Annotated in this window: 93 protein-coding genes and 4 pseudogenes (1 of these 97 running past the window's edge); 40 read left to right on the top strand and 57 right to left on the bottom strand. The window is 69.6% G+C overall.

What is annotated here, in order from left to right:
* The 6 genes from ACFYXF_RS47410 to ACFYXF_RS47385 form a co-directional block, all read right to left on the bottom strand.
* Positions 1-1050 carry the 5' portion of a GDSL-type esterase/lipase family protein gene (locus tag ACFYXF_RS47410; protein ID WP_389359762.1) on the bottom strand. 1032 nt of this gene lie to the left of the window's left edge, so the window shows 1050 of its 2082 coding nt (coding positions 1-1050); it begins with the start codon at positions 1048-1050; the stop codon falls past the left edge of the window.
* Positions 1051-1079: 29 nt separating this feature from the next.
* A complete protein-coding gene (locus ACFYXF_RS47405) occupies positions 1080-4799 on the bottom strand; it encodes a beta-galactosidase (RefSeq protein WP_389359760.1) in 3720 nt (1239 codons plus the stop codon).
* Positions 4796-8440 carry a beta-galactosidase gene (locus ACFYXF_RS47400; RefSeq protein WP_389359758.1) on the bottom strand — a complete coding sequence of 1215 codons (3645 nt, stop codon included), beginning with the start codon at positions 8438-8440 and terminating at the stop codon, positions 4796-4798. The genes ACFYXF_RS47405 and ACFYXF_RS47400 overlap by 4 nt, the downstream gene beginning before the upstream one ends.
* A complete protein-coding gene (locus ACFYXF_RS47395) occupies positions 8437-10305 on the bottom strand; it encodes a glycoside hydrolase domain-containing protein (RefSeq protein ID WP_389359756.1) in 1869 nt (622 codons plus the stop codon). Before ACFYXF_RS47395 ends, ACFYXF_RS47400 begins: the two co-directional genes overlap by 4 nt.
* Before the next feature lie 40 nt (positions 10306-10345).
* Positions 10346-13324: a TIM-barrel domain-containing protein gene (locus tag ACFYXF_RS47390; protein WP_389359781.1), complete on the bottom strand. Its 2979-nt coding sequence runs from the start codon at positions 13322-13324 to the stop codon at positions 10346-10348.
* A 351-nt stretch (positions 13325-13675) separates the two neighbouring features.
* On the bottom strand, positions 13676-14575 hold the full coding sequence (locus ACFYXF_RS47385; RefSeq protein WP_389359754.1) for an SIS domain-containing protein: 900 nt from the start codon (positions 14573-14575) through the stop codon (positions 13676-13678).
* 196 nt (positions 14576-14771) lie between these two features.
* Here ACFYXF_RS47385 and ACFYXF_RS47380 point away from each other — a divergent pair, with 196 nt between their 5' ends.
* From ACFYXF_RS47380 to ACFYXF_RS47370, 3 genes are read left to right on the top strand one after another with little or no spacing between them, the layout of a single operon-like run.
* Positions 14772-16031, top strand: a complete 1260-nt coding sequence (locus ACFYXF_RS47380; protein WP_389359752.1) for an extracellular solute-binding protein — start codon at positions 14772-14774, stop codon at positions 16029-16031.
* A 26-nt stretch (positions 16032-16057) separates the two neighbouring features.
* Entirely contained in the window at positions 16058-17002 is a 945-nt protein-coding gene (locus ACFYXF_RS47375; RefSeq protein WP_389359750.1) for a carbohydrate ABC transporter permease, read from the top strand.
* A gap of 44 nt (positions 17003-17046) precedes the next feature.
* Positions 17047-17874 carry a carbohydrate ABC transporter permease gene (locus ACFYXF_RS47370; protein ID WP_389359748.1) on the top strand — a complete coding sequence of 276 codons (828 nt, stop codon included), beginning with the start codon at positions 17047-17049 and terminating at the stop codon, positions 17872-17874.
* Positions 17875-17924: 50 nt separating this feature from the next.
* Here the strand turns inward: ACFYXF_RS47370 and ACFYXF_RS47365 are convergent, their stop codons facing one another.
* The 7 genes from ACFYXF_RS47365 to xylB form a co-directional block, all read right to left on the bottom strand.
* Positions 17925-18713 (bottom strand): DeoR/GlpR family DNA-binding transcription regulator, encoded by a 789-nt coding sequence (locus ACFYXF_RS47365; protein WP_389359746.1) that lies wholly within the window; start codon positions 18711-18713, stop codon positions 17925-17927.
* Positions 18714-19175: 462 nt separating this feature from the next.
* Positions 19176-20699: an aldehyde dehydrogenase family protein gene (locus tag ACFYXF_RS47360; RefSeq protein WP_389359744.1), complete on the bottom strand. Its 1524-nt coding sequence runs from the start codon at positions 20697-20699 to the stop codon at positions 19176-19178.
* A 274-nt stretch (positions 20700-20973) separates the two neighbouring features.
* Positions 20974-22290 (bottom strand): GAF domain-containing protein, encoded by a 1317-nt coding sequence (locus ACFYXF_RS47355; protein ID WP_389359742.1) that lies wholly within the window; start codon positions 22288-22290, stop codon positions 20974-20976.
* Between the two features lie 70 nt (positions 22291-22360).
* A complete protein-coding gene (locus ACFYXF_RS47350; RefSeq protein ID WP_389359740.1) occupies positions 22361-22960 on the bottom strand; it encodes an N-acetylmuramoyl-L-alanine amidase in 600 nt (199 codons plus the stop codon).
* A gap of 157 nt (positions 22961-23117) precedes the next feature.
* Positions 23118-24131, bottom strand: a complete 1014-nt coding sequence (locus ACFYXF_RS47345; protein WP_389359738.1) for an acetamidase/formamidase family protein — start codon at positions 24129-24131, stop codon at positions 23118-23120.
* 261 nt (positions 24132-24392) lie between these two features.
* Positions 24393-25601: an ROK family protein gene (locus ACFYXF_RS47340; RefSeq protein WP_389359736.1), complete on the bottom strand. Its 1209-nt coding sequence runs from the start codon at positions 25599-25601 to the stop codon at positions 24393-24395.
* Positions 25602-25665: 64 nt separating this feature from the next.
* Positions 25666-27111 carry a xylulokinase gene (xylB, locus tag ACFYXF_RS47335; protein WP_389359734.1) on the bottom strand — a complete coding sequence of 482 codons (1446 nt, stop codon included), beginning with the start codon at positions 27109-27111 and terminating at the stop codon, positions 25666-25668.
* Positions 27112-27312: 201 nt separating this feature from the next.
* Here xylB and xylA point away from each other — a divergent pair, with 201 nt between their 5' ends.
* Positions 27313-28479, top strand: a complete 1167-nt coding sequence (gene xylA / locus ACFYXF_RS47330) for a xylose isomerase (protein ID WP_389359732.1) — start codon at positions 27313-27315, stop codon at positions 28477-28479.
* 192 nt (positions 28480-28671) lie between these two features.
* On the top strand, positions 28672-29574 hold the full coding sequence (locus ACFYXF_RS47325; RefSeq protein WP_389359730.1) for a hypothetical protein: 903 nt from the start codon (positions 28672-28674) through the stop codon (positions 29572-29574).
* Positions 29575-29634: 60 nt separating this feature from the next.
* Here ACFYXF_RS47325 and ACFYXF_RS47320 read toward each other — a convergent pair whose 3' ends face one another.
* Entirely contained in the window at positions 29635-30978 is a 1344-nt protein-coding gene (locus ACFYXF_RS47320) for an SWF or SNF family helicase (RefSeq protein ID WP_389359728.1), read from the bottom strand.
* Positions 30975-33827 carry a DEAD/DEAH box helicase gene (locus ACFYXF_RS47315; protein WP_389359726.1) on the bottom strand — a complete coding sequence of 951 codons (2853 nt, stop codon included), beginning with the start codon at positions 33825-33827 and terminating at the stop codon, positions 30975-30977. Before ACFYXF_RS47315 ends, ACFYXF_RS47320 begins: the two co-directional genes overlap by 4 nt.
* A 250-nt stretch (positions 33828-34077) precedes the next feature.
* On the opposite strand from ACFYXF_RS47315, the gene ACFYXF_RS47310 reads away from it, so the two are divergent.
* Together ACFYXF_RS47310 and ACFYXF_RS47305 are read left to right on the top strand one after the other, a co-directional pair.
* Positions 34078-35130, top strand: a complete 1053-nt coding sequence (locus tag ACFYXF_RS47310) for an acyl-CoA desaturase (protein ID WP_389359724.1) — start codon at positions 34078-34080, stop codon at positions 35128-35130.
* Positions 35131-35235: 105 nt separating this feature from the next.
* Positions 35236-35418 carry a hypothetical protein gene (locus ACFYXF_RS47305; RefSeq protein WP_389359722.1) on the top strand — a complete coding sequence of 61 codons (183 nt, stop codon included), beginning with the start codon at positions 35236-35238 and terminating at the stop codon, positions 35416-35418.
* Positions 35419-35509: 91 nt separating this feature from the next.
* Here the strand turns inward: ACFYXF_RS47305 and ACFYXF_RS47300 are convergent, their stop codons facing one another.
* From ACFYXF_RS47300 to ACFYXF_RS47290, 3 genes are all read right to left on the bottom strand, one after another.
* Entirely contained in the window at positions 35510-36433 is a 924-nt protein-coding gene (locus tag ACFYXF_RS47300) for a hypothetical protein (RefSeq protein WP_389359720.1), read from the bottom strand.
* Between the two features lie 136 nt (positions 36434-36569).
* Complete coding sequence (locus tag ACFYXF_RS47295; protein WP_389359718.1) at positions 36570-36866, bottom strand: hypothetical protein; 297 nt, start codon at positions 36864-36866, stop codon at positions 36570-36572.
* 132 nt (positions 36867-36998) lie between these two features.
* Positions 36999-37598, bottom strand: a complete 600-nt coding sequence (locus ACFYXF_RS47290; RefSeq protein ID WP_389359716.1) for a class I SAM-dependent methyltransferase — start codon at positions 37596-37598, stop codon at positions 36999-37001.
* A 152-nt stretch (positions 37599-37750) separates the two neighbouring features.
* Here ACFYXF_RS47290 and ACFYXF_RS47285 point away from each other — a divergent pair, with 152 nt between their 5' ends.
* From ACFYXF_RS47285 to ACFYXF_RS47255, 7 genes are all read left to right on the top strand, one after another.
* Positions 37751-38527 (top strand): MHYT domain-containing protein, encoded by a 777-nt coding sequence (locus tag ACFYXF_RS47285; RefSeq protein WP_389359714.1) that lies wholly within the window; start codon positions 37751-37753, stop codon positions 38525-38527.
* A 36-nt stretch (positions 38528-38563) separates the two neighbouring features.
* A complete protein-coding gene (locus tag ACFYXF_RS47280; RefSeq protein WP_389359712.1) occupies positions 38564-41095 on the top strand; it encodes a nitrate- and nitrite sensing domain-containing protein in 2532 nt (843 codons plus the stop codon).
* Positions 41092-41529: a roadblock/LC7 domain-containing protein gene (locus ACFYXF_RS47275; RefSeq protein ID WP_389359710.1), complete on the top strand. Its 438-nt coding sequence runs from the start codon at positions 41092-41094 to the stop codon at positions 41527-41529. The genes ACFYXF_RS47280 and ACFYXF_RS47275 overlap by 4 nt, the downstream gene beginning before the upstream one ends.
* A 22-nt stretch (positions 41530-41551) precedes the next feature.
* Positions 41552-41965 (top strand): DUF742 domain-containing protein, encoded by a 414-nt coding sequence (locus ACFYXF_RS47270; protein ID WP_389359708.1) that lies wholly within the window; start codon positions 41552-41554, stop codon positions 41963-41965.
* 184 nt (positions 41966-42149) lie between these two features.
* On the top strand, positions 42150-42755 hold the full coding sequence (locus ACFYXF_RS47265) for an ATP/GTP-binding protein (RefSeq protein ID WP_389359706.1): 606 nt from the start codon (positions 42150-42152) through the stop codon (positions 42753-42755).
* A 121-nt stretch (positions 42756-42876) separates the two neighbouring features.
* Complete coding sequence (locus tag ACFYXF_RS47260) at positions 42877-43290, top strand: roadblock/LC7 domain-containing protein (protein ID WP_389359779.1); 414 nt, start codon at positions 42877-42879, stop codon at positions 43288-43290.
* A 126-nt stretch (positions 43291-43416) separates the two neighbouring features.
* Positions 43417-44472: a DUF6397 family protein gene (locus ACFYXF_RS47255; protein ID WP_389359704.1), complete on the top strand. Its 1056-nt coding sequence runs from the start codon at positions 43417-43419 to the stop codon at positions 44470-44472.
* 16 nt (positions 44473-44488) lie between these two features.
* Here the strand turns inward: ACFYXF_RS47255 and ACFYXF_RS47250 are convergent, their stop codons facing one another.
* Both ACFYXF_RS47250 and ACFYXF_RS47245 read right to left on the bottom strand, forming a co-directional pair.
* Positions 44489-45358 carry an acyl-CoA thioesterase gene (locus ACFYXF_RS47250; protein ID WP_369030039.1) on the bottom strand — a complete coding sequence of 290 codons (870 nt, stop codon included), beginning with the start codon at positions 45356-45358 and terminating at the stop codon, positions 44489-44491.
* 19 nt (positions 45359-45377) lie between these two features.
* On the bottom strand, positions 45378-47891 hold the full coding sequence (locus tag ACFYXF_RS47245; RefSeq protein ID WP_389359702.1) for a DEAD/DEAH box helicase: 2514 nt from the start codon (positions 47889-47891) through the stop codon (positions 45378-45380).
* A gap of 145 nt (positions 47892-48036) precedes the next feature.
* Here ACFYXF_RS47245 and ACFYXF_RS47240 point away from each other — a divergent pair, with 145 nt between their 5' ends.
* Entirely contained in the window at positions 48037-48831 is a 795-nt protein-coding gene (locus tag ACFYXF_RS47240; RefSeq protein ID WP_389359700.1) for a metal-dependent hydrolase, read from the top strand.
* Positions 48832-48866: 35 nt separating this feature from the next.
* Here ACFYXF_RS47240 and ACFYXF_RS47235 read toward each other — a convergent pair whose 3' ends face one another.
* The 4 genes from ACFYXF_RS47235 to ACFYXF_RS47220 all read right to left on the bottom strand — a co-directional run bounded on the left by ACFYXF_RS47235 (position 48867) and on the right by ACFYXF_RS47220 (position 53431).
* Positions 48867-49124, bottom strand: coding sequence for a type B 50S ribosomal protein L31 (locus ACFYXF_RS47235; protein WP_389359698.1), 258 nt, complete (start codon positions 49122-49124; stop codon positions 48867-48869).
* Between the two features lie 102 nt (positions 49125-49226).
* Positions 49227-49697 (bottom strand): DUF5709 domain-containing protein, encoded by a 471-nt coding sequence (locus ACFYXF_RS47230; protein ID WP_389359696.1) that lies wholly within the window; start codon positions 49695-49697, stop codon positions 49227-49229.
* Between the two features lie 141 nt (positions 49698-49838).
* Positions 49839-51620 (bottom strand): ABC transporter ATP-binding protein, encoded by a 1782-nt coding sequence (locus tag ACFYXF_RS47225; RefSeq protein ID WP_389359694.1) that lies wholly within the window; start codon positions 51618-51620, stop codon positions 49839-49841.
* Positions 51617-53431, bottom strand: a complete 1815-nt coding sequence (locus tag ACFYXF_RS47220; RefSeq protein ID WP_389359692.1) for an ABC transporter transmembrane domain-containing protein — start codon at positions 53429-53431, stop codon at positions 51617-51619. Before ACFYXF_RS47220 ends, ACFYXF_RS47225 begins: the two co-directional genes overlap by 4 nt.
* A 203-nt stretch (positions 53432-53634) precedes the next feature.
* Between ACFYXF_RS47220 and ACFYXF_RS47215 the strand changes: the two genes are divergently transcribed.
* The gene (locus ACFYXF_RS47215) at positions 53635-55251 is read left to right on the top strand and encodes a peptide-N4-asparagine amidase (RefSeq protein ID WP_389359690.1); all 1617 of its coding nucleotides are present in this window, start codon (positions 53635-53637) and stop codon (positions 55249-55251) included.
* A 142-nt stretch (positions 55252-55393) separates the two neighbouring features.
* Complete coding sequence (locus ACFYXF_RS47210; protein ID WP_389359688.1) at positions 55394-56770, top strand: cation:dicarboxylate symporter family transporter; 1377 nt, start codon at positions 55394-55396, stop codon at positions 56768-56770.
* Positions 56771-56847: 77 nt separating this feature from the next.
* On the opposite strand, the gene ACFYXF_RS47205 is transcribed toward ACFYXF_RS47210, so the two are convergent.
* Entirely contained in the window at positions 56848-57318 is a 471-nt protein-coding gene (locus ACFYXF_RS47205) for a MarR family winged helix-turn-helix transcriptional regulator (RefSeq protein ID WP_389359686.1), read from the bottom strand.
* A 94-nt stretch (positions 57319-57412) separates the two neighbouring features.
* On the opposite strand from ACFYXF_RS47205, the gene ACFYXF_RS47200 reads away from it, so the two are divergent.
* Together ACFYXF_RS47200 and mltG are read left to right on the top strand one after the other, a co-directional pair.
* Complete coding sequence (locus ACFYXF_RS47200; RefSeq protein WP_389359684.1) at positions 57413-59215, top strand: ABC transporter ATP-binding protein; 1803 nt, start codon at positions 57413-57415, stop codon at positions 59213-59215.
* Positions 59216-59280: 65 nt separating this feature from the next.
* Positions 59281-60120: an endolytic transglycosylase MltG gene (mltG, locus tag ACFYXF_RS47195; RefSeq protein ID WP_389359682.1), complete on the top strand. Its 840-nt coding sequence runs from the start codon at positions 59281-59283 to the stop codon at positions 60118-60120.
* Positions 60121-60159: 39 nt separating this feature from the next.
* Here the strand turns inward: mltG and ACFYXF_RS47190 are convergent, their stop codons facing one another.
* The 6 genes from ACFYXF_RS47190 to ACFYXF_RS47165 all read right to left on the bottom strand — a co-directional run bounded on the left by ACFYXF_RS47190 (position 60160) and on the right by ACFYXF_RS47165 (position 65416).
* On the bottom strand, positions 60160-61257 hold the full coding sequence (locus ACFYXF_RS47190) for an NAD(P)-binding domain-containing protein (protein WP_389359680.1): 1098 nt from the start codon (positions 61255-61257) through the stop codon (positions 60160-60162).
* A gap of 60 nt (positions 61258-61317) precedes the next feature.
* Positions 61318-62475: an LLM class flavin-dependent oxidoreductase gene (locus tag ACFYXF_RS47185; protein ID WP_389359678.1), complete on the bottom strand. Its 1158-nt coding sequence runs from the start codon at positions 62473-62475 to the stop codon at positions 61318-61320.
* Between the two features lie 7 nt (positions 62476-62482).
* Positions 62483-63520: an ABC transporter substrate-binding protein gene (locus ACFYXF_RS47180; RefSeq protein ID WP_389359676.1), complete on the bottom strand. Its 1038-nt coding sequence runs from the start codon at positions 63518-63520 to the stop codon at positions 62483-62485.
* Positions 63521-63580: 60 nt separating this feature from the next.
* Complete coding sequence (locus ACFYXF_RS47175; RefSeq protein WP_389359674.1) at positions 63581-64318, bottom strand: ABC transporter ATP-binding protein; 738 nt, start codon at positions 64316-64318, stop codon at positions 63581-63583.
* Positions 64291-65196 carry an ABC transporter permease gene (locus ACFYXF_RS47170; RefSeq protein WP_389359672.1) on the bottom strand — a complete coding sequence of 302 codons (906 nt, stop codon included), beginning with the start codon at positions 65194-65196 and terminating at the stop codon, positions 64291-64293. Before ACFYXF_RS47170 ends, ACFYXF_RS47175 begins: the two co-directional genes overlap by 28 nt.
* Before the next feature lie 136 nt (positions 65197-65332).
* A complete protein-coding gene (locus tag ACFYXF_RS47165; protein WP_349817350.1) occupies positions 65333-65416 on the bottom strand; it encodes a putative leader peptide in 84 nt (27 codons plus the stop codon).
* A 122-nt stretch (positions 65417-65538) separates the two neighbouring features.
* Here ACFYXF_RS47165 and ACFYXF_RS47160 point away from each other — a divergent pair, with 122 nt between their 5' ends.
* On the top strand, positions 65539-65961 hold the full coding sequence (locus ACFYXF_RS47160; protein ID WP_389359670.1) for a secondary thiamine-phosphate synthase enzyme YjbQ: 423 nt from the start codon (positions 65539-65541) through the stop codon (positions 65959-65961).
* 63 nt (positions 65962-66024) lie between these two features.
* Positions 66025-66387 (top strand): recombinase family protein, encoded by a 363-nt coding sequence (locus tag ACFYXF_RS47155; RefSeq protein ID WP_389359668.1) that lies wholly within the window; start codon positions 66025-66027, stop codon positions 66385-66387.
* 21 nt (positions 66388-66408) lie between these two features.
* On the opposite strand, the gene ACFYXF_RS47150 is transcribed toward ACFYXF_RS47155, so the two are convergent.
* Complete coding sequence (locus ACFYXF_RS47150; RefSeq protein WP_389359666.1) at positions 66409-66729, bottom strand: hypothetical protein; 321 nt, start codon at positions 66727-66729, stop codon at positions 66409-66411.
* Positions 66730-66792: 63 nt separating this feature from the next.
* Here ACFYXF_RS47150 and ACFYXF_RS47145 point away from each other — a divergent pair, with 63 nt between their 5' ends.
* The 3 genes from ACFYXF_RS47145 (at position 66793) to ACFYXF_RS47135 (ending at position 69381) form a co-directional block, all read left to right on the top strand.
* Entirely contained in the window at positions 66793-67563 is a 771-nt protein-coding gene (locus ACFYXF_RS47145; protein ID WP_389359664.1) for a zinc ribbon domain-containing protein, read from the top strand.
* A 196-nt stretch (positions 67564-67759) separates the two neighbouring features.
* Positions 67760-68230 carry a hypothetical protein gene (locus ACFYXF_RS47140; RefSeq protein ID WP_389359662.1) on the top strand — a complete coding sequence of 157 codons (471 nt, stop codon included), beginning with the start codon at positions 67760-67762 and terminating at the stop codon, positions 68228-68230.
* A gap of 281 nt (positions 68231-68511) precedes the next feature.
* Positions 68512-69381 (top strand): hypothetical protein, encoded by an 870-nt coding sequence (locus tag ACFYXF_RS47135; RefSeq protein WP_389359660.1) that lies wholly within the window; start codon positions 68512-68514, stop codon positions 69379-69381.
* Between the two features lie 1118 nt (positions 69382-70499).
* Here ACFYXF_RS47135 and ACFYXF_RS47130 read toward each other — a convergent pair.
* The gene (locus tag ACFYXF_RS47130) at positions 70500-71687 is read right to left on the bottom strand and encodes a PQQ-binding-like beta-propeller repeat protein (RefSeq protein WP_389359658.1); all 1188 of its coding nucleotides are present in this window, start codon (positions 71685-71687) and stop codon (positions 70500-70502) included.
* Between the two features lie 216 nt (positions 71688-71903).
* Between ACFYXF_RS47130 and ACFYXF_RS47125 the strand changes: the two genes are divergently transcribed.
* Positions 71904-72098, top strand: a complete 195-nt coding sequence (locus ACFYXF_RS47125; protein ID WP_389359656.1) for a hypothetical protein — start codon at positions 71904-71906, stop codon at positions 72096-72098.
* A gap of 131 nt (positions 72099-72229) precedes the next feature.
* On the opposite strand, the gene ACFYXF_RS47120 is transcribed toward ACFYXF_RS47125, so the two are convergent.
* Positions 72230-73117, bottom strand: coding sequence for a pirin family protein (locus ACFYXF_RS47120; protein ID WP_389359654.1), 888 nt, complete (start codon positions 73115-73117; stop codon positions 72230-72232).
* Between the two features lie 375 nt (positions 73118-73492).
* Here ACFYXF_RS47120 and ACFYXF_RS47115 point away from each other — a divergent pair, with 375 nt between their 5' ends.
* The 5 genes from ACFYXF_RS47115 to ACFYXF_RS47095 all read left to right on the top strand — a co-directional run bounded on the left by ACFYXF_RS47115 (position 73493) and on the right by ACFYXF_RS47095 (position 81622).
* On the top strand, positions 73493-76327 hold the full coding sequence (locus tag ACFYXF_RS47115; RefSeq protein ID WP_389359653.1) for an AAA family ATPase: 2835 nt from the start codon (positions 73493-73495) through the stop codon (positions 76325-76327).
* Positions 76328-76606: 279 nt separating this feature from the next.
* A complete protein-coding gene (locus tag ACFYXF_RS47110; RefSeq protein ID WP_389359651.1) occupies positions 76607-77596 on the top strand; it encodes an NADP-dependent oxidoreductase in 990 nt (329 codons plus the stop codon).
* Positions 77597-78974: 1378 nt separating this feature from the next.
* Complete coding sequence (locus tag ACFYXF_RS47105) at positions 78975-79667, top strand: TetR/AcrR family transcriptional regulator (protein WP_389359649.1); 693 nt, start codon at positions 78975-78977, stop codon at positions 79665-79667.
* A gap of 326 nt (positions 79668-79993) precedes the next feature.
* Positions 79994-80176 (top strand): hypothetical protein, encoded by a 183-nt coding sequence (locus ACFYXF_RS47100; protein WP_389359647.1) that lies wholly within the window; start codon positions 79994-79996, stop codon positions 80174-80176.
* Between the two features lie 216 nt (positions 80177-80392).
* Entirely contained in the window at positions 80393-81622 is a 1230-nt protein-coding gene (locus ACFYXF_RS47095; protein WP_389359645.1) for an acyl-CoA dehydrogenase family protein, read from the top strand.
* Between the two features lie 85 nt (positions 81623-81707).
* On the opposite strand, the gene ACFYXF_RS47090 is transcribed toward ACFYXF_RS47095, so the two are convergent.
* Positions 81708-81974, bottom strand: coding sequence for an HAD family hydrolase (locus ACFYXF_RS47090; RefSeq protein WP_389359643.1), 267 nt, complete (start codon positions 81972-81974; stop codon positions 81708-81710).
* 824 nt (positions 81975-82798) lie between these two features.
* Positions 82799-83516, bottom strand: a pseudogene (locus tag ACFYXF_RS47085) (hydrolase).
* 79 nt (positions 83517-83595) lie between these two features.
* Here ACFYXF_RS47085 and ACFYXF_RS47080 point away from each other — a divergent pair.
* Positions 83596-84063 (top strand): MarR family winged helix-turn-helix transcriptional regulator, encoded by a 468-nt coding sequence (locus tag ACFYXF_RS47080; RefSeq protein ID WP_389359641.1) that lies wholly within the window; start codon positions 83596-83598, stop codon positions 84061-84063.
* Between the two features lie 260 nt (positions 84064-84323).
* On the opposite strand, the gene ACFYXF_RS47075 is transcribed toward ACFYXF_RS47080, so the two are convergent.
* Together ACFYXF_RS47075 and ACFYXF_RS47070 are read right to left on the bottom strand one after the other, a co-directional pair.
* Positions 84324-84545 carry a hypothetical protein gene (locus tag ACFYXF_RS47075; protein WP_389359639.1) on the bottom strand — a complete coding sequence of 74 codons (222 nt, stop codon included), beginning with the start codon at positions 84543-84545 and terminating at the stop codon, positions 84324-84326.
* A gap of 286 nt (positions 84546-84831) precedes the next feature.
* Positions 84832-85956: a S8 family serine peptidase gene (locus tag ACFYXF_RS47070; protein WP_389359637.1), complete on the bottom strand. Its 1125-nt coding sequence runs from the start codon at positions 85954-85956 to the stop codon at positions 84832-84834.
* 139 nt (positions 85957-86095) lie between these two features.
* On the opposite strand from ACFYXF_RS47070, the gene ACFYXF_RS47065 reads away from it, so the two are divergent.
* Positions 86096-87115 carry an NmrA/HSCARG family protein gene (locus ACFYXF_RS47065; RefSeq protein ID WP_389359635.1) on the top strand — a complete coding sequence of 340 codons (1020 nt, stop codon included), beginning with the start codon at positions 86096-86098 and terminating at the stop codon, positions 87113-87115.
* Between the two features lie 357 nt (positions 87116-87472).
* On the top strand, positions 87473-87868 hold the full coding sequence (locus tag ACFYXF_RS47060; protein WP_389359633.1) for a hypothetical protein: 396 nt from the start codon (positions 87473-87475) through the stop codon (positions 87866-87868).
* Between the two features lie 279 nt (positions 87869-88147).
* Here the strand turns inward: ACFYXF_RS47060 and ACFYXF_RS47055 are convergent, their stop codons facing one another.
* The 5 genes from ACFYXF_RS47055 to ACFYXF_RS47035 form a co-directional block, all read right to left on the bottom strand.
* Positions 88148-89536 (bottom strand): amidase, encoded by a 1389-nt coding sequence (locus ACFYXF_RS47055; protein ID WP_389359631.1) that lies wholly within the window; start codon positions 89534-89536, stop codon positions 88148-88150.
* A 70-nt stretch (positions 89537-89606) separates the two neighbouring features.
* Positions 89607-90293, bottom strand: coding sequence for an ABC transporter ATP-binding protein (locus ACFYXF_RS47050; RefSeq protein ID WP_389359629.1), 687 nt, complete (start codon positions 90291-90293; stop codon positions 89607-89609).
* Complete coding sequence (locus tag ACFYXF_RS47045; protein WP_389359627.1) at positions 90293-91957, bottom strand: ATP-binding cassette domain-containing protein; 1665 nt, start codon at positions 91955-91957, stop codon at positions 90293-90295. Before ACFYXF_RS47045 ends, ACFYXF_RS47050 begins: the two co-directional genes overlap by 1 nt.
* A 119-nt stretch (positions 91958-92076) precedes the next feature.
* Positions 92077-93279 (bottom strand): ABC transporter substrate-binding protein, encoded by a 1203-nt coding sequence (locus tag ACFYXF_RS47040; protein WP_389359625.1) that lies wholly within the window; start codon positions 93277-93279, stop codon positions 92077-92079.
* Positions 93240-94115, bottom strand: a complete 876-nt coding sequence (locus ACFYXF_RS47035) for a branched-chain amino acid ABC transporter permease (RefSeq protein ID WP_389359623.1) — start codon at positions 94113-94115, stop codon at positions 93240-93242. The genes ACFYXF_RS47040 and ACFYXF_RS47035 overlap by 40 nt, the downstream gene beginning before the upstream one ends.
* A 117-nt stretch (positions 94116-94232) precedes the next feature.
* Here ACFYXF_RS47035 and ACFYXF_RS47030 point away from each other — a divergent pair, with 117 nt between their 5' ends.
* Positions 94233-95177 carry a helix-turn-helix domain-containing protein gene (locus ACFYXF_RS47030; RefSeq protein ID WP_389359621.1) on the top strand — a complete coding sequence of 315 codons (945 nt, stop codon included), beginning with the start codon at positions 94233-94235 and terminating at the stop codon, positions 95175-95177.
* 15 nt (positions 95178-95192) lie between these two features.
* Here ACFYXF_RS47030 and ACFYXF_RS47025 read toward each other — a convergent pair whose 3' ends face one another.
* Complete coding sequence (locus ACFYXF_RS47025; RefSeq protein WP_389359619.1) at positions 95193-95798, bottom strand: TetR/AcrR family transcriptional regulator C-terminal domain-containing protein; 606 nt, start codon at positions 95796-95798, stop codon at positions 95193-95195.
* A gap of 146 nt (positions 95799-95944) precedes the next feature.
* Between ACFYXF_RS47025 and ACFYXF_RS47020 the strand changes: the two genes are divergently transcribed.
* Together ACFYXF_RS47020 and ACFYXF_RS47015 are read left to right on the top strand one after the other, a co-directional pair.
* Complete coding sequence (locus tag ACFYXF_RS47020) at positions 95945-97405, top strand: APC family permease (RefSeq protein ID WP_389359617.1); 1461 nt, start codon at positions 95945-95947, stop codon at positions 97403-97405.
* Between the two features lie 388 nt (positions 97406-97793).
* Positions 97794-98462, top strand: coding sequence for an amidohydrolase family protein (locus ACFYXF_RS47015; protein ID WP_389359615.1), 669 nt, complete (start codon positions 97794-97796; stop codon positions 98460-98462).
* A 205-nt stretch (positions 98463-98667) separates the two neighbouring features.
* On the opposite strand, the gene ACFYXF_RS47010 is transcribed toward ACFYXF_RS47015, so the two are convergent.
* From ACFYXF_RS47010 to ACFYXF_RS46985, 6 genes and pseudogenes are all read right to left on the bottom strand, one after another.
* Positions 98668-99639, bottom strand: coding sequence for a pirin family protein (locus ACFYXF_RS47010; RefSeq protein ID WP_389359613.1), 972 nt, complete (start codon positions 99637-99639; stop codon positions 98668-98670).
* Between the two features lie 47 nt (positions 99640-99686).
* Positions 99687-100064 (bottom strand): DoxX family protein, encoded by a 378-nt coding sequence (locus ACFYXF_RS47005; RefSeq protein ID WP_389359611.1) that lies wholly within the window; start codon positions 100062-100064, stop codon positions 99687-99689.
* Between the two features lie 248 nt (positions 100065-100312).
* Positions 100313-100684, bottom strand: a complete 372-nt coding sequence (locus ACFYXF_RS47000) for a CerR family C-terminal domain-containing protein (protein ID WP_389359609.1) — start codon at positions 100682-100684, stop codon at positions 100313-100315.
* 446 nt (positions 100685-101130) lie between these two features.
* Positions 101131-101850 (bottom strand): annotated as a pseudogene (locus ACFYXF_RS46995) (NADPH-dependent F420 reductase); the annotation flags it as partial.
* Positions 101851-101866: 16 nt separating this feature from the next.
* Positions 101867-102898: an LLM class flavin-dependent oxidoreductase gene (locus ACFYXF_RS46990; RefSeq protein ID WP_389359607.1), complete on the bottom strand. Its 1032-nt coding sequence runs from the start codon at positions 102896-102898 to the stop codon at positions 101867-101869.
* Between the two features lie 185 nt (positions 102899-103083).
* Entirely contained in the window at positions 103084-103785 is a 702-nt protein-coding gene (locus tag ACFYXF_RS46985) for a GntR family transcriptional regulator (RefSeq protein WP_389359605.1), read from the bottom strand.
* A 200-nt stretch (positions 103786-103985) separates the two neighbouring features.
* Here ACFYXF_RS46985 and ACFYXF_RS46980 point away from each other — a divergent pair, with 200 nt between their 5' ends.
* The 3 genes from ACFYXF_RS46980 to ACFYXF_RS46970 all read left to right on the top strand — a co-directional run bounded on the left by ACFYXF_RS46980 (position 103986) and on the right by ACFYXF_RS46970 (position 106131).
* Positions 103986-104369: a nuclear transport factor 2 family protein gene (locus ACFYXF_RS46980; RefSeq protein WP_389359603.1), complete on the top strand. Its 384-nt coding sequence runs from the start codon at positions 103986-103988 to the stop codon at positions 104367-104369.
* 74 nt (positions 104370-104443) lie between these two features.
* A complete protein-coding gene (locus tag ACFYXF_RS46975) occupies positions 104444-104770 on the top strand; it encodes a hypothetical protein (RefSeq protein ID WP_389359601.1) in 327 nt (108 codons plus the stop codon).
* Between the two features lie 320 nt (positions 104771-105090).
* Complete coding sequence (locus tag ACFYXF_RS46970; RefSeq protein ID WP_389359599.1) at positions 105091-106131, top strand: porin PorA family protein; 1041 nt, start codon at positions 105091-105093, stop codon at positions 106129-106131.
* Positions 106132-106182: 51 nt separating this feature from the next.
* On the opposite strand, the gene ACFYXF_RS46965 is transcribed toward ACFYXF_RS46970, so the two are convergent.
* Positions 106183-106785, bottom strand: coding sequence for a winged helix-turn-helix transcriptional regulator (locus ACFYXF_RS46965; protein ID WP_389359597.1), 603 nt, complete (start codon positions 106783-106785; stop codon positions 106183-106185).
* 352 nt (positions 106786-107137) lie between these two features.
* Between ACFYXF_RS46965 and ACFYXF_RS46960 the strand changes: the two are divergent.
* Positions 107138-107434 (top strand): annotated as a pseudogene (locus tag ACFYXF_RS46960) (enoyl-CoA hydratase-related protein); the annotation flags it as partial.
* Positions 107435-107514: 80 nt separating this feature from the next.
* Here the strand turns inward: ACFYXF_RS46960 and ACFYXF_RS46955 are convergent.
* The 6 genes and pseudogenes from ACFYXF_RS46955 to ACFYXF_RS46930 all read right to left on the bottom strand — a co-directional run bounded on the left by ACFYXF_RS46955 (position 107515) and on the right by ACFYXF_RS46930 (position 113521).
* A complete protein-coding gene (locus ACFYXF_RS46955) occupies positions 107515-109143 on the bottom strand; it encodes a transporter (protein WP_389359595.1) in 1629 nt (542 codons plus the stop codon).
* Positions 109140-109448 (bottom strand): hypothetical protein, encoded by a 309-nt coding sequence (locus ACFYXF_RS46950; RefSeq protein WP_389359593.1) that lies wholly within the window; start codon positions 109446-109448, stop codon positions 109140-109142. The genes ACFYXF_RS46955 and ACFYXF_RS46950 overlap by 4 nt, the downstream gene beginning before the upstream one ends.
* 174 nt (positions 109449-109622) lie before the next feature.
* Positions 109623-110113 (bottom strand): annotated as a pseudogene (locus tag ACFYXF_RS46945) (hotdog fold thioesterase).
* Positions 110114-110139: 26 nt separating this feature from the next.
* Entirely contained in the window at positions 110140-112056 is a 1917-nt protein-coding gene (locus ACFYXF_RS46940) for an acyl-CoA synthetase (RefSeq protein ID WP_389359591.1), read from the bottom strand.
* Complete coding sequence (locus ACFYXF_RS46935; RefSeq protein ID WP_389359589.1) at positions 112053-112454, bottom strand: Rv2993c-like domain-containing protein; 402 nt, start codon at positions 112452-112454, stop codon at positions 112053-112055. The genes ACFYXF_RS46940 and ACFYXF_RS46935 overlap by 4 nt, the downstream gene beginning before the upstream one ends.
* 458 nt (positions 112455-112912) lie before the next feature.
* Positions 112913-113521 (bottom strand): TetR family transcriptional regulator, encoded by a 609-nt coding sequence (locus ACFYXF_RS46930; protein WP_389359587.1) that lies wholly within the window; start codon positions 113519-113521, stop codon positions 112913-112915.
* Between the last annotated feature and the right edge of the window lie 721 nt (positions 113522-114242).

The raw sequence follows: 114242 nt of genomic DNA, 5'->3' as shown, positions 1-114242 counted from the left end.
GTCCGGGTCCCGTACCGCCTTGTCGAAGTCGGCGTAGCCGTCGAAGACGCCGCCGTCGCGCACGAACGCGTTGACCTTCTGCCGGTCGGCCTCCTTGGCCTCGGTCCAGTAGTCGCCCCAGCCCCGGTAGGGGACCACGGTCGCGCCGATCACCCGCAGCCCACGGGCGTGGGCCCGCCGCGCGATCTCCCGCATGCCGTCGATCACCTGATCGCCGGTGGCGCCGCCCCAGCTGAGGTCGTTGACGCCCTCGAAGAGGATCACCGTCCGGGCGCCCGGCTGGGACAGCACATCGCGCTCCAGCCGCTCCAGTGCCGAGGGGTTGCCGTCGGTCCCGGCCGTGATGCGGTTACCGCTGATGCCCTCGTTCAGCACTCCGGCGGGGGAGGTACAGGCCGACAGCCGGGCCGCCAGGTAGTCCGGCCAGCGCCGGTTGGCTTCCGAGGTCGAGGCGGCCCCGTCGGTGATGGAGTCGCCGAGCGCGACGACGGAGCCCCGCGCCGGCCCGCCCCGCACGTCGACGCCGGTGAGGAACGGGAACGTGGAGTCGGTCGTGGTGAACGCGTCCCCACCTGCGTCCCCGGCGTGGTCGCCGCCGCCGTCGGGCGTCCAGTAGACGGTCTGGAGCCCCATCCAGTGCTGGCTGATGTGGGTCAGCCGACCGGGGAAGTACAGGCTGACCACCAGGTCGCTGCGGTCCGCGACGGGAATCCGCACCGCGTCGCTCGCCGCCTGCTCCCCGGCCGGGATCGTCACGTCCCGCTGCCCGCCGAACGTCAGATCGCGCGGACCGGAGACGGACGGACCGCCCGCGCGCCGCCCCACGGACGCATGTCCGATCGTCACCGGCTGATCCGTGAACTCATTGGTCAACCGGATCCGGACGCTCGTCCCGCCCGCGCTGACGTGCACCGGGATCCGTACGGTCACCTCCGAGGTGCCCGGGTCGTACGAGGCGTGCTGAGCGGTCGCCCAGGTCCCGGTCCAACCCTGCTGCTGGGCCCCGGCTTCGGCCGGAGCCGCCGGAAGCAGGGCCGTCAGGACGGCCACCAGGGCGGCACATCTTCTCCGCAAGGCCATCAGGCACCGCCCTCGCAGATCAGCCGGGCGTCCGCCCAGTCGGCGTGGTCGAGGGCGTTGCCGTCCCCGGCGTCCGAGACGACGAGTTCGAGGCGGCGCGCGCCTGTCACGTCGACGTCGATCTTCTTCGTCGCGGTGTCCCGGTCGACGGTGCCGCTCTCGTAGACGGAGGTTCCGTCTGCGAGGACGGTGTAGGCGACGGTGGCCGGGCCGTCGGACCGGCCGTAGGTCTCCTGGTCGAGGCCGAGCGCGGCGTGGAACGTGGTGCAGGTGCCGCCGAGCCACACCTGCACGCTGCTGGCAGCGTGGGTGCCGAGGCCCTTGTCGTAGATGGTGCCGTGGAGGGTGAGCGGCAGGCCGTCGCCCTCGGCGTTCTCGCCGACGGACTGGTCGCGTTCCACCGGCCCCCAGCCGTTGCTGCCGGCCTGGAACGGCAGATCGCTGACGTAGTGTTCACCGGCCGTCAGTGGTGGTGGCTGCGCCGCCACCACCTGTTCCCCGGTCATCGAACCGGGATTGCCGACGCGGGTGAAGTCGGCGGTGGCGCGGAGGATCGCGACGGTGCCGGTCTCCTGGTCGGCGGGCACGGTGACGGTCCACCGGGCTTTCGCGGAGGCACCGGGCCTGAGGGTGCCGAACCGGACCGGATCGGCCGGGGTCGCGGTCCAGCCTTCGGGCAGTTCCGGGCTCAGGGTGAGGTCGCGGAGCGTCCTGCCGTCGTCCGGCACGGCGGCCGTCGCCGTGACCTGGTAGCTGTTTCCCGGCTCCACGGTGTCGGGGGCGTCGACGGTCACTCGCGCCGGAGCGGCCGGGTCGGCGTAGGTGGCGGCGTCGTAGGCCGGGGCGGCCACATCGGCGACCCGCAACGAGGAGGTGACGTTGCCGAGCGTGGTGAGGCCGACCTTTCCGAGGCCGCCGCTCTTCGCGTCCTCGCTCCATGAGGCGATGGCGATGGTGTTCCTGCCGTCGGTGCGCAGAATGCCGTTCGGGATGGGGAAGGTGTGCTGGGGGCCGGTGTCGTTGACGTAGTTGCCCATCAGCCAGCCGTTGACATAGATGAGGGCGCGGTAGTTCCGGTCGGGGTCGTCGGTGATGGTGACGCCGACGGAGACGTCCTGGCCCTTGGGAAGCCTGGGGTTGAAGGTGGTCCTGTACCAGGCGACACCGGGAGTGGTGTCACTGGCCGGCAACGTGGCGTCGTCCCAGGACCGGTCCGGATAGCCGGGCAGGGTCCAGCCCGAACGCTCCCCGTACAGTCCGCCGTTGTTCATGTGCCCGCGCACGGTGTCGACGGGCTGCTCACCGCCCCGGGCACCCTGGATGCGCCAGGTGATCTGCGCGTCGGAGCCCGCGAGGTACGCCGTGGTCAGGCCGCGCGGCTGCTTGTGGTCGTCGCTGTTCCAGGTGAAGTCCTCGTTGTGGCCCATATTGCCGACCAGAACGGAGATCACGTTCTCCGCGCCCTTGCGCAGCAACCCGTCGGCGAGGGGAAAGGTCCTGCGACCGGTCTGGCTCGTCCCGGCGAACTTCCCGTTGATCCACACCGAGTACGCGCCCACCGCGGCCGAGCCGGTGTCCGGGTTGGTGGCGTAGGCGGTCAGGGAGAGGGACTTCTCGGTGCCGGTGGCCTTGAAACGGCCGCGGTACCAGACGTAGCCGTAGTGGTAGCCGTACTCGTCCTGGTAGAGCACCGGCAGAGTCCCGGGTTCGGTCGGGTTGTCGCTGCTCAGCTTGTCGGCGTACGTCCAGGACGAGTCGTCGAAGTCCGGGTCGGCCTCGGGGGTTTCGGCGGCCGTCCTCCAGCCGGTCAGCTCGGGGAGCTTGATGTCCTTCGGCCCGGGCACGCTGCCCAGCAGGCTGCCCGAGGAGGTCCGTTTCACCTTCAGCGGTACGCCGTTCCAGATGACGTTCCGTACGCCGGGCGGGGCGAAGACCTCCAGCGGGCCCGCCTTCTTCGCATCGCCGGTGAGTGCGAGCGTCGTCCCCCGGGCGGTGACGGACGCCGTACGGATCAGCTCGGTGCCGCGTTCCAGGACCGGCCCGGCTGCCGTGTCCTGCCGCCAGAACCCGGCGGCCTCGTCGTCGGTGCCGATGAGCAGCAGCAGATCGGGGCGGCCACCGCCCTGGACGAGAACTCGGGTGACGCCGGAGTGGGTGTAGTCCAGCTTCAGGTCGCCGCGCTCGGCGTCCCAGGTCGCGTCCGCCTTGCCGCCCAGCACCGTGACCTTGGGCTCGGCGGAGTAGCGGAGCACGGTCTGCCCGGGGTCGCCCTCGCCGCCGTACAGCACGGCTTGGGTGCGGTCACCGGTCCGTGCGCTGGTCAGCAGCTCGCTCGTGGAGTAGACGAGCCGCTGCCCGCCGAGGTCATGGCCGGCGACGAGGATCTTGCCGGTCTTGCCGTTGAGCCGTGCGGTGACCGGATACGTGCCGTCCGGGGTCTGCCAGTCGAAGGTGGTGGTGGCGTCGGCGTCGGCCATCGGGTCGCCGTGCCGGAGGTAGAGGAACTGGGTGCCGGTGTCCGGATTGGCGCGGGCCTCGATGTGCACGGCGGTGTTGGACGAAGCCGGGGCGTCGGCCGGATCGGTCGCGGTGAGCGGTCCGGTGGTGGTGTAGAAGAGTCCCTGCCGCTTCATCTCGTCGTAGTCGGCACCGGTCTGGCGGGGCTCGCTGATCGGTGCGCCGTAGTCGTACGAGGTGTAGACCTGGCGCGGGTCGGCGAGCCAGCCCCAGTTGGTGCCGCCGTACGTCATGTAGAGGTTCTCGATCGTCGTGCCCTGCATGACCTCGTGCTTGTTGACGATCTTCTGGTAGGCGGGGCCCATCTTCTCCCGGCACTTCTCGTAGCCGGTGTCGCCCCAGGTCTGGAACCAGCCGGTGCCCGCCTCGAAGATGGCCAACGGGGCGTCGTCCTGCTGCCGTTTGAGGGCGGGCAGCCACCACTCGCCCTTGCAGAAGGAGTTGTACTGGTCCAGTTCGCCGACGAAGTCCAGGCCCTCGCCGCCCGCGTACTGCGGCATCGGCTCGTTGCCGACGAGGGGCACGGTGATGCCGTCGGCCCGTACCTGCTTGGACAGTTCGACGATGTGGTCGCGGCCTTGCGGGTCGTACAGCTCGTTCTCGACCTGGTAGAGCAGCACCGGTCCGGTGCCGTCGGTGACCTGGCGGCGGGTGAGGATCCTGTCGATCTCCCTGAGCCACTCGCGGGCGGCGTCGAGGTATTCGGGGTCGGTGGAGCGGGCCTGTCCCTTCTGGGTCATCAGCCAGCCGGGGAAGCCTCCGCCGTCCGTCTCGGCATTGATGTACGGCCCCGGTCGGGCGATGACATAGAGCCCGGCCTCCTCGGCCATGTCGAGGAGCTTGTCGACGTCACGGACACCGGTGAAGTCGTAGACGCCCTTCGCCGGGGAGTGGAAGCCCCAGTCGAAGTAGACCGACACGGCGTTCATGCCGCTCGCCTTGATCTTCTGGAGCACGTCGCGCCACAGGTCCGGGCTGGGGAGCCGCCAGTAGTGGAACTCCCCGGACCAGACGAAGAGCCGCTCGCCGTCGACCTTGACGGAGTACTTGTCGTAACTGACCGTGTGGGGAGTGGGGTTGGCGGCCGCGGCGGCCGGGGCAGTGGCGGGGGTGGGCACCACTGCGGTCAGGATGGCGAGCAGTACGGCGGCCAACGTTCCGGCCAGTACGGTTCGCACCTGTCTGATTCGGGCGAGGTTCACGAGGTGCCTCCCGCGCAGGTCAGTTTGGCGTCGGCCCAGTCGGCGTGGTCCGTGGAGACATCGCCGTCCCCGTCGACCAGCAGGTCCAGCCAGCGGGCATCGGTCACGTCCACGTCGATTCCGGTGCCGCCGTCGGAGCCGCGCACCACCGGGGTCGTGGTGAGGGAGCGACCGTCGGCGATCACCTGGAAGGAGACGCTGCCGTTGTCGCCGACCTCGTCGTCCACCCCGGCGGTGGCGGTGAAGCGGGTGCAGCCGCCGCCGAGATAGACCCGGATCCGGCTGTTCGCGTGCACGCCGAGTCCCTTGGTGTAGACGGTGCCGCCGATGCTCAGGGGGCGTCCGTCGCCGGCCACGGACTCCCCGTTGGAGGCGTCCCTTTCCACCGGGCCCCAGCCGTTGACCGCCGTGACCAGGGTCAGGTCGCTCACATAGGAGTCGGCGGACAGCCCCGGCGGCGGCACCTGCACGGCCCGTACGCCGGTGACGGTGTCCGGGCGGCCGGGCTGCGTGAGCCTGGCGGTCGCGGACAGGACGGCGTAGTGGACCGGGTCGCTGGGCGGGGTGACGGTGTAGTCCGCGGTCACGGTGTCGCCGGGCCGGACCCGGTCGAAACGGGTGGTGTCGTCGGTGGTCGCGGTCCAGCCGTCCGGGACCTTCAGCGACAGCTCGACGTTCCGGGCGGTCGGCGCGTCCTTCGGCACACTGACGGTGACGGGGACCTCGGCGGCGGTTCCGGTGCTCAGGAACGGCTCGGCGTCGACGGTGACATGGGCGCCCGCGGTCGGCATGGCGTAGGTCTTGGGGGCGTACGAGGGCGCGGGCACCGTCCCGACCTTGATCCCGCCCGCCGAGGCGCCGAGGTCGACGAGCTTCGCGGAACCCGGGCCCGCACCGGACTCGGTGGACCACACGGCCAGGGCGATGGTGTTGCTGCCCTGCTCACGCAGGATGCCCTTGGGGATGACGAAGCGTGTCTGGGGTCCGGTGTCCGGCAGGTAGCGCCCGATCAGCCAGCCGTTGACGAAGATCTGGGCGCGATAGCCGGTGCTGCCGCCGTTGGCTTCGGCGAGATCGATCGCGATCGCGTTGTCCTGGCCCTGCGGCAGGTCGAGCCGGGCGGAGGTGCGGTACCAGCGCACGCCGGGCCCGGTCGTCCCGGTCTGCCCAGCGAGGTTGGCGCGCTTCCAGCTTCCGTCGGGGTAGCCCGGCAGCGACCAGCCGGCCCGCTCCCCGTACAGCCCGCCGTTGTTGTAGGAGCCCCGGACGGTGTCGACCGGGTCCTGGCCACCCCGGCTGCCCTGGATCTTCCAGGTGAGGGTGGAGGCCCCGCCGATCACCTCGGCGCCGAGCAGACCGCGCGGCTCCTTGGAGTAGTCGTGGCCCCATTCCTCGTTGTGTCCCGCGTTCTCGGCGAGCACGGAAAGAACGTTGTCGCCTTCCGCCCTGAGCGCCCCGGCCGGGATGTCGAAGGTGTGCGCGCCGTCTCCGGAGCTGCCCAAGTAGTTCCCGTTGAGCCAGACCGCGTACTGGCCGGTCGGACCGGTGTTGGCGTCGAGTGCGAGCGCGGTCGCGGCGCCGGTGGTTCTGAACCGGCCGCGGTACCAGACGTTGCCGTGGTGGTAGCCGTACTCGTCCATCGCGAGGACCGGCAGTGACCCGGCCAGTTCCGGGTTGTTGGCGGTGAGGTGGTCGGCGGTGGTCCAGGCGGCGTCGTCGAAGTCCGGGGCGGCCTCCGGTGCCTCCTCCCTGTACTTCCACGTCGTCAGCGCGGGCAACTCGACCGGGCGGGGCGTCTGAGTGACGGAGACCTTGCGGCCGTTCCACGTCACCTTCTTGGCGTCCGCGATGACCTCGATCTTCGCGGCCTTCGTGGAGTCGCCGGTCAACTTCAGGGTGCCGCCTGCCAGTTCGGCCGTACGGACGAGGGACGGGCCGCGTACGAGGACCGGGCCGGCGGCGGTGTCCTGTTGCCACCAGTGGGCGGTTTCGGCGGTGTCGGCGATCAGCAGTTCCATGCCGTTCACCAGCACGCGGGCCAGGCCCTTGTGCGTGTAGTTCAGCCGCAGGTCGCCGCGTTCGGCGTCCCAGGTGGTGGTGACATCGCCGTCGAGGATGCTGACCTCGGGCCGCTCGGCGTACCGCAGCACGGTCTCGCCGGCCTCGCCTGCACGCCCGTACAGCAGCGCCACGTCCCGGTCGCCGATCCGGGCGTGCGTCATGATCTCGGATGTGGAGTAGACGAGCCGCTGGGTCTCGCTCAAGTCGTAGCCTGCGACGAGGAGTTTGGCGTCCCGGCCGTCGACAGTGATCGTTCCCTGCTGCGGCACGCGCGGATAGTCGCCGTCCGCGCCCGTCAGCGACAGGGTCGTCTCGTCCTTGTCCTTCACGCGGGTGTCGGTGTGCCGGACGGTGAAGAACTGGGTGCCGTCGTCGGGGTTGACCCGCCGGTCGATACGCAGGGCCTCGTCGGAAGGGGAGGGCGCTTCGGCCTTGTCGGTGCGCGCCAGCGAGGCCACCGAGTTGACCATGTACCCGAGGCGCTTGAACTCCTGGTACTTGTCGGTCAGTTGGCGGGACTCGTTGATCGGGGCCCCGTAGTCGTACGACGTGTAGACCGCGTTCGGGTCGGCCAGCCAGCCCCAGTTGGTGCCGCCGTACGTCATGTAGAAGGACTGACCGCTCACCCCCGCGGCGATGTTCATCTTGCTGAACACCCGGGTGAACTCGGTGCCGGTGAGCTTCGCGCAGTCCTGGTATCCGGTGCCGCCCCAGGGGTCGAACGCGCCGCCCTGTGCCTCCGGGATGATCAGGGGAGACTCGGGCTTCCACTCGTTGACGTACGAATAGTCGGGCAGGTTCTTCCAGGTGTCGGGGTCCTTGCAGTCGAAGCCCTGCGGGTAGGCGTCGAAGCCGTAGATGTCGGGGGCGCCCTTGCCGCTGACCCAGTTCTCGTTGGCGCCGCCGTCATTGACGAAGGTCGGGACGTCGATGCCGTCTTGCTTCGCCCAGTCGATGAGGGTCTGCATGTAGTCGGCGTCGTGCCGACCGCCCTGGTACTCGTTCTCGACCTGATACAGGATCACCGAGCCGGTGCCACGGGTGAGTTGGTGGCGGGCGATGACCGGGTTGATCCGGCTCATCCACTCCCGGGCCGCCTTCATGTACTCCGGCTCGGAGGTGCGGTTCACGCCGGCCTGTGTCTTCCGCCAGGCGGGCATGCCGCCGCCGGAGACCTCCGCGTTGATGTACGGGCCCGGTCGGGCGATCACATACAGTCCCGCGCGCTCGGCCTCGTCGAGCAGCCGCTCCACATCGCGGATGCCGGTGAAGTCGTACGAGCCCGGCTCGGCCGAGTGGTAGCCCCAGTCGAAGTAGAGCGAGACCGCGTTGAATCCGCCCGCCTTGATCTTCTGCAGGACATCGCGCCACGCATCGGGGCTGGGCAGCCGGAAGTAGTGGAACTCGGCGCCCCAGAGGTACAGGGGCTTGCCGTCGACCTGTACGGAGTACTGGTCGTAGGTGACGGTGTGCGGGGCGCTGGGCTCCGCCTGGACCGGTGCCGCGGCGGCATGCGTACTGGTCAGGGGCATGACAGACAGGGCCGCCGAGAGCAGCAGGGACTTCCACTTCACCCTCATGACGTCAGCCCCTTCACGACTGCCGCCCGCGCGGTCTCGATGTCGCCGACGTCCTTCGTCCGGCCGTCGAGGTTCCGGGTCGCGGTGGTGAAGGCCTCGGTCAGGGCGTCGCTGTCGGCGCCGCCGTTCTTCTTCCGCAGCTGGGCGATGAGTTCGTAGTCCTCGATGCCTTCCTTCAGCTGCTCCCAGCGGATGCTGGACATCGGGCCGTCCTTGCCCGGGTAGACCAGGTACTCGTCGCCCTGCGTGAAGATGTGCACCGGCTGCTTGAAGGGATCACTGGTCCAGCTGTTGTACGACCAGCGCAGGAAACCGTCCAGATTCCGCTGGGCGGAGATCCACGGCAGCATCCGCGACTCGACGGCGGGCGAGAAGGACAACGTGTTGGGGTGGGCCGGCGCGCCGTACACGTAGAAGGTCGTGGTTCTGCCGGCCTTGCGCCGCTCGGCCACCTTCTCCTTCGTCATCGCGTCGATGCCGCCCCAGTCGACGGACAGGTTGGACGCGACGCCTTCGGTGCTGATCGAACCGGCCACGGAGATACGGTCGTCGAAGACCGGCGCGACCTCGTGGACGAAGTCCTTGACGACCGTCATGGTGTCGATGGGCCGCTCGTCGAAGGACAGCCAGGTGTTCTCCAGCCAGCCCTTCGCCTTGAGGTGCTTCTCGAAGGCGGGAAGGAACGCTCCCCATGCCTCCCGCCAGCGCTCCCCGCCCAGATCGACGTTCTCGTAGACGGTTCTGCCGGTGCTGGTGTCGGTGTAGGTGAGGTGCTCCTGGTCCTGGAACGCCAGCATGGAGAAGGCGCCGATGTGGGGCCCGAGACCGGCGCGTCTGGCGGTCTGGACGTACTTGTCCCAGCGGCCGAAGTCGAAGGAGAACGACTTTCCGTTCCAGGTCCAGCCCACCAGGCTGGTGTACGGCGTGGCGGTCTGCGACTCCCGGGTGCCGAGCGACCACTGGTGGTGCCAGGGGTTGTCGACGATGGTGGTGTTGATGACCTTCTGGCCGCGCGACGCCAGGTCGCGGTTGTACTTGTCGATCAGCTTCCAGTGCTGGTCGGACCAGAGCCTGACGCCGTGGTTCTTGGCGATCGTCTCCGGCTGCGCCCATACGTCGAGGAAGAAGTCGTAGTCCTCCGGGTCGGGCACGCTCGCGTCCGCGACCTCGATGGTCAGCGGGTAGGTGGTCTGGGTACGGCCGTCCGCGTTGACCTTGACCATGCCGGTGTAGGTGCCGGGTCTGGCCTTCTCGGGGATGTGGAAGGTGAACCACAGCGGCTGCGCCGCGTACGCGGGCACATCCACGGAGTCCCGCTCCTCCAGTGCGTCGCCGACCACGTCGGGGTTGCGGTCGCCGGAGACCTCCTTGCCGGAGCTGACCTGGTCGATGGTGGCGGACCAGTCGACCTCGCTCTTGGAGCGCTGCACGGGCACGTACTTGACGAACCGGACCTGGGTGTCGTCACCGGACAGCTTCGCGCCGCCGGGTCCGGTGAGGTCGCCGACCACGGCCTCGACGTCGTCCAGGTCCTGGCCGGAGGCGATCGCCAGCTGCGCCGAGACCTGCTCGTTGCGGACGGCGGAGAGCTTGAGCTCCTTGGTGTCCTTGCCCTGGACGGCGGTCATCGGGTAGCGCGGGACCCGCTCCTCCGCGGAGCCGGCGAAGGAGCCGGTGGGAACCCAGGTGATGGTGTTCCTGGTGCCCATGGCGTCGGCGACCTTGACGGTCAGCCAGGTGGTGGTGGCCTTGGAATTGAGGTCGGTGCCGTTGGCCGTCGTACCGGTGACGGCGATCGCGGTGGTGCTCGCGGCCACGACCACGCCCGCGACGAAGCCGGCGACAGCTGAGGACGTTCGTGCCATGGGGTTGGGTTTCCCTCTCTCACGGAGGTGCAGGGAGGTGTCAGGAGGTGACGGAGAATCCGCTGAAGACGGCTTCGATGTTCTCGCCGGGGTAGTTGACGTTGGCCGCGCTGGCGACCATCCCGGCGTCACCGGTGCCGGCGGCCGACGGCACCTGGGCGGTGCCGACCTGCGACCAGGTCTCGCCGTCCTTGCTGGCGTACGCGGTGTAGGTGGCGCCGTCCCGGGTCAGCCTGAGATACGCCGGGTGGTAGGTGGAGCCACCGCCCGCCCAGGTGTCGAGCTTCCCGTCGCCGTCGCTGTCGGTCATGAACTCCAGGCCGTACTGCTGGGTCATGACCAGCACTGCGTAACCGCCCTTTTCGGGCGCCGTCAGGTCGTTGGCGAAGGCGACGCCGGCCTTGCCGACCGGTGAGGCGCTGCTCTGGGAGACCAACTGGGCCTGCACCGTGGCCTTCTCGCCGGCCGCGTCGTCGCGGTAGATGACGCCCTTCTCGTCCTTCCAGCCGGACAGGTCCTGGCCACCCGCCCAGATGGCGAACTGGTCGCCGCTCTGGGCGTATTGGGCGCCCCCGGAGGTGGTGTCGGCCGTCAGGTACGGCTCCTGCACGCTGCCCGGAGCGGCCTTCACCTGCGCCGGCACGGTGTCGGACACCTTCTGCGTGCCGTTGTGACCGGTGTAGGTGTAGGTGTAGGTGACGGTGCCGGTGAGGTCGTGGCTGCCCCATCGGGCGTCGTCGGCCGGGGTCACCGTCCATGTGGTGGTGAGTGTGGCGCCGTTCCTGAGGGACTTCGCGGTGGCCGGGCCGGTCGCCTTGGCACTCCAGCCGTTGGGCAGGTCCAGTGCGGCCTTGGCGTTCCTGAGGGTCCGGGTGCCCCAGTTGGTCACCTCGGTGGTCACCTCGAACGGCGTACCGGAGTCGGTGGACGGCGCGTCCGGGGTGATCAGGACCGAGGCGGCCGGCACGTCGTCGCGCTTGAGCGCCTTCACGGCCTTGGCGGCGCCCTTGGCCTTGAGGTCGACGAAGGCCGGGGTGACGCCGAGCGGCGCCGCGTATCCCTTGAGGGTCTTGGGGCCGCGGATCACCGTGCCCTGGTTGACGTCGTACCACGTGCCCGGCGGCAGATGGACCGAGCGGGTGGCGCCGGTGCTCAGCTTGGGGGCGGCCAGTACGGCCGGGCCGAGCATCCACTCGTCGGTGGCCGTGTAACTCGCCTCGTCCTTCGGGAAGTCGAAGAACAGCGGCCGCATGATCGGATCGCCGGTCTTGAGAGTGCTCTGCACCTGGTCCCAGATGTAGGGGGCGAGCTTCTCGTGCGTCTTGATCGCCTGCCGGTAGAGGTCGACCGTCTCCTGGTCGTAGTCCACCTGCTGCCCGGTGGTGGTGTCGTTGGTGTCGACCGGGGAGGTCGAGGCGTACATCAGTGGCATGAGCGAGGCGGACTGCGCCCACCGCACCAGCACGTCCTTCGACGGTGCCGGCTGGCCGCCGGAGCCGCCGATCATGTCGGACTCGACGAACGGGTAGCCGATGGTGGAGATGGCCAGGTTCTGGGTGGCGGAGGCGCGCAGGGAGTCCCAGCCGGTGCCCTTGTCGACCTGGCGGGTGACGAATCCCGCCTCGTGGGCCGTCCGGTTCCAGTGCACCCGGATGCCGGCGCCCTGGAGGTCGAACTCGTCGGCGAGCTGGGTGCCGAGCTGCTGGTAGTCCGTGGCCTGGTGGCCCTCGCGCGGCGCGCACTTCTCGTCGAAGAATCGGGTGTCGAACTTCAGCCCGTCGATGTCGTAGGTGTCCATGAGGGTCTTGAGGTTGCCCTCGTACCAGGCCTTGGCGTCGGGGTTCGCCAGGTCGATGATCCCGGCCTGGCCGTTCCACCAGGTCACTTCACACGGCTTGGCCGTGTCCTCGGCGTCCATGAGCAGATAGCCGTGGTCGACCGCGTACTGGTAGTTGTCGGAGTCCAGGTTGATCCACAGGGTGACCCAGATGCCGAAGTCGAACCCCATGTCGTGGATCTTCTCGGACAGGCCCTTGGGATCGGGGAAGGTCTTGGGATCCCAGGTCAGATTGCCGTAGTTCGACTCCCACTTGTCGTCGAGCTGGATGGTGTGTCCGTCCAGACCGTTGTCGTGGAGGTCGGTGGCGTAGTCGAGCAGTTTCTCCTGGTCGACCTTGGTGTAGAACTGCGCCCAGGAATTCCACAGCGGTTTGGCGTACTGCTCGTACGTCGCGTCGGACTTGGCCGGCTTGCCGACGATGCCGATGTAGTCGCGGTAGACCTCCAGTGGGGCCGACTCGACGAACACGGTGGCCTTGTAGGTGTCGGGCGACTCGACGGTGAAGGTGCCGAGGCCGTCCTTGCCCTTGTTGAGCGCCACGTCCATGACGTGCCCGGTGTCGACGCGCAGACCGGTCGACTCGGACGTGTACCAGAACGGGTCGATCATGTTGTACGACGCCGGTCCGAAGGTCTCGTGGTCGACCTCGCCGGCGTCGAGCGGCCAGGGCTGGTTGACGCCGGGACCGCCCTGCGGAGTCTCCGCCTCGCCGTGGCCGTACCAGTGGCCGGCCGATGACAGGTCGTAGGCGAGGCCCAGTTGCCTCGCTCCGCCGCCGTGGACGTCCCAGTCGAGCTGGTAGCGGTCGGCGCCGGGCGTGATCCGGACCTCCACCGTGGCGCCGTCGAGCGTGCTGTCGGCGGTGACGGTCAGGACGCCGTTCTTCCACGTCCAGCCGGTGACGTCGGTCGCGTGCTGCCACGTGCCGTCAGACGCGGTGAAGCGCAGGGCGCCGGTGTCGGCGGTGGCAGTGGCGAGCACGGTCTTCCCGGCGCGGCGCGTGGTCAGGGCGAGTTCGTCGGTGGCCACGTCGAGGGCGTAGCCGGGGGCGCCGGCGGAGGCCGGTACGGAGACCGTGACGGCGTGCGCGGTGTGGGCCACCTTCGGCCCGCCGGTGGTGGCGGCGGTGGTGGGGCGGGCGGCGGCCGTTGCCGCGGCAGAGCCGGTGACGGGCGCCATCAACATGGCGGCGGTCAGGGCGCCGGCGAGTAACAGGCCGCCGGGACTGCTCAGTCGGGCGTGCACTCGTGTCCTCCTGTCGGACAGGACGGTGACGGTGGCTCAGGAGCTGCGGTGCGTGGTGCCGATGGCATGTGGTCTGCTTGATTCTGCGTGCAGATGCAAGATTCAAGCGATTTCGCTCATGTTCTTGCGGTAGCCGCCACCTGTCAACAGGCGGGACACGCGGCTTCCCGAGTGGCAGGGAGGCTCTCGTGGAGCGGCTCTTGTACCTGGTGGCGGTCGGTCCCGGGTCCCGCCGAGAGGCCCCGACGGGCCCGGAAACCGTTCGTAACGGACGGGTAAATTTCCTCAGGTCAGGATCACGGAACGGGTCAGATGGCGCGGATTGTCCGGGTCAAGCCCGCGTGCCGAGGCGAGGGCGGCGGCCAGCCGGTGCACCACGACGAGGTCCGCCAGTGGGTCCCGGCCGAGTGCCACCAACTGCCCGCCGGTGCGGGCGATCTCGTCGGCGAGACCGGAGGGCAGGTCTGCCGGGTCCCCGAACCACCACGCCACACGGCCGGGTCCGGTGACGCTGATCGGGCCGTGCCGGTACTCCATCACCGGATAGGCCTCGGTCCAGGCGCCCGCCGCCTCACGCATCTTCAGCGCCGCCTCCTGGGCGATGCCGTGGGCCCAGCCCTGCCCCAGGAAGGTGAACTGCTCGGCCTCCAGCACCCCGGCCGGCAGGGGTTCGTCCAGCGCCGAGTGCCCCTGCTGCGGCAGATGTCCGAGGTCCTCGCCCAAGTGGGCCCGCAGAAGCACCAGTTCGGTGCTGGCGAACCGGGTCTGGACGACCGAGGTCTCGTCGGCGAAGTCGAGCGGGACGACGGCGTCCGCCGCCCGCGTCACCGGCGACTGCGGCACTGCGGTCACCGCGGTGGTGGGGGTGCGCCCGCCCAGTCGGCGGAGCAGCTCCAGCACCTCGGTCGTGGTGCCGGACCGGGTCAGCGCGATCACCCGGTCGTAGGCGCGGCCGGCCGGCATCTCGGAGGCGGGGAAGGCGTCGGTCTCGCCGTGGCCGCCCGACTCCCGCAGCGCCGCGTACGCCTGGGCGATGAACCAGGACGTGCCGCAACCGACGACGGCCACCCGCTCGCCGGGCCGGGGCAGCGAGGCGGAGGCGGGGCCGTCGGGCTGCCGGGCCAGCGTCAACGCCTGCCGCCAGCAGTCGGGTTGGGTGGCGATCTCGATCTCGGTCCGACTCATCGGGAGTCTCCCCTCTCGGGCGCACGGCGTGACCGATACGTGATGCGGCGGCCCTTGACGCCGTGCGCGTTTCATTGAGCATCATGTCGTTCGATGATTGATAGCACTATGAATCGAGCATAAACAAGCAAGCGGGCGCGCAATCAGGCGAGCACGCGCTGGACGAAGCACGCGATGCGTGCGGAGGGGGTACTCCGTGAAACGGCACCTCGCAGGCCTCGCCGGGGGACTGTCCCTGGCACTGGCCCTCACCGGATGCGGCAAGGGCAGTTCCTCGGACAGCGGCGGATCCGACGGCAGGACGATCAGGTTCGTCGCGGCGAAGTACGACGACGACACCCAGGCCTACTGGACGGCACTGATCAAGGACTTCGAATCCGTGAACCCCGGCTACCGGGTGAATCTCGAAGTCGTCGACTGGGAGCAGATGGACTCCAAGGTCAAGACGTACGTCCAGACCAAGCAGGAACCCGACATCCTCAACTACAACAAGTTCTCCGACTTCGCCCGCGACGGCCTGGTCCACAAGGCGCAGGACGTCGTCTCCCCCGAGGTGCTGGCCGACTTCCTCCCGCTGCTCAGACAGAAGGCGCAGTACGAGGGAGCCCAGTACGGCCTGCCCTTCATCTCCAGCGCGCGCCTGTTCTTCTACAACAAGGACATCTTCGCCAAGGCGGGCATCGCCCGGCCGCCGACCACGTGGGCCGAGGTCGAGGCCGACGCCAAGAAGATCAAGCGGGCCGGGTACATCGGCCTCGGGTTACCCCTGGGGGCCGAGGAGGCCCAGGCCGAGTTCCAGATCTGGGCCATGAACAACGGCGGCGGCTGGACCGACGCCTCGGGCGAGTGGGCGATCGACCAGCAGGCCAACATCGACACGCTCACCTATCTGCGGAAACTGACGAAGGACAAGGTCACCCAGCCCAACCCGGAGACCACCAACCGCAAGGACGTCTTCAACCAGTTCGCCCAGGGCAGGATCGGCATGCTGAACGGGGCCGTCTTCATGCGGAAGGGCTTCATCGACCCGGTCGACGCGAAACTGAACTACGGAGTCGCGGCCCTGCCCAGCAAGAACGGCGGTACGCACAAGACGCTCGGTGTGCAGGACTACCTCGTCGCGTTCAAGAAGGGTGACGGGTCGAACAGGACGGCGGTGAAGAAGTTCCTCGACTTCTTCTACCAGAAGGAGAACGCCGCCGAGTTCGTCTCCACCGAGGGGTTCCTGTCGGTCACCAGGTCGGCCGGTGAGGTGCTCAGTTCCGACAGCCGGAACGCCGCCTACTACAAGCCGTTCGTCGACGCCCTCTCCGACGCGGAGTTCGCCCCCACCGACGACCCCGCATGGGCCGCGGTCGACGGCGCCGTGAAACAGCGCATCGGCACGGCGGTGGCGGGCGGCGACCCGGCGAAGGTCCTGGGCGAGATCCAGAAGACCGCGCAGAAGGGCGACTGACCACGGTGGCTGTACACGATGTCACCGTGAGCGCCACCGGGGCCGAACACCCGGCCCCGGTGGCGCCGGCGCCCCCCTCGCCGCGCCGCCGTCGCAGGACATGGCGCACGCTGGAGCCCCTGCTGTGGCTCGGTCCCGCGATCCTCCTCATCCTGACCATGGTCGTCTGGCCGGTCGTCGAGATGATCCGTACGTCCCTGACGCGGGTGAGCTCCACCGGACAGTCCCAGGGGTTCGCCGGAATCCGCAACTACACCGACCTGTTCGCCGAGGGCGACCTGCCCGGAGTGCTGCTGCGCACCCTCGTGTGGGTCGTGGGAGTCGTCACCGTCACGCTCGTGCTCTCGCTCGGCCTGGCCGGGCTGCTGAACTCCCGTTTCCCCGGGCGCCGGTGGGTGCGGTGGGCGCTGATCGTGCCCTGGGCCTCGTCCGTGCTGATGACGGCGCTCATCTGGCGCTGGATGCTCAACAACTTCTACGGCGTGCTCAACCGGCTGCTCATGGACCTCGGCGTGCTGGACGCGCCCGTCAACTGGCTGGCCGATCCGGGGCAGGCCCTTGCCGCGATGATGGGCGTGGCGGTGTTCGTCTCGCTGCCGTTCACCTCGTTCGTCCTGCTGGCCGGCCTGCAGAGCATCCCCGCCGAGGTGTACGAGGCGGCGCGGGTCGACGGCGCCGGCCCGGTCCACGGCTATCTGGGCATCACTCTGCCGCTGCTGCGGCCCTCGCTGGTGGTCGCCGCGATCATCAACGTCATCAACGTGTTCAACTCGTTCCCCATCATCTGGGCCATGACGCGCGGCGGCCCCGGCTTCGCCACCGACACGACCACCACCTACCTGTACAAACTCGCCTTCGACAACCAGTCGGCGGGGGAGTCGGCAGCGATGGCCGTCGTCAACTTCGGGCTGGTCATGGCTGTGGTGCTGGTCTATCTGCGCATCGTCCGCGGACAGGAGGCCACCGAGTGAGCAGCCCTCACAAAGCTGTGCCGCGCAGGAAGCGGCCCGGACCGATGAAACTGCGCACCGTCCTGCTCACCGCTGTCGGATGGCTGGTGGCGCTGGCGTTTCTCGCGCCCTACGCGGAAATGCTGCTGACGGCGCTCAAACCGACGCCCGAACTGATGAAGTCCCCGCCGTCCTATCTGCCCTCCCGATGGGAGTGGTCGAACTTCACGCACATCTGGTCGCTCACCGACCCGCGCGTCGCGGACGCGCTGCTGTTCTCGCTGTACGTCGCCGGGGCGGCGACGCTGCTGGCCCTGGCTGTCGGGCTGCCCGCCGCGTACTACACCGCCCGGCACCGCTTCCGAGGGCGTGGCGCCTTCCTGCTGCTCGTACTCGTCACCCAGATGTTCGCGCCGACCGCGCTGCTGGTCGGTATCTACCGGGAGATGGTCAGCCTCGACCTGACCGACACCGCCGAGGGCCTCATCCTGGTGAACGCGGCATTCAACCTGCCGTTCTGCGTGTGGATCCTCAACGCGTACTTCGCGAGCATCCCCCGGGAACTGGAGGAGGCGGCCTGGCTCGACGGCACCGGGCGGTTCGGCGCCCTCACCCGTGTCGTCCTGCCGCTCGCGATGCCCGGTGTGGTGACCGCGCTCGTCTACACCTTCATCGGCGCGTGGAACGAGTACGTGGTGGCACTCACCATCACCTCGTCCAGCAACCGGATGACCCTGACCAGGGCGATACCCGGTTTCGTCACCTCGTACCACGAGCAGTGGCAGTACCTGTTCGCCACTTCGCTCGTCGCGATCGTGCCCGTGGTGGTGCTCTTCGTCTTCGTGGAGCGCCACCTCGTCTCCGGCCTGACCGCGGGCGGCGTCCGGGGATGACGCCGGGATGCGCGACGCGGCCGGGGCCGGCACGGGAGCGGCGGGCGGTGTCAGGCGCGGATGACCTCCACGCCGGCCGCCGCGAACGACTTGGTCAGCTCGTCCGAGGCGGCCTTGTCGGTCACCAGGACGTCGATGTCCTCCACCGGGCAGATACGGGCGAAGGCCCGCCGGTCCAGCTTGGTGGAGTCGGCGACCGCCACGACCTGCTGCGCGCGGCGGGCCAGCGCCCGGTTGATGCTGGCCTCGCCCTCGTGGTGGGCGGTCGCCCCGTGGGCCACGTCGATGGCATCCACCCCTATGAAGACCTGGTCGAGTGCGATCTCCGCGAGCAGTTCGGTGGCCAGCGGTCCGATCAGTTCATAGGACGCCGGCCGGGCCACCCCGCCGGTCACCACGAGCTTGACGTGGCGCCGTACCACCAGCTCGTTGGCGATGTTCAGCGCGTTGGTCACCACGGTGAGCGCGGTCTCCGTGCCGCCGGAACCCAGGTCGGCGCGGGTGGCCAGAGCCCGCGCCACCTCGGTGGTCGTGGTGCCGCCGTTCAGTCCCACCACGGCGCCGGCCTTCACCAGTCCCGCGGCCGCGTGCGCGATCCGCTCCTTCTCCGGAGCGTTGCGCGCGGCCTTGTAGCGCAGTGGCAGGTCGTAGGCGATCGCGTTGAGCGCGGCTCCGCCGTGCGTGCGGGTGACCATCTGCTGGCGGGCCAGCTCGTCGAGGTCGCGCCTGATCGTCGCGGCGGAGACCCCCAACTCCTCGGCCGCCGCCTCGACTTCGATCCGCCCGTCGCGCGTCAGCATCTCCAGCAGCGCGCTCCACCGGGCCTGCGGTGCCGCCATGTCTCACAACTCTCTGTCGACGGTGTGCGCCACAATGTGCACACCTCCATGAAACCACAGCGCTCGATTGGGTGCTTTATGGTCGCGAAACGAGCAAAATCCTGCACTTCCAGCAAGCCCATGCCGCTGTCGCGGCCCTCGCACGCCGCGATGGACGGGCCGTCGGCGCGTTCAACGTGATCACCCTGGAGCACGCCGACGCCGCTCTTTCTCTGGACGAGCACTCCCTGGAGCTGGCCAAGCGCCCTTACGACCTGCGCCACGTCGGCATCTCGTTCGGGTTGGCCTCCGGGATCGATCCAGCGGGGTGCGCGCGCCGAGCAGGCCAGAGCATCCAGGTCCTCCTCCGCTACTACGCCAGATTCCTCGCCGGAACGAGAAACCACGCCAACCGGCATGATTGCGCACCGAGAGGGGCGCCTGACAGGAATCTTCCCTGGTCAGGCGCCCCTTTTGCTGTGCCTAGAAGAAGCCCAGCTTCTTCGGCGAGTAGCTCACCAGGAGGTTCTTCGTCTGCTGATAGTGCTCCAGCATCATCTTGTGCGTCTCGCGCCCGATCCCGGACTGCTTGTAGCCGCCGAACGCCGCGTGCGCCGGATACGCGTGGTAGCAGTTCGTCCACACCCGGCCCGCCTGGATCGCGCGGCCCGCCCGGTAGGCGGTGTTCATGTCCCGGGTCCACACACCCGCCCCGAGGCCGTACAGCGTGTCGTTGGCGATCTTGATCGCGTCGTCGAAGTCGTCGAACGACGTCACCGACACCACCGGCCCGAAGATCTCCTCCTGGAAGATCCGCATCCGGTTGTCGCCCTCGAAGATGGTCGGCTGGACGTAGTAACCACCCTTCAACTCACCGTCGTACTCGACGCGTTCGCCGCCCGTGAGGATCCTGGCACCCTCCTGCCGACCGATGTCCAGATAGGAGAGGATCTTCTCCAGCTGGTCGTTGGAGGCCTGCGCGCCGATCATCGTGTCCGTGTCGAGCGGGTGACCCGGCTTGATCAACTCGGTGCGGGCGACCGCTCCCTGGATGAAGTCGGCGTAGTTGCCGCGCTGGACCAGCGCCCGGGACGGGCAGGTGCACACCTCGCCCTGGTTGAGCGCGAACATGGTGAAGCCTTCGAGCGCCTTGTCGCGGAAGTCGTCGTCCGCCGCCCACACGTCGTCGAAGAAGATGTTCGGCGACTTGCCGCCCAGCTCCAGCGTGACCGGCTTGATGTTCTCCGAGGCGTACTGCATGATCAGCCGCCCCGTCGTGGTCTCACCGGTGAACGCCACCTTCGCCACCCGCGCACTGGACGCGAGCGGCTTGCCCGCCTCCACCCCGAAGCCGTTGACGATGTTCACGACACCCGCCGGCAGCAGATCCGCGATCAGACTCATCCAGTAGTGGATGGACGCCGGCGTCTGCTCGGCGGGCTTGATCACGACCGCGTTGCCCGCCGCCAGCGCGGGCGCCAGCTTCCACACGGCCATCAGGATCGGGAAGTTCCACGGGATGATCTGCGCGACCACACCGAGGGGTTCGTGGAAGTGGTACGCCACCGTGTCGTCGTCGAGTTCGCCGAGCGACCCTTCCTGCGCTCGGATCGCGCCCGCGAAGTAGCGGAAGTGGTCGATGGCGAGCGGGATGTCGGCGGCGAGCGTCTCCCGGACCGGCTTGCCGTTCTCCCAGCTCTCGGCGACCGCCAGCGCTTCGAGGTTCGTCTCCATCCGGTCGGCGATCTTCAGCAGGATGTCGGACCGCTGGGTCACCGACGTACGGCCCCACGCCGGCGCCGCCGCGTGCGCCGCGTCGAGCGCGCGCTCCACGTCCTCGGCGGTGCCCCGCGCGATCTCCGTGAACGGCTGCCCGTTCACCGGACTCGGGTTCTCGAAGTACTGCCCCCGGGCCGGCGGCACGTACTCGCCGCCGATGAAGTGGTCGTAGCGCGCCTGGTAGGAGACGATCGCGCCGTCGGTACCGGGCGCCGCGTAACGGGTCATGCTGGCCTGCCTCCCTGAGCAGAACCGCCCGCCGTTGGACGGCTCACGCCGCGAGGCTAGAAGCGCCGAGGTTGCACCCAGGTTGCGTACGGATCCCGCCGGCGGCATGCGCGCGGAGCCGGGCACGGACCTGTCATGCGTACGAGGGTGCCGCCGCGTGGGCCGAGAGGGTGCCGGACGCTCGCGTGAGCCATGGGACCCGCGCCCCACGATCCACGGGTCCTGGACGGTGCCGCCCGGGCGTGCCGGGCACGTGGGCGCTCGCCGGCCTGCGTCAGTGCCGGACGGCCTGATGCGCCCAACCCCGTGGCGCCGCCTGTTCCGACTCCAGTTCGTTCAGCCGTGCCCGCACGGCCGCCGTCGGTCGTACGGCCGCGAGCGCGCGCCAGACCTCGAGGTCGTCCTCGCCCCACGGCGCGTGGGCCCAGTCGGCCAGCAGGTCCGGGTCCCGGCGGGCGACGAGCGCGGTGCGCAGACCGTCGGCGAGCCTGCGCCGCAGCCGGGCCACGGCCGGTGCCCGGGAACCGGGCAGCAGCGGCCCGGCGTACGCCCGCACCGCCGTCGTGACCGCACCCGACTCCAGCGCGCGCTCCACGACGGCGATGTCCGACTCGACCGGAACCGTCAGCCGGTACGGACGCGACGCCAGCAGCCCGGGAGCCAGGACGCGGCGCAGCCGGGCCAGTTCGGCGCGCAGCGTCACCGGCGTCACCGACTCGTCCTCGTACAGCGCGCACTGCAGCTCGTCCCCGGTGAGGCCTTCCGGGTGGAGGGCGAGCAGGACGAGGATCTCGCTGTGCCGACGGCTGAGCCGCAACTTCCGTCCGGCGGCTATCAGTTGAGCCTCGTCGCGGCCCAGTGCGGCCAGTTCGAGCACGTCCGTGGCGGGCAGAACCGGGGTGAGCAGCGCCAGTTGGGACTCGGCGGCCCGTGCCACCGCCTGTACGAACCCGAGGCTGTGCGGATGCGCGAGCCCGTCCCGGCCGGTGATGTCCACGGCACCGAGCACCCGCCCCGTGCGCGGATCGTGCACCGGAGCCGCCGCGCACGTCCACGGCTGCACCTGCCGGCTGAAGTGCTCGGCCGCGAACACCTGCACCGGCCGGTCCACGGCGACCGCCGTACCCGGCGCGTTCGTACCGACCGCCGACTCCGCCCAGCGCGCACCCGGTACGAAGTTGATCCGCCCCGCCTGCCGTCTGGTCGCGGGATGCCCCTCGACCCACAGCAGCCTGCCCTGCGCGTCGCACACCGCGAGCAGATGCTCGCCGTCGGCGGCGAACGTGCCCATGAGTTCGCGTATCAGGGGCATCACCCGGGCCAGCGGATGCTCCGCGCGGTAGGCGCCGAGATCGCCGTCCAGCAGTTCCACGCTCGCCGAGCCGTCCGGCCCCACCCCTGCCCGGGCGGAGCGGCGCCAGGAGTCCGCCACCACGGAACGCACCGGGCGGGTCACCGTCCCCGCCTCGGTGAACGTCTCGTGCGCGCGACGCAGCACCCGAACCCGTTCGACGGGGTCGGCCCCCGGCTCCAGGGCCACCCATGGATCGGTCAACTCGGCCTCCCCTGCAGGCGATGCGGCTGGTGCCATCGTCACTCCGGGGATGGACCCGGACAACCGTTTGGACGGAGTCGACCGAACGACGGCACCACTGTTTCGCTCAGGCGGCGTTGACGAGACGTATGTAGCGCGTCCAGTCCCATTGGGGCCCGGGATCCGTGTGGTCGGTGCCGGGCACCTCGTAGTGCCCGATGATGTGCGCGCGGTCCCTCGGTATGCCGTAGCGGGTGCAGATCGTCGCGGTGAGTCGCGCCGACTTCTCGTACAGGACGTCCGTGAAATAGCCGGGTCGGTCCACCCACCCTTCGTGTTCGATGCCGATGCTGCGCAGGTTGTGGTCCCAGTCGCCCGCGTGCCAGGCGATGTCGTGCTCGCGTACGCACTGCGCCACATGTCCGTCGCCGGACCGTACGACGTAGTGCGCGGACACCTTCTTGTCCGGGTGCTGGAAGACGGCCAGGGTGTTGGCGTAGGACGCCTGGGTGACGTGGATGACGACGAGGTCGGGGATCTGGGTCCCGGGTCGGCCGGCCACCGTGTAGTTGGCGGTGCTGGCCGGTTCCCAGGTGCCGAGCGGGTAGTCGAGGGACCGGGGCTGGGCGCCGACCCGGGGAGCGGGGAGCAGGGCGTAGGGGCCGGCGGCGAGCGCGACGTTCTGCAACAGCCGCCGTCTGCTGGGGAACGACCTGGTCCGCGCCATCCGTGAAGGGCCTTTCGGGAGGGGAGTGACAGCAGGGGGAGCAACAGGGGGTGGGGGAGTACTGGTACTGGTACTGGTACTGGTCGAGAGACGCACTGGTGTGCCAAAGGGGTTGCAGATGCCTGGGAGGCAGGCTCCAGGCTCAGAGCCGGAGTGCTCAGAGTCGGAGTGCCGCCGCCGTCTCGCGCAACTGTGCGTGCAGCCCGCGATGGGTCTCGCGCGCGGGCAGCCACTCCTTCCGGATCTTCGCCACGCACGTGTAGTTGGTGTCGCAGACATTGGCCAGCGGCGACTCGACGGCTTGCGTCGCGAACTGGTACGCGTCCAGCTCACTGAACCCGTAGTCCCGCACCAGCCATCGCACCAGGTCTAGCTGGGATATCCGGAACGCATCCTCCAACGGCCGTGCCGAGCCGGTCGAGATGATGTGCGTGTCGGACTCGATACGCGGCCAGGGGGTGGCGACTCCCTTGAGCAGCCCGACGATCACCACGGTGTTCATCGCGCACTCGACGGCGACCCCACAGGTCTCGCCCTCGCCCTGACGCGCGTGCCCGTCACCGAGGCTGAGCAGCGCGCCCTCGACGTTCACCCCGAGATAGCAGGTGACACCGGCCCGCATCTCCGGTGTGTCCATGTTCCCGCCGTGCGCGTCGGGCACCAGCGCGGACCGCACCTCCAGGTTGGCGGGCGCCACGCCCACCGTGCCGTGCATCGGGTCCATGGGCAGCTCGATCTCGATGTCGCTGTCCCGCGCGCGGAACAGCGCCGTACGCCGTGTCCGGTCGAGCTGCCAGATCCAGACCGTCTCCGGCAGCGGCGGCTGCAACGTGGCCGTGGTGTGCGTGGACGTGAGCGCCCCGAACAGTGGGACCGTCGTCGACGCCGCCCAGTCCCGGGCCGGTTCGATGGACACGAAGTGCACCGCGACCGTGTCGCCCGGTTCGGCGCCCTCCACATGGAAGGGACCCGTCTGCGGATTCAGGAACGGGAACTCGCACACCTCGGACACCAGGTCCTTCTCGGACCGCACACGTCCGGCGAAGCAGTCCTCCGTGTACAGGTCGAGGACGGTGCCCGGCGTGATCCGCGCGACGGGCGGCGCACCGCCGAACGTCCAGGCGTACTCGCCCGGTTCGGGGCGCACGGTCAGAATCCTGGGGTCGCTCATCGCTGCCAGCTCCGTTCGGTGGAAGGTCGCGGAAGGTCGGTGGTGGGGGTTCGCACCAACCGTCCCCATGACGGCCGGGCCTCACGTGGATCACGCTACGGCGCCCGGCGGTCGGGCAGGAAGAGCCCATGGATTTCGGTGGACAGCCGAGCGATTGTGGATAACTCCGTCACCCGAACGGGTGAAGGCGGCGCACTGCGCGGCGGACAACGGCCGGGTCGGAGCCTCTCAGCCCCCCACCGCCCGACCGGTCGGAGTCGCTCAGCCCCGCCCCGACACCGCCCCCGGATCGTCCAGCACAGCCCGCACCACCGAGTGCGCGGCGCCCAGCAGCGGGCCCTCGGGCCCCAGCCGCGACACCGACACCGCACAGGCGGGTCCCGTCGTACGCCGGTCCAGTTCGGCCTCCAGCGACGGCAGCAGCCACGGCGCGAGCCCGGACAGCGCACCGCCCAGGACGACCGTCTCGGGGTCCAGCAGATTGACCGCCCCGGTCAGCGCGATACCGAGTGCCGTGCCGGCCCCGTCCAGGGCACGCCGTACATCCGGGTCGCCCTGGGCGGCGCGCTCCGCGAGCAGCCCGACGCGGTCCTCGCCCGGCTCGACGCCAGCCGCCCGCAGGACCGCCTCCTCACCCGCGTACTGCTCCAGGCAGCCACGACCGCCGCACGCGCACTCCGGTCCCTCCGGCCACACCGGCACATGCCCCAGCTCGCCCGCGAAACCCCGCGTTCCGCGCAGCAGCCGCCCGTCCACGACCACCGCCGCGCCGATACCGATCTCGGCCGACACATGCAGGAAGTCGGGCGGGGTGCCGTCGCCGAGCCAGAGTTCCGCCAGCGCGCCGAGATTGGCCTCGTTGTCCACGGTCAGCGGGAACTCGACGGGCAGCAGTGCGCCGAGATCAGTGTCGTGCCAGTCGAGGTTGGGGGCGCGGACGACCGTGCGCCCGTCGCGGGCCACCAGTCCCGGCACGGCGACCGCGAGGCCGGCCGGCCACAGGCCCTCGTGCTCCGCCTCGGCGATCACCTTCCGCACCAGCCCGGTCAGTTCCTCGATCACCGGTTCGGGGGAGCGCCCGCGATGGGCGCCGTGGCGCACGGCGCGCGCCCGTACCTCGCCCCGCAGATCGACCGCGCAGACCGCGAGATGGTCGACACCCACCTCCGCGCCGATCCCGGCCGGACCACGCCCGCTCACGGCGAGCGCCGACCCGGGACGCCCCACTCGGCCCGGCCGCTCGGGGCCCAGCTCTTCGAGCAGCCCCGAGCGGATCAGCTCGTCCACGAGGGTCGACACCGCCGCCCGGGTCAGCCCGATGTGGGAGGCGACCGCGGCACGGGAAAGCGGCCCCTCGGCGTTGACGGTGTGCATCACGCGCGCGAGGTTGCGGCGGCGCATGCCCTGCTGGGTGTCGGGCAGCCGGGCGCCCGCGCCGGGCGGACGGGCCTCGTGCAGCGGTGCGGTCATGCCTCCCTCAGTCCTCAGTGGGTGCCGGCCGCCGTGGACGTACGCCCACGGCGGTTCGGGCGCGTCAGCCGACGTCCGTACCCCGCTCCAGCAGCGGCGATGCGTCGGAGAGTACCCCGGCGATCCGGTCCAGCGTCGCCTGGTCCCGCTCCACCGCGTCCAGGACCGGCCCCCGGGCCGTGTCCCAGCGCCGTGCCACCGCGGCCGGGTCCTCGCCGGTCAGCAGCCCCGCCGCCTGTGCCGCGGCGCCGAGCGCGACCAGCTCCTTGGCCTCGGGCACCTGGACGGGCCGCCCGGACAGCCGGCGTACGGTCTCCTGCCAGGCCGTGCCGCGCGCTCCGCCGCCGATCAGCAGCAGCGGCACCGAGCGGTCGGCGTCCGCGTCGAGCACCAGATCGAGGGCGCCGAGCAGCGAGTGCACGGCCCCGTCGTACGCGGCCTGGAGCAGCTGTCCGCCGGTCGTGTCGTGACGCAGCCCGTGCAGCAGCCCCGAGGCGCCCGGCAGGTTCGGGGTGCGCTCGCCGTCCAGGTAGGGCAGGAGGGTGACGGCCGTGCCGGGTTCGACGGCCTCACGGTCCAGGCCGAGCAGGGCCGCGACACGGTCCACGGCGAGCGTGCAGTTGAGGGTGCAGGCCAGCGGCAGCCAGTCCCCGCGCGCGTCGGCGAAGCCCGCGACGGTGCCGGTCGGGTCTGTGGGCCGGTGCGTCGAGACCGCGTACACCGTGCCCGACGTGCCGAGGCTCAGCACCGGAGTGCCGGGGCGCAGCCCGAGTCCGAGCGCGGCCGCGGCGTTGTCGCCGGTGCCCGCGGCGACCAGGGTGCCCTTGGAGAATGGCAGGTCATGGCTGTCGCGGACGGTCCCGGCCACCTCGCCGGGCCGGACCACCCGGGGCAGCAGCGCGGGGTCGAGCCCCACGTGCGCCAGCACCTCCGCGTCGTACGCCTCCGTCCCGGACGCCCACCAGCCGGTGCCGGAGACATCGCCGCGGTCGGTGGTGCCCTGACCCGTCAGGCGCTCCGTGAGGTAGTCGTGGGGGAGCCGTACCGCCTTGGTGGCGCGCAGGGCCTCCGGCTCGTGCTCCGCCAGCCAGGCCCACTTCGTGACCGTGAAGGAGGCTCCCGGCACGCTTCCGGTGCGCTCCGCCCAGGCCTTCGCGCCGCCCAGCTCCTCGACCAGGCGGCGGGCCTGCGGCGCCGAGCGCACGTCGTTCCACAGCATCGCCGGACGGACCGGCTCGCCCTGGGCGTCCAGGGTGACGAGCCCGTGCTGCTGGCCGCCGATCGACACGGCGGCGGCCTCGCGGGCCGCGTCACCGCATTGGCTCAGCGCCTCGCACAGGGCGTCCCACCACTGCCGCGGGTCGCTCTCGCGGCCCGCCCCCGTGGTGACGGTGTGCGGGGCCTGGCCGCTCGCCACGACCTGTCCGGTGGCCGCGTCGACGACCAGTGCCTTGGTGGACTGGGTCGACGTGTCCACGCCGACGACGAGCGGACCCTCGGCTGCTGACATCGAGCTCTCCCTTTTCCGCGGCTCCGCGGGATCTGGCCTGGTGTTTTCCGGTGCCTGTCCGGGTCGCGGCGACCCGTCCCCACCCTCAGTCTCTGCTCAGGGAAACGTTTCAGGGACACGTTGTCTCTTCCCAGAGATGCTTCCGCATACTAATTTGTAAACCGCCATGACGAAATAGTCGGAGCAGCAAGGAGCCGCGGCATGAACTACCAGCCCACCCCCGATGACAGGTTCACCTTCGGCCTGTGGACCGTCGGCTGGCAGGGACGGGACCCGTTCGGCGACGCCACCCGCCGTGCGCTCGACCCGGTCGAGACGGTGCAGCGTCTGTCCGAGCTGGGTGCCCATGGGGTGACCTTCCACGACGACGACCTGATCCCGTTCGGGTCCTCGGACGCCGAGCGCGAGTCGCACATCAAGCGCTTCCGCCAGGCGCTCGACGCGACCGGCATGAAGGTGCCGATGGCCACCACCAACCTCTTCACTCACCCCGTCTTCAAGGACGGCGCGTTCACCGCGAACGACCGTGAGGTGCGTCGTTACGCGCTGCGCAAGACGATCCGCAACATCGACCTCGCGGTCGAACTCGGCGCGGAGACCTATGTCGCCTGGGGCGGCCGGGAAGGCGCCGAGTCCGGCGCCGCCAAGGACGTACGTGTCGCCCTGGACCGGATGAAGGAGGCCTTCGACCTCCTCGGCGAGTACGTGATCTCCCAGGGCTACGACCTGAAGTTCGCGATCGAGCCCAAGCCGAACGAGCCGCGCGGCGACATCCTGCTGCCGACGGTCGGCCACGCGCTTGCCTTCATCGAGCGCCTGGAGCGCCCGGAGCTGTACGGCGTCAACCCCGAGGTCGGACACGAGCAGATGGCCGGGCTGAACTTCCCGCACGGCATCGCCCAGGCCCTGTGGGCGGGCAAGCTCTTCCACATCGACCTCAACGGTCAGTCCGGCATCAAGTACGACCAGGACCTGCGCTTCGGCGCCGGTGACCTGCGTGCCGCCTTCTGGCTGGTCGACCTTCTGGAGAGCGCCGGTTACGCGGGCCCGAAGCACTTCGACTTCAAGCCGCCGCGGACCGAGGACCTCGACGGCGTGTGGGCCTCGGCGGCCGGCTGCATGCGCAACTACCTCATCCTGAAGGAGCGTGCGGCGGCCTTCCGCGCCGACCCGGAGGTCCAGGCGGCCCTGCGTGCCTCGCGTCTGGACGAGCTGGCGCAGCAGACGGCGGCGGACGGCCTGGCGGGCCTGCTCGCGGACCGCTCGGCCTTCGAGGAGTTCGACGTGGAGGCGACCGCCGCGCGCGGGATGGCCTTCGAGCAGCTCGACCAGCTGGCCATGGACCACCTGCTGGGTGCGCGCGGCTGAGTCGCGTGCTGGGGGACACCCGTCTCCGACGGGTGTCCCCGGTTCACTGCCGTTCACAGCTGTGCTCCGGTTGATCCCCCGTGACCGGTCCCCGCGCGGATTGCTCCGGAATCGTGCGGTCCATGGCATGAGGCCGTATCAACTTCCGCGTGGGGGTCGCGTGCTGACCGGTTCGCGGCGAGTCTTGACGGTATGGCCATGCCGCCCGTACCGCCTCAGCCGCCCGGGCCGCCGGGGGGCGCTCCGCCTCCGGGCGGTGGCTTCGGACCACCACCTGAAGGCTTCGGCCCGCCCTCCGGAGGAGGCTACGGAAGCGGGGGCTACGGCCCTCCCCACGAGGGCAACGGCAGCAGCGGCTACGGGCCTCCTCCGGGCGGCGGTAACTGGCAGCCGCCGGAGCAGCCCGGCGAACCGGGCGGACACCGGGGCCCCGGCAGGCGCCCGAGCCCGCTCCTGATCCTGATCGCCGCGATCGTCGTGCTCGGAGCGGTCGTCGCCGTGGTGCTCCTGGCCTCAGGAGGCGACGACGACCCGGAGAAGAACCCACCGAAGAGCAGCGAGAGTTCAAGCGGCACACCTGAGCCGTCGTTCAGCCTCCCGACCGAACTGCCCACCAAGCTCCCCACCAAGTTGCCCACGGACCTGCCGTCCGGCTTCCCCACCGAGCTTCCGACCGAGTTCCCCACGGACCTGCCGAGCGAGTTCCCGAGCGACCTGGAGTCGCTCATCCCCCTGTCCGGCGCCGAAGTCCCGTACTACATGCTGCGAACGGGCGACTGCTTCGACACCGACGCCTCCCACCCCGGACAGGCCGCGAAGCGCGCGTGCGACGGACCGCACGACGCCGAGGTCGTGAAGGTGGCCGAACTGGAAGGCGGTCACTCGACAGACGCCGCCCTTCAGAAGGCCGCGTCCGCCCTGTGCCGGTCACCCCTGGAGCGCGCGGCGGCCGAGCAGCCCGCGGGTACCGTGCAGGGCAGCCTCGTGCAGTATCCGGACACCGCGAGCTACCGGTTGGGCATCGACAAGGTCACGTGCAGCCTGGCCGCGGGCCTTGGCTCCGACACCCGGAAACTCACCACACCACTGACCTGACGTCCCGGCAGATCGCGCTCCACGCGCGCGTGCCGCTGGACCGGCCCCCTTCCAGGGTCTTCAGGGAGACTCCTCCGGGGCCATGTGCTCCAGCGACGCCAGCGCGGTCGCCGGGTCCTGAGCCGACCGCCCGGAGGGCATCCAACGGCCGCCCTCCTTCCGGTACGGCCACCAGCGGCCGTCACGCCCCAGGCGCAGCTGGCTGCCCGCGCCGACCACCGTCCACCGGTTGCGCGTCGCCCGCAACGCCGGCCGCCCGCCCTCGTCCCAGGCCGAGTCGAGGGCGGCACGCGCGCGTGCGAGTTCCTCGCCCCCGACGGCCCACTCCTCCTCCAGGACCGACAACGCCGCCGTACCGCCCGACAACCAGGCGCGGACGGCGGACGCCAACTGTTCCCGGGTGCGGCCGGACCCCTCCGCGAGCCGGTCCGAAACGGCTCCCGAAGGGCTGCCCACGGCCAACCGGACGGCGTCCTGAGCCACCGTCAACTCCGCCTCGACCGGCCGCCGGTCATGACCGGACCCGAGCGCCTCGGCAAGCAGCCGATGCGCCTCCACGGCCGTCCGCGCGGCCAGGAACTCCAGCGCACCCGCGTCCACCCCGCGCGCGGGCGGAGCCTCGGTGTCCAGTGCCGGCGGTATCCCGGGCACGTCGGGCAGCCGGGGCAGGTCGGGCAGCGCGGGGAGGATGTCCCCGGCCGCGTACGCCTCGGCCGCGTCCACACCCGCCGGCTCGGCGGGACCGTCGGCAGGTGCGGCGCCACGGTTCTGTACGGCGTTCAGCAGGGAACGTTCGCCGCGCCCCCGCATCAGCAGCAGGACGAACGGGTCCTGGTCCAGCAGTCGCGCGACCTGGTAGCAGAGAGCCGCCGTATGACCGCAGTGGTCCCAGGCGCCGCAGTCGCACTCCGGCTCCAGATCGCCCATGCCGGGCAGGAGTTCGACTCCGGCGGCGGCCGAGTCCTCCACCAGGTGCGGGGGCATCTCCCGGTCTAGCAGGGCCGCGATATGACCGGCCCGCTCGACGGCCATGTCCAGAAAGCGGTCCCACTGGTCGTCGGACAGCTCCTGCAGCAGGACGTCGGAGCGGTGCGTGGTGCGGTCGGGGTCCTGGACGACGGCGGTGATGCGTCCCGGGCGCACCGACACGGCGCCCACGGCTCCCGCGCGCGCGAGCCGACGGCCCGCCCGCACCTGTTCGGAGTCCAGCGCCGCGTCCTCCAGCGACTTCAGCCAGGCACGGCCCCACCACGTCTCCGCGAAACCGCGCCCCGGTGGCGGAGGCAGCGCGGCGAACGTACGTTCCGGGTCGGCGCCGGACGCATCGTCCACGTACGCCTCGCCGTCGTGGTCGTCACCGTTGTGCGCGTCCCTGTTGTGCTCGTCAACGCTGTGCTGATTCATCGTGCGCCCCCTCGCAGCCGCACCAGGTCGGCCAGTTCGGTGTCCGTCAGTTCCGTGAGCGCGGCCTCGCCGGAGCCGAGCACCGCGTCGGCCAGTGCCTGCTTGCGGTTCAGCATCTCGGCGATGCGGTCCTCGATCGTGCCCTCGGCGATCAGCCGGTGCACCTGCACGGGGCGGTTCTGGCCGATGCGGTACGCGCGGTCCGTGGCCTGGGCCTCGACCGCGGGGTTCCACCAGCGGTCGAAGTGCACGACATGCTCGGCCCTGGTCAGGTTCAGGCCTGTGCCCGCGGCCTTCAACGACAGCAGGAAGACGGGTACTTCACCCTCCTGGAAACGCTCCACCATCGCCTCGCGTTCCGCGACGGGCGTGCCGCCGTGGAGGAACTGCGTGGGCACTCCGCGTGCCGCCAGATGCCGCTCCAGAAGCCGCGCCATCCGCACGTACTGGGTGAAGACCAGAACGCTCGCCCCCTCGGAGAGGATGGTGTCGAGCAGCTCGTCCAGCAGCTCCAGCTTCCCGGAGCGCCCCGCGATCTTCGGCCGGTCCTCCTTGAGGAACTGCGCCGGATGGTTGCAGATCTGCTTCAGGCCGGTCAGCAGCTTCACGATCAGCCCGCGCCGGGCCATGTTGTCGGCGCCGGAGATCTCGGCAAGCGTCTCCCGCACCACGGCCTCGTACAGCCCGGTCTGCTCCTTGGTGAGCGACACGGCACGGTCGGTCTCCGTCTTCGGCGGCAGCTCGGGAGCGATACCCGGATCCGACTTGCGCCGCCGCAGCAGGAACGGGCGCACGAGCCGGGCGAGGCGCTCAGCGGCGGCCGGGTCCTGACCGTCCTCGACGGACTGCGCGTACCGCGAGCGGAAGGTGCCGAGTCGGCCCAGCAGCCCCGGGGTCGTCCAGTCGAGGATCGCCCACAGCTCCGACAGGTTGTTCTCCACCGGAGTGCCGGTGAGCGCCACGCGTGCGCGTGCACCGATGGTGCGCAGCTCCCGGGCCGTCTCCGAGTACGGGTTCTTGACGTGCTGCGCCTCGTCCGCCACGACCATGCCCCACGGCACCTCGGCCAGCCGCCGCGCGTCCAGGCGCATCGTCCCGTAGGTGGTGAGCACGAACTCGCCGTCGGCCAGGGCCTCCAGACTGCGCCGCGACCCGTGGAAGCGCCGGACGGGCGTACCGGGCGCGAACCGCTCGATCTCACGCTGCCAGTTGCCCATCAGGGACGTCGGACAGACGACGAGGGTGGGTCCCGCCGCCGACTCTTCGGTCTGCCGGTGCAGATGCAGCGCGATCAGGGTGATCGTCTTGCCGAGACCCATGTCGTCGGCCAGACAGCAGCCGAGCCCCAGGGAGGTCATCCGGGCGAGCCAGTTCAGGCCCCGCAGCTGGTAGTCGCGCAGGGTCGCGGCGAGAGCGGCCGGCGGATCGACCGGGTCCTGTGCCTCCGGATCCGAGATACGGTCCCGCAGGGCCGCCAGCCACCCGGTGGGCCGCACCTCCACCTGGCGCCCGTCGACCTCCGTCGAGCCCGTCAGGGCGGCGCTGAGGGCGTCGACCGGCGTGACCTTGCGGTCCTGCTGCGCGTGGGCGCGACGGACCTCCCCGGGATCGACGAGGACCCACTGGTCGCGCAGCCGCACCACGGGACGGTTCGCCTCGGCGAGCCGGTCCAGCTCCTCGCGAGTGAGCTGCTGGTCGCCCAGGGCGAACCACCAGTTGAAGGCGAGCAGCGCGTCGGCGGAGAGGAACGACGGAGTGTCCGACAGCACCTTGCCGGGGCTCGTGTCGTCGTCGGGCGGGCCTACGACCGCACGGGCCGTCAGCTTGCGGGCCAGCTCCTTGGGCCAGTGCACCTCGACCCTGGCGGCGGACAGTGCGCGGGTGCCCTCCCCGAGCAGCTCCGTGACCTCTTCGGCGGCCAGTTCGACGGCGTCCGGCACGGCCGCCGAGAGCAGGGGCGTCAGCGGCGGCCAGGTCCGGGCCGCGCGGCGCAGCGCGAGCAGGGCGTCCATCCGCGCGCGCGGGCCGAAGGCGCCGGTCCCGGACCACACCTCGGCCGCGTCCGCGACGAGCCTGGGCTCGCTCACGCTGTGCACCTGGAGCACGGCCCGGAAGCGGAGAGCCGTCTCGTCCGGCTCGGCGGACGCCAGTCCCGGTACCTCGATCCGCAGCGAGATCCGTACGCCCGCGTCGTGCCCGGCGGCGACCTCGGCGGCCCACGCGCGCTGCTCCGGCACGTGCTGCGGCTCGCTTACCGCGTACGCGGCCCCGCCCGTGGCGAGCGCGGCAGCGGGGGAGCGGGGCAGCGCATCGGCCACCGCGTCCAGGAAGGCGCGCAGCAGCCGCTCCGGGTCGGGCAGCCGGTGCGGCTCAGTGCCCTCCAACGGCACGGCGTGTGCGTCCGGGGGCATCGCGGCGGCGAGTTCGCGAACGCGCTCCACGTCCGGCGCGCCCAGCGGACCGGCCCGCCAGGCGTCGTGATCCGTCGCGGACAGGCCGGGCAACAGCAGCCCGCGTGCGGCCAGTTGGAGGGCGAGAACGGCGGCCGTACCCCAGAACGCCGTCGCCCGATGGGCCTGCGCGGCGGCACGCGCGCGCGTGAGGACCGGCAACGCGGCACGCACCGGGAGCAGGACGGCGGTCACTTGCGCTCGCTCGACACCGTGGTCGCCCGGCAGGACAACGGTCAGCTCGTCGACGGTTCCGGCGGCGACGGTGGGCGGTGTGTCGCCGTCGGGCCGCCAGAACGCGACCGTGCCGGTGCGGGCCGGATCGGCGGGCACGAACACGGCACAGCAGCGGGCCAGTTCGGAGATCTCGGAGGGTGTTGCCGCGGGAATCCTCTGCACAGCGATGGCCGCATTCCTCAAATTTGACTACTGGGGTCCGGGTCGCCGAGGGTACAGCACCCCGAAGGCCAACCCGGTATGGCTGAGTCATGACCCAGGTCACTTTGCCGAAGGGGTGTCATCAACCCCCTCAAGGCGGCGGGGATTTCCCCCGCACGGACACGGGTGGTGGCGCCATGGTCGCCAAGGGTGTCCGCTTCGTACGTTTCCTCAGGTCAGCCCGATGCCCGAAGAGAGCCGGAGACCGACCATGTCCCAGACCGCCGCCCTTGCCGCCGATCCTCCGGGGTCACCCGCCGCGCAGTCCGGCGGCAGCGACTTCGCCCCGCTCCTGCGCACCATCAGGGGGCAGGGCCTTCTGGAACGGCGGCACACCTGGTACGCCCTCGGCATCGTCGGCAACCTGTTCGCCCTGGCCGGCATCGTCACCGGAATCGCGCTGATCGGCAGCTCCTGGTGGGTCCTGCTCCTCGCTCCGCCGCTCGCCGTGTTCTGCGCACGCACCGCCTTCACAGCCCACGACGCGGGCCACGCGCAGATCACCGGCAACAGGGCCGTGGGCCGTGCCATCGGCCTGATCCACGCCGATCTGCTGCTGGGGATGAGCTATTCCTGGTGGATCGACAAGCACAACCGCCACCACGCCAACCCCAACCACATCGACAAGGACCCCGACGTCGTCGCCGACGTCCTGGTGTTCACCTGCGAACAGGCACGGCATCGCACCGGCTTCCGGCGCTGGCTCACCCGCAACCAGGCCTGGCTCTTCTTCCCGCTCACCCTTCTCGAAGGCATCTCCCTGAAGATCTCCGGCTTCAGGGACCTGCGCCGACAGGCGCCCCGGGAACGGGCCGTGGAAGCCGTGCTCCTGGTGACCCACGTCGCCGCGTACACGACGCTGCTGCTGACCTCCCTCTCCCTCGGCCAGGCACTCGCCTTCGCCGCCGTCCACCAGGCCCTGCTCGGCCTCCATCTGGGCCTGGCCTTCGCGCCCAACCACAAGGGCATGGAGATGCCCGACCCCGACGGCGAGCGCTGGGGTCATCTGCGCCGCCAGGTGCTCACCTCGCGCAACGTCCGTGGCAGCGCCCTGACCGACTGGTTCCTCGGCGGCCTCAACTACCAGGTCGAGCACCATCTCTTCCCGAGCATGCCCCGCCCGCATCTGCGGCTCGCCCAGCCGACGGTGCGCGCCTACTGCCGTGAGATGGGTATTCCCTATACGGAGACGGGGCTCGTCGACTCGTACCGGCAGGCCCTGCGTCACATGTACGAGGTGGGAGAGCCCCTCAGGGGCATCTAGGGGTCACGTATCAGGGACGTCTCAGGGTCGTGGTCCGGAACCGTGGGAAGCGCGGACCCGTTTTCAGAGCAGAGAGCGGCAGTGGCCGCGAAGGAGGCGACACTCATGTCGAGGAACGCGAAGATCGCCGCAGGGGGCGTGGCAGCCGGGATCATCCTGTTGATCTGGCTGCCGTGGTGGGCTGCGCTGCTGATAGTGCTGGGAGTCCCGGCGGCCGCCTATCTCACGCTGGACCCCGCACAGCGGCGCAGGCTGCGCCGTGTCTCACGCAAGGAGATCGGCCGCTGAGGCGCCGCGATCCGGTGCCGCCCGCGCCCCACCCCGGCTGACGCCCCGACCCGCTGAACTCCGCCCGGAGCCACAGGTGTCCGGGCGGGGCTCAACTGGGGCGTACGGCCATTTTGTCGAGCGCTTCGAGGAGACCGGGCAGCTCCGGGCCCCGGCCCACCGGCAGCACCTCTCCGGGTTCGTCGTCGAGCAGGACGAAGGCGATGTCGTCGGTCCTGGCCACCATCGACCAGCCGGGACCGTCGGCGCGCAGCGTCCGCGCGTCGCCCGGAGCGAAGGAGGAGCGGACGCGGCCGAGGGGCGGAGGTGTCTCCACGTACGCGCGCGCCTCCGCGAGGACACGCCGGATCCCGGCACGGGGCCGGTTCACGGCGCCTTCGGTCCGGTTCGCGGTGTCCTCGGCCGGGTCGGCCGCCTCCGCGACCTGGTTCGTGTCCGCCTCGGCCCGGTCCGGCTCGCCCCTGGACGCCTCGGGAGCATCGGGTGTCGCGGACCCACCGCCAGGAGGGGCGAAGTCCTCGTCGCTGAGCTGCTCCCGCCAGGTCGCCCACTGAAGCGCGATCTCGTCGGCGCCCAGACGCCGCTGGGCCGGGCCCCAGGTGGTGGTGTCCGGCGGAGCGAGCGGTGGGCGGTCCGTGAGTTCGGGGCCCGGGTCGTGCGGGGCGGGCACATCCGGAGCCGCGACAGCGACCGCGAGAGGCCAGCCCGGCAGGGCGGCGACGACCGTGTGCTCCTCCGGCGACAGGTCGTACTCCATTCCGCAGTCCCACGAAGCGATCGCGACCGCGACCAGGGAGACGTCGTCGATGACCACCGTCCACCGCGCGCCGTCGCCGTCCTGGCCGAGCACCAGCCCGTACCCGTCGGCGAACGGCGCGAGGCCGAGCGCCGCACAGGCCTCCGGATAGTCGTCGCCCAGCACGCTCGGGAACTGCGCGGGTGTCAGCAGCACCGCCGTGAGCACATAGAGCGCGTCGTCCTCGGCGGCGACGGCCTCCTCGTCCGTCTCTGCCATCCCAGCCTCCCCATCGGTTCGTCCATCGGCGCGCACCCTAATCCGAGCGGAAGGCCCTTGTCACGACTCCCACCCCACGCGGAGCTGCTGTTTTCCCACCGGACGGGGAGGAATCGACCGGATGTGCCCGCTTCGGTCAGGCTGCCGGGAGTCCCAGGAGATCCCGGGCCACCGTCCGTGGTGACTCGTCGCGCTCCCTGGCCAGCGCGATGACGGCACGGCACGCCAGCTCGTTCACCCCGAACGACAACGCCTCCGGGGACACCCAGGCCACGGCCTCGTCCATCCGGTCCTGGTCGTCCTCCGCGCACGCCGACACGTACACGGCAGCGGCCTCGAAGAGATTGTGCGTGCGCCTCTCCTGCCCCGCGCTCACTTCCGAGCGCCAGGAACGGAGAAATCTGGTGAACGATTTATGGATTCCGCCGAACATGTGGACCACCCTCCCCCTGTGTGGTTGCCATGGTTGATCGTTCATCTGCTCCTACCAACGTAGGGTTGGAGTTCCGGCGGCAGAAGAGGGCATGCGCGGGTGAAGGGCTCCGTACGCCGTTGACGGCGCGGGTCAGACCGGCCGGACAGCCAGCGCCAGGAACCGGGCGTCCTCGTCCACGTACGACGTCATGCGCCACCCGGAACGGGCCAGGAGCGGACCGAGGTTGGGCTCCGCGCGCAGGTCCTCCGGGGTGATCCGGCGACCCTGCCGGGCGGCCAGCGCGGCCCTGCCGATCGGGTGGAACAGCGCCAGGATGCCGCCGGGGCGCACCACGCGCGCGAATTCCCGCAGGTTCTCGGCAGGGTGTGGCAGATGTGCGATCAGGCCCGCCGCGAACACCGCGTCGAGCGACTCCGAACGCAGGGGAAGGGCGGCCACGTCGGCGAGCAGCAACTGCCCGTCGAGGCCCCGTCCGGCCTGCGCCGCCTCCTCCAGCATGGCCGGAGTCAGATCCGCTCCCAGGACCACTCCCGAGGGCCCCACGGCGGCACGCAGCGGCGTCAGGGCCCGTCCGGTGCCACAGCCCGCGTCCAGTACCCGAGCGCCCTCGCGCAGCCCCAGCTCGGCGACCGCGGCGGCGTAGGCGGGCCCGTCGTCGGGGAACCTGTGGTCCCAGCCGGCCGCGCGGGCGGTGAAGAATTCCTGGACGTGTGTGTGGTCGTCGCTCATGTTCCGCATGATCCCGCACAGACGCGAAACACCTCACGGCGCGCATGTTCGAGCCGGACGCGATCGTTCAGACGCAGTTCCCTGTCATATTTCACTACCTTTCGAAATGCGCCCCCTTCGTGCTCCCGTGCCCCCACTAGCGTCCCGTGGTCATGGGACACCTGGACCACGCGGCCTTCGGCTGGCTGACCCCCGTACTGTCATACGCAATGGCCTGCATGGGCGCCGCCCTCGGGCTGCGCTGCACCGTCCGGGCGCTCGGCGCGACCGGACGCTCGCGCCGCAACTGGCTCGTCACCGCGGCCTCCGCGATCGGCACCGGCATCTGGACCATGCACTTCGTGGCCATGCTCGGCTTCAGCGTCGGCGGCACCGACATCCGCTACAACGTGCCGCTGACCATCCTCAGCCTCCTCGTCGCCATGGCCGTCGTCTCCACCGGGGTCTTCGCCGTCGGCTACGGGCACGACCGCGCCCGCGCGCTCTTCGTCGGCGGGCTCACCACCGGGCTGGGCGTGGCGAGCATGCACTACCTCGGCATGGCCGCGGTACGGCTGCACGGTGACGTGAACTACGACCCGGCGCTCGTCGCGCTCTCCGTGGTGATCGCCGTCGTCGCGGCCACCGCGGCACTGTGGGCGGCGCTGAACATCAAGTCGCCGATCGCGGTGACCGTCGCCTCGCTCGTCATGGGCGCGGCGGTCAGCAGCATGCACTACACCGGGATGTTCGCGGTGCACGTGGACGTCACGCCCTCCGGCGAGGTGCTGCCCGGGGCCACGGCGATGCAGTTCATCTTCCCCCTCGCCGTCGGCCTCGGGTCCTATCTCTTCCTGACCTCGGCGTTCGTCGCGCTGTCACCGACGGCCGGGGAACGCCAGGCCTCCGCGTCCGCCCAGCGACCGGTCGAGAGCGTCGCTGCCCGCTAGAGGCACGCCCCGAACCACACCACGAGCGAGGAGGCCATGCGTACACCCCGTAGGACCCCCAGAGCCGACGCCGGGACGGCGACTCCGCCCCCGGTGCGCGGACGCCGCGCACACGCCGGTCCGCCGGCCGACGAAGGCGCCGAGGAACCCCTCGGAGCCCTGCCCGACGAGATACCCACGCGCGCGGGACGCCGTCGCATGCGGCCGGGAACCGTCCGCGCCAAGATCGTCTGCCTTCTGATGGTGCCGGTCGTCTCCCTGCTCGCGCTGTGGGCGTACGCCACCGTCACCACGGCCCAGGACGTCGCCCGGCTGCGGCAGTTGCAGCGCGTCGACTCCCAGGTGCGTGCCCCCGTCGCCGCCGTCGTCGCCGCGCTCCAGGCCGAACGCACGGTCGCCGTACGCCACGCCACCGATCCGGCCGCCGTCCCCGGCATCGACCTCAGGACCCACGGCGAGCGCACCGACCGGGCCGTGGCGAAGCTGCGCCTCGGCGACCGCAACACCGTCGCCGACGGTGAGGAACTCCCCGCAGGAGTCGCGGACCGCCTGGAGACCTTCGTCGTCGGCGTCGAACAACTGCGCGCGCTGCGGACCTCGGTACTCGACCGCCGTACCGGATGGGCCGAGGCGTACGCGCAGTACACCAGGACCATCTCGGCGGCCTTCGCCGTGGGCGGCGCTCTCACCGGCATCCAGGACGCCGAACTCGGCTCCGACGCGCGCGTACTGCTCGAATTCGCCCGCGCCGGAGAGGCGCTGGCCCAGGAGGACGCCGTTCTCGCCGGGGCGCGGCTCACCGGGGGCCTCGACGGACAACGGCTGCGGCTGTTCATCGGCGCCGTCGACACCCGCCGCACCCTTGTCGAAGCCACCGCCCCGGACCTGCGCGGCCCGGAACGGGCCACCTGGCAGAACCTCGCGACAAGCAGCGCGTACGCCGCTCTGGCAGCCGCCGAGGACAAGGTGCTCGGCGCCCACCCCGGCGTCAGGGCGATCGCCGCCGCGCCCGAAGCCGTCTGGACGAAGGCACACGCGCGCGTGCAGGGAGGTATGCGGGCCATCGAGGCGGACGCGGGCCACGACGTCGCGGACCGCGCCGACCCCTTCACCCGGGGCCTGCTCAGCCCGGCCGGCGCCGCGGTGCTGTTCGGCCTCGCCGCCGTCGCCGCGTCCCTGGTGATCTCCGTACGCATCGGACGCGGCCTCGTCGTCGAGCTGGTGAGCCTGCGCAACAGCGCCCTGGAGATCGCCCGCCACAAGCTCCCGCATGCCATGCTGAGACTGCGCGCGGGAGAAGAGATCGACATCCGCGCAGAGGCGCCCCCGGGACCACCCGCGGAGGACGAGACCGAACAGGTCGCGGAAGCCCTCGGCACCGTGCACCGCGCCGCCCTGCGTGCCGCCGTGGAACGCGCGGAACTGGCCAGCGGCATCTCAGGCGTCTTCGTCAACCTCGCGCGCCGCAGCCAGGTCCTCGTCCACCGCCAACTGAACCTCCTCGACAGCATGGAGCGCAGGTCCGACGACCCGAACGAACTCAGCGACCTGTTCCGGCTCGACCACCTCACCACCCGTATGAGGCGCCACGCCGAGAGCCTGATCATCCTCTCCGGAGCCGCACCCGGCCGGGCCTGGCGCATGCCGGTCTCCCTGACGAACGTCGTCCGTGCCGCCGTCTCCGAAGTCGAGGACTACGCGCGCGTGGAGGTGCGTCAGTTCCCCGAGGCGTCCGTCTCCGGCGCCGCCGTCGCCGACCTCACGCATCTCCTGGCGGAGATCGTCGAGAACGCCGCCCAGTTCTCGCCACCGCACACCAGGGTGCGCATCACCGGCGAACCGGTCGGCAACGGCTATGCCGTGGAGGTCGAGGACCGGGGGCTCGGGATGGGCAAGGAGACCCTCGCCGAGGCGAACCGCCGCATCGAACAGTCCGAGGCGCTCGACCTGTTCGACAGCGACCGGCTCGGCCTCTTCGTCGTCAGCAGGCTCGCCGCGCGGCACGACATCAAGGTGCACCTGCGGACCTCGCCCTACGGCGGCACCACCGCGGTCGTCCTGCTGCCCACAGCACTGCTGCACAGCGGCGCGGCGGAACGGGCCCCGCGCGCCGCGATGGACCGGGAGCGTGCCGAGGAACGCGAGTACGCGCGCGTGCCCGCCGCTGCCCCGCCCCAGGAACCGGTCCGGGCATCGGCGGACCGCCCCGCACTGGTGGCCCCCGCGCAGACCGCGGCGGAGAACGCCCCCGAGCCCCCACCTCCAGGAGTCACCGCCCTGCGGCTGCACCGACCGCCCGAGGACCCCGGCGACGCGGAGGAGTCCGACGACCTCCCACGGCGCGTCCGGCAGGCGAACCTCGCCCCCCAACTGCGCGAACAACGCCCTGAGGAACCGGCCCGGACCACAGGGGCCCGGAGCGACGACAAGCGCACCCCCGAGGCCGTACGGGACCGCATGACGGCCTACCGCGACGGCTGGGTGCGCGGCGGCGGCAGGTCACCCGGCCGTGGAGCCGCCCCGGGCCCCGGAGCGGGCAGAGACAGCAGCGAAGGAGACCGCACATGATCAAGGACCCGGGCACCAGGGCGGAGCGGCGGTCCGGCGAACTCGACTGGCTGTTGGACGACCTCGTGCTGCGCGTCGGCGAAGTCCGGCACGCGGTGGTGCTGTCCAACGACGGACTGGCGGTGGGTGCCTCCACCGACCTCAGGCGCGAGGACGCGGAGCACCTCGCCGCGGTCGCCTCCGGCTTCCACAGCCTGGCCAAGGGGGCCGGCCGGCACTTCGGCGCCGGAGGCGTGCGCCAGACCATGGTGGAGATGGACGACGGCTTCCTTTTCGTCGCCGCCGCGGGCGACGGCTCCTGCCTCGCCGTCCTCACCGCCGCGACCGCCGACATGGGACTGGTGGCGTACGAGATGGCACGGCTGGTGAAACGCGTGGGCGAGCACCTCCGCACAGCGCCCAGAGCAGCGGCGCGCCCGCCCGCCGCCGGATGAGGCGAGAGGGCGGTCCGCACAGATGACCGAGGACACGACAGGCACCCTGCGGGAACCGGGCAGCCAGTGGTACGACAACGAGGCCGGGCCCCTCGTCCGCCCCTACGCCATGACGGGCGGACGCACCAAACCCGGCCCCACAGGGGTGCGCTTCGATCTGATCGCGCTTGTCACGCTCGACCCGGGCGCGCCCAACATGGACGACGACACGGCGCTCGGCCCAGAGCACCGGGCCATCATCGACCTGTGCCGTACGGAGACACAGTCGGTCGCCGAACTCGCCGCGGGCGCCGACCTCCTCGTAGGGGTGGTGAGGGTGCTGCTCGGCGACCTCCTGGAGCTGGGCCGCGTCACCGTCAGCCGCCCCGTGCCGCCTGCGCAACTGCCCGACGAACGCATTCTGCGCGAGGTGATCGAAGGACTGAGGGCGCTGTAGAACCGTGGACGAGAGACGCGGAACACACGGACCAGGCCGAGTTGTGCACCCTTCCTGGCACCGAACAGGCGCGAGCCGGTCACATCGGGCTAATTGCGGTCCAACCGCTCGTAACGAAACGGCAGTTGTCATGATGAGAACGATGGACGTCGACCGTTGCCGGCACTCCCGAGAGAAGTGATCGATGGTCTCCGAGCACTCCGACGCCACGGACGACGAGACGTCCGCGCTGGCGTTGAAGATACTGGTCGCCGGTGGATTCGGCGTGGGCAAGACCACCCTGGTGGGCGCGGTCAGTGAGATCAGGCCGCTGCGCACCGAGGAACTGCTGAGCGAGGCCGGTCAGTTGGTGGACGACACCGACGGCGTGGACCAGAAGGTGACGACGACCGTCGCCATGGACTTCGGCCGCATCACCATCCGTTCGGGCCTCTCCCTGTATCTGTTCGGTACGCCGGGCCAGGACCGCTTCTGGTTCCTGTGGGACGAACTGTCGCAGGGCGCCCTCGGCGCCGTCGTCCTCGCGGACACCCGCAGGCTGGAGGACTGTTTCCCCGCCGTGGACTACTTCGAGCACCGGCACATCCCGTTCGTGGTGGCCGTCAACTGCTTCACGGGCGCTCGCGCGTACGGCGCCCAGGACGTGTCGCGCGCCCTCGACCTGGACCAGGGCACGCCCGTGGTGCTCTGCGACGCCCGCGACCGCGCCTCGGGCAAGGAAGTGCTGATCAGACTGGTCGAGTACGCCGGGCGGATGCACACGGCCCGGCTGCTCGACTCGGTGAGCTGACGACGGCTACGCATCTCCTGTGCCCTGCGCCCGTCCTGCTTGCTCGCGGGACGGGCGTGGGGAAGGCTGACTGACCGGATCCTTCGGCTTGGAGGACCTGCCGCACGGGGAGATCAGAAACATGGCACAGAACCAAGGACTTGGCTGGCTGCTGGACGATCTGACCGAGCGTGTCCAACACATACGACATGCGCTGGTCCTGTCGAACGACGGGCTGGTGACAGGCGCGAGCACAGGACTTCGCCGTGAGGACGCCGAACATCTCGCCGCCGTGTCGTCGGGCCTGCACAGCCTGGCGAAAGGCTCGGGACGCCACTTCGGCGCGGGCAAGGTACGTCAGACGATGATCGAGTTCGACGACGCGGTGCTGTTCGTCACGGCGGCCGGCACCGGCAGCTGTCTGTGCGTACTCAGTGCCGCCGAGGCCGACATCGGCCAGATCGCCTACGAGATGACACTGCTCGTCAATCGAGTCGGCGAACACCTCGACGTGGATGCCAGGCAACCCGAGCAAATTCCGTTATCGGACTCCTGACCTGCGAATACGGCACTCCGGCGAGAGTTATCCACAGGCTCGCACGGTCGGCGGCCGAACCGGCTACGTTTTTCCCGAGGCCGGCGCACAAGGCGCTGGCCAGCCACTCCACGGGGGAGACCGATCATGTCCGGCGTCAGCATCACGAAACCCGCCCAGACCGCCGCCGCACCGGCCACCGACACGCTCCGCTCCTCAGGAGCGCCCTTCGCACCGAGCCGTGCCGCACGCGAACTGGGTTTGAAACGACGAGAGTTCGACCTCGCGGTCCATCTCGGGTGTGTGCGGACCGTTCCTGACGAAGGGGGCGGCGGCCGACGCGTCGGACGCGACGAGATCGACAGGCTGCGCAACGACGAGCACTTCCCGGAAACACTGCGCGAACGCGTGCGGGCCGTGGGCACGGCGGAGGGCGCGACGCTCATGGATGTGACGCCCACCCGGTTCACCCGCCTCGCGCGGCTGGGCCTGGTGACGCCGGTGGCCTTCTACCTCAACCGCTACCGGGCCGTGGTCTGGCTGTATCTCGCCGACGAGCTACGACAGTTCGCCGCGGGCAAGGACACCGTCCCGCTGCTGACCGGCCGCACCTCCCAGGACCAGCGCGACAAACTCGCGGAAGGCCTCGACCTGCGGCCCCGCAACTGGCGCGGGCGACAACTGGGATTCCTGCTCCGACCGGCCGACGATCCATGGGCACGAGCCGCGGTCGTGGCGTCCTTCATCGACCCCGCCCAGGTCGCGGAGATCGTCAACGACCCCTACGAACGCGCTCACTTGAACCGCTTCCGGCCGGATCAGCCGGCCCACGGCGCACCGGGTTCACCCACCGCCCGGCTCGCCGAGCGGATCATGACGGCGGACGATCCGGACGAGATCGGCTGGCTCCGCGCAGAACTGACCGGAACCCTGGCCGAGGCCCGCGACCACCGTCCCGCACCGCGCCCGAGGTCGGAGCAGGCTCCGTCCCCGCACGGCAGCCAAGTCCAGGAGTACGTCCGGCCCGTGCCTCCGCAGCACGACAGCCGACCCGAGACAGCCGAGCGACCCAGGACACCGGAGGCAGCCGAGCAACCCGGGGTGCCCGACACGGCAGTGCGAGCACGCGGCCTGCTGGGTCGTCTGCGCGGCAGAGGCTCGCGACCCGCCCGTGACCGGGGCAAGCGCCCCGCGCGGGTCTGAACAGGGGCGGGACGCCTCAGCCGAGCTTTCGGAACAGGCCTTCCTGGACGACGGAGACGAGCAGCCTGCCCTCGACGTCGTAGATCCGGCCACGGGCCAGTCCGCGCCCGCCCGTGGCGATCGGCGACTCCTGGTCGTACAGGAACCACTCGTCCGCCCGGAACGGCCGGTGGAACCACATGGCGTGGTCCAGCGAGGCCATGTCGAAGGTCCGGGGGCCGAACAGGGGCTCCACCGGAAGGCGTACGGCGTCCAGCAGCGTCATGTCGCTGGCGTACGTCAACGCGCATGTGTGTACGAGCGGATCGTCCCCCAGCGGGCCGACCGCACGCATCCACACCGCGCTGCGCGGCTCCAACTGCTGGACCTCCTCCGGGGTCCAGAGCAATCGGTCCACATAGCGGATGTCGAAGGGCTGACGGCGCGCCATACGCTCGAACTGCTCGGGCAGCGCGCCGAGATGCTCCTTGATCTCCTGGGTGACGTTCGGCAGGGACTCCGGATCCGGGACCTTCCGGGCCGGCGGCAGCTGATGTTCGAAGCTGCCTTCCTCGGGCTTGTGAAAGGAGGCGGTGAGATTGAAGATCGTGCGGCCCTGCTGCACGGCCGTGACCCGACGGGTCGTGAACGACCGGCCGTCACGCACCCGTTCGACCTGGTACACGATCGGCACGCCCGGCCGTCCCGGGCGCAGGAAGTACGCGTGCAGCGAGTGCACCGGACGCTCGCCGTCCGTGGTGCGCCCGGCGGCGACCAGTGCCTGGCCCGCCACCTGGCCGCCGAAGACCCGCTGGAGGGATTCGTCGGGGCTGCGGCCACGGAAGATGTTGACCTCGATCTGCTCCAGGTCAAGCAGGTCGACGAGTCTCTCGGCTGCGTTCGTCATGGGTGCGATTCTCCTGTGCTCACAACTGGCCGACGGCGGTGACCTTGACGACGGCACGGCCCTCCGCGTCGGAGGCCACGAGGTCGACCTCCGCGCTGATGCCCCAGTCATGGTCGCCGTTCGGGTCGGCGAAGGTCTGACGGACGCGCCACAGCCTGTTCTGCGGCTCCTCCTCGATCATCAGCAGCCGGGGGCCGCGGGCGTCGGGGCCGGTGCCGAGGTCCTCGTACTCGTCCCAGTACTTGTCCATCGCCTCGCCCCACGCGTCGGCGTCCCAGCCGGCCTCCGCGTCCAGTTCGCCCAGGGCCTCCACCTGGTCGAGCGCGGCCAGCTCGACGCGGCGGAACATGGCATTGCGGACCAGGACCCGGAAGGCACGCGCGTTGGCGGTGACCGGCTTGACCTGGTCGGCCTTCTCCTGGGCCTCCTCGGCGGTCATCACCTCCGGGTTGGCGAGCTGCTCCCACTCGTCCAGGAGGCTGGAGTCGACCTGGCGCACCATCTCGCCCAGCCAGGCGATCAGGTCCTGGAGATCCTCGGACTTGAGGTCGTCCGGGACGGTGTGGTCGAGGGCCTTGAAGGCACCGGCGAGGTAGCGCAGCACGATGCCCTCGGTGCGGGCCAGCTCGTAGTGGGACACCAACTCGGTGAAGGACATGGCCCGTTCGTACATGTCACGGATGACGGACTTGGGGGAGAGGGGATGGTCACCGACCCACGGATGGCTCTTGCGGTACGTGTCGTACGCGTGGAAGAGCAGCTCGTCCAGCGGCTTCGGGTACGAGACGTCCTGGAGGCGCTCCATGCGCTCCTCGTACTCGACGCCGTCCGCCTTCATCGCCGCGACGGCCTCACCGCGCGCCTTGTTCTGCTGGGCCGCGAGAATCTGGCGCGGATCGTCCAGCGTGGACTCGACCACGGACACCATGTCCAGCGCGTACGACGGCGACTCCGGCTCAAGAAGCTCGAACGCGGCCAGCGCGAAGGTGGACAGCGGCTGGTTGAGCGCGAAGTCCTGCTGGAGATCCACGGTCAGACGCACGATGCGGCCGGTCGCGTCCGGCTCGTCCAGCTTCTCGACGACACCGCCGTCCAGCAGCGAGCGGTAGATGGCGATCGCGCGCCGGATGTGCCGCAGCTGCTGCTTGCGCGGCTCGTGGTTGTCCTCCAGCAGGTGCCGCATCGCGTCGAAGGCGTTGCCGGGGCGGGCGATCACCGACAGCAGCATCGTGTGGGTCACCCGGAAGCGGGACGTCAGCGGTTCCGGATCGGAGGTGATCAGCTTGTCGAAGGTGCTTTCCGTCCAGCCGACAAAACCCTCGGGCGCCTTCTTGCGGACCACCTTGCGGCGCTTCTTCGGGTCGTCGCCCGCTTTGGCCAGCGATTTCTCGTTCTCGATGACGTGCTCGGGCGCCTGCGCGACGACGAAGCCCGCCGTGTCGAAGCCAGCGCGGCCCGCCCGGCCGGCGATCTGGTGGAACTCACGTGCGCGCAGGGTCCGTACACGATTGCCGTCGTACTTCGTCAGCGCCGTGAACAGCACTGTGCGGATGGGCACGTTGACGCCGACGCCGAGCGTGTCCGTGCCGCAGATGACCTTCAACAGGCCTGCCTGGGCCAGCTTCTCGACCAGGCGGCGGTACTTGGGAAGCATGCCGGCGTGGTGGACGCCGATGCCGTGCCGGACGTAACGGGACAGGTTCTGGCCGAACTTGGTGGTGAAGCGGAAACCGCCGATCAGCTCGGCGATCCTGTCCTTCTCCTCGCGGGTGCACATGTTGATGCTCATCAGCGCCTGCGCCCGCTCCACCGCCTGCGCCTGCGTGAAGTGCACGATGTAGACGGGCGCCTGCCGGGTCTCCAGCAGCTCCGTCAGTGTCTCGGTCAGCGGGGTCAGCTTGTACTCGTACGACAGCGGGACCGGGCGGGTCGCCGAGCGGACCACCGAGGTGGGACGGCCGGTGCGGCGGGTGAGGTCCTTCTCGAACATCGAGACGTCGCCCAGCGTCGCCGACATCAGGATGAACTGCGCCTGCGGCAGCTCCAGGATCGGGATCTGCCAGGCCCAGCCGCGGTCGCCCTCGGCGTAGAAGTGGAACTCGTCCATCACGACCTGGCCGACATCCGCCTGCTTGCCGTCGCGCAGCGCGATGGACGCCAGTACCTCGGCCGTGCAGCAGATGACGGGGGCGTCGGAGTTGACGGAGGCGTCGCCGGTCAGCATGCCGACGTTCTCCGTGCCGAAGATCTTGCACAGCTCGAAGAACTTCTCCGAGACCAGCGCCTTGATCGGGGCCGTATAGAAGGTGACCTCGTCCCGGGCCAGCGCCGCGAAGTGCGCACCCGCCGCGATCATGCTCTTGCCGGACCCGGTGGGCGTCGACACGATCACGTTCGCACCCGAGACCACCTCGATCAGCGCCTCCTCCTGGTGGGGGTAGAGCGTGAGACCGCGCTCCTGGGCCCACGACTCGAAGGCTTCGTAGAGGGCGTCGGGGTCTGCGGTCTGCGGCAGCTGATCGATGAGTGTCACGCCCCCATCTTGCCTGTGATCCCAGGTGATGGGGGAATCGGATGCCGGCCCGAAGATCACGGCCGCTACGCTGTGTCGCCGACGGAGCGTCAGCGCACCCGGTCAACTGGACAGCGGCGTACGAGGAATAGGGCGGAAAACGGCCATGATGGGACCAGCACACTCACTCTCGGGGGCCGCTGCCTGGCTCGGTGTCGGAGCCGCCGCTGCGGCGGCCGGCAAACCGATGCCCTGGCCGGTCGTCCTGGTCGGTGCCCTGATCTGCGCCGGAGCCGCACTCGCCCCGGACCTCGACCACAAGGCGGCGACCATCTCGCGGGCCTTCGGACCGGTCTCGCGGGGCCTGTGCGAGATCGTCGACAAGCTCTCGTACGCCGTCTACAAGGCGACGAAGAAGCAGGGCGACCCGCGTCGCTCGGGCGGGCACCGGACGCTGACGCACACCTGGCTGTGGGCGGTCCTCATCGGTGCGGGTGCCTCCGTCGCCGCGATCACCGGGGGGCGCTGGGCGGTCCTCGCCATTCTCTTCGTGCACATCGTGCTCGCCATCGAAGGCCTGCTGTGGCGGGCGACCCGCGGCTCCAGTGCCGACATCCTGGTCTGGCTGCTGGCGGCGACCAGCGCCTGGATCCTGGCCGGTGTCCTGGACAAGCCGGGCAACGGCGCGGACTGGCTGTTCACGGACCCGGGGCAGACCTACCTGTGGCTCGGGCTGCCGGTCGTGCTCGGCGCGCTGGTGCACGACATCGGGGACGCGCTGACGGTGTCCGGCTGCCCGGTGCTGTGGCCCATCCCGATCGGCCGCAAGCGCTGGTACCCGCTCGGTCCGCCGAAGGCGATGCGGTTCCGCGCGGGCAGCTGGGTCGAGCTGAAGGTGCTCATGCCGGCGTTCATGTTGCTCGGGGGAGTGGGCTGCGCGGCGGCGCTCAACTTCATCTGACGTCCAGGTACGGAGCCCCTGGCGGGGCGGCCCGCTCAGCCTTGGCCGTCCCCGCCGCCGTACCGGCGTTCGAAGGCGGCGACGCGGCCCTCGGTGTCCACCGTCCGGGCCTTGCCCGTGTAGAACGGGTGGCTCTCCGAGGAGATCTCCACATCCACGACCGGGTACGTCTCGCCGTCGTCCCAGTCGATGGTCTGCTCGCTCGTCGCGGTCGACCGGGTCAGGAACGCGTATCCGGCGACCCGGTCGCGGAAGACGACCGGGTGGTAGTCGGGCTGCTTGTCCTGCTGCATGGATGTTCTCCTTGCTCGGAACGCTCGGAACGCTCGGAACGCTCGGAACGCTTGGTTCAGTCGGGCGGTCGGCCCCGCGGGGCCCTTGGGCAGGCCGGGCGGTCAGCCGGACAGGGAGTCCTCGTCGACGATGTGCATCGCGGCCTCCTCTGCCGAGGCCGCGGCGCCGTCGATGCCCACGTCGGTGGCGATCAGCCCGCTCTCCTCGTCCTCGTGCGCGCCCTCGTTGGGGGCCACCAGTCGGCCGGAGCGGGCGGCGCCCACCTCGTTGTCCAGCGGCTCGCCGTCCGTGCCCGCGCAGTCGCCGATGCCGTCGCCGTCCGATGCCGCGATGTCCGGAAGTTCCTCGGCGAGCCGCTGGTCCAGGGTCTCGCCCTGCCGGCGTTCCGCCGCCGTCACACCGGAGCGCTCCACTGCCCAGGGCCGGTCCGGAGGGGACCAGCCACGGTCGAGGGGGTCAGTGACCCCGTCGGTGACCAGGGTGTCCTCGCCGTCCAGCAGGCCCGCGTCGTCCTGTACCTCGGATCCGTCGGGCTGGTAGACGTCGTCTCCCCATCCCTCGTCACTGTCCACGGGTACCTCCAGGTGCGTGGGGACCGGCCCCGGCGCCGCCCGCGGGGGCGGGCGGACGCTTCCAGCGTTCCACCCACCGTCGGGACCGCGCAACGGGACGAGGCCGATCCGGCCCCGCCCCGTCGCCCGGTCACCGGTGGGTCACCCGTGCCACGACCGCCACAGCGCCGAGTACGCGCCGTCCGCCGCGACCAGCTCGTCGTGGCTGCCCAGCTCGCTGATCCGGCCGTTCTCCACGACGGCGATGACGTCCGCGTCGTGGGCGGTGTGCAGCCGGTGGGCGATGGCGACGACCGTACGGCCGTCCAGTACCCGGGCCAGGGACCGTTCCAGGTGACGGGCCGCGCGCGGGTCGAGGAGCGAGGTCGCCTCGTCCAGGACCAGGGTGTGCGGGTCGGCCAGGACCAGCCGGGCCAGCGCGATCTGCTGGGCCTGCGCCGGAGTGAGTGCGAAACCGCCCGAGCCGACCTCGGTGTCCATGCCCTCGTCCAGCGCCCGGGCCCAGCCGTCCGCGTCGACCGCGCCCAGTGCCGCCCACAGTTCGGCGTCGTCGGCGTCCGTGCGGGCGAGGAGCAGGTTGTCGCGCAGGGAGCCGACGAAGACATGGTGCTCCTGGTTGACCAGCGCCACGTGCGAGCGGACCTCCTCGGCGGGCATCCTCGACAGCTCGGCGCCGCCCAGGGTGATCCGGCCGGTCCGGGGCGCGTAGATCCCGGCGAGCAGTCTGCCCAGCGTGGACTTGCCCGCGCCCGAGGGGCCCACCAGGGCCAGCCGGGTGCCCGGCGCGACCTCCAGGGACACCTTGCGCAGCACGTCCACGCCCTCCCGGTAGCCGAAGTGCACCCGGTCCGCGTGCACGTCCCGCCCGTCCGGGGTCAGCGAGGGGTCACCGGCGTCCGGCTCGATGTCCCGGACGCCGACCAGCCGGGCCAGGGACACCTGGGCGACCTGGAGCTCGTCGTACCAGCGCAGGACGATCCCCACCGGGTCGACGAGCATCTGGGCGAGCAGGGCGCTCGTGGTCAGCTGGCCCACGCCGATCCAGCCCTGGAGCGCGAAGACCCCGCCGATCATCAGCACCGAGCAGAGCACGGTGACATGGGTGGCGTTGATGACCGGGAAGAGCACGCACCGCAGCCACAGGGTGTAGCGCTCCCAGGCCGTCCACTCACTGACCCGCCGGTCCGACAGCTCGATCCGGCGGTCGCCCAGGCGGTGGGCCTCGATGGTCCGCCCGGCGTCCACCGTCTCGGCCAGCACGGCGGCGACGGCGGCGTACCCGGCGGCCTCCGAGCGGTAGGCGGAGGGTGCGCGCCGGAAGTACCAGCGGCAGCCGACCACCAGCAGCGGCACCGCGAGGAGCACGGCAGGCGCCAGCTGGGGCGCTGTGACGACGAGGCCGCCGAGCAGCAGCGCCGCCCAGACCACGCCGATGGCGAGCTGCGGCACGGCCTCGCGCATGGCGTTGGCGAGCCGGTCGATGTCGGTCGTGATGCGGGAGAGCAGGTCGCCCGTGCCCGCCCGCTCCAGGACACCCGGCGGCAGTCCGACCGACCGGACGAGGAAGTCCTCGCGCAGATCGGCCAGCATCCGCTCACCGAGGATCGCGCCGCGCAACCGCACCTGCCGGACGAACACGGCCTGTACGACCAGCGCGGCGGCGAACAGGCCGATGGTGAGTTCCAGATGGAGGTCGCGGGCGTCGTCCGAGACCCGCTCGACGAGGTCGCCCAGCAGGTATGGGCCGACCATGGAGGCCACCACGGAGACCGTGTTGACGGTGACCAGCAGCAGGAAGGCACGGCGGTGCCTGCGGAACAGTTCGGCCACGTAGGCGCGTACGGTCGCGGGGGCGCCGACCGGCAGGGTGCTCGCCGTCGTCGGGGCCGCCGGGTCGTACGCCGGTGGCGCCACGCCGATCATGCCGTCTCTCCGATTTCCTTGAGTTCTTCCAGTTCATCCAGGGTGTCGAGGTCGCCCAGCACGTGGCCGAGGGCCGCCTCGTCCTCGGTCTCCCGGGTCACCACGGCCCGGTACCGCGGTTCCTTGTGCACCAGTTCACGGTGCACACCGACCGCGGCGACCTCGCCCTCGTGGACCAGGACGACGCGGTCCGCGTGGTCCAGGAGCAGCGGTGAAGAGGTGAACACGACGGTTGTGCGGCCTGCCCGCAGCTCACGCACTCCGTCCGCGATCCGGGCCTCGGTGTGCGAGTCGACGGCCGAGGTCGGTTCGTCGAGAACGAGCACCTCGGGGTCCGTGATCAGCGACCGTGCCAGTGCCAAGCGCTGGCGCTGTCCGCCGGACAGTGACCGTCCGCGCTCGGTGATCCGCGCGTCCATCGGGTCCTCGGCGTCCAGCGAGCCCTGCACGAGAGCCTCCAGCACATCCCCGCACTGGGCGGCGGCCAGGGCCTCGGCGGCGCTCACCGCACCCGACGCGGGCACGTCGAGCAGTTCGCGCAGGGAACCGGAGAGCAGCACCGGGTCCTTGTCCTGGACGAGGACGGCCGTGCGGGTGCTGGAGAGCGGCAGCTCGTCGAGCGGTACGCCACCGAGGAGCGCCGACGTGCCCTCCTCGGAAGGGTGCCCGCCCAGGCGCTCCGCCAGCAGTCCCGCCGCGTCCGGATCGCCGCACACCACGGCGGTCAGACACCCGGCGGGGGCCAGCAGTCCGGTCGAGGGGTCGTACAGATCCCCGGTCGGCACGACCGCCTCCCGGGAGCCCGCCGTGTCCGTGGCGCGCTCCAGGGACAGCACCCGCGCGGCCCGTTTCGCGGAGGGCCGCGAGAAGGAGTACGCCATGGCGATCTCCTCGAAGTGCCGCAGCGGGTACGACATCAGCATGATCGCGCTGTACACCGTGACCAGCTCGCCGACGGTGATCCGGCCCTGCCTGGCCAGGTGCACGCCGTGCCAGACGACCGCGATCGTCAGCAGACCCGGCAGCAGTACCTGGATGGCCGAGATCAGTGCCCACATACGGGCGCTGCGCACGGCCGCGTGCCGTACTTCCTGCGAGGCCCGGCGGTAGCGGTCGAGGAAGAGTTCCTCGCCGCCGATGCCACGCAGCACCCGCAGTCCCGCGACGGTGTCCGAGGCCAGTTCGGTCGCGCGGCCGGCCTTCTCGCGCTGGAAGTCGGCCCGCCGGGTCGCCCGGGGCAGCAGCGGCAGCACGGCGAGGGCGAGGACCGGGACACCCACGGCGACGACGATGCCGAGCGCCGGCTGGTAGACGTACAGGCCGACGCAGACCAGGACGACGGTCAGTGCGGCGGCGGTGAAGCGGGAGAGGGCCTCCACGAACCAGCCGATCTTCTCCACGTCACCCGTGGAGACCGCGACGATCTCACCGGCCGCGACCCGCCGCGTCAGCGCCGAGCCCAGCTGGGCGGTCTTGCGGGCCAGCAGCTGCTGGACGCGGGCGGCGGCCGTGATCCAGTTGGTGACGGCGGCCCGGTGGAGCATGCTGTCGCCGAGTGCGATGGCGACACCGCACAGCACCATCAGGCCGCCCGCGAGGGCCAGCCGCCCGCCCGAGCGGTCGACGACGGCCTGCACGGCCAGCCCGACGCCGAACGGCAGCGCGGAGACGGCCACGAAGTGCACCAGCCCCCAGGCCGTCGCGGTGAGCTGTCCGCCGAGCTGGTTGCGGAAGAGCCACCACAGGAATCTGGGGCCCGAGCGCGCGTCCGGCGTGCCCGGGTCGGGGTACGGAAGGTCTTGGATCTTCATGACGTCCCAGTGGCTCGCATCTCGCAGGAGGGGGGGATGGGGATATGGGGGGAGGAGCCCGAAGGCCGACAACGGGCCGTGAAAGGTTCGCGTCACAGCGTGGCCGGAGGCAAACGGTTTTCCGGCAAGAGACGTGGATTCGGCCCGATTGGCCTTTGTTCGCCTCATTGCCGTGCGGGCCGACTCCCCGTAGAACACCGGCCATGAGAAGCCGGATCATCATGTCCATGCTCGCCGGAGCGACCCTCCTGGCGAGCACCCTCCTCGGGGCGAGCCCCGCCCAGTCCGCTCAGCCTGTCGACGTACCGGCCGAGTTCGGCACCGACTGGCACGACCCGGTCACCGCCGCCCCGCCCGTCACCAGACCGACCGGCGGCCGGTCCTGCGAAGTCACCGTTGCCGAGGCCCAATTCAAGGACTTCACGCCCTACACGGGCACGTACACACCCCCGAGCGGCTGCGGCGCGCGCTGGAGCAAGGTCGTGCTGAGGATGACCGGCACGGTCAAGGGCCGTCAGTACGACCGTCTCGGCTACCTCCACATCGGCGGCGTGGAAGTCCTGCGTACCTCCACACCGCAGCCCTCGCCCGACGGCATCGCCTGGTCCGTCGAGAAGGACATCACGCGCTACAGCGACACCCTGAGCACGGCCCAGCCCGTCGAGATGCTCATCGGAAACGTTGTCAACGACACCTACACCGGCATCCTCGACGTCAAGGTCACCCTGACGTTCTACGCGGGGACACCCGCCGCGAAGGACACCCCCGACCGCGTCCTCACCCTCCAGGACGGCACCCTCACCACCCCGCGCAACAGCGAACGCATCGTCGCCGAGGTGTACGCGACCGGGTCCGGCGGCGGCTGCGAGGAGTATTGGTACCTCACCGTCCCCGACGCCGCCCCCTACTCCTGCAAGGCCACGGACGGCCCGTACCGTGAGGTGCAGATCAAGGTCGACGGCCGACTGGCCGGAATCGCCGCCCCGTTCCCGACCGTGTGGACCGGCGGCTGGTCCAACCCCTTTCTCTGGTACGTGATCCCGGGACCGCGCGCCTTCGACATCAAGCCGATCGAATACGATCTGACCCCCTTCGCCGGACTCCTCAACGACGGCCGCCCACATGACGTGGACGTCTCCGTCGTCGGCGTCCCGGAAGGTCAGTCGGGCTGGAGCACCCCCGTCAACGTCCTCGTCTGGCAGGACGCGAAGCGCGCACACGTCACGGGCAGGCTCACCGCCCACCATGAGGGCGACCTCGCCAGCTCCTCGACCTACACGCCCGGTTCGGCCGACGAGCAGCACCGACTCGACACCGAGGGCGCCCACCGGCTGACCGTCTCCGGGTACGTCGACACCTCGCACGGCCGGGTCACCACCACCGTCGGCCGAGCCCTCGCCAACACCTCCGTGCACCGCTGGACCGACGGCGAGAACACCGACGGACTCACCGCCACCTGGACGGACGCCGAGAACGTCACCGTCGACGGGCGCGGACCCGCCCGGACGACCCGTACGGGACGGACGTACACGATGGACGGCACGACCACGCTCGGTGCGGGCGACCGGCTGCGGACCGTGCTGACGCTCGGCGACCGGGAGACCGTCACCGAGACGTCCGGGAGCCGGCGTACGGCGTGGTCGTGGCTCGACGACGCCTACGCGGGTGACGCGACGTATACGGCGAACGTGCCGCGCGACCAGCGCCACGCCGTCGGGACGACGAGCGAGCGCTACCGGCTGTACGGCTCGGCCGGATGCCACGACCGTTCCCTGGTGACCCTGCAGGGGGTGCTCACCGAGGACCGCGACGGCTGCTGAGGGCGCTGTGCGCGCGCTGTGGGGGCGGTCGATGATTTACGCGGCGGAAATACGCAAGTTTCAGTCGGGATCCACGACTCCTCGATAGTGATCGGCGCGGAAGGACTTTTCCGCATCCCAGAATCTCCCTGGAGGAGTGCTCGTGCCGCAGTCCGAACCGTCCCTGCCGCGACGCGTCGCACGCATACTGCGTACCTCACTGTTCGCGCAGGTTGCCTGCGCACTCGTGCTCGGAATCGTCGTCGGAAAGCTGTGGCCCGACGTGGCCACGGATCTCCAGCCGCTCGGCGACGGTTTCACCCGGCTCATCAAGACGATCATCTCGCCGCTCGTGTTCTGTGTGGTCGTCGTAGGCATCGCCAAGGCCGGAGACCTGAAGGCGTTCGGCCGGATCGGGCTCAAGGCCCTGATCTGGTTCGAGGTGGCGAGCACGCTCGCCCTGGTCATCGGGCTGCTCGCCGCCAACGTCGTCCAGCCCGGCTCGGGCATGAACGTCGACCCGTCCACGCTCGACACCTCGGCGGTCGACGCGAAGACGGGCGGCGGCTCGCTGCCCTCGACGACCGAGTTCATCGTCAACGCGATTCCTACCAGTTTCATCGGCGCCTTCGCCGAGAACTCCCTGCTCCAGGTGCTGATTCTGGCCTGCCTGGTGGGCGCCGCGCTGCTGCACCTCGGTCACACCAAGGTGCCGAAGGTGCTGCCCGCCATCGAGCAGGCCCAGGAGATCATCTTCGCGGTCGTCGGCTTCATCATGCGGCTCGCCCCGATCGCGGTGTTCGGCGCGATGGCCGTCCTGATCGGCCAGTACGGACTCGGCGTGATCGAGACGTACGCCAAGCTGATCATCCTCTGCTACGCGGCCGCCGCGCTCTTCATCGGACTGCTCGCCGTGGCCCTCAAGATGGTCACCGGGCTCAGCCTCTGGAAGTTCCTGCGCTACATCCGTGAGGAGATGCTCCTCGCGCTGGGCACGGCCTCCACCGAGTCCGTCATGCCGCGCGTGATGCTCAAGCTGCGCAAGGCCGGTGCCCGCGACGACGCCGTGGGCCTGGTGCTGCCCACGGGGTACTCGTTCAACCTCGACGGTGCCTCGCTCTACCTCTCCATCGGCACCCTGTTCATCGCCCAGGCCGTGGGCGTGGACCTCAGCCTCGGTCAGCAGATCACCGTGATCCTGGTGCTCATGCTCACCAGCAAGGGCATGGCCGGCATCCCCGGTTCGGCCTTCCTCGCCCTGTCCGCGACCGCCTCCTCGCTCGGGGCGATCCCGGCCGGCGCCGTCGCCCTGCTGCTCGGCGTCGACCGCATCATGGACTCGATGCGCGTCGTCACCAACCTGCTCGGCAACTGCGTCGCCGTCTTCGCGGTCTCCCGCTGGGAGGGCGCGCTGGACCTGGACCGCGCCAAGAAGGTGCTGGACCGGGAGATCGTGATCTCGGAAGAGGACGAAGAGGAGGGAACTCCGGTGGCGGAGGTCCCCCTCCAGAAGGGCGACGTCAAGGAGCCCGCGAGCTGACCTGAGGCAAGCGAACGGGCCGTGGGTCCCCCTCCAGCTGGTACGGGAGGCGGACCCACGGCCCGTTGTCGTGTACGTCAGCAGCGCCGATCGGGCGGCGTTCCGGCCCCGTCCGTCAACGTGTCCAGCAGTACGCCGAGTACCGCGCGCTCCTTGTCCGTCAGCGGCGCGAGAATCTCCTCCGCCGCGGCCCGGCGCGCACCGCGCAGCTCGCTCAGCGCCTTGCGCCCCTCGTCCGTGAGTTCGATCCGGATGACCCGGCGATTGTCGGGGTCGGGTGCCCGGCGCACCTTGCCGCTCGCCTCCAGTGCGTCCACCAGCGTCGTCACCGCCCGGGGCACAACCTCCAGGCGCTCCGCCAGATCGGCCATCCGGGGCGGGGAACCGTGGTGCTGGAGGTGGTGCGAGAGATTGCGCAGCAGCCGGGACTGGGCCGGGGTGATACCGACTCCGCGCTGCTCCAGCTGGTGTTTGTGGATGCGGTGCAGACGGCGGGTCAGACTCAGCAGCTGGTCGGCGAGCGGACCGTCGGCGTCGGGGGAACTCATACGGGAACAATAACAGGACGCAGTTCATTGTGTACATAGGTAACAATGAGCTATGCTCCGTGAGTCGTCTTCGTCATGTCTTCCGAAGGAGCCCATGAAACCCGACCGTCAACCTGCCTGGACCCCGTCCGCCGACGCGGCGGACCAGCCGCGCCAGGTCCGCCGCATCCTGAAACTCTTCCGCCCCTACCGAGGCCGACTCGCCGTCGTCGGTCTGCTCGTCGGCGCCGCCTCCCTGGTCTCCGTCGCGACCCCCTTCCTGCTGAAGGAGACTCTCGACGTAGCGATCCCCGAGGGCCGCACCGGTCTGCTCAGCCTGCTCGCCCTCGGCATGATCGTCAGCGCCGTCCTCGGCGGCATCTTCGGCGTGCTGCAGACCCTGATCTCCACGACCGTCGGCCAGCGCGTCATGCACGACCTGCGCACCGCCGTCTACGGCCGCCTGCAGAGCATGTCGCTCGCCTTCTTCACCCGCACCCGCACAGGCGAGGTCCAGTCCCGCATCGCCAACGACATCGGCGGCATGCAGGCCACCGTCACCTCCACCGCGACCTCCCTGGTCTCCAACTTCACCAGCGTCGTCGCCACGATCGTCGCGATGGTCGCCCTCGACTGGCGGCTGACCGCCGTCTCGCTGCTCCTGCTGCCGGTGTTCGTCTGGATCAGCCGCCGCGTCGGCAACGAACGCAAGCGGATCACCACCCAGCGCCAGAAACAGATGGCCGTGATGGCCGCCACCGTCACCGAGTCGCTGTCGGTCAGCGGCATCCTGCTCGGCCGCACGATGGGCCGCGCCGACTCGCTCACCCGGTCCTTCTCCGAGGAGTCCGAGAGCCTGGTCGACCTCGAAGTGCGCTCCAGCATGGCCGGGCGCTGGCGGATGGCCGTCATCGGCATCGTCATGTCCGCCATGCCCGCCGTCATCTACTGGACCGCGGGGCTCGCCCTCCAGTTCGGCGGCCCGTCCGTCTCGATCGGCACACTCGTCGCCTTCGTCTCGCTCCAGCAGGGCCTGTTCCGCCCGGCCGTGAGCCTGCTCAGCACCGGCGTCCAGATCCAGGCCTCGCTCGCGCTCTTCCAGCGCATCTTCGAGTACCTCGACCTGCCCATAGACATCACCGAACCGGAGAACCCGGTCCACCTCGACACGGTCAAGGGCGAAGTCCGGCTGGAGGGCGTCGAGTTCCGCTACGACGACAAGAGCCGCCCCATCCTCGACGGCATCGACATCACCGTCCCGGCGGGCGGCAGCCTGGCCGTCGTCGGCCCGACCGGCGCCGGCAAGTCCACGCTGGGCCACCTCGTGCCCCGGCTGTACGACGTGACGGGCGGCCGGGTAACCATCGACGGCGTCGACGTCCGCGACCTCGACTTCGACACGCTCGCCCGCGCGGTCGGCGTCGTCTCCCAGGAGACGTACCTCTTCCACGCCACGGTCGCCGACAACCTGCGCTTCGCGAAGCCGGACGCCACCGACGAGGAACTGCACACGGCGGCACGCGCGGCCCAGATCCACGACCACATCTCCGGCCTGCCCGACGGCTACGACACGGTTGTCGGCGAGCGCGGCCACCGCTTCTCCGGCGGCGAGAAACAGCGCCTCGCCATCGCCCGTACGATCCTGCGCGACCCGCCCGTCCTCATTCTGGACGAGGCGACCAGCGCCCTGGACACCCGCACCGAACACGCCGTCCAGGAGGCCATCGACGCCCTGTCGGCCAACCGCACCACGCTCACCATCGCGCACCGGCTGTCCACCATCAGGGGCGCCGACCAGATCGTGGTCCTGGATGCCGGGCACGCGGTCGAACGGGGTACGCACGAGGAACTGCTGCGCCAGGACGGGCGGTATGCGGCCCTCGTGCGCAGAGACGCCCAGCTGGAGCCGGCCGGGTGACATGCGACGTAGTACAAGATGAAGATATGCCGGGTTTGTAACGCTTTGCGGGTTACCGTGCCCGCATGCAGATGAACACTCCGTCACGGAGCACGATTCGCCTGACGCGCCGTGGCCGGGCCGTCCTCATCGCGACCGGGGCCGTCGTCGCGGCCACCGCCGTGGCGGTGCCGCTGCTGAGCGTCGACAGCGAAGGGGACACCCGGCCGACCTCCCTCCTCATCCCGGAGGGCTGGCGCTCCATCCAGGTGTACGAGGCGGTCGACAAGGCCCTCGCCCTGCCGGCCGGGAGCACCAAGAAGTCGATCGCCAAGGCCCGGCTGAGACTCCCGACCGACGCCGAGGGCAACCCCGAGGGCTATCTCTTCCCGGCGACCTATCCGCTGAAGGAGAAGGCCACTCCGGAATCCCTGCTGTCGTTCATGGTCGACACCGCGAACCGGAAGTTCGGGGGCGCGCCGGTCACCGCCGGGGCGCAGCGCAACGCCATGAACGTCTACCAGGCCGTCACCATCGCGAGCATCGTCCAGGCCGAGGCCGCCACCAAGCAGGACATGGGGAAGGTGGCCCGGGTCGTCTTCAACCGCCTGGAGCGCGGGATGCCGCTCCAGATGGACTCGACGATCAACTACGCGCTGAACAGGTCCACGCTCAGGACGACGGCCGCCGACACCCGGCTGAACAGCCCGTACAACTCCTACCAGCGCATGGGGCTGCCGCCCACGCCGATCGCCAACCCCGGCGAGGAGGCGATGCGCGCCGCCATCAACCCGACCCAGGGCGACTGGCTGTACTTCGTCACCGTCAAGCCCGGCGACACCCGCTTCACGGCCGACTACGCCGAACACCAGCGCAACGTCGCCCAGTTCAACCAGAACCAGAAGAGTCCGCAGCCCGCGAAGTGACATGACGGGTCGAGGGACCCTGCGATCCCGTACGGGACGTCAGACGGCGGCCGGCTCCTGGTCGAGCAGTCGCCTGATGTCCCGTACGGCCGCCCGCCCGGCGCGATTGGCGCCGATCGTGCTCGCCGAGGGGCCGTAACCCACCAGATGGACGCGTGGATCGGCGATCGCCCGTGTCCCCTCGACGCGGATGCCGCCGCCGGGCTCGCGCAGTCGCAGGGGCGCCAAGTGGTCGATCGCGGCCCGGAATCCGGTCGCCCAGAGGATCACGTCCGCTTCGACACGCTGTCCGTCGGCCCACTCGACCCCGTCCGGGGTGATCCGGTCGAACATGGGCCGCCGGTCGAGGACGCCGTCGGCGAGAGCCTGCCGGATCGCGTCGTTCAGCGGCAGTCCGGTGACCGACACGACACTCTTCGGCGGCAGCCCCTGCCGTACCCGCTCCTCGACGAGGGCGACGGCCTCCCGTCCGAACTCCTCGGTGAAGGGGCCCTCGCGGAAGACCGGCGGGCGCCGGGTCACCCACGTGGTCCCGGCCGCGTACGGAGCGATCTCCATGAGGTGCTGGGTGCCGGACGCCCCGCCGCCGACCACGATCACCCGCAGCCCCGCGAACTCCTCGGGCCCGGGGTACTGCGCGGTGTGCAACTGCCGCCCCCGGAAGGTCTCCTGGCCCGGATAGCGCGGCCAGAACGGCCGGTCCCAGGTGCCGGTGGCATTGATCAGTGCCCGGGTGGACCAGACGCCGTCCGAGGTCTCGACGAGCAGCCGCCCGTCTCCGTCGCCCTCGCGGACGGCCCGTACGTCCACCGGTCGGCGCACCTTCAGATCGAAGGCGCGTTCGTACGCTTCGAAGTACTCGCTGATGACCTGGGCGGACGGCCGTGCCGGGTCGGCGTCCGTCAGTTCCATGCCGGGCAGCGCGTGCATCCCGTGCACCTTGCCGTAGGTGAGCGACGGCCAGCGGAACTGCCAGGCGCCGCCGGGATGCGGGGCATGGTCGAGCACGACGAAGTCACACTCCGGCACGAAGCCGGTGCGTCGCAGGTGATAGGCGCTGGACAGACCGGCCTGACCAGCGCCTATGACGACGACATCGACTTCCCGCACCTCGGCACGCACCCCGGTATCGTTCACGCTTCTACTAACCGGGGGAGGGGCGAGGATCTTCCCGGCAGACGTGCCGCGTCGGAACGGTCAGCGCCCGCTCGCCACCAGCAGAGGCGAACCACCGGCCGCCTTGGGCGCCTGCTCCAGCAGCCCACGAGCCGCCAGCTCCGGAATCACGCCCTCGCCGAACCAGTACGCCTCCTCCAGATGCGGATAACCGGAGAGCACGAAGTGCTCGACGCCCAGCGCGTGGTACTCCTCGATCCGCTCGGCGACCTCCGCATGGCTGCCGACGAGCGCGGTGCCCGCACCGCCCCGGACCAGACCGACGCCCGCCCACAGGTTCGGATAGATCTCCAGCTTGTCGCGCGAACCGCCGTGCAGGGCGACCATCCGCTGCTGCCCGACCGACTCACTGCGACCGAGCGCGGCCTGCGCCGCCGCGATCGTCTCCGCGTCGAGGTCGTCGAGCAGCCGGTACGCGGTCGACCACGCCTCGGCCGACGAGTCCCGCGAGATGGTGTGCAGCCGGGCCCCGAACCGGACCGTCCGCCCCTCACGCTCGGCCAGCGACCGGATCCAGTCGATCTTCTCCTTCACCTGCGCCGGCGGCTCGCCCCAGGTCAGATACACATCGGCGTGCCGCGCCGCGACCGGCCCCGCGGCGGCCGAGGACCCGCCGAAGAAGAGCGGCGGCACCGGGTCCGGCGGCAGCGCCGTCAGCCCGTCCTCGATCTGGTAGTGCTCACCGTCGAAGTCGTACGGCCGACCGGCCCACGCCTGTCGTACGACGGACAGGAACTCGTCGGTGCGCGCGTACCGACGGTCGTGGTCGAGGTGGTCGCCGAAGCGCCGCTGCTCGGAGGAGTCGCCGCCAGTGACGACGTTGAGCAGCAGCCGCCCGCGGGTGACGCGCTGATAGGTCGCCGCCATCTGCGCGGCGAGCGCCGGTGAGATCACGCCGGGCCGGAACGCCACCAGGAACTTCAGCCGTTCGGTGTGCTGGGCGAGCGCCACGGTCGTCAGCCAGGCGTCCTCGCACCAGGTGCCGGTCGGCGTCAGCACCCCCTCGAAGCCCAACTGCTCGGCCGCCTTGGCGATTTGGGCGAGATACTCGATGTCCGGCGGCCGGACGCCCTTGACGGTCCGGTTCGCGCCGCCGGTGTTGGGGGCGTACGCGTGCCGGTCCACGAGGGTGCGGCCGTCGCCGCCCGTGGGCAGGAACCAGTGGAGATGGACGGTCATCGCGCGCTCACGACTCCTTGCTGGGGCGGGGCGTGGTGGTGGACGGGGGCAGGTCGTCGTTGAAGCGCCGGTCCACGTACTTCGCGAAGTCGACCTTGTTCGGGATGAGCTTGAGGCTGGTGAAGGTGTCCGCGATCTCCTGTTCGGAGGCGACGAGCGCGTCGTCGATCGCCACCGGGATCCGGGTCGCGTTGGTCCGGTTCACCGACGCGAGCGCCACCTCGTACGGCAGCCCGGTGTCCTTCGCCCACACCTTGGCCCATGCTTCGGGATGCGCGTAGACCCAGTCCTGGGCGCGCCGCAGCCGCTCCACGAAGTCCTTGATGGCCGCGACCTTCTTGGCGTCCTTGAGCGCGGAGGGCGCCGCCACCTGGAAGTTGAGCCCGTTGACCACACCCTCACCGTCCGCCAGGACACGCCCCTGACCGGCCTTGAGCACCTGCGAGGTGTACGGGTCCCACACCGCCCACGCGTCGACGCTGCCGCTGGTGTACGCGGCCAGGGCGTCGGCGGGCTGGAGGTACTTGACCTTGATGTCGTTCAGCGTGAGCCCGGCCTGCTTGAGGGACGCGATCAGCTGGTAGTGCGCGGACGAACCCTGCGCCACGGCAACGGACTTGCCCTTGAGGTCGGTGGCCTTCTTGAGCTTGGAATCCTTGGGGACGAGGATCGCCTCGCCCTGGGATCCGCCGCGCAGCGCCCCCACGACCGTGATCTTGGAACCGGCGCCGGCCGCGAAGACCGGCGGGGTGTTGCCGACGCTGCCGATGTCGACGGCCTTGGCGTTGACGGCTTCGAGGAGCGGCGGGCCGGAGGTGAAGGTGGACCACTTGACCTTGTAGTCCAGGTTCTTGAGTTCTCCGGCGGCCCGCAGCACGGCCTCCGCGCCGCCTTTCTGGTCACCGACGTTGAGCGTGAGGGACCCCTTGCCGTCGGTACCGCTGCCGGAGCCGATCGAGGAGTCGGCGGCCGAGTTCCCGCCGCAGGCGGTGGCGAGGAGTGTGAGGGGGAGGAGCAGGGCGGCGGGGACGAGGCGTCGTCGCATGGTGGTTCGTTCCGATCGTGTGTGTACAACTGTGGGGGAGCGGGCCGGAGTTGGCGGAGTTCAGACGGCTTCGGCGGCGGTGTCGACGCCCAGGCGTTCCAGGAGCTGGGCACGCAGTTCGGCGAAGCGCGGGTCGGTGATGTCGCGCGGACGGTCCAGGTCGACCGTCGTCTCGTACGCGATGACGCCCTCGTCCATCACGAGGACCCGGTCGGCGAGCAGTACCGCCTCCTCGACGTCGTGCGTCACCAACAGGACGGCGCAGCCCCGGCGTTGCCAGAGTTCGCCGACCAGCCGCTGGGCCTTGATCCGGGTGAGCGCGTCCAGCGCGCCGAACGGCTCGTCCAGCAGCAGGAGATCGGGCTCGCGGACCAACGCCCTTGCCAGCGAGGCACGTTGGGCCTCACCACCGGAGAGGGTCTTGGGCCACGCGTCCGAACGGTGACTGAGGCCGACCTCGGTCAGCGCCTGCTCGGCAACCTCCCGCCCCGGCTTGCCGGGCAGCCCCAGCAGGACGTTGCGCCACACCTTCTTCCACGGCATCAGCCGGGGCGCCTGGAAGGCGACGGCCTTGCGGCGCGGTACGAGGACGGTGCCCGCGATGTCCCGGTCGAGTCCGGCGAGGATGCGCAGCAGCGTGGACTTTCCGCAGCCGCTGCGGCCGAGCAGGGCCACGAACTCGCCCGGCCGGACGTCGAGTTGAAGGTTGTCGATGACGGCACGGCCGTCGAAGGCGCGGGTCAGCCCCTCGACCCGTACGGCCGGTGAGGTCACCGTCCGGTGAACGTCGGTCGCCATTGCAGCAGCAGCCTTTCGAGGGTACGGACGACGAAGTCGGCCAGCAGACCGAGGAACGCGTAGACGATGAGGCAGACCACGATCACGTCGGTCCGCAGGAAGTCCCGCGCCTGCACCATGAGGAAGCCGATCCCGGCGTCCGCGTTGATCTGCTCGGCGAAGACCAGCGCGAGCCAGGCGATGCCGAGCGAGTAGCGCAGCCCGGTCATCGCCCCGGGCAGCGCGCCCGGCAGCACGACATGCCGGACGAGTCCCCACCGGGACAGCCCGAGCGACTCGCCGGCCTCGATCAACTGGGAGTCGACGCCCCGGATTCCGGCGTAGACGTTGAGGTAGAGCGGGAAGGTCACCCCGAGGGTGATGATCGCGACCTTCGGGGCCTCGCCGATGCCGAACCAGATGATGAACAGCGGGATCAGACCGACGAACGGCACGGTCCGCAGCATCTGCACGGGCGCGTCGACGAGGTCCTCGCCGATCCTGAACAGGCCCGAGACCAGGGCCAGTCCGGTGCCGATGACGGTCCCGAGGAGCAGCCCGAGCGCGACCCGCTGCAGCGAGGTGGCCATCGCGTCGCCCAGTGAACCGTCGGCGATCAGATCACTGCCGACGTCGGCGATCCGCCCGGGCGAGGCGAGGATGTCGGCGGTCAGTACGCCCGTACTGCTGAGGATCTGCCAGAGCGCGAGGAGCAGCAGGGGGCCCGAGGTGCGGCGCAGCCAGCGGGGTACGCGGGTGCGGCGCGTGGAGCTGGGGACGATGGGTTCGAGGTCGGGGGCGATGCGTTCGACGGCACCGGCGGCATTGGACGTACCAGGGCTTGATTTAACCGATATGTCGGGCTCAGGGGAGCCGGGTGGGGCATGGCTGATGCTCATGAGTGCTCCACGAGGAGGAGAGCGACCGGGGTGGGGGTGCGCCTCGGCGCCGCCGCGTCCGGGACGGATCAGGGCAGATCGCGGACGTGCGGGTGGGGCGGTGCCCAGGCGGGGCGGGAGGTGAGGGAAAAGGGCGTCAGCAGCCGCGACGACACGCGGCGGAGGCCACCCGCAGCAGGTCGATGTGACCGCGCGTGGTTAGCAAGGCTGAACGCAACATGCCGCTGAAAGTAGCCAGCTGACGTGACCACGGTCAATGGTGTCTCGCGGAGTGGACCACTCGTATCAAGGGGCGGGAGCCCGGCCGGGTGCGGCTTCCGGCGACCGCGCGATGATGGGCACATGTCCGATGCCTTCACCACGCGCGTCCTGAACATCGTCTCCGGCACCGAGGAGACGGTCGTCGACCTCACCCGCGACTGCGAGACCTTCCTGAGGGAGGCGGCGGCCGGCCGGGACGGCCTCCTCAACATCTTCGTCCCGCACGCCACCGCCGGAATCGCCGTCATCGAGACGGGCGCCGGTAGCGACGACGACCTCCTCGCGGCGCTGCACACCCTGCTCCCCTCCGACGACCGCTGGCAGCACCGCCACGGCACGCCCGGCCACGGCCGCGACCACGTACTCCCGGCCCTCGTGCCGCCGCACGCGACGCTGCCGGTGGTGGGCGGGCGGCTGGAGCTGGGGACTTGGCAGTCGGTGTGTCTGGTCGACACCAACATCTCTAATGCCAACCGTCATGTGAGGTTGAGCTTCCTGGGATGAGCAAGATCGTCCTGGGGGTGGCCGCCAAATCTCCTTACGCTGCGTGCGAATCAGGAGTTGGCGATGCCACATGTCATCTGGGACGAGACCGAACAAACCTACGACGGATGCGGAAAGTGCCTGCTGGGAGTGCGGCGCCTGTCGCGTGTGAAGGCTGCCACGTCCTCCCCGGAACGCCAGATGGAGGACATCCTCGCCGCGGCCAAGGCGGTCGGGGGCCACATCATCGGCTGGGCCGACGACTGGGAAGTCTCGGGTGCGACCGACCCCATGACACGTCCCAAGCTGGGGCCTTGGCTGCGTGATGAGCGGGGTCCCTACGACGGACTGGTCGCGGCAGCCGTCGACCGACTCGGCAGGAACGTCGTCGACTGCCTGAACACCGGCTACAAGATGCGTGGCGAGAAGAAAATGCTCGTCACGTAGGGCCACGACGGTCCGTGGAACCTAGATGATCCGGCCGACGAGAACCGCTTCACGATCGAGGCGTGGGGCGCCCAGATGGAACTCCGGGCGATCCAACGCCGGAACCGCGATGCGACGGTCAAGATGCGGGCTGCTGGGCGTACGAAACAGAAACCCTCGTACGGCTTCCAGCACATCCGTACCGTCATGGGCGGCAAGGTCGACCGCGTTGAACTCCATCCGCACGCGGCGGCCGTGATTCGGAACGTGGCTCGCCGAATCCTCGCCGATCCGGAGAGCATCACACCGAGCAGCGAAGCCGCTCGCCTCAACCGTGAGGGTGAGCTGGCACCGGAAGATCACCTCGCGGTGATGTATGGAAGGCCCGCCCGCGGTTGACCTTGGTATCCGCAGAGCCTGAGCGCCATGCTCCTGTCGGAGGCGGCTTTGGGCTACCTCATGCACAACGGTAAGCCGGTTATCGACCGGCAGGGCGAACCAGTCCGCCTCTGCGAGGGACTGTGGGATCGCAGGACCCACGATGCCTTGAAGAAGGCGCTCTTCTCCCGCCAGATGCCGAGCCGACGTTCGAATCGACCGTGCCTTCTCACTGAGATCGCTTTGTGCGGCAACTGCCGGAATCGGCTGTTCACCTACACCTCTGCACGCCTGCCACCTCGGTACTCATGTACTGCTCGCAACAAGGGATGGAAGAACGCGCAGCACTGCCGACCCGCGCCGCTCATTCGTACCACCCTGTTGGACGAGGCTGTCGAAGCGTGGTTCCTGGAGACATTCGGGGATGGAATGATCCTCGAGACGGTCTACGACCCCGGTAACGGGGTGGCAGAGCGCATTGCGGAACTCCGGGCGAGCAGAGAGCGACTCCGCCTCGATCGACAGGCCGGGCTGTACGACAGCCCGGACGACGCGGAGTGGTTCCGCAAGCAGTACGCAGTGCTGGGACAGGAATTGGCCGCACTGGAGCTCGAGCCGCAACGGCCGCCAGGGATGGTTCAACGGCCTACCGGCCAGACGGTCGCCGATCGTTGGCGCGCCGCTCCCGACGTTCAGGCCCGCAAGGAGATCTTGCTCGACTTCCGCGTGCGCGTCACGTTGTTCCCGGTCAAGGCTCCGGTTCGCTGGGTCGCGGGAGTCCTGCACGGACCGGACCGACCAGCCCTCCTTGCTGGGTAGCGGAGGCGCCCGCCCTCCTCCTACACGAAAACCCCGGCACGGCCAAGTCGCCCAAGCCGCCGGAACCTTGAGCCCGCGATTCTCGACCACGAGGAGGGTGGGCGTGATCCGGGTTCCTGCGAACGATGGAGCGATCGGCAGCCTCTGGGCCACCGAGCCGAGTGCGCCTTCGGTGCCGTTGCCGAGGTGGCTGTTCGTGACGGAGGACCACGGTGCGGCCGGGGTCGTGGCCGGCCTTTACGAGGGGCATCCAAGGACACCTCGCCGATCGGCATCCGGTGAAGAAGTGATCCTGACAACCGACATTCTCCCGATTCGCCTGGACCCGACGAGCAACGTGATGAACCGCCTCGCGCGAGAACGCGAGGACGAGCCAACCCAGGCCCCTGACGGTCGCATGGCCCACATCAGCGAATTTCCCATCCAGGTTATGGAGATCTTCTTTCGATTTGCGGCAGCGCCAGAAATCGGCCTGGTCCATTTCGCGTCTGCATCCAGGTGTTGCTTTCAGGGAGCACAGGCAGCCGTGTGTACGGCAGCGAGCATGGAAAGTGCGCAATGGGAATTACGACTGAAGCGAAAGATTCTGACGACACGATCGGGTTTGGCGGTGAGCTACACCCGCCCGCTGCTGGCCATCACATCGGAAGCGAGACCAGCACTCTAGAAGCGGCATGCCTCCGTGCCCCGATAGCCCTCCACGCCGCGCAGAGCGAGAGGCCGGCGAGAGCGCGAGAAGAGGATTCGGTGCCGTGGCACCAGAGTCTCGATCCGCGCGGAGCGAGACGGGTCCGGGAGTGCGCCGACGAGACGGAGTGTTTGGCGCAACCTCGCGGCAAGGCGTGTAGGAGTGATCCCCGTTGACTGGACAGGGATCGGCACCGCACGACGGACCTGAGGAAGCAAAGGGGGCTCCCCCTGCGCCAATTCGGGCTCGAGAAGATCGCCATGTACCTCAAGCGGTACCATGACGTCACCATCAGCAAGTCCGGCGTATGGCGCATCCTCAACCGACTGGACATGGGCCGCCTGCCGGCCTCCCAGCGCTACAAGCGCCACGACCGCCGCTGGAAGCGCTATGAGAAGCAACTGCCCGGCCATCGCGTGCAGATCGACGTGAAGTTCATAGAGCCCCTCACCTCGATGCCCCAGGGCCGCCGCGGCGGACGCAACAAGTACTTCCAGTTCACCGCGATCGACGACCGCACCAGGCTGCGGGTGCTGCGGATCTACCCGACGCTCAACCAAGCCACCGCCATCCAGTTTGTCGACTACGTCATCCAGCGCCTGCCGTTCCAGGTCAAGGTCATCCAGACCGACAACGGCGCCGAGTTCCAGACCGCCTTCCACTGGCACGTCCTTGACAAGGGCATCGCCCGCACCTACATCAAACCCCGCACCCCGCGCCTGAACGGCAAGGTCGAACGCTCCCACCGCATCGGCACCGAAGAGTTCTACCGGCTCGTCAGCTCGGGACGCCCTCCGACGGAGAGCGCCTCCCAGCGGGTCTCTACCTGGGTCCGCCACCTCCATCATGAAGCTCAGGTCACCGCTGCGGATCACGAACGCCTCTGGAGACGTGCGCGGCGGCCCACCCCTGCTGGGCATCAGCGTGTCGAAACCGGCTATCACCGTGGCGATTGCATCCCGTCGCGCAGGGTCGTCGTCATGCATGAGGCGGATGTCGTTGACCTGGTAGCGCAGGGACTCCGACGTGGTGATCAAGTCCGTGAGGCTTCGCCCCGCAGAAGCCGAGAGCAGGGAGCTCCTGAACTCGATGGCTTGAGCTCCGATGCGGCGCGGGCTCGTTCCGTCTGACGGGCCCCTCCTGAGCCCTGTTCAGGTAATCCAGCTCGACTACGGCGGAGGGTACGCCGAAGCACACCCCAGTCAGGCCCGAAACGACATTCAGGAGGTAGGCATGCCGAGACCACCAGTCGATAGAGTCGAGCCACAAGCCGAGGCCGAAAATGACGAAGCCGAGGGGACGGCCGGCTGAGATGACGAAGCGGGTGGTCCGCGGTTGTGCTCACAGCCAGCCGAGCCCCCGCGTGATCGGTAGTGGCACGGTCCTCCCTTGGTCGTGTGCACTGCGGGAGGACGGTAGCGCACGCGGAGTGACGTCAGGCAGCATCAGCACAGGTCGATGCGCTGGCAGACGTTCAGTTGCCTCGCGCTAGGTACCTTCGGCCGGTCAGAAAAGGGCCACCGTACCCAGCGGCTAACCGGGCCCTTCTGTTTCCGGCTCGGGCTCGTCCTGGCCGAGTTCCATCTGCACGTCGGGAACCTTCAGCCGACGATGGCCAGCGAGCCGACGCAGGACACAAGGGCGTCGCCGAACACCTTGGGCCGCTTGTTCGGGTCGTGCCGCCACATGCGGCCCTTTGCTCGGGCGTCCGGCAACTATCCCAGCAGCGATCGACCGGAGACAGAACTCGCACTCAAGTCGGGCCATCATCACGCAGACCAGTGAGCCCACAGGGCGGTTGCAAGTTCCGGGATCGCGTAGATCGTCCGTACCCGGCGGGAGTTGACGCCGCAACAGGACAGGCACGAGACCGGTGATCATCAGGGTGTCTACGCCAGCTGATCACATCGAGGTCCCGTGCCTGCCGCTCCATCCTCCCCGGTCCCTGCCGCCCTGGCGAAACTGGGCCCCATTCACCAGCACGGCACCGGCCGCCTGCGCGCCCACCTGCGGCGCGTCCCCGACCCGCGTTCGCGTCGCGGGCGGTGATAACCCCTGGTCGGCTTGCTGCTGATCTGCGCCTGCGCAGTCGTCTCCGGCGCCCGGACCATCACCGAGATCACCGAGTGGGGACAGCGCGCCACCACCACGGTGCTGGAACGCCTCGGCATCCGCCGCCATCCTCCGTCGTTCACGCGAGGTCCGAGTAAAGGGGGTGGCCGCCGAGACAGGCGGCCACCCCCGCTGCTCACTGCCCGTACGCGACCAGCAGGTTGGTGGCCGGAACCACCACGAGACCGCCGCCCGCACCGAGACCGGTCAGCGGCTCGGACACGTTGTGCTCGTCGGGCTCGTTGATCGACGCGCCGACGTCAGTGGACCAGACAGACTGACCAGTGGCACCGTTGAGCGCCCACAGTTGACCGCTTCGCGAGCCGACGTAGACGTAGCCGTTGACGACGATCGGAGCCGTGCTGATCTGGCCGTCGCCCTCGAACTTCCAGCGAGTGGCCAGAGTGCGGCTGTGTCGCTCCTGAAGGACACCGTCATCAACGAAGTAGCCCTGGCGGCCGTCGAAGGCCGGTGCCGGCGACCAACCTGCGGCTTCGTAATTGCCGCGGATCTTCCCGTCGGCGGCATTGAGGACTGAGGGGATCATCCCGGCATCGTCGCGAACCCAGACACCGCCGTCGGCGAGAACAGGGGTGCGGCCGCCTCCGCCGGAGCAGTCCGTCTCGTGGTGCCAGATCGGGTTGCCTGACTTGGGGGCGAAGGCGTATGTCTGCTCGCAGGTATACGAGACGTAAACTCCGTTGGCCGTGACGGCAGGCGAGCTGTTGTCCCCATTGGCGACAGGCTGGGTCCAGAGCACCGCACCGCTGGCAGCGTCCACCGCGTACAAGGTGCCGCCGGAGCCGGCGCCACCCGTGTACACCACGCCACCGGCGAAGGTGGGCGGCGAGGTGAAGGAGTACTGGCCGGGCAGCGTGACGGTCCAGATCTCCTTTCCGCTGGCCGGGTTGAATGCTGTCAGCACGCCGTCGTAGTTCTGGGCGTAAAGTCGACCGCCCCCGTAGGCGAGCGCGGACCACCAGTAGGTGCCACCGAGGTCCACGGGCGCCCAGGCGTTCTGGCCCGTGGCCGCGTCAATGGCGTAGAGGGTGGTGCCGTACTCATTCGGCGAGGCAGCGGTGGCGAAGACACGGCCGTCGGCCACGATGGGGTAGGAGACGTTCCCGCCCAGGTCGCGGGACCACTTCTGGCTGAGCGGCGGCGCGCCTACAGCGGTATCGACGAGACTGCCATCGTGCCGAGCGTTGATCTGGTAGGTGGTCGAGACTCCGGTCTGCATCGGTTGCGCGCCGACCGGCGTCACGAGCCCGAGAACCGACAGTGCCACACCGAACAGGACGGCGATGGTTCTTCGAAGGTTCACTCAGATATCCCCCTCCGGCATCGCCGTGGCGATGCGCGCGGGCGGACCAGCCCCGGATGCGGCGGCCCGCTTTCAAGTCTGATAGTCCTTCAAGGGCGTCCCAACCGCTGTCTATTTTCGAGTAGTTGGAGATCTCCACGATCACGTTCCATACCCGATTCAGGGCTCGTGGCGCTTTGTCGCAGCGGTCTTCACCGATCCGTTTGGCCGCTTGGTGTGGTCCTCGTCGGCACTGCTCGCGATGGTAAGCGGAGCCACAACACCACTCACGCCACCGGCGTCCTGCGCGCGTTCGCCGAGATCGACCCGGACATGGCGGTGAACATCCAGCATGAGGACGCCGCCTACTCCCAGACCGAAGGGCTCGCCCTGGCTGCGAAGAACCTGCACAGTGCCGCAACAGCCTGCTGAGGCCCGGTGGGGCGAAGTCCAGCGCTCGTGGACCGGCGAGCGCGGGACTCAGGGCGACAGCGGAGGATGCGCCCCGTGTGCTGTTCCGGTAGCGCCTTGCTGACAAGCTGCGCCGAGATGGACTCCTGAAGTCATCGGTACTGCAGCCGGGCCTGGCGCGGGACGGCGCCGAACCTGCCGGTGTGGAAGTCGCGGAACGCCTGCTCGATCTCGGCCCGGGTGTTCATGACCATGGGTCCGCCCATCGCGACGGGCTGTCGGATGGGTGGCCCACTGAAGGTCAGAACCTCGCTGTGGGTGTCGCCGTCACCGGTCCGCAGGTCGATGACGGACAGGTCCGCGTCCGGCAGAGGATCGGACCAGGCCGTCTGACCCGCGGTCACGGTGCGCCCGGCGATGCTCACGGCGCCGGCGAGTACGGTGAAGAATGCTCTGTCCTGGCCGGGCAGGACGTGATCGAGGTTCCGGCCGGGTTCCATGGTGATCGCTGAGCCGGAGATCGGCCAATGAGTCAGTGCCGGGCCGGTCAGGCCGCCGGTGGCACCGGAGATGAGGTCGATGTGGGCGCCGTCATGGTCGATGGTCGGTCGGCCCGTGGCAAGCAGGTCCTGGTAGCGGCTGTCGACCATCTTCGTGTCGGCCGGCAGGTTGACCCACAACTGCAGTATGTGTGCGCGTTCGTTGCGGAAGGCGAGCTCGCGGTGGATGATCCCGCGACCGGCGGTCATCCACTGGATGTCTCCGGTGGTCAGTGTGCCGCTGTTCCCGATGCTGTCGCCGTGCTCCAGTACCCCGTCCCGTACCAGCGTCACCGTCTCCAGGCCCCGGTGCGGGTGCCACTCGAAGCCGGGCTCCGAGAACAGGTCCTCGACCAGCACGAGGAAAGGGTCGGTCAGTGCCGGGTTCTGCGGAGAGAACATCAGGCTTTTGTCGTCGACCTGAGCGTCCGGACCGAGATGGATCCTGTCCTCGATCCGGGCGACGGTTCGGCGCGAGTTCTGCTGCTGTGCCTGCATCATGTGTCTCCGCACAACCCCGTGGCATTGACCTGTTATTCAAGTCAAGCACCTCATAGGTGATGCGTCAACAGGTTGTCGGCGCGGGCGCGGTGCCTCAGGGGTTGGCGCGGACGCGCAGGTTGAGGGGCTGCGGCTGGGTGCATGTGACAGTGGCGGCCGAAGGCAGGGCTCTGCACGCGGCAGCCGCGGATGGTGGTGAGTGTGACGCGGGTGCTGCTTGTGGGTTCCGGAGCACCGCAACAGGTCCGATGTATGGCGCCCACTTCTCTATCGGGGGCAGAGGTGCTGCGCCGCACCGCACGCCCGGCGTCGACCGGTGCCCGCGCGACCGTTCCGCCCTGATTGTCCGGGACAAGTCCTGGCTGGTCATGAGGGATGGGCATCCGACACTATGCCTTGGGCCAAGGTATGTTGGGTGGCGTGGGAGACGCGTCAACAACATCAGGGGACTTCCGTCCGGTTCTGGGACGCAGTTGTACACGGCTGATAGGCCGACGTCGTGAGCGCACGGACCTCAGAGCCCTCGTGGACGCCGTTCGCGAGGGGAAGAGCCGGGCCCTTGTCGTCAGTGGTGAGCCGGGAGTCGGCAAGACGGCGCTGTTGGACTGGCTGGTCGACGAAACATCGGGTGTCCGCATCGTGCGCGCCACCGGTGTCCAGGCTGAGATGGATCTGCCGTTCGCCGCGCTGCACCAACTGCTGGCGCCCATGCTGGACCGGCTGGACCGCCTGCCGGCTCCGCAGCGCGACGCCCTGCGCACGTTCTTCGGGATCAGCCCGGGCAAGGCGCCGAATCGCTTCTTCGGAGGCCTGGCCGTCCTGGGCCTGCTCGCCGATGTCGCCGAGGAAGAGCCCTTGATCTGTGTCATCGACGACGAGCAGTGGCTCGATCGAGCCTCGGCGCAGGTGCTCGCGTTCGTCGCCCGCCGCCTGGAGCGAGAGTCGGTCGGACTCGTCTTCGCCACCCGGCGGCCGAGCCGGGACCTCGCGGATCTGCCGCAACTCGCAGTCGAGGGTCTGGAGGACGAGGACGCCCGCATGCTGCTCGACTCGGTGGGTACCGGACCGCTGGACGAACGGATTCGCGATCAGGTCATCAGCGAGACCCGCGGCAACCCGCTGGCCCTGCTGGAACTGCTGCGGGGAATGTCGCCGGCGGAGATTGCCGGCGGCCTCGGGATACGGCGCGGTGCCACGCCCTTGTCGAAGAAGATCGAGGAGAGCTTCCGGCGTCGGATCGACGTCCTCCCGGCCGAGCGCCGGCGTCTGCTGCTCCTCGCGGCCGTCGACTCCGTCGGCGATCTGACGCTGCTGGTCCGCGCGGCCACGCACCTCGGCATCCCGTGCGAGACGGTAGCCGGCGTGATGGAGACCGGCCTGATCGAGGTCCGCCCCCATGTGCGGTTCCGGCACCCGCTGGTCCGCTCGGCGCTGATGAGCTCCTCTTCACAGCAGGAGATCCGGGAGGCGCACCGCGCACTGGCGGAGGCCACCGATCCGGAGCAGGATCCCGACCGCCGCGCCTGGCATCGCGCCCTGGCCGCGACGGGGCCCGACGAGGACGTCGCCGAGGAACTCGGGCGTTCCGCCGACCGTGCGCTGGCACGCGGTGGCCTCACCGCGACGGCGGCGTTCCTCGAACGCGCCGCGGTCCTGACACCGGATCCCGCGCGCCGCGCGCAGCGCATGCTCACGGCGGCCTGCGCCAAGCTCGATGCCGACGCCCCCGACGACGCGCTGAGGCTCCTGGAAGCGGCCGATGCGGGTCCGGAAGACGCCGTAAGGACGGCCCAGGCGGAGCACCTGCGCGGCCGGATCGTGCTGGAGCAGCAACGCATGCCCGAGGCGGCCCTGATCCTCCACGGCGCGGCTCAGCGCATGGAAGCGTTCGATCCCGCTCTGACACGCGAGATCTACTTGGAGGCGCTCGTGGCGGCCGGGCTGAGCGCCGCTCCGGACGGCTCGAACAGCTTTTTCACGGTCCTGGAGGCTGCGCGCAACGCGCCTGCCGCTTCACCCGAACCGCGGCGCGCCGTCGACGTGTTGCTCGACGCTTTGGTGGCGCGGGCCACGAAAGGGTACGAGGTCGCAGGGCCGATGCTCGCCGAGGCACTGAGCATGATCAGCGGCCCGGGCGGCGACTTGGGTCGGCTCGTGAACGGCAGGGCGGCAACCGTCCTCGCCATGGAAATGTGGGACGCGGAGGCGTCGTTCACGATCGCCACGCGCCAGGCCCGGGCCGCTCGCGGCACGGGTGCGATGGGGCAGTTGCGGGTCGCGCTCAATGTCCTGGGCCTTGGGCAGGTTCTCGCCGGGGAGTTCGCGAGCGCGGGAGAGCTGATCTCGGAGTACTGCATTCTCACCGAGACGACGGGCAACCCGTACTTTCCGTTTCCCGAGATGATGCTGGCGGCGTGGCGCGGGCAGGAGGGACGGGTGTGGGAGCTCGCCGAAACGAGCCGCCGGGCGGCGATCGGACGGGGGACCGATGCGGTCACGCCGTACGTGGGCTGTATGAGCGCGGTGCTCCACAACGGACGCGGCCGCCACGGTGAGGCGCTCAGCGCCGCCCGGGAGGTGTTCGAGCACGACCTGTGCGGACTGGGACCGTTCGTCGTGCCCGAACTGGCGGAGGCGGCGGCCCGCACCGGTGACCGAGGAGTCGTGGACGACGTACTCGGATGGCTGTCCGATCGCACGCGGACCGTGCCCGCGGACTGGTCGCTCGGGATCGAGGCCCGGCTGCGCGCCTTCCTCGCGCACGGAAGCGACGCCGAGGGCTTCTACCGGGAGTCGATCGAGCGCCTCGCCCGTACCCGCGTCCGGGTGGAAGTCGCCCGAGCGCACCTGCTGTACGGCGAATGGCTGCGCCGCGAGAAGCGGCGGGCCGATGCGCGGGAGCAACTGTCCACCGCGCACGGCATGCTGGCGACGATGGGAGCGGATGCCTATGCCGACCGTGCACGGCGTGAGTTGCTCGCCACCGGGGCCACCGCTCGCAAGCGCACCGACGACACCAGGAAACAGCTCACGCCGCAGGAGGTCCAGATCGCCCGCCTCGCCCGTGCGGGCCTCTCGAACGCGGAGATCGGTGCCCGGTTGTTCATCAGCGCGCGTACCGTGCAGTACCACCTGCGCAAGGTCTTCATGAAGCTCGGCATCAGCGCACGCGGTCAGCTCGACGCCGTACTGCCGGACGACGGCAAGTAGCTTCCTGAGTCGTTGCCGGCGCGACCGGGTGGCCGAAACCCCAGGAGGATGTCACGGGAACGGACACCTGCCAACGCCCCGACGGCCTGGTCGATGCGATTCTTCGTGCTGATGCCCCAGGAGTTGGTGTCCTGCCGGTCTTTGACGGCGGGAGGCGCCCGGCGGCGGTCGATTGATCATGACTGGCCATCCGCACTGTGCACTGGCTGATACGAGTGCCTCGCTGCCGGGACGAGACTTTCCCGCGAGGACGGCCCCCACCCGTCCGCGAGGAGAGCCATGCGTGCGGTGATCGTGAACGACTACGGACAGACGCCGGTTCTGGGCGAGGTGCCCACACCACAACCAGGACCCCGACAAGTGCTGATCAGGCTGCGGACCGCGGCCGTCAACCCCATCGACGGCCGGCTCGCGCGCGGCGACTGGCGCATCATGTTCCCCGGCACGTTCCCCATGGTGCTGGGCACCGATGGCGCAGGCATCGTGGAAACCGTCGGCGAGGGCACGACCAGGTTCGCTCCGGGGGACGTGGTCTTCGGGCAGCTGATGATCCCTCCAATCGGGTCGACGGGAACGTACGCGGAGTACGTCGCCGTCGACGAGGACGCGCCGCTCGCCCGGGTGCCGAAGGCCATGCACCTGGACGTGGCGGCGGCACTGCCGACGATCGGCATGACCGGTCTCGCCCTGACGACCATGCTGGGGCCGCTCGACGGCAGGACGGTCCTCGTCGTGGGCGCCCGCGGCGGAGTCGGCTCCATGGCGACCCAGTTCGCGGCCAGGGCCGGCGCGCACGTCATTGCCGTCGCCCCGGACAGCGCCTCCGAACGGATGCGCCGCTACGGCGCCGCCGAGATCATCGACCCTACGACCCTTGCCGTGCCGGAGGCGGTGCAGCGGGCCAGTCCCGACGGCATCCACGCGCTGATCGACACCGCGAGCGACACGGACCGCTTCGCCTCACTGGCCAAACTCGTACGCCCCGGCGGCTCGGCCGTCACGACGAGGTTTGTGGCCGATGTGGGCGCACTCGACGCCGTGGGCGTCACCGAGATCAACTTCGTGCTGTCGGCCTCGGGCCGCCTCCTCGATCGTGTCGCGGAAGCCGTCGTCAGCGGGTATGTCGCCCCGCCACCGATCACCAGGATCCCGCTGGAGGATGCACCGACCGTCGTGAACGACACTGTACGAGGGGCTAACGAGGTCAAGACCGTCATCACGGTGCGCACCCGCGCCAGCGGAGCCGGCACACGGCGCGTACGGCCGTGATCACCGGAACCGGCGGCTGCCTCAAGCAGGAAACCACCCTGAAGTCGACCGCCAGGGATTTCTGGGCCACGGGGCATCACGCCGTCGCAGCCCGTGGTGTCGGAACTCAACAGCGTCCCGGCGGAGCGATCACCGCGACGCTCGGCGACATCACCCACGAGAGTGCGGTCAGCGCGTGGGCGGCGAAGGTGTCGGACGCGCTGAAGGGCGGCGGCCGCGACGTCCTCATCAGCAACGCCGACAGCCTCACCCCAGGCCCCCTCGAGGTGCTGCCATCCCGATGTGCTCCGCCACGACGCCGAGGTCAACGTGCTGGGCGCGCTGCACGTAACACTTCCTGCCCGCGCTGCGCGACTTCGCCCTGATTCGGGCAGGCAGCGCACACGGCGGCGGTCCCGCGAAGGCGAGGTCCTCCGCCTGCTGGGTACGAAGCTCGGCACCTCGCGGGACGAACCCCGCATCGAGTCCACCCAGCGCGCGTAGGCGGACGAATGACCCTCCGATAAATCTTGCCGTTCGCAGAGGAGCGCCAGTGCCATGCCGTTTGTGTCGCGCAGGGAGCCCTGCGACTTGCCCGCCGGGACAGTGGCGGCCACCGTCGAGTCCGCCGAACCCGTCGGCCCCGAACCGCGGCACACGCTTGTCATGCCGCTGTGGGAGGCGGCCGCAACTCATCGCCTCGAATCCTCGCCCCCACGGACCGGGAGGCCACGGCGGTGCCGGAGATACTGTTCAGCGGCGCTTGCACTGACCATGGCGGTCCATCTCGGCCTGCTGGCCTTGACCGTGAGGAACGGCTCCACCCTCGGAATCGAGCGGGTGATATCCGTCGGAAAACGCGCGGGCCAGTCCTGGGAGACATGGCTGCGTAGCTGCCGGGCGTGCGGCGACGACGCGGGCGGGAACGACTCACACCCGCCGAGATGAAGCCGCACGTCGACCGGAACACGGACGTGATTATCCGTGGTGGCTACAACGCCTGCCCTGGTGAGGTCGAGGAGATTCTCTGCGCGCACCCGGACATCGTCGAGGCTTACCGTGCTCGGCGTTCCTGACGACCCCTACGGCTTGGAGGTCGCCGGGCTCGTCGCCGCCTGGCTCTGTTCGGCACTCGATGCCGCCGAGGTGTCGTGCTGGGCACGAGAGCAGCTGTCCGGCTGCAAGACCCCGCGCATCTTCCGGTTCGTTGACGCGCTGGCCCGGAGCGCGACCGGGATATCCCCAAGCGGTCCATCGGCCCTACCGCTCAGGCTCGGGACGCCGCGCTTGGCGATGTTGCCCGCCGTCACTGAAACGGTCCCCCTGGCCACCTCCGCCGCAGCCCATGAGGCATTTCCGGCTTATGACTATGGCGTCGGATTCAATTAGGGTTCCGGGGATGGACACCACTGCGCACGGGGAGATCGACGGCGAGACGGCACCGCCCATGGCGCCCCTCTCGCAACTTCGCGAGCCGCCCACGACGCAGCGTGGAGCGCGGACACGGGCTGCTTTGGTGAAGGCCGCGCGGAAGGTGTTCGAACGGGACGGCTATCTCGACACCCGCCTGACCGACATCACCAAAGAGGCTCGATGTGCGGCCGGATCCTTCTACACCTACTTCGCCAACAAGGAAGAGGTACTTGCGGCCGTCCTCCTGGAGGCGCAGGAGGACATGATGCACCCCGGCATGGATCGGGTGCGGGGCACCGACGACCCCTATGCGGTACTTGAGGCCAGCAATCGCGCATATCTCAAGGCGTACCAGCGGAACGCGAAGCTGATGGCACTGCTTGAGCAGGTCGCCCAGGTGGAGCCGGAGTTCCGCGAGTTCCGAAGTCGGCGCGCGGACGCGTTCATCCGCCGCAACGCACGCGGCATCGTGGACCTGCAGGCGCGGGGGGCCGCAGATCGTGAGCTCGATCCGATGATGGCCTCCCGTGCGCTGTCGGGCATGGTCAGTGGCATGGCGTACAACGCCTTCGTGCTCTGTGAAGGCAGAGAGGAAGGCCCGCCGGTGGACTTCGAGGAGCTCGTGTCCACCGTCACGCGGCTCTGGGCCAACGCCCTGCGGTTCCCCGGCCCCCACTGATCCCCGGCAGCCCGGCCCCTCTGCCTCATCACATTCGGCACCGCCGGGTACCTGCTCCTTGACGATCTGATCGGGGAGCGGCTCATCCTCCCTGGTGACAGACGGCGGTCACCGCGCCCTACCCCACAAATCCTATTGAACTTGACGTCAGATTCAAGTATACAGAGTGGGAGAAGAGCCGGTAACGCCATCTCGGGATCCATGCCCGGTATCGCACTCCCCGCCCCGGAGAGGGTTGCCTGTGAACGTTCCACAAAGACCCGTCATCGTCACCGACGGGGGCGGCGCTCGAGGAGTCCTCTCGGGCGGCGCAGGCCGTCAGGACCGTGGGTGACGTCCTGAAGTCGGCCGAAGTCGCCGACGCCGTCCTGGTCGCGATCGAGGACGAGTGCTTCCTGATCCTGCCGCACGCACACGGTCCGGCGATGTACCGCCGCAAGGGCTCGGACCACGACCGGTGGATGCGCGGGACGCGCCGCCACCAGAGTTCGCTGCCGGCGAAGGCATGAACCGTGCGAGTTAACGGTTGGGCCGGCGTGGTGGCGCCGCTCGACTGCGACATTCGCTTCGGCCCCGCCCCGACCGGTTCACCTCGCTGTCGAGTCGCATGCCGAGGTGACACTCCGCGGCGACGCCTTCCGCGGGCCCGATTTCGTCGCAGGCGCGGTCGGCCACTTCGACAGGCTCCGACCGGATTTTCCCTTTACTGCCCGTAAGGAGTGCATATGTCGCTTTTTGAGACCTCGGATCGAGCGAAGAAGTACGAGGCGGATCTGCTCGAGTTCATGGACTCGCACGTCTACCCTGCCGAGGAGGTGTATGACGAGCAGATGCGCGCGTCGGGTGATCCGCATTTCCACCCGCCGATCATCGAGGTCCTCAAGGCGGAGGCGCGGGGCCGCGGACTGTGGAATCTCTTCCACTCGCACCCCAAGTGGGGCCCGGGACTGACGAATCTCGAGTACGCGCCGCTGGCGGAGATCATGGGTCGCAGCCACATCGCCTCCGAGGCGTGCAACTGCAACGCTCCCGACACCGGCAACATGGAGGTGCTCACGCTCTTCGGCAGCGAAGAGCACAAGGAGAAGTACCTGAAGCCCTTGCTCGACGGGACGATGGCCTCGGCGTTCGCGATGACCGAGCCGGGTGTCGCCAGCTCCGACGCCACCAACATCGAGTTGCGCATGGAGCGCGACGGCGACGAGTACCTACTCAACGGCCGTAAGTGGTTCGCGTCGAACGCCCTGCACCGCAACTGCAAGGTGCTTATCGTCATGGGGAAGACGGATCCCGCCGCCGCCCCGCACCGGCAGCAGTCGATGATGGTCGTCCCGATCGACGCTCCAGGGATCACGGTGATGCGCGGGCTGCCGGTGTTCGGCTACCAGGACCGTGAGGGGCACGCCGAAATCGACTTCGCCGATGTACGGGTGCCAGTCAAGGACGTACTCAAGGGCGAGGGCGAGGGTTTCGCAATCAGCCAGGCCCGGCTGGGACCCGGTCGTATCCACCACTGCATGCGGGCGATCGGCGCGGCCGAGCGGGCGCTGGAGCTGATGTGCCGGCGCGCGCAGTCACGTGTGACGTTCGGTCGTCCGGTTGCCGACCGGTCCAACATCCAGGACTGGATAGCGGAAGCGCGCATCGACATCGAGATGATCCGCCTGCTCACGCTCAAGGCCGCATATCTGATGGACACGGTCGGGAACAAGGAAGCGCGCACCGAGATCGCGGCCATCAAGGTGGCCGCCCCGAACATCGCGTTGAAGATCGTCGACCGAGCGATCCAGGTGCACGGGGGAGCAGGAGTGACCGACGACTTCCCGCTGGCCATGATGTACGCGCAGCTGCGGACGTTGCGGCTGGCGGACGGTCCCGACGAGGTCCACAAGCGGGCCATCGCCACACAGGAACTGCGGCAGTACCGCGACGCGGCCACGGCAGCCGTGAGCTGACATGACGAGACTTGCTCTCACCGGTCGCATCGCCGCCGTCACCGGCGCTCGCGCGGTATCGGGCCGGTGTTCGTCCAGGCCATCGTCACGGCCGGCTAAACTCCCGGACGGTCGACCCTGGGATGAGCCGGTCCGGTCGGCGTACGAGTGTGTCGACGAACTGTTCCAGTAGCTGGGCGACGCCGTCCTCATCGTTGGCGAGGGCTCGATGATGCGCGGCCCGCAGCACGTCCGGATGGGCGTTGGCCATGGCGTACGAGTGACCCACCGCGGTGAGCATGGGCAGGTCGTTGGGCATGTCGCCGAAGGTGGGCGATCTCGTCGACTGCCGACGCCGAGTCGGCCGCTCCATGCGAGCAGTGTGGTGGCTTTGGTGATGCGGGGGGCGCTGAACTCCACCAGTGACGGTCCGGTGGAGTCGGTGGTCTTGGCGTCGCGCTGCCCGCGGTGCGCCGAGCTCGCTCGTAGAAGTCGTCGAGGGGCAGAGTCGGGTGGTAGGCGAGGATCTTCAGCACCGGCCTGCCCGGGATACGGGTGAGGAGTTCCCCCGCGGTGCCGATCGGTTCCGCGGCCTCTTCCCCGAACGACCAGGTCGGGTAGGCCGGTTCGTGGTCGATGTCCCCGTCAACTCGACGGCGAAAGCGGCGCCGGGCAGCGCCCTGCGCACGCGAGTGATGAGCCGGGTGGCTGCCAAGGGCCGGATCGGGGACATGTGCGCCAGGGTTCCGGCAGGGGCGTAGACGGCCGTGCCGTTGGTGGCGATGACGAAATGCGGTCCGATGGCGGCCAGTAACTCCGGTACGCGGCGTGGCGGACGGCCGGGTGACCAGCACCACGCGGATCCCGGCCTGCTCGGCCCGTCAGGGCGGCCCAGGTGCGGTCCGACAGCGTTCCGTCGCTGCGCAGCAGCGTGCCGTCAAGGTCCGTCGCGATCAGTTTCGGAGGGACAACGCGAGGCACGGCGGGCATGGTTGCCATGACAGCACCCTTCTGGTTCGACGGACTGAACAGGTGTGGTTCGGTGCCGTGCGGAACAGGGGGTGCCTAACTCCGGTCGATGGCACCCTGGCACCGCGCCATCTACGGACCCGCGCCGAGAGGGGTGTGCGAAAGTCTCGGCGCCCGAGCACGGGCGGCACCGGCGCTGGTGCCGCCCGGTGGCGTCGGTCCGGCCTCTTACATCCCGGGGGTCTCGTTGGGGACGGGGGTGTTGAGGAACTGCATCTCCCAGGCGAAGGCGACTCCGCCGCCGTCGGCGTGAGCCATGACGGCCATCTGGTCCTCGGGCGAGATGATGTCGGTGCGGGCCCAGTCGCGTCGTTGCCACTCGCCGATGATGCCTCCCCACGTGACCGGGGTGATCCCGGCCTGGACCATGCGGCGTATGGCCATGTCGTGGGCCTCTGCCGACATGCCTCCACAGGGTTCGGTGACGACGTAGACCTCGTAGCCCTCGCCGGCCGCCTGTATGGCGGGGAAGGCCACGCAGATCTCGGTGTACAGGCCGGCGACGATCAGCTTCTTCCGTCCTCGCCTTGACGGCGTCCACCACGCGCTGGTCCTCCCAGGTGTTCAGGGTCGTCCTGTTGATCGGCTTCTGGTCGGGGAAGACGTCCTGGAGGCCCTGCATCATGAGGCCGCCGCGCTCCTCCACGACCGTGGTCAGGATCGTCGGCACGCCGTGGCCCTTGGCGGCCTTGGCCAGGCCAACGGCGTTGTTGACGATCATCGTCGGCTCGTGGCTGTGCAGGTTGGCGAATTGGTACGGCTGGTGGTCGATCAGCGCCAGGACGCTGTTCTCGGGGGTCAGCAGGGCGTCCAGGCCGGTCTTCGGGAACTCGCTCACGGGAGCTCCTCCAGTGCGTGGAACGCGTAAGCAGTTGTTGCGTCGCATCCCTTCGATACATCAATTTGACGTGTCAACCATTGTGGGATCTTGATGATATGTCAACCATTGAATAGAGTGAGTTCACATGGAAGAGAAATCGCGCTGGCTCACCCCGCCCGAACAGCGCGCCTGGCGCGCCTTCGTCGGCGTACATCAGAAGCTCCCCGGTGCATTGACACGTGCGTTGCAGGACTGCGGGAGCCTGTCCCTCGCGGACTACGTCGTCCTTGTGGCTCTCACTGAGGGGCCCGACGACCGGCAGCACTTCCAGGAACTGGCCCGTGCGGTGGACTGGGAGCGCAGTCGCATGTCCCATCATCTCCGCCGTATGACCAAACGCGGCCTGGTGACCCAGGAGGATTGCCCCAAGGACGGGCGCGGCGTCCACGTGGTCGTTACCCCCGCGGGTCGCGCGGCCATCGAGACGGCCGCCCCTCAGCACGTTGCCACCGTGCGCTGGCTGGTCATCGACCCTCTCAGTCCCGAAGAACTCAACGCGCTCACCGTTCTTTGCGAAGGCATCCTGGGTCGGTTGGAGACGGATCCCCGCTGATGCCGGGAACGCCGCGGCTTGCCGCCCGGGGTCGGTTGGCCAGGGTGATTGACGCATCGATGTGATGTGTCATCAATGAGGCGGTTGGTCCATACGGTGGTCCGGGTCCCGGCCGTCCGTCGGACCAGGACGGCCGCCGCCGTGCTGCCGTCGGAGTCCGCGCGCGGGAGGGCGCGAACCGCCCATGAACGTACGGGTTCACGGGCGGTCGCCCAGTGCTGTCGTCGGGTGCTACGGGGTGACGGCCAGCCCGGTGCGGCCTACGGCCGAGACCCGTCGCCGTACTCGACGAAGCCGAGGTACCGCTCACCTCGCGCCGCATCCGGCCACGCCACCGTCAGCCCGAACGGGACGCCTGGGGTGACGGGTTGGTTGGCGGGGCTGACGGTGGGCCGGACGGCCGGGGTGGTCTGGCCCACCTTCCGCAGAAGCAGCGTGTGCTGCTGGCTGCTGGTGCCGTTCGAGGTGTTGTACTGCACCACGTAAACGTTGTAGTCGCCGGGCGGCACGTCGACGTACTCCGCGCCGTTGTCCGGCCCGGCGGTGAAGGAAACGCCGTTCTGGTCGACGGCGTTGACGTAGACAACGCTGCCGGGCAGCTGGTCCGCCGGGTCGACCGCGATCCGGGTGAACGGGGCGCCCGCCGGGACGTGGAGGGGGATCTTCGCGGCGGCGTCACCGGTGGGCGCGGGGGAGCCCGACTGATCCGCTCCGGTGAGGGTGCCGGTGATCTTTTCGGCCTTGTACAGCTCAGCCCGAGCGGTCAGTTCACCGCTCCAGCCCGCCCGTACGGCGAGCTGGGTGGACCTCTCCCCGGCGAGAGTGACCTCCTCCGGTGCGGCGAAATGGGTGGCGCGCAGCGTGATCGGGCTGGAGGCCCGGTGCCGACTGTGGCAGGGCCGCGAGGCCGGATATGTGCGGCGTCGCCATCGACGTGCCCGACATGAAGCCGAAGCGGTCCGGGTGCCCGAGGGCCCCGCCGGGCACGGTGCCCGCCAGGACCAGGCGGCCCGGTGCGGCGATGCCCGGCTTGAGCAGGTCGCCGCCGCTGTATGGGGCGGGGCCACCGGAGGAGGTCGCGGTGATCTGCGGAGCGCGGACCGGGGCGGTGGCGGAGACCAACTCGCCCGTGGCGCCGGAGCCGGCCGCGTACTCCTTGACAGTCTTCGCGTCCGCATGGGGCAGCTGGATCAGGGGCAGGCCGAAGACGTAGTGGGCGAAGTCCTGGGAACTGGTCGCAGTGTTGGCCAGGGCCAGGGCCACGCTGCACGCGGCTTTGACCTTGTCCTCGAAGAACAGGTTGCCGCCCCGGTTGCAGACGACGATCTTCCCCTTCATCTTGCCGGGATCGAGCGTGCCTGGCGCGCACAGCGTGGCCTGTGCGGCATCCGCGTCCGGCTTGCGCACGTCACCGGCGTCGACCAGCGGGGCGGTGGGGGCCGCGGCCTGCAACTTGTCGTGGCGGAAGCGGCGGCCGTCGCCCAGGACCAGGTTCGAGGTGTAGCCGGTGTCGTCCGTCTCCCTGGCTACGGTGGTGATCCACGGCGCGGTGTTCCCCACCGTGCCCTGTCCACAGTTGCCGGCGCCGGAGGAGACGAACACGCCCGCCTTCGCGGCATTGAACATCGCGCCCATGGAGGTGGAGGTGGTGAGGCCCCCGCTGATGGAGTAGCTGATGACGTCCACGCCGTCCGCCACAGCCTTGTCGACGGCCGCCGTCGTGTTCGAGGTCCAGCACCCGTCGTGCCAGCATGCCTTGTACGCGGCCACCCGGGCCGCCGGGGCGATACCGGTGACCTTGCCGCGCACGCCGAGGCCGGGTACCTCCGCCGGGGTGTCGTAATTGCCGGCGGCGGTGGTGGCGGTGTGGGTGCCGTGACTGTTCACGCCCATGAGGGACGGGACGTCCTCGGGGGTGGGGTCGGGAACGTCCTTGCGGAACCACTGGGCGCCGAAGAGCTTGTGGTTGCAGGTGACCTTGGGGGCGGGGTTCCGAGAGCGGGGCGAGCATCGGATTCGTCGGATCGAGTTGATGGGTCAACCGATTCGCGCTACGTTGTTGATACGTCAACCAGAGCCTCTTCTGACAAGGACACCTGTCATGGGTAACAAGAAGGTCATCGCAGTCGCCGGAGCAACGGGTGCGCAGGGTGGCGGTGCCGCACGAGCGATCCTGGCCGATCCGGAGTCGGGCTTCACGGTCCGCGCGCTCACCCGGAACCCGGACTCGCCGGCGGCCAGGGAGCTCGCGTCGCTCGGGGCGGAGGTCGTGCGGGCGGACTTCGACGACGAGCCGACGGTGCACAAGGCGTTCGAGGGCGCCTATGGTGCCTTCCTCGTCACCAACTTCTGGGCACACGGTTCGGCGGCGAAGGAGATGGAGGAGATTCAGGCCCTGGCCCGGGCCGCCGCGGCCACGGGGCTGAGTCACGTGGTCTGGTCGACGCTGGAGGACACCCGCGAACTGCTGCCGCTGGAGGACGACCGGATGCCGGTCCTGCAGGAGAAGTACAACGTGCCGCACTTCGATATCAAAGGTGAGGGCAATGAGCTGTTCAGGCAGGCTGGGGTGCCGACCACCTTCCTCAACACGACCTTCTACTTTCAGGGCTTCCTGCAGGGCCTCGGTCCCCAGCGCGGCGAGGACGGCGTTCTGACGCTGAGCCTGCCAATGGAGGAAGGCAAGCTCCTGGCCGGAGTGGACGTGGCGGACATTGGCCGGACGGCCTTCGCCATCCTCAAGGGCGGCGCGCCGTTCGTCGGCCAGACCATCGGCCTGGCTGGCGACCATCTGACCGGTGCGCAGTACGCGGAGAAGCTGGCGGCGGCGTTGGGCGAGCCGGTGCGCTTCCAGTCCGTGCCCTACGACTTCTTCCGCACCCTCGAGATTCCGTTGGCCGAGGAACTCGGCAACATGTTCCAGTACTACGGCGACTTCGATCAGGAGTTCACCGGCGCCCGTGACCTGAACCGGCTGCGCGAGATCAATCCGGGGCTGAAGAGCTTCGACGACTGGCTGGCCGAGAACGCCTCGAAGTTCGAACTGAGCTGACTGGGCGAGACCAGTCCTGTGAGTGGACAGCTCGACGACAGGGTCGCTTCGCCATGTCGACACCGTCCGCCGCCCCGCGGCCGGGTCGGAGGGGGAGGCGCCACCCGCTGGAAGAGTTCCCACAGCTCAGCGGGCACCAGACGTTCGACCGACACCGCGAACCCCAGGCTACCGACCCGCCCAAATGAGTCGACTTCCAAAGGGAGTTGAGCGGCGTGAAGGGGATTGCTGGTCAACTTGGTGAGCTTGATGCCGAGGCGCAGCGGATCATTGATGTATCAACTCATTTCTCCTCTGGGACAGGCAGCACGTCTCACGTGCGCCCACGATGTCGAAGATGGAAGGCGTACGCATCTCATGAAGAAGCGTCTCATCAGCATGATCGCCGCAGGCGGCGCGGCAGTCGCGGCACTGGCCGTGACCGCCGGCCCGGCCCAGGCGGCGAGCCAGCCGCCCCAGTGCCAGGCCGGCGCAGGTGCCGCCTGCGTGGCCGTGAATGACGGGACCCGAGGCCAGGTCCACAGCATCAGCGTGAACGGCCAGTGCGCGTCATTCACCACAGACAGCACGACTGTCACGAACCGCTACTTCCCCGAAGTGACCGTGGACCCCGCCCAGGCGTCTCCCACCCTACTGACCTATTCGGGCTACCACTGCGAGAGCAGCACTCAGAACTCGCAGCCTGTGGGCTGGTACACGGGCACGGGTGCCGGTAATTACCGCTGGGTGAGCATCGGACGTGTCTGGATGTGACACATCCGGTGTGGTGGCCACCCTGGCGGCGGCCACCACACCGGCTCCTCGGCACGCCGCTACCGGTGAGCGAGACCTGCGGTCCGCTACCGCGCTTCGATACCCGGCCTTCACCGCCATCGCGTGCACCCTCATACATACCCGGCCCGAGAGGGCACGGCCGGCCGCCACTACACCCCCGTAGCACCGGGCGGCGGCTGCTCTGCAGTAGACGCTGCTGGTGTTGTCCGTCTGACGGTTGCCAGTGACGTGCAGTCACCGGACGTACTCCTCCCCGAGTCACCCGAAGCGCGCAGGGCGGCGCACGGTCCAGTCGCTCAGCTCTTCGAGGGCGGCGGCCAGTCGCAGGAGGGTCGCTTCGTCCCAGGGCCCGCCGATCAGCTGGCTTCCGACGGGCAGCCCGTCGGGCGAGGTGTGGAGCGGCAACGAGACGGCGGGCAGGCCGGTGATGTTGCAGACGGCGGTGAACGAGATCATCTGGTTCTCGGTCATCCGGAATCCGTCCGGATCGGCGTTGGCCTCGGCCAGGCAGGTCCCGGCAGGAGGGGGCGGGCAGGCGAGGGTTGGAGTGAGCAGCACGTCGAAGTCGCGGCCCCACTGTGCACGGATCTCCACGGCCTCCTGCTGCAGCAGGGCCGCTGTGCGCGTGTACTCGCCCGAGTGGCGCGCCTTGGCGCGCTCCATCCGCAGCCGTAGGTGCGGCTCGGCCAGCTCCGGCCGGTCGTAGGGCGCGGTCCACAGCGCCCCGTCCAGGATGGTCTGCGCGTACCCCAGGCCCGCTTCCTCGGTGAAGAAGCGCGGCGACACCGGGAAGACCGCGTGGCCGAGCGATTCCAGCAGTCTGCCGGTCCGCTCGGCCGCCGCCACGCACTCCGGGTCCACCGGCAGTCCGGTGGGCGCCTGAAGCAGGAGGCCCACCCGAAGGGGTTGCGACTTTCGCCCCACTACTTCGGAGAAGGGCCGCTCCGACGCGGGTGCGCCGTACATGACGAGGCTGTCCGGCACGCTCATGACGTCCAGCAGCGCTGCCGCGTCCCGCACCGTCCGGGTGATCGCTCCCTCGACCGTGGCGTGTTCCCAGGCCGCCAGGTACTGCGGCACCCGTCCGCGGCTGGGCTTGAGCCCGACCAGCCCACAGCACGAGGACGGCATCCGGATCGAGCCGCCGCCGTCGTTGGCGTGGGCGACGGGCGCGAGCCCCGCGGCGACGGCCGCCGCGGCACCGCCGCTCGAGCCTCCCGGCGAGTACGCCGTGTTCCAGGGGTTGCGGGTGATCCCGTAGCGGGAGCTCTCGGCAGCGGTCAGCATGCCCATGTCCGGGGTGCTGGTCCTGCCCATCAGCAGGAACCCGGCGTCCAGGAATCTGATCACAACGGGGTCGGTGACCGTGCGGGGCGTGTCGTCGCACGCGAGGCTGCCGAACGTGGCGGGCTGCCCGGCGACCAGGTTCAGGTCCTTGATTGGAATGGGCACCCCGTGGAAGGCGGGCAGGTCCCCACCCTCCATGACGGCACGTTCGGCTTTCACGGCGGCCTTGCGGACCTCTTCGTCGTTGCGCCAGACGAACGCACCGATCTCGGGATCGAACCGGTCGATGCGCTCCAGATAGGTGTCGACGATCTCGACAGGGCTCAGCTCACGCTCGCGCACCGCCTCTGCCAGACGCATGGCGGAATCGAACGGGTCCATGGTGGCTCCAATCTGTAGTCATGTCAGGGGAGTTGCAGAGGGCGGGGAGTCAGCCGACGGCGAGCAGCCGGTCGAGCTCCTCGCGGTTGTGCGTGCCGCTCGGGCCGTCGAAGACGACGCGGCCCGCCTGCAGGACGACCGCCCGGTCACAGCGCTCGAGGAGCAGCCCGGTGTGCTGGTCGACCATCACCACTGCCACGCCGGTGGCGGCGATACGGGTCATCGCCTCCAGGACCTGCTGCACGAGCGACGGCTGCAGACCCTGGGTGAGCTCGTCCACGACGATCAGCGACTGCCCGGACAGCATCGACCGGGCGATGCCGAGCTGCTGTTTCTGCCCGCCGGACAGAGTTCCGGCGGGCTGTCGGCGCCGTTCGGCCAGCAGCGGGAAGATCTCGTGGGGATCTATCGCGGGGACGAAGCCCCGGCGCGTGGCCAGGCGGAGGTTCTCCGCGACGGTGAGGGTGGGGAACACCCCTCGGTCCTCGGGCATCAGCGCCGCGCCCCAACGGGCGAGCAGGTCCGGGCGGCCGCGTGGAACGGGGCGTCCGGCCAGGCGCACCTCGCCGCCCTGCGGGTCGGCCAGCCCGAACACGGTGCGCAGCAGGGTGGTCTTGCCGGTGCCGTTGCGCCCCAGCAGGGCGATCCGCTCGCCCTCGGCGACCCGCAGGGTCACGTCGCGGACGACGGCGGCCTGCCCGTATCCGCCGGCCAGCTCGTTGAGTTCCAGCGTCATCAGTTCACCCCCAGGTAGGCCTGGCGCACCGTGGGATCGGCGGCGATCTCGTCCATCGGCCCGTGGGCGATCACCTGACCCTCGTGCAGGACCACGACGTCGTCGGCCAGTTCCCGGACGATCGCCATGTCGTGTTCGACGACGACCAGGGCGCACCCCGTCCGCCGTGCGACCTGCTTCAGCTCGTCGACGAGCGCGCGGGCGTCGTCGGGTCCCAGCCCGGCCGCGGGTTCGTCGAGCAGCATCAGCCGAGGCGCTCCGGCCAGCACCATGGCCAGCTCCAGCCGGCGCCGGTCGGCCAGCGGCAGGGTCCCGGCCTCACGGGTCTCGTCGCCAGCCAGGTCGTCGTATTCGGCGGGCAGTTCGACGTGGAGCGGCGCGTCCAGGCGGGCCAGCCTGATGTTGTCGGCCGGCGACAGCGCCGTCAGGACGCTGGGGATCTGGAACATGCGGCCCACGCCCAGGCGTACGCGTTCATGGACCGGCTGTGCGGTGGCGTCCGTGCCGAAGATCCGCACCTCGCCCGCGTCGGGGGCAAGTTGGCCCGCGACGACGGCGAGCAGGGTGCTCTTGCCCGCGCCGTTGGGGCCGATCAGGCAGACGCACCGGCCGTCCTCGACCGTCAGGTCCACGCCGCGCAGCACATCCACTGGGCCGAAGGACTTGCGGATCCCCGTCAGTGCGAGTGCCGGTCCCTCACCGGCCTCGTCGGCGTTCTCGTGGGCGCGGTACCGTGGCGCCGCCGCAGCTGGCGGCAGCCTTACGGCCGGACCGCGCGTCCATATCCGGGCCAGTCCCGCAAGGCCCGCCGGGGCCACCTGGACGACCAGAACGAACAGGGCGGCGAGGGCGAGCACGTACCAGCCCTGCCAGGTGCTGCCGAACGTCTGCGCGCCCGCCGTGATCAGGATCGCGCCGAGGAACGGGCCCACGGTCGACTCGCGTCCACCAAGTGCGAGCCAGACCAGCACGTTGGTCGACATGGCGAGTCCGAAGACCTGTGGCGACACCAGTCCGGCGGCGGGCGCGTACAGGGCGCCCGCGACCGCCGACACGGCCGCGCCGGCGGCGAACGCCGCGGTCCTCACCCGCGACGGGTCGATACCGGCTTGGGCGGCGCGCTCGGGATTGCGGGACGCGGCGATCAGACGCACCCCGAATCGGCTGCGCACCACGGTGACGCTGGTGACGGCCACCACGGCGGCGACCACCAGGAGGGTCAGGTAGTAGGCGGAGACCACGCCCCGGCTGCTCACCGACAGTCCGTTGGTGCCGCCGGTCAGATCCGGGAGGCTGGTCGCCGCGTGCTGGAGCAGCAAGCCCACCCCGATCGTCAGCAGGATGAGCGGCGCGTCCGGTACCCGGGAGGCCAGTCCGATCCGGACCACCAGTACCGCGATGCCCACGGCCGCCGCCAGGGCCGCCGCCAGTAGTGCGGCGAGCGGCCAGTCGTGACCCTGGCTGAGCGCGACGGCGTAGGCGCCGAGCCCGAAGAAGGACGCGTGCCCCACGCTGAGCAGCCCCGCCCGCCCCCAGGAGATGTCCAGGCCGTGGGCGAACAGCCCGTTGCACAGGCCCAACGTCAGGGTGGCCACCGCGAAGGCGCTCAGCCCGAACGGAGCCCCCGCCAGCAACGCCAGCAGCAACGCGAAGCGCACCACCACCCTTGCTCGGGTGTTACGCCTTCCCGCCCTGGGTGCGGCCGGTGGCCGACGGCGTACGCCGTGCGCGGACGGCGTCGGCGGCACGTGAAGCGGCTTGTCGGCGCTCTTTCCCGGGCTGATCACGCGCACCCCGGCGTGGGCGTGCTGTCCGCGACGCGGCCGAGCGTGCGGCTGACCTCGTACGCCCCACCCGGCTTGATCGTCACCTGGAGCATGTCGGCCTGGAGGAGGTGGTTGGCCGCCGAGAAGCGGGTCTTCTCGCCGAGCGGCGAGTCGAAGGCCAGTTGTCCGATCTCGGTGTTGATCGCCTCGCCGTCGGCTTTGCCGGCCTTCTCGGCGGCGGCCAGGAAGAACTGGATGCCGAAGTAGGCGTTGCCCGCCACCTCGGGCATCGGGCCGTCGAACTTGTACGCCTTGCGGTAGTCGGCCACGAAGCCGCGGCTGGCGGGGTCGTCCAGCCTGTCGGTCCAGCGCACGATGTGCGTGCGGCCGTTCACCAGGGCACTGACCGCGGAGTAGTAGTCGCTGTCCAGGGGTGCGCCGTCGTAGCCGAGCTCGGGGGTGAGCAGGCCGAACTGCTTGGCCTGCTGGCTGAACGACACCGCGTCGGAGCCGACGACCATGGTCAGCAGCACATCCGGCCGGGCTGCCTTGAGCCGCTTGATCACCGGCTGCCAGTCAGTCTGCCCGATCGGGCTGAACTCCTCGGTGACGACCGAGCCCCCGGCGCGTTTCACGTGCTGCTTGGCGACGTCCAGATAGTGGTGCGGGAAGTTGTAGTCCGAGCCGACGACCGCGACCTTCTTCCCGTATTTCTCGAGCAGCGCGGGGACGGCCGGCGTGAGCAGTTGGCGCGTGCTCTCGCCGAATCCCCAGGCGTAGGGACGACACTGTCCGCCGTCGCCGAGGATCGCCGTACCGAACGGGACCTTCGCGTCGTCGGCGACCTCGGCCACGGCCTCGGCCGTGTCCCCGGTGATCGTGCCGAACAGCATCGATACCTCGTCCCGCTGGACGAGTCTGCGGGCCAGCTGCGTCGAGGTGGCCGCGTCGCCCCGGTCGTCGACGACGACGTACTTCACCTTCGCGCCGTTCACCCCGCCGGTGTCGTTGACCTTCTTCACGCCCAGTTCGAAGGCATTGCGCAGGGCCTTGCCGGTCGAGGAGACGGGCCCGGTGAGCGGCACGACGAGGCCGACCTTCAAGGGCTTGTCCTTGTCGCTCCCGGTGCCCGAGATCGCCGAACCGCCGCAGCCGGTCACCGCCAGCAGAGCGGCGGCGGTCAGGATGCCCGCGCCAACACGCGTATACGGGTGAGCCATGACAGGTACCTCCGAATCCAGGGACGCGAGCGCAGTGCCGCGATCGCGACGATGATCAGGTAGAAGAAGACCTCGGCCAGTACGTCGGTCAGCCACGTGCGCAGCAGTACCGACAGCGCGGCGATGGCCAGGGCAGCCACCGCGGCCGTGGCGAGCGCGCCGGGGCGGCTGAGCAGCAGGCCGAAGAAGACGGGGACCAGGAGGCCGAAGCCCATGGTCGGGTTGACCGCGAGCAGCGGGCTGTACAGCGCCCCGGCCAGCACGGCCAACAGCCCACCGAGCAGGAACGCCAGCGTGCGCAGCCGACGCGGGTCGGTGCCCAGCAGCGCCGCCATGGTCGGGTTGTCGGCCACCGCACGCAGGGTCAGGCCCCAGTCCGTGCGGTAGGCGGCGAGCAGCACCAGTCCGATGACCGCCACCGCGATCAGGCCGCACACCAGCCGGTACGCCGGATAGGGCGTGCCCAGGACCGACACTGTCCCGCCGACCGGCGCCCCGACCGACCGGGACGTCGAGGTGAACAGCAGCTCCGCCGCCTGCCGCAGCGCCATGCCGACGCCCCAGGTGACGAGCATGGTGGCCAGCCCGTCCGCGCCGGGACGCCGCAGCAGCAGCCGTTCGACCAGGAGCAACAGCGGCGCACTCGCCACTAGGGCGAGCGCGACCCGCCAGCCGAACGCCGGACCCGTCAGGACCGCCGCCGTATAGGCCCCCATCATGAGGAAGTCGCCTTGCGCGAGGTTCACCACCCGGGTCGCACTGAAGGTCACAGCCATGCCGAGGGTGGTGAGCCCGTAGAGGCCGAAGAGGGTGAGAATTGCCAGGAGTACGTCCACGTGGTGATATCCCTCCACTTCCGCGGACTGCGGATGAGTGGGACTATCGGCCAACTGCGGCGATGGTGTTGGCACCAGAGCGCACGCTTCTGGTGCTGGAGTGCACAGGAGGAGCCGATGCCGTTCGAAGCCCGGATGGACGGCACGCTCGTCTTCGGCTACCTGGACACCGCGTCCTCCGAGCGGGCCGTGGCGTTCGACGCCGTGCTGGTCAAGACCGCGTCGCCGTACGCCGCCGAAATGCGCCCCGAGCGGTTCGGCGCGATCACCACCTGCGACATCGTCGGCGAGCAGAAGACGCAGGTCGTACCGCATGCCTCGGTCGCCACCGAGGGAGTCGACACCTTGCTGGGCGTGCTCCTGGCCGGAGAGGTGACCATCGAACAGGGCGGCCGCCAATGCGCCCTGTCCCCGGGAGACTTCGTCCTCTACGGCGGCGGGCGTCCGTTCCGCCTCGACCTCGGCCGCGACTACCGCTGGTTGCTGATGAGACTCGACCCGAGCACGAGCACCTTCCTGCAGCACACCCCCGACGCCATGGTCGCCCAGGAGCTCACCCGTTCCCCCGGCGGCCGGATCCTCTCCTCGATGCTCGTCGAACTCGCCGACCGCGGTCATCGTCTCGGACCGCTGTCGAAGGGGGAGATGGGCGAGCACGTGACCGGCATCGTCCGGACGCTCGTCCGCGAGTACGCCGGCCGACACACGCCCCCGGTTCAAGCGCACCGGCTGAAACACATCCTGGAGCACATCGAGCGGCACCTGGCCGAGGAACTCCCGCCCGCCCGGATCGCCGCCGCCCACCACATCTCGGTCCGCTCCCTGCACGCCCTGTTCCAGCAGCGGGGCGAGACACTCGGCGACCACATCCGGCGACGGCGCCTGGCCCGCATCCGCCAGGACCTCGCCCACCCCGGCCTGGCCCACCTTCCGGCCTACGCCGTGGCAGCCCGCTGGGGCATCACCGACCCGAGTTACTTCGGCAGAGTCTTCAAGGCAGCATTCGGTGTCTCTCCGCGGGAGTTCCGCCGGTGGTCGCCTCCAGGCGCCGCCGGAGAATGACCGGTTCCGCTGCCGTCAGGAGGCGATCAGGCTGCGGCAGTGGATCAGGAAGCCTTCCAGCGCCAGGTCGAACGCGGCGTCGGCGCGGTCGGGGCCGACGGCGGCCAGCGCCTGAGCGAGCAGCGGGGTTGTCCCGTCGGGGTCGGGTTCCCACATGGTTTCGGGCGCGGCCAGGTCGAGCGCCGAACCGAGGACGAGGTTGTCCAAGGCGGTGAGCACCGCCATGACGCGGTTCTTGGCGAAGCCCGCGTCCACCAGCAGAGCGACCGCCCGCTCGTACTGGGCCAGCGCGCGGGGTGCGCGGACGGGCGCCGTGGCGAGCAGCGGGATGGTGCGGGGGTGGGCGGCGAAGGCGGCCCGGTAGGAGCGTGCCCAGGCGGTGAGGGCGGTGTCCCAGGGGCGCAGGTCGAGGGTGGCCGGGTCGATGGCGCCCGTGACGCGCAGCCGGATCAGTTCGACGATGCCGGCCCGGCCGTCGACGTGGTGGTAGATCGAGCCGGTCTGGACGCTGAGCTTTTTGGCGATCTGCGGGACGCTGAAGTCGCCGTCGCGGTCGACGAGTTCGAGCGCGGCGGAGCCGATGCGCTCCCTGTCGATCAGGGCCTTGCTCGGCCGCCCCATGCGTCGTTCTCCTTGATCGTTTGCCACTCGGGTCTTCCCAGGGATGGGGTACACGGCTACGTTACCGAAACCAAAAGGCTTTAGGTTTAGCTCGCCGGGCGGTCTCCTGCCGCCGAACGACGCCGTCCGAAAGGTGCCCCGCCGCCATGGCCTCGACCACCAGACCCGAGCCCGCGGTCGCCGCGGGAGCCGACTCCTCGCTCCGCTCCGGCACCCTCCGCACCGGTGACATCACCTTCCTCGTTGTCTCCGCCGCCGCCCCGCTCACCGTCATGGCCGGCGTCGCTCCGTTCGCCATCCTGCTGGGCGGCATCGGAGCGCCGAGCGGCTACCTCATCGCCGGCGCCGTCCTTGCCCTGTTCGCGGTGGGCTTCACCACCATGAGCCGGTACGTCGGCAACGGCGGCGCCTTCTACGCGTACGTCACCCGCGGCCTCGGCCGGCCCGCGGGGGTCGGCTCGGCCGCCCTCGCGCTGCTGTCGTACAACGCGATGCAGATCGGTCTGTACGGACTGCTGGCCACCACCGTCCGCGATGCACTGCAGGCCCTGTGGGGAGTCAGTGTGCCCTGGCCGGTGGCCGCCCTCGTCGGTGCAGCGGCCGTTTGGTACGCCGGGTACCGCAGCATCGACTTCGGGGCCCTGCTGGGGGTGCTGCTGCTCGTCGAAGCCGGCATCCTCGTGGTCCTGGCCATCTGGGTGCTGGCGGACGGCGGCGCGCAGGGCATCCACTTCGACTCCTTCACTCCCGACAACGCCTTCACACCCGGCACCGGGGCCCTCCTCGCCTTCGCCTTCGCGGCCTTCATCGGCTTCGAGTCCACCGCCATCTACCGGTCAGAGGCCCGTCGGCCGGAGCGGACGATCCCCCGCGCCACCTACGCCGCCGTCGGCTTCCTCGGCCTGTTCTACGCCTTCGTCGTGTGGATCGTCGTGCAGGCATTCGGCGCGAAAGGTGTCATGGCCGCGGCCGCCGAGGACCCCGCCGCGCTGTTCTTCACCGCCACCACCCGGTACGTCGGCGGCTGGGCGGCGGATGTGATGCACGTCCTCATCGTCACCAGCGTCTTCGCCGCGTTGCTCGCCTTCCATAACGCCATCAACCGCTACACCCACGCCCTCGCCCACGAGGGGGTGCTGCCCGCGGCCCTGGGCCGGGTGCACCCGCGGCACCGCTCGCCGCACATCGCCGGAATCCTGCAGACCGCGCTGGCGGCCCTGGTGGTCCTCGGCTTCGCCGCCGCAGGCGCCGACCCCTACGAGCGGCTGCTGCTGTGGGTGAACACCCCCGGTGTGGTCGGCATCGTGCTGCTTCAGGTGCTGACCGCGGCCGCCGTCCCGGTCTTCTTCCGTCGCATCAGTCACACCGAGGGAGTCTGGCGGGCCGTGGTGACCCCGATCGCCGGGGCCGTGCTCATGGGCGCCGCGCTGTACCTGATCATCGACAAGGTCGAGTTGCTGACCGGCGCCGGGACCGGCACCAACGTGGCGCTCCTCGCGCCCGTCCCGTTGGTCTTTGCCGTCGGTATCGCCCTCGCGTACCGGCTGCGCCGCACCCGGCCGCAGGTGTACGAGGCGTTCGCCGCGGAGCCGGCCACCGACGACTGACCCAGGCACCCCGCTACCCCCCCCGTACGACCGTACGAGCCGCGGCGAAAGGCGATCGACGTGCTCCTCACCAACGCCGACACCGTGCTGGCCGGCGCCACCGTCCGTACCCTGGACCCGCGGCGCCCCCTGGCGACCGCCGTCGCCGTCAAAAACGGCTCTGTCGCGGCGGTCGGCGAGGAGGCGGACGTGCGCCACTGGCGCGGCCCCCGCACCCAGGTCCTCGACCTCGGCGGCGCCACCCTCACCCCCGGCCTCACCGACGGGCACACCCACGTCGTCAAGGGTCTCGAACTCGCCCAGGGCATCGACCTATCCGGCTGTAAAACCCCCTGGAGCAGCTGCGTGCCGCGTTGTGCGAGGCCGCCCGGCAGGCGGTCCCCGGGACATGGATCACCGGCTGAACCTCGACCACAACACCTTCGAGGGCGGCCCCATCAGCCGCCACCTCATCGACGACGTCGTGGGCGACATCCCCGCCTTCCTACGGCTGTACGACGTTCACTCCGCGCTCGCCGGCTCCGCGGCCCTGCGTGCCGCCGGGGTCGACGGGCGACGCCGCTTCGACCAGGGTGCCTCCATCGTCTGCGACTCCGACGGGCGCCCCACCGGTCACCTCGTCGAGCAGGCCGCCATGGAGACCGTCGCCGCCCTTATCCCGCAGCCCGCTCCCGCCGAGCGCCGCAAGCACCTGCTCGCCCTGCTGGCCGACATGGCCGCCACCGGCCTCACCGGTGGCCACGTCATGGATCTGGAGACGCCCGACGCGCTCGATCTGCTCACCGTCATCGAGGACGAGAGCGTCCTGCCGCTGCGGTTGCGCCTCTCGCCCTGGTGCCAGCCTGGCGCCGGCCAGGAAGAACTGCGCCGGCTAATTGCCCTTCAGGGGCGCGCTGGACGGCACTGGCGAGTGGCGGGCGTCAAGCTGTTCCTCGACGGCACCGTGGAGGGCGGCACCGCCTGGCTCGACCACCCCGACTGCCAGGGCTCCGGCAACGAGTCGGTGGCGATGTCGAGCCCCGCCCGCTCCGAGAGCCGGGTGAGCGCCACGACCTGATCGACCCGGTCGGCACTCGGCGTGATGAAACTTCCGAAGAGCAACTCGTGCGGCTGCTTGGGCATATCTCAACGCTCCCTCAGGCTGGTCGTGGACTGGCTTTGAAGCTGGAGATGGAGACCACCGGGCATCCCCGTCGACGTGGGGGACTTGGGAGGCTGTGCGCACCTGGCCGGTGAGTGGTCTGGCTTTCCCGCACGAAGGTTCAGGGCGTGTGGGGGAGGCGTTGGGCGGGGATGAGGCCCAGACGCCCCGCCTGGTAGTCCTCGAAGGCATGCTGCACCTCTTCGCGCGTGTTCATCACGAACGGGCCGTACTGGAAGACGGGTTCGCGGATCGGGAGGCCGCCCAGCACGAAGAGCTCCAGTTGGGGGGAGCGGGACTCCTGGGCGGGGTCGGCCGTCAGGCGCAGTGCGTCACCCGAGCCGAGGATGGCGAGTCGGCCCTCCTGGATGGGGCGGGATTCGACGCCCACCGTGCCGTGCCCCGCCAGCGCGTAGACCAGTGCGCTGTAAGCCGGGTCCCACGGCAGGTCGACCTGGGCGCCGGGCTCGATCGTGAGATGCGCGACGGTGATCGGGGTGTGGGTGATGCCGGGGCCGGTGTGCCCGGCGATGTCCCCGGCGATCACGCGGATCAGCGCACCGCCGTCCGGAGTGGTGACCAGCCCGGTGTGCTTGCCCTTGATGTCCTGGTAGCGCGGCGGGCTCATCTTCTTGGCCCGTGGCAGGTTGACCCACAGCTGGACGCCGTGGGCCACCCCGCCGCTTTGGACCAGCCGCTCCGGCGGCTTCTCGATGTGCAGGATGCCGGAGCCTGCGGTCATCCACTGGGTGTCGCCGTCGGTGATGAGGCCGCCGCCGCCGTTGGAGTCCTGGTGCTCCACGGCGCCGTCTATGAGGTAGGTGACGGTCTCGAAGCCGCGGTGCGGATGCCACGGGGTGCCCTGGGGTTCTCCTGGTGCCTGCTCGACCTTGCCGATGTGGTCCATGTGGATGAACGGGTCGAGCTCGGTCGGCAGCACTCCGGCGAAGGCACGGCGGACAGGGAAGCCCTCGCCCTCGAAGTCGTGCTGGGCGGTCGTCAGGCGGCGGACGGGCCGGAAGGCGGTGCCGGGCGGGTCCAGCTCCGGCAGGCGCGGCAGAACCAGGACGTTGTCCACGGTGATCGCGGGCATGGGTGCTTCTCCTCTTCGCTGTCTGTTTCTTCTCTGTCTGTTTGTGGTCAGAAGGCGTGCGGACCGAAGCGGCCCCAGGCCACGAAGACGGTCAGGGCGAGCAGGACCACGTTCACGACGGCCGACTGGAGCTCCCCGCGCCGGCTGTGTGTGATGCCGGCGCCGAACATGGTCAGTGCCAGGCCGGAGGCGGCCAGCGGTACGAGGTCCGGAGCGATGTCCACCGCCGCGGGCAGAATCAGCCCGAACGCGGCGAGAACTTCCAAGAGGCCGATCGTCTTGATCATCGCTGGGGAGAAGTCCTCGGCCCAGCCCATGGAAGGGGTTGCGACGAGCTTCTCCTTGGGCTGGGCGAGCTTTGCAGCGCCGGCCCCCAGGAACACCAGAGCGAGCAGGGCCGCGACAGCCCAAAGAGTGACGTTCACAGGTACCTCTTGTGATCGAGTGATGTGGTCCCGCGGAGACGGTCCCGCATGTGATGGTTGATATGTCATCTAATTTAGGGGAAGGTAGGTGACGTGTCAATTGGACGGGTTGAGGCGGGTGCGGCTGAGGCGTCCGAGGCCTACGACGGCTCGGGCGCCGGTTTCGAAAGGGCGGCCCGCGCGCCCGCGGGCCGACCCGGACTGGCGAATCCGTCCGAGCCGAACGGGCCCTCACCGAGCCGAGCGGTTCAGTGCTTCAGGGCGCTCATGAGGAGATCGGTGAACTGCTCGGCGTACGCGGCGTAGTGCTGTGGTTCGAGCGGGCTGCTGGTGAAGAGTTTCTCGGTCAGGGCTCGGCTGGCGAACATCGATCCGCCCCCTGAGGTGATCAGGAAGTACATCACCTCGGGAGGCACGTCCCTGGCCTCCCCGCGCTCGGCCAGCTCTTGCCAGATGTGCCGGAAGCGGGTGAGCTGCGGTTCGATGAAGCGCTCGACGATGTAGTCCAGCCGTTCGCTGGACTCTCCGCCCTCGATGTTCATCAGGCGCAGCAGCTCAGGATGTTCGGCGGCCACGTGGATGAACGTGCGGATGAACGCCCGCAACCGGTCCAGCGGCACGATTTAAATTGTCAATCGTCAATACAAAAAGAAAGAGGGGCTCGCCTGCATCCGGGGAAGGCCAGAGCCGCCGTGGGAGTGAGGGGGCGGCTGGCAGGCACGTCCGTTCCGGAGCGGCGAAGATCTCCGGGAGTATCAGCGGCAGCTGTTTCACCTGGTCGAGAGGATGCGGGACCAGCGTGCGGGTGGCCGGGTCGTGTTGTCGGCGGAGCGTCCTCGATACGCAGGGCAGGGCACACGGATGGCGGGCCGGTGGAACACCGGCCCGCCATCCGGGGGAACTGTGGTTCGGTGGCCGTAGTGCGGCGGCAGTGCCGACAGTCGGCTTCAGATGACGGCACGCCTCGTCGCCGGCCCCGCCCTACGGGACGAAGTCGGCTGCCTGAGCGAGATGAAAATAGATGGCGCATCAGGTAAATGCGTCGGAGGGGGCACGAGCGATGCCCCTACGACGGCTCAGGCGCCGGTTCCGACAGGGCGGCCCGCGCGGCGGCGACGGCCCGTCCGCGCTCCGACTCCGGGAAACGGTCGAGCATCGCTCGCAACTCCTCGGCGTCGAGGTTGGCGCCGAACGGCCCGGTGCCCGGTTCGAGCCGTACTCCTGCGGCGAGTGGTTCCGTGACGACGGGGTCGAAGCCGAAGTCGTCGACGAGGCGCGCGACGAGACTCAGGTCCTCAGGCTCGTCACCGGCGAGCGCGATCGCCTTGCGTCCGCGTGTTCCCGCCGGCCGAGCCCCGTCCTCCAGGTCGTGGTAGCCCATGTGGTTGAAGGCCTTGACCACGTGCGCGCCGGAGAGGAACTCCTGCACGATCTCGCTCGACGAGGTGCGCGGGTCGGTGAGGTCCTCGCGGATGCCGTCGACTTCCCACCAGTAGTTCATCGCGTCGATGACGAGCTTGCCCTCCAGAGCCTTGGCCGGAATGCTCCGGTACTTGCCGAGAGGGAGGGCCAGGACGACGACGTCCGCCTTCGCCGCCGCCTGAGCCGCAGTGACCGGGACCGCGCCGGGGGCGAGGACTTCGACGGTGAGGGCGATCTTGGAGGGGTCGCCCGAGCCGGCGATGAGCACGCGGTAGCCGGCGGTACGGGCCAGCCGTGCGAGCACGGTGCCGACCTTTCCCGCGCCCAGGATGCCGATGGTTCCTATGCCTGTGCTGGTCATGTCTGTTCCGTTCGGGGTGTCAGCCGGCGAGAATTTCGCGGACCATCGGGAGGACCTTCGTGCCGTACAGCTCGACGGCGCGCAGCCGGGCGCTGATCGGCTGTGCCCCGGTGGTGTAGATGAGGTCGAACCGGCCGACGTCGAGCGCCTTGATGGCGCGGGCCATCTTGCGGGCGACGGTCTCGGGCGAGCCGATGTACAGGGAGCCGTGCTCGATCTCGGCCGTATACTCCTCCTTGCGGACCGGCGGCCAGCCGCGCAGTGCGCCGATGCGGTCACGGATGACCTTGTAGTGCGGCCAGTGCAGCTCGCGGGCCTCCTCGTCCGTGTCCGCGATAAAGCCCGGCGAGTGTATGCCGACCGGGTGGGTGGTGGTGCCGAACTTGTCGGTGGCGCGTTGGTAGAGGTCGATGTAGGGCGCGAAGCGTTCCGGGCTGCCGCCGATGATGGCGATCATGAGCGGGAAGCCGTAGTGCGCGGTCCGGATGACCGACTGGGGCGAGCCGCCGACACCGACCCAGGTGGTCAGGTGCCCGGTTTCGGTTTTGGGGAAGACGTCGGCGTTGTCGAGCGGAGCCCGCTTGGTGCCGCTCCAGGTGACGGGCTTCTCCTCCAGCAGCTTGGCGAAGAGCTCGATCTTCTCCTCGAACAGCACGTCGTAGTCGGAGAGGTCGTAGCCGAAGAGGGGGAACGACTCGGTGAAGGAGCCGCGCCCGAGGATGACCTCGGCCCGGCCGTTGGAGAGCGCGTCCACGGTCGAGAAGCGCTGGAAGACCCGGACCGGATCGTCGGAGCTCAGCACCGTCACACCGGAGGAGAGGCGGATCCGCTCGGTGCGGGTGGCGATGCCGGCGAGAACGGTCTCTGGGCTGGAGATCGCGAACTCGGGGCGGTGGTGCTCACCGAGAGCGAGGACGTCGACACCGGTTTCCTCCGCGAGAACGGCCTCGTCCACGACCTGCCGGATGGCCCGCGCGTCGGACACCGGGGTACCGGAGTCGTCCTCCGGCACATCGCCGAACGTGTCCAGACCGAAAACGAGATCAGACATGGCTGGGTTCCTTCGTGAGTAGCTGCACCCGCGGGCGACTTCGGGACACCAATTGTTGACGTATCAAGGATGGCCCATGATAATTGAAGCGTCAACTAAAAAGATCAGGTGATGGCCGGGCTGCGCAAGCCGCTGCCTGTCGGGAGAGGGGTGACGCAGGCCCCGTGCGGCCCGCCCCGCGGTCGTCAGTCGGCGGCGCCAGGCTGATGGAGATGGTCCACGCCGTGTTCGCGTGCGTACTCGGCCAGCTTCCGAGGTGCCCGCTCGATGTGCTCGGTGAGCACCTCGATGGCGGTGTCTGCCTCGCGGGCGAGCGCGAACTCCTTGAGTCGCCTGTGCTCTGCCGCGATGTCGCGGTGATGGTCGTCGCTCAGCACCCAGTACCACCGCCGGTACAACTGAGCGCTGTCCCACAGGGACTGGGCGATCGTCTCCAGTCGGGGGTTGCCGCATCCGGCGATCAGGGCGCGGTGGAAGTCACGGTGGTGCACCACCCATGCTTCGTTGACCGTGGTGTCGTCCTCGTCCTTGGTCAAAGGAGTGCGCTCAAGAATGTGATGCGCGGCGAGCACCTCCGTCTCCCACCGCACGTCGCCCCGTTCGATCGACATCCGCTGGGCGATCGACTCGATCTGAACCCGGGTCTCGGTCAGGTGTGCGATGTCCTCGACCGACAGCTCCCGCACCCGGAAGCCGCGCTGGGGCGTGGAGATCACGAGCCCCTGCTCGGCCAGCCTGGTCACCGCCTCCCGCACGACCGACTGGCTCACCCCGAACCGCGCGGCGAGTTCGACCATCCGCAGCTTCTGCCCGGGGATCAGCTCACCCCGCAGTAACTCGGCACGGAGGACATCGTGGACGGCTTCGGTTCGAGTTGACGCAGGCAATTGCTTCCTCGCTCGTGTCGGGCATGGGCTCACTGAGGAATCGATAACGATTCGAGGAAAGGATATCGAGATTTTGTTGACGCGTCGACTGACGGATGCTTTGGTGATGCACACGCAGTTCTTCGTCTGCGGCATGCGGCCCCGCGGCCCTCTTCTCCCCTCTTGAACGCTCCATCAACTCTTCGACAAGGAAGTCGAACATGACGACGATCCATCGCGCCCCGACGGACACAGCTCGTTCCGTGCTCGATGCCATCGACAACGGCGATCTCGAAGCCGTCATCGACACGGTCCTCGCCGAGGACGTGCACGTCCGTTTCGGGAACTTCGAACCCACGTCCACAAGAGCCGGTTTCCTCGCCACGGTGCAGGCCTCCGGCGCCTCCATCGCCGGGATCCGTCACGAGGTGTTCGAGGTCTGGGAGCCCGAGGACGGCGCCGTCGTGGTCACGAGCGACGTTCACTACCGGCGTGTCGACGGGCAAGAACTGACGTTGCCCGCCTGCAGCGTGTTCCGAGTGCGAGGCGGCCTCGTCCACGATTACCGCGTCTACATGGACATCAACCCCGTACTCGCGCCCTGAACACGGACACTAGGAGTTCCGGTGCGGCACTTCCGGCCGGATTGCGATCCTGCGAGCTCGACATCATCGACGCCATGCCGCCCTACCCCGCCCAGTTGCTCCTGGTGAACTGGGGAGCCGTGCCGTCCCGCTCGGACATGGCCTTCAGCCTGGAGGACGACGTCTTCCTCACCCGCTACTCCAGCTGGCAGGACCCAGCCGACGACGACAAGTACGCCGACTGGGCGCGCTCCAACATGGCCGCCATGGAACCCCTGGCCAGCGGCACCCAACTCGCAGACGAGAACCTCGGCCAACGCCCGGCCAGGTTCGCCGCCGACGCCACCATGGCCCGCCTCGACAGGGTGCGCGACGCATACGACCCGCACGGACGTTTCCAGGCCTGGATGGGCCGGCTCTGAGCAGAACGTCCCCCCGACACCTTCTCCATCATCGCGACGCCACCCCCTTGGCCCGCGCGTCCTGGCCGACTCGGCGGACAGTTCAGCATCGAGCTGAGCCCTTTCCCCTGCCTGAGCCCTTCCCCTCCCCTCTCGCCGGCTGAGCTCTGTCCGCAAAGGCTTCAGCCGTGCCTCCGCGGCCTCCGCCTGCGGCCCGCGTCCCCGGATCCCGGTCGCGCCGCGCCCCTGGTTCACCACATCTGGTTCACCCGCTCAGCACCGCCGGAGGCCGTCCCGGTCGTCAGGTCCGGCTGCGCATGCCCCCATCAAGGAGGTACCCCATGGCATTTCGCCGTTCATCGATCCTGCTCGCCGTGCTGGGGATCGTACTGATCGCCCTCGCCGCGACGGTCCGGCCGCTCATCGTTCCCTGGGCGACCCGGCTGCCCGACGACATCGACGTCACCCTCAAGTACGTCGGCACCGCCACCCTGCTCGACAGCAAGGCTCTCGCCGCGGGCGACGTCGAACACGCGCTCGTGTCCGACGTGCCGGCCACCGTGGACCGCCGGGTCCACGTCGTGACGACCAAGGGCGACAAGGCCCTGATCGCCGACGACACCACCGTGCGCGTCGGCGAGACCAAGATGCCGAGCTCCTTCAAGTACGCGGTGGACCGCGACAACCTGCAAGCCACCGACGCGCCGGCCAATTGGAAGGGCGTACAGCCGGCCAAGGGCCTGACCGTGGCCTTCCCGATCGCGCCCAAGGCCGACGACCGCTACACGTACTTCGACCCCATGACCCAGTCGACGACGCGGGTGGACTTCAAGGGCAAGGATCACATGCGCGGGCGTGACGTCTACAACTACCGGATGACCGTCACCGGAGCGCTCAAGGACCGGACCACGCTCGCCACCCTGCCGCCCGCCCTGCCCAAGGCCCTCGCCGTCTCACTCCTGCCGCAGCTGCCCCCCGCCTCCGCAGCGGAGATCCGCCGCAACGCGGCCACCCTGCCGGACCCGATCCCGCTGGCCTACACGGTCAGCACAACGGCCGACCTCGCTGTGGACCAGGACACCGGCATCGTGATCGACGCGCAGTTGCGGCAGCAGGTGACGGCCAACACTGCCGCCGGAAGCGCCCAGACCCCACTGTTGCCGGTGTTCGCCCTGAACGTGGCCGCCACCCCGGCCAGCCACAAGGACCTTGTCGACCGGGCGAGCTCCACCGGGACCATGCTCCTGGTGCTCAAGACCGTCACACCGCTGGCGCTGCTCGGCGTGGGCCTGCTGCTGCTCACCATCGCCGTGATACGCCGACGTCGGCCGACCGCCCCGGACACCGCGGCGAAGCAGGCCGCAGAAGCGGCGGCCGGCTGAGACATCGGCCGGGGGTCAGAGGGGGCGGTACGCGCGGCGCGTACCGCCCCCTCAAGTGATCGTGTCGGGGGAGACGTGCACCTGGCGGGCCCCGCAGACGAGCACCGGCTCCACGCTGTGGCCGCAGGGCTTGTGCTCCAGCACCGTGCCGGGACCGCCGTCGGACGGCAGCCACCGCTTGCCCCACACGACCATCGACAGGCAGATCGGGTACAGCGCGAGACCCTTCTCGGTGAACACGTACTCGTGCCGCGGCGGGTTGACCTGGTAGCCGCGCTGGGTGAGCACACCGAGCTCTGTCAGTCGGCTGAGCCGCTGGGACAGGACGCTCTCGGCGATGCCCAGGTCGGTGGGGAAGTCGTCGAACCGCTTGATGCCGTGCAGGCTGGAGCGCAGGATCAGTGAGTTCCACCGGTCGCCGATGACCTGGAGAGTGTGGGCCATCGAGCGCGGCCGACGGCGTGTCAGCAGGGACAGTTCGGAGGTGCGTACTACGCCATGACCGAGGTCGGCCTGGTCGCGAGCCTGGGCCCCGACGAGCACTTCACCCGCCCCGACTCCGTCGGCCGGGTAGTGCCGGGCGTGGAGGTCCGGTAGCTCGACGACACGCTCCGGGAGGTCGAGCCTGGGCAGGTGGGCGAACTGTGGGTGCACAGCGGGCAGCCCCGGCCGCCGGGTGTCCAAGCGGGAGTACCACAACAGGCCGGACGCGACCGCGGAGACCGTCCGGACGGCTGGGTCGCCACAGGCGACGTGGGCCGCCTGGACGCGGAGGGCTATCTCTACTTGCCGGACCTCAAGTCGTAGGCGCCATGCGGGCGTACACCACTACCGCCACCGCCGACTTTCCCAAGCCCGTGATCGCCGCCGTCAAGGGGTTCGCGCTGCGAGCACGCGCTTCAGTGCGACTTCGTCGTCGCCTCCGACCGCGCCAGGTTCGGCCAGCTCCAGGCGAACCTTGGACTGATCCTCGGCGCGGGCGACACTCAGCGGCTGCCCCCGTGTCGTAGGCCGCCTCAACACGTCGTGCATGCTGGTCGCGGGTCCGCTCGTGCCAGCTCGGCAGGCACAGAAGATGGGTCTGGTGTCCGAGGCGGTGGAAGGCGACGCGCTGCCGCGGACCTTGGAACTCGCCGAAGCGGTGGCCGGCAAGGCCCCACCGGCGGTCCGGCCGCTCAAGGAGGTCGTACGGCAGGGGCTCGACGCCCCGCTGGACGCGGGGCCGCGTCTCGAACGACGTGGCTACCGGCTGATGTTCGGCACCACCGACTTCCGTGAAGGCGTCAAGGCCTTCGTCGACAAGCACACCCCGGATTCACCGGAGGCTGACCGAGAACGGCAAAGGAGACGCCGTCCGCGCAAGGACGGCGTCCCCTTCGCCGTTCAGTGGGCCGACGGCCCGACTTCCCGACCCGTCAGCAATTTGTGCTCGACATGCCGGAAATCGGACGGCGAGCGCTCCGGCGAGGCGATGCTGCCGAGCCAGCCAAGGAGGAACGCGGCAGGCACCGTGACCAGGCCCGGGGTCTGGAACGGATACAGATCGAAGCTCGCGTCCGGCCACACTGCGAACTCACTGCCCGAGACGGTGGGTGAGAGGATCGTGAGGACCACGCTGAGCACCAGTCCGCCGTAGACGGACCACAGCAGGCCGGTGCGGTTGAACCTGTGCCAGAAGAAGGAGTAGACCAGCGCGGGGAAGATGCACGAGGCGGCGACACTCATCGCGAAGGTTGCCAGGAACTCGGTCGGATAGCGCATCGTGGCGGCGGCCAGCGACAGGCCCACGGCGCACACCAGGACGGCCGCCACGCGCAGCGCCCGTGCTTCTCCGCTGTCGGTACGAGGCCGCTTGCCGCGCCCGAACACGTCGTGCGCGAAGGAGACCGCAGCGGCGAAGGTCACGCTCGTCACCGTCGTGAGGACGGCGGTGAACACGACACAGGCCACCGACGTGATGAGCGCGACGCGCGCTGAACCGTCTCCCAGGACGCCCGAGGCCAGCAGGACGGGAGACGACAGCCCGGAGGGGTCGAAGATGCCGATCTCGGCACCGCCCACCACGGCGGCGGCCGCGAAACCCGTCGTGACCAGCAAGAGGATGAAGACCCCGACCAGTCCCGTGGCGATGCTCATGGACCGCCGCGCCGAGCGGCCGGACCGGGAGGCGCTGACGCGCAGAATCAGATGGGGCATCACGGCCGTACCGAGGATGAAGACGATGTGGTTGCCGAAGGTGTTGAGCGAGCCGAGGCTCGCCGTGTACGGCCACATGCCGGGGCTCAGATAGCGGTCCGGTGCCACACTGTTCGTGACGGCGGCCGAGAGGAGGCCCATGGGGTCCCATGAGAACTTCCTGAGGGCCAGCACCGTGAGCACTGCGAGGGTCACCAAGGTGAGCGGCACCTTGAGGACATGCATGAGGCTGGTGCCCTTCAGGCCCGCCACCGCGGCGAAGCACGCGACGAGACAGCCCATCACGACCGTGCAGAACCTCTGGGCACCGTCGCTCGACATGCCGATCAGGACGGCCGTGCTGATGCCGGCGGCGCGGAGCTGGACCATCAGGATGGGAAGGGTGACGGCCAACGTCACCAGGGCCGCGGCGATGCGTGGCCCCGGACCCGAAGCGCGTAGGGAGAACAAACCGCCGAGTGTGTAACGGCCGCTGTTGCGTATCTTCTGCGCCAGGACCAGCAGCACGCCCAGCGTGATGAGGCTGTCGATGGCGAAGGTGAACCCGTCGTAGCCGAACAGGGCGACCACCCCGGAAGCCCCCAACAGGGTGACGACCGAGATCTGCTCGCCAGCCATGGCGAACCCGTTGAGGACCGGGGAGAGGGACCGGTCGGCCAGGTAGAGCCTCTCCGGATGGTCCTCCTCTGCCGTGGCGAGGGTGAAGAGCCACAGCAGAGACATACCGATGAAGATGAGGAAGGCGAGGATCACGGGGCGTCTGGCATCCGAGCCGATGGGATCGAGGACGTCGGCGCTCAAGAGGTGCAGGGTCATCGCGCCAGTGACTCCTCAAAGAGATCGTCCGACCGCGTGGACTGCCTCTCATACCACCAGGCGCTGGCGACGAACAGTCCGCACTGCAGGATGCCCCACACCAGGCCCAGGGTCAGTTGCCCGTGCACGGAGACCGCGGGGACGTCCGTGAAGCAGGAGAGCACGATGCCGGTCATGAAGGGGACGGCGTTGACGACGACGAAGGCGCGCTGGGAGCGATGCGTGGTTTCGCTCAGGGCTTTGGCGAGGTGGTGTTGCAGTGCCTCACCCGAGGGGGGTGGAGCCGGGGAGAAATGAGGATGCACGGAAACCTCCGGGCGGTGAAGGTGGATGACCACGCCGCGGACACTGGGGGACTGGGCGACGCGTGCATGCGCGGCGTCCACCACAGGAGTGGGACGAGGCGATGCGGAGAAAGGGCCGGGCACGGACGGCGCAGCCTGTTGTGGTCACGAGAATCACGGAAGACGGATGACCTGTCAACTGTCTGTGAGATGTATGTGACTGCTCCGTGTCGGTCCGTCAACCGGCCGAGTGTCTGGACGGTTGGGTACGAACCTCCGGACCGCGCAGGTCAGCCGTGCCGAGCAGATCCGGCAGTTGTCCTCGTCGGTGATGGCGATGTCGTAGGTGGCGCTGCTGCGTCCGCGGTGCAGGGCGATGGTGACGCCGGTGACGAGGCCGGAGCGGGCGGAGCGGTGGCGGGTGGCGTTGAGGTCGATGCCGACGGCGAACCGGCTGGGGCCGGCGTGGAGTATGGGCCCGCAGGAGCCGACGGACTCGGCGAGGACGGCGGACGCGCCGCCGTGGAGGAGGCCGTAGACCTGGGTGTTGCCTTCGACGGGCATGGTGGCGACGAGGCGACTGCCGAGGTTGGGGTGGTGAAGAGGGAGGGGAGGTCGACGCCCGACTCGGCCCACTCCTTGAGGATTTCGGCGGGGAAGCGGATGGCGCGGTGATCGTCCGTCATATGCCGGGGCTCTGATCGTGTACTGGTCAGTCGGTCGTGATGGTGAACGGGAAGGTGAAGGCCCCGAGCACTTTGGCCGCGGAGTCGACGTCCGCACCGGCGGGCAGGGTCGCGATCACGTTCTGCGGCAGGTCCGGATCGGGGTGCCTGCGTACGACGGCGTCCATGAACCCCGCGTCGCGCAGCGCCGCGGTGAGGGCCGCCTCGGTCTCGCGGCGGCCGAGGGCGGGCTTGAACAGCTTGCCGACCGCGGTCATCGGCATGCTGTCGATGATGTGCAGGGCCTTGGGCCGGGCGGCGCGCTCCGCGATTCGTTCGTCCAGATAGGCGAGCAGGTCTTTCTCGTCTGCGGTGGCGCCGTCCTTGAGCTGGACGTAGACCACCGGCAGTTCGCCCACCCGCGGATCCGGTCGGCCGACGGCCGCCGCGTACTGCACGTCCGGGTGTGCGTACAGTGGTGTCTCGATCACCGAGGGGTCGATGTTGTGTCCGCCGCGGATGATGAGTTCCTTCTTCCGCCCGGTCAGCCAGGAGTAGCCGTCGGCGTCCTGGCGTCCGAGGTCGCCTGTGTTGAGCCACCGGTCACCGTCGCCTGTGTCGACCCACAGGTTCGCGTTCTGCGCGGCCACGCGGTACCCGGCGAACACGTTGGGCCCGCTGATCAGCAGCGCCCCGGTCTCCTCGACCGCGCAGTCGCGCACATACGCACCGGCGTCGTCGAGCACGACGGCCTTCATCCTCTGGAACGGGATGCGCAGACCGATCGAGCCCGTTCGGCGTTCCCCGAGTGGAGGGTTGACCGAGGACACGCAGGTCCCCTCGGTCAGTCCGTAACCCTCGAGGATCTTCACGCCCGTCGAACGCTCGAACCGGCGCATCAACTCCACGGGGAGCGGTGCTGCTCCGCAGATGCCGTACTCCAGAGAGCCGAGGTCGTAGCCGTCCGTGGAGTGTTCCAACAGGGCGGCGTAGATGGTCGGCACACCGGAGAAGAAGTGGATCCGGTGGTGCTGGACGATGTCCCAGAAGGCCGCGAAGAGGCCGTCGGCCCGGTAGCCCTGTGGCGTTCCGAGGACGACATGCGCGCCCTGCGAGAAGGGGACGAGACCGGTCATGAGGACAGCGTTGACGTGGAACATCGGCAGGCCGCAGAAGATGTTCTTGCCTTCCCCGACGATGCCGGAGAGCAGGTACGAGGTGCTGAAGGCGTCGGAGACCTCGTTGCGGTGGGTGCGCATCGCGATCTTGGGCAAGCCAGTGGTTCCACCGGTGCCGAAGTACGACGAGAAGTCGTCCAGGGCGATGACCCTGCCGCTGACCAGGTGATCCTCCGGTTGCCCCGCTCGCAGGGCGGTGAAGTCGTGCACGTCGATACCGGACATCACCGGTGCGGTATCCCTCGACGGAGCCGACGACGTTCCGGGCACATGCTCGGCCAGGTCGACCAGGACGATATGCCGCACGGAGTCGACCTGGTCGACGGCCCCGGCGACTTTCTCCCAGGTGTCGGTTCCCGGGAACGGCGCCAGTGTGACCACGATCGTGGCGCCCGCCGCCCGGAGCAGGTCGGCGATGGCCTGGGGCTCCAGGAGCGGGTTGACGGAGAACACGATGCCGGCCGCCTGGCCGCCCCAGATGACGAAATGCGTCTCGGGAAGGTTGGGCAGGATGTAGGCGATGACGGTGTCCTCGCCGGAGCCGAGGGAGTGGAAGGCGTTGGCGGCACGGGTGATCTCGCCGAGCAGTTGTTGATACGTCCAGGTCTCGGGCGTCCGGTGCCGGTCGGTGGTGAGGAAGAAACTGAGGGCTGGCGCCGAGGGGGTCCGGTCCGCGGTGCGCCGGATCGCCTCGTACGTGCTGCCCGGCATGTCCTGCGGCCAGCCCTGCGCCTCGATCGCCTCTACGTCGGCCAGGGTCGCCACGCCCCGCGGGCGCGCGCTCATGACCGGCCTCCCTCGACGAGGCGGTGGTTGCGCTGCACGCCGAAGCCGATTCGGCCGTCTCGGCTGGTGATGCCCGACTCGACCACTTGCTGCCGGTATTGGGCGCCAAGGCACACGAACCGCCGGTGGCGGGTCACCGGCGACAGCAACTGGACCTCGTTGACGTCGACCATCTCGCCGTCCAACGCGGCCAGTTCGGCGGTGGTTGTGAGCTCGACGAGCTCGCCCATCGTCCCGAACCCGCCGGGAAACGGGGTGATTCTGTCGTCGCGCAGGACGCCCCAACACGCCGGGCTGTCGGTGGCGTAGCGCACCACGGTGGTTGCCATGTCTTCCCACTCTCTGTTCATCGAGTACGGGATGCGGATATCGGACGTGCACTGGACGAAGTCGGCCATGCAGGCGGGGTGACAAGCGTTCGGGATATCGGAGGTCGAGACGTTGCGTCGGCGTAGTGTTCGACGATGCGCAGCGGTTCCATCGCGGGCCACTGATCGGCGTTGATGCGGGGTCGTCGGCCACCGACGTTCAGTGTCATCGGCGCACGGTCCGGGAGCGGCACGACCGTCGCCTGGCTCCACACCGCCTCGAGCCCGACGAGGCGCTCCTCCTGGGTCCGGTGGACTCGGTAGCAGTACGACGACTCGTCCGCGGCTCGGGCCAGGGTCTGTTCATGGCTTCGATCCACGACAGTGAGGCCGAAGTCGCGGAGGAAGGTCTTCGCCGGATCCGGGTCGGGCCGGTGGAAGATCAGATGCGCGAGCTTGATCGCTTTCGCGCTGGGATGGGGGCGCGCAGATTGCGGAGTCGTCTGATGCACGGCGGCCCTCCACGTCTCCACGTCTGTCGGGGGTGCTCAGCCTTGCGGCAGAGCGGGCAGATCCATCGAGGCGAGACGCTGCGCCTCGTCCGGTGCGATGCCGAGGGCTCGCAGCATCAACTCGGCGGCCGCGCTGCCGGCTTCACGCCAGCCTTGGTGGCCGTCGAGGACCATCCACATCGCGCTGACGGTCGTACCACTGATGAATCCGGCCACGCTCAGTGTCTTCGCCTCCGTGATGTCGTAGCGCCCGGAGGCGATTCCCTCGGCGAGGTCCTTCATGGGCGGACCGCTCAGCAGCGTCCGCAGATGTTCGTCGGTGAGGGCATAGCGGACCAGGAACCTGCCGATCGCCCGGTCCTCGTGGGAGAGCCGGACGAACAGTCGCAGCCCCGTGGCGAGTCGGGCCGCCGGGTCGGTGTCGGCGGTGCCCGCGACGACCGCGCCGATCTTGGCGTGCAGTTCGCGGGTCATGTTCTCGACCACGGTCGTGAACAACTGCTCGATCGAGTCGACCCTCTGGTAGAGCGTGCCGCGCGCGACCTGCGCCTCGGATGCCAGCTCGCTCATCGTGAGGTCGGGCTTGTCCCGCTCGGCGAACAACCGGATGGCCGCAGCCGTGATCCTCTTCTCGGTCGCGCTCACGGGCGTGGCCTCCCCGTGGTGGCCGTACGTGGATCGCACGCACGCGCTCTCTGTTGGTCATGAGTGCTTTGTAGTTAACATCCTCGACTCGAATTGAACATGAGTGTTCACTCCGTGGTCAAGCGCAGGGCGGAAGGAACAGACTGCGACGCATTGCTGCTGCACGTGGCGCTGGGCGTCGACGAAAATGCGGACTCCCTTGATCTCCCACGTCTGCTGTACCGGCGCTCGGGCCGTACCTCGGTTGCGAGATCCTCGTCCCCAACGCGTGGACCCCGCGGCTGATCGTCGCGGACCGATTCGGGCAGGGCCGGTGGTGGCCGGCCCTGCGATGCAGTGCACCAGGTGCCGCCAACCAGTGGGTACAGCGTGAACACCGGCGTCGGTGACGCCGTCGAACGGGACCTCGTCCTGCCCGACCCCCGCGTCACAGGCGGGGATACCTGCTGCTGAGACACCGGTGCTCCGGTTAAGCCATGGGAATGCCACAGAGCAGCAAGGAAGGGCGGCCCGTGTCTCGCGGTCATCCGCTCGGCGCAGGCCGCCCTGGTAAGCATCCGGTCACGCGCCGCCCGACGAACCTCCGAGGCCAGGAGGAACGCGGCGCGATCGGGACCAATGTTCCCGGTTGGTTCTCAGGTGGTGGGGGTGTGGAGGCTGCGGTCGGCCAGCCAGTCAAGGACGGTGGTTGCCGCTTCCGCGAGTTGTTCGGGCTGGTTGC

The sequence above is a fragment of the Streptomyces sp. NPDC002680 genome (genome assembly GCF_042889145.1).
Lineage (GTDB): Bacteria > Actinomycetota > Actinomycetes > Streptomycetales > Streptomycetaceae > Streptomyces > Streptomyces adonidis.
The sequence above is the reverse complement of the archived record's forward strand: the minus strand, read 5'-3'. Positions and strand labels throughout refer to the sequence as shown.

What these genes read in the sequence shown, in the direction of transcription:
- ACFYXF_RS47145 (WP_389359664.1), top strand. Translation starts at nt 66,793, where the DNA reads ATGCTCCTGTCGGAGGCGGCTTTGGGCTACCTCATGCACAACGGTAAG.
- ACFYXF_RS47235 (WP_389359698.1), bottom strand. Translation starts at nt 49,124, where the DNA reads ATGCAGCAGGACAAGCAGCCCGACTACCACCCGGTCGTCTTCCGCGAC.
- ACFYXF_RS47105 (WP_389359649.1), top strand. Translation starts at nt 78,975, where the DNA reads ATGGACACCACTGCGCACGGGGAGATCGACGGCGAGACGGCACCGCCC.
- ACFYXF_RS47275 (WP_389359710.1), top strand. Translation starts at nt 41,092, where the DNA reads ATGATCAAGGACCCGGGCACCAGGGCGGAGCGGCGGTCCGGCGAACTC.
- ACFYXF_RS47390 (WP_389359781.1), bottom strand. Translation starts at nt 13,324, where the DNA reads ATGGCGCCCGTCACCGGCTCTGCCGCGGCAACGGCCGCCGCCCGCCCC.
- ACFYXF_RS47290 (WP_389359716.1), bottom strand. Translation starts at nt 37,598, where the DNA reads ATGAGCGACGACCACACACACGTCCAGGAATTCTTCACCGCCCGCGCG.
- ACFYXF_RS47165 (WP_349817350.1), bottom strand. Translation starts at nt 65,416, where the DNA reads ATGTTGCGTTCAGCCTTGCTAACCACGCGCGGTCACATCGACCTGCTG.
- ACFYXF_RS47040 (WP_389359625.1), bottom strand. Translation starts at nt 93,279, where the DNA reads ATGGCTCACCCGTATACGCGTGTTGGCGCGGGCATCCTGACCGCCGCC.
- ACFYXF_RS47310 (WP_389359724.1), top strand. Translation starts at nt 34,078, where the DNA reads ATGTCCCAGACCGCCGCCCTTGCCGCCGATCCTCCGGGGTCACCCGCC.
- ACFYXF_RS47350 (WP_389359740.1), bottom strand. Translation starts at nt 22,960, where the DNA reads ATGGCGCGGACCAGGTCGTTCCCCAGCAGACGGCGGCTGTTGCAGAAC.
- ACFYXF_RS46990 (WP_389359607.1), bottom strand. Translation starts at nt 102,898, where the DNA reads ATGTCTGATCTCGTTTTCGGTCTGGACACGTTCGGCGATGTGCCGGAG.
- ACFYXF_RS47240 (WP_389359700.1), top strand. Translation starts at nt 48,037, where the DNA reads ATGATGGGACCAGCACACTCACTCTCGGGGGCCGCTGCCTGGCTCGGT.
- ACFYXF_RS47020 (WP_389359617.1), top strand. Translation starts at nt 95,945, where the DNA reads ATGGCCTCGACCACCAGACCCGAGCCCGCGGTCGCCGCGGGAGCCGAC.
- ACFYXF_RS47170 (WP_389359672.1), bottom strand. Translation starts at nt 65,196, where the DNA reads ATGAGCATCAGCCATGCCCCACCCGGCTCCCCTGAGCCCGACATATCG.
- ACFYXF_RS47175 (WP_389359674.1), bottom strand. Translation starts at nt 64,318, where the DNA reads ATGGCGACCGACGTTCACCGGACGGTGACCTCACCGGCCGTACGGGTC.
- ACFYXF_RS47090 (WP_389359643.1), bottom strand. Translation starts at nt 81,974, where the DNA reads ATGGAGCGGCCGACTCGGCGTCGGCAGTCGACGAGATCGCCCACCTTC.
- ACFYXF_RS47295 (WP_389359718.1), bottom strand. Translation starts at nt 36,866, where the DNA reads ATGTTCGGCGGAATCCATAAATCGTTCACCAGATTTCTCCGTTCCTGG.
- ACFYXF_RS46935 (WP_389359589.1), bottom strand. Translation starts at nt 112,454, where the DNA reads ATGGCCGACTTCGTCCAGTGCACGTCCGATATCCGCATCCCGTACTCG.
- ACFYXF_RS47135 (WP_389359660.1), top strand. Translation starts at nt 68,512, where the DNA reads ATGTACCTCAAGCGGTACCATGACGTCACCATCAGCAAGTCCGGCGTA.
- ACFYXF_RS47300 (WP_389359720.1), bottom strand. Translation starts at nt 36,433, where the DNA reads ATGGCAGAGACGGACGAGGAGGCCGTCGCCGCCGAGGACGACGCGCTC.
- ACFYXF_RS47220 (WP_389359692.1), bottom strand. Translation starts at nt 53,431, where the DNA reads ATGAAGATCCAAGACCTTCCGTACCCCGACCCGGGCACGCCGGACGCG.
- xylA (WP_389359732.1), top strand. Translation starts at nt 27,313, where the DNA reads ATGAACTACCAGCCCACCCCCGATGACAGGTTCACCTTCGGCCTGTGG.
- ACFYXF_RS47365 (WP_389359746.1), bottom strand. Translation starts at nt 18,713, where the DNA reads ATGGCGGCACCGCAGGCCCGGTGGAGCGCGCTGCTGGAGATGCTGACG.
- ACFYXF_RS47285 (WP_389359714.1), top strand. Translation starts at nt 37,751, where the DNA reads ATGGGACACCTGGACCACGCGGCCTTCGGCTGGCTGACCCCCGTACTG.
- ACFYXF_RS47280 (WP_389359712.1), top strand. Translation starts at nt 38,564, where the DNA reads ATGCGTACACCCCGTAGGACCCCCAGAGCCGACGCCGGGACGGCGACT.
- ACFYXF_RS47325 (WP_389359730.1), top strand. Translation starts at nt 28,672, where the DNA reads ATGGCCATGCCGCCCGTACCGCCTCAGCCGCCCGGGCCGCCGGGGGGC.
- ACFYXF_RS47320 (WP_389359728.1), bottom strand. Translation starts at nt 30,978, where the DNA reads ATGAATCAGCACAGCGTTGACGAGCACAACAGGGACGCGCACAACGGT.
- xylB (WP_389359734.1), bottom strand. Translation starts at nt 27,111, where the DNA reads ATGTCAGCAGCCGAGGGTCCGCTCGTCGTCGGCGTGGACACGTCGACC.
- ACFYXF_RS47060 (WP_389359633.1), top strand. Translation starts at nt 87,473, where the DNA reads ATGAAGAAGCGTCTCATCAGCATGATCGCCGCAGGCGGCGCGGCAGTC.
- ACFYXF_RS47080 (WP_389359641.1), top strand. Translation starts at nt 83,596, where the DNA reads ATGGAAGAGAAATCGCGCTGGCTCACCCCGCCCGAACAGCGCGCCTGG.
- mltG (WP_389359682.1), top strand. Translation starts at nt 59,281, where the DNA reads ATGCAGATGAACACTCCGTCACGGAGCACGATTCGCCTGACGCGCCGT.
- ACFYXF_RS47065 (WP_389359635.1), top strand. Translation starts at nt 86,096, where the DNA reads ATGGGTCAACCGATTCGCGCTACGTTGTTGATACGTCAACCAGAGCCT.
- ACFYXF_RS47355 (WP_389359742.1), bottom strand. Translation starts at nt 22,290, where the DNA reads ATGGCACCAGCCGCATCGCCTGCAGGGGAGGCCGAGTTGACCGATCCA.
- ACFYXF_RS47055 (WP_389359631.1), bottom strand. Translation starts at nt 89,536, where the DNA reads ATGCGTCTGGCAGAGGCGGTGCGCGAGCGTGAGCTGAGCCCTGTCGAG.
- ACFYXF_RS47030 (WP_389359621.1), top strand. Translation starts at nt 94,233, where the DNA reads ATGCCGTTCGAAGCCCGGATGGACGGCACGCTCGTCTTCGGCTACCTG.
- ACFYXF_RS47255 (WP_389359704.1), top strand. Translation starts at nt 43,417, where the DNA reads ATGTCCGGCGTCAGCATCACGAAACCCGCCCAGACCGCCGCCGCACCG.
- ACFYXF_RS46975 (WP_389359601.1), top strand. Translation starts at nt 104,444, where the DNA reads ATGCCGCCCTACCCCGCCCAGTTGCTCCTGGTGAACTGGGGAGCCGTG.
- ACFYXF_RS47025 (WP_389359619.1), bottom strand. Translation starts at nt 95,798, where the DNA reads ATGGGGCGGCCGAGCAAGGCCCTGATCGACAGGGAGCGCATCGGCTCC.
- ACFYXF_RS47265 (WP_389359706.1), top strand. Translation starts at nt 42,150, where the DNA reads ATGGTCTCCGAGCACTCCGACGCCACGGACGACGAGACGTCCGCGCTG.
- ACFYXF_RS47205 (WP_389359686.1), bottom strand. Translation starts at nt 57,318, where the DNA reads ATGAGTTCCCCCGACGCCGACGGTCCGCTCGCCGACCAGCTGCTGAGT.
- ACFYXF_RS47010 (WP_389359613.1), bottom strand. Translation starts at nt 99,639, where the DNA reads ATGCCCGCGATCACCGTGGACAACGTCCTGGTTCTGCCGCGCCTGCCG.
- ACFYXF_RS47155 (WP_389359668.1), top strand. Translation starts at nt 66,025, where the DNA reads ATGCCACATGTCATCTGGGACGAGACCGAACAAACCTACGACGGATGC.
- ACFYXF_RS46970 (WP_389359599.1), top strand. Translation starts at nt 105,091, where the DNA reads ATGGCATTTCGCCGTTCATCGATCCTGCTCGCCGTGCTGGGGATCGTA.
- ACFYXF_RS47400 (WP_389359758.1), bottom strand. Translation starts at nt 8,440, where the DNA reads ATGAGGGTGAAGTGGAAGTCCCTGCTGCTCTCGGCGGCCCTGTCTGTC.
- ACFYXF_RS47385 (WP_389359754.1), bottom strand. Translation starts at nt 14,575, where the DNA reads ATGAGTCGGACCGAGATCGAGATCGCCACCCAACCCGACTGCTGGCGG.
- ACFYXF_RS47110 (WP_389359651.1), top strand. Translation starts at nt 76,607, where the DNA reads ATGCGTGCGGTGATCGTGAACGACTACGGACAGACGCCGGTTCTGGGC.
- ACFYXF_RS47360 (WP_389359744.1), bottom strand. Translation starts at nt 20,699, where the DNA reads ATGACCCGTTACGCGGCGCCCGGTACCGACGGCGCGATCGTCTCCTAC.
- ACFYXF_RS47015 (WP_389359615.1), top strand. Translation starts at nt 97,794, where the DNA reads ATGGATCACCGGCTGAACCTCGACCACAACACCTTCGAGGGCGGCCCC.
- ACFYXF_RS47270 (WP_389359708.1), top strand. Translation starts at nt 41,552, where the DNA reads ATGACCGAGGACACGACAGGCACCCTGCGGGAACCGGGCAGCCAGTGG.
- ACFYXF_RS46955 (WP_389359595.1), bottom strand. Translation starts at nt 109,143, where the DNA reads ATGACCCTGCACCTCTTGAGCGCCGACGTCCTCGATCCCATCGGCTCG.
- ACFYXF_RS47180 (WP_389359676.1), bottom strand. Translation starts at nt 63,520, where the DNA reads ATGCGACGACGCCTCGTCCCCGCCGCCCTGCTCCTCCCCCTCACACTC.
- ACFYXF_RS47070 (WP_389359637.1), bottom strand. Translation starts at nt 85,956, where the DNA reads ATGGGCGTGAACAGTCACGGCACCCACACCGCCACCACCGCCGCCGGC.
- ACFYXF_RS47250 (WP_369030039.1), bottom strand. Translation starts at nt 45,358, where the DNA reads ATGACGAACGCAGCCGAGAGACTCGTCGACCTGCTTGACCTGGAGCAG.
- ACFYXF_RS47370 (WP_389359748.1), top strand. Translation starts at nt 17,047, where the DNA reads ATGAAACTGCGCACCGTCCTGCTCACCGCTGTCGGATGGCTGGTGGCG.
- ACFYXF_RS47160 (WP_389359670.1), top strand. Translation starts at nt 65,539, where the DNA reads ATGTCCGATGCCTTCACCACGCGCGTCCTGAACATCGTCTCCGGCACC.
- ACFYXF_RS47115 (WP_389359653.1), top strand. Translation starts at nt 73,493, where the DNA reads ATGGGCATCCGACACTATGCCTTGGGCCAAGGTATGTTGGGTGGCGTG.
- ACFYXF_RS47395 (WP_389359756.1), bottom strand. Translation starts at nt 10,305, where the DNA reads ATGGCACGAACGTCCTCAGCTGTCGCCGGCTTCGTCGCGGGCGTGGTC.
- ACFYXF_RS47215 (WP_389359690.1), top strand. Translation starts at nt 53,635, where the DNA reads ATGAGAAGCCGGATCATCATGTCCATGCTCGCCGGAGCGACCCTCCTG.
- ACFYXF_RS47225 (WP_389359694.1), bottom strand. Translation starts at nt 51,620, where the DNA reads ATGATCGGCGTGGCGCCACCGGCGTACGACCCGGCGGCCCCGACGACG.
- ACFYXF_RS47345 (WP_389359738.1), bottom strand. Translation starts at nt 24,131, where the DNA reads ATGAGCGACCCCAGGATTCTGACCGTGCGCCCCGAACCGGGCGAGTAC.
- ACFYXF_RS47050 (WP_389359629.1), bottom strand. Translation starts at nt 90,293, where the DNA reads ATGACGCTGGAACTCAACGAGCTGGCCGGCGGATACGGGCAGGCCGCC.
- ACFYXF_RS46940 (WP_389359591.1), bottom strand. Translation starts at nt 112,056, where the DNA reads ATGAGCGCGCGCCCGCGGGGCGTGGCGACCCTGGCCGACGTAGAGGCG.
- ACFYXF_RS47200 (WP_389359684.1), top strand. Translation starts at nt 57,413, where the DNA reads ATGAAACCCGACCGTCAACCTGCCTGGACCCCGTCCGCCGACGCGGCG.
- ACFYXF_RS47185 (WP_389359678.1), bottom strand. Translation starts at nt 62,475, where the DNA reads ATGACCGTCCATCTCCACTGGTTCCTGCCCACGGGCGGCGACGGCCGC.
- ACFYXF_RS47340 (WP_389359736.1), bottom strand. Translation starts at nt 25,601, where the DNA reads ATGACCGCACCGCTGCACGAGGCCCGTCCGCCCGGCGCGGGCGCCCGG.
- ACFYXF_RS47305 (WP_389359722.1), top strand. Translation starts at nt 35,236, where the DNA reads ATGTCGAGGAACGCGAAGATCGCCGCAGGGGGCGTGGCAGCCGGGATC.
- ACFYXF_RS47095 (WP_389359645.1), top strand. Translation starts at nt 80,393, where the DNA reads ATGTCGCTTTTTGAGACCTCGGATCGAGCGAAGAAGTACGAGGCGGAT.
- ACFYXF_RS47260 (WP_389359779.1), top strand. Translation starts at nt 42,877, where the DNA reads ATGGCACAGAACCAAGGACTTGGCTGGCTGCTGGACGATCTGACCGAG.
- ACFYXF_RS47120 (WP_389359654.1), bottom strand. Translation starts at nt 73,117, where the DNA reads ATGATGCAGGCACAGCAGCAGAACTCGCGCCGAACCGTCGCCCGGATC.
- ACFYXF_RS46980 (WP_389359603.1), top strand. Translation starts at nt 103,986, where the DNA reads ATGACGACGATCCATCGCGCCCCGACGGACACAGCTCGTTCCGTGCTC.